The 114,417-nt window shown below is 68.6% G+C and carries 113 protein-coding genes, 1 tRNA gene and 1 pseudogene (1 of these 115 cut by a window edge); 63 read left to right on the forward strand and 52 right to left on the reverse strand.

Annotated features, from left to right (window positions below; genetic code table 11):
• Together NTM_RS12310 and NTM_RS12315 are read right to left on the reverse strand one after the other, a co-directional pair.
• Positions 1–264: the 5' portion of a nitroreductase/quinone reductase family protein gene (locus NTM_RS12310; protein WP_163766444.1), read on the reverse strand. Its footprint begins 207 nt before the window's first position; the window shows 264 of its 471 coding nt (coding positions 1–264); the start codon lies at positions 262–264; its stop codon lies beyond the left edge, outside the window.
• 81 nt (positions 265–345) lie between these two features.
• A complete protein-coding gene (locus tag NTM_RS12315; protein ID WP_104865707.1) occupies positions 346–669 on the reverse strand; it encodes a hypothetical protein in 324 nt (107 codons plus the stop codon).
• 61 nt (positions 670–730) lie between these two features.
• On the opposite strand from NTM_RS12315, the gene NTM_RS12320 reads away from it, so the two are divergent.
• Positions 731–1,189 (forward strand): nitroreductase/quinone reductase family protein, encoded by a 459-nt coding sequence (locus NTM_RS12320; protein ID WP_163766445.1) that lies wholly within the window; start codon positions 731–733, stop codon positions 1,187–1,189.
• Here the strand turns inward: NTM_RS12320 and NTM_RS12325 are convergent.
• The gene (locus NTM_RS12325; protein ID WP_163766446.1) at positions 1,167–2,396 is read right to left on the reverse strand and encodes an MFS transporter; all 1,230 of its coding nucleotides are present in this window, start codon (positions 2,394–2,396) and stop codon (positions 1,167–1,169) included. The two genes, NTM_RS12320 and NTM_RS12325, sit on opposite strands and share 23 nt — an antisense overlap.
• Positions 2,393–3,037, reverse strand: coding sequence for a ketohydroxyglutarate aldolase (locus tag NTM_RS12330; RefSeq protein ID WP_163766447.1), 645 nt, complete (start codon positions 3,035–3,037; stop codon positions 2,393–2,395). The genes NTM_RS12325 and NTM_RS12330 overlap by 4 nt, the downstream gene beginning before the upstream one ends.
• A gap of 85 nt (positions 3,038–3,122) precedes the next feature.
• Between NTM_RS12330 and NTM_RS12335 the strand changes: the two genes are divergently transcribed.
• Positions 3,123–4,307 (forward strand): ROK family transcriptional regulator, encoded by a 1,185-nt coding sequence (locus NTM_RS12335; protein ID WP_163766448.1) that lies wholly within the window; start codon positions 3,123–3,125, stop codon positions 4,305–4,307.
• A 46-nt stretch (positions 4,308–4,353) separates the two neighbouring features.
• The gene (gene idi / locus NTM_RS12340) at positions 4,354–4,899 is read left to right on the forward strand and encodes an isopentenyl-diphosphate Delta-isomerase (RefSeq protein WP_104865712.1); all 546 of its coding nucleotides are present in this window, start codon (positions 4,354–4,356) and stop codon (positions 4,897–4,899) included.
• Here idi and NTM_RS12345 read toward each other — a convergent pair.
• Genes NTM_RS12345 through NTM_RS12380 form a run of 8 tightly spaced genes read right to left on the reverse strand, consistent with a single transcriptional unit; the run spans position 4,823 to position 12,447 of the window.
• The gene (locus NTM_RS12345) at positions 4,823–5,926 is read right to left on the reverse strand and encodes a DUF5914 domain-containing protein (RefSeq protein ID WP_163766449.1); all 1,104 of its coding nucleotides are present in this window, start codon (positions 5,924–5,926) and stop codon (positions 4,823–4,825) included. The two genes, idi and NTM_RS12345, sit on opposite strands and share 77 nt — an antisense overlap.
• Positions 5,923–7,458: an FAD-dependent oxidoreductase gene (locus tag NTM_RS12350; protein ID WP_104865714.1), complete on the reverse strand. Its 1,536-nt coding sequence runs from the start codon at positions 7,456–7,458 to the stop codon at positions 5,923–5,925. The genes NTM_RS12345 and NTM_RS12350 overlap by 4 nt, the downstream gene beginning before the upstream one ends.
• Positions 7,455–8,159 carry a class I SAM-dependent methyltransferase gene (locus NTM_RS12355; protein ID WP_163766450.1) on the reverse strand — a complete coding sequence of 235 codons (705 nt, stop codon included), beginning with the start codon at positions 8,157–8,159 and terminating at the stop codon, positions 7,455–7,457. Before NTM_RS12355 ends, NTM_RS12350 begins: the two co-directional genes overlap by 4 nt.
• 1 nt (position 8,160) lies before the next feature.
• Positions 8,161–8,487 carry a lycopene cyclase domain-containing protein gene (locus NTM_RS12360; protein WP_104865716.1) on the reverse strand — a complete coding sequence of 109 codons (327 nt, stop codon included), beginning with the start codon at positions 8,485–8,487 and terminating at the stop codon, positions 8,161–8,163.
• Positions 8,484–8,825 carry a lycopene cyclase domain-containing protein gene (locus NTM_RS12365; protein ID WP_104865768.1) on the reverse strand — a complete coding sequence of 114 codons (342 nt, stop codon included), beginning with the start codon at positions 8,823–8,825 and terminating at the stop codon, positions 8,484–8,486. The genes NTM_RS12360 and NTM_RS12365 overlap by 4 nt, the downstream gene beginning before the upstream one ends.
• A gap of 1 nt (position 8,826) precedes the next feature.
• A complete protein-coding gene (locus tag NTM_RS12370) occupies positions 8,827–9,771 on the reverse strand; it encodes a phytoene/squalene synthase family protein (protein ID WP_104865717.1) in 945 nt (314 codons plus the stop codon).
• A gap of 13 nt (positions 9,772–9,784) precedes the next feature.
• Entirely contained in the window at positions 9,785–11,296 is a 1,512-nt protein-coding gene (gene crtI / locus NTM_RS12375) for a phytoene desaturase family protein (protein WP_104865769.1), read from the reverse strand.
• Positions 11,296–12,447 (reverse strand): polyprenyl synthetase family protein, encoded by a 1,152-nt coding sequence (locus NTM_RS12380; protein ID WP_163766451.1) that lies wholly within the window; start codon positions 12,445–12,447, stop codon positions 11,296–11,298. Before NTM_RS12380 ends, crtI begins: the two co-directional genes overlap by 1 nt.
• A 376-nt stretch (positions 12,448–12,823) precedes the next feature.
• Between NTM_RS12380 and NTM_RS12385 the strand changes: the two genes are divergently transcribed.
• Entirely contained in the window at positions 12,824–14,107 is a 1,284-nt protein-coding gene (locus NTM_RS12385; RefSeq protein ID WP_179963926.1) for a glycosyltransferase, read from the forward strand.
• A 15-nt stretch (positions 14,108–14,122) separates the two neighbouring features.
• On the opposite strand, the gene NTM_RS12390 is transcribed toward NTM_RS12385, so the two are convergent.
• A complete protein-coding gene (locus tag NTM_RS12390; protein WP_104865719.1) occupies positions 14,123–14,995 on the reverse strand; it encodes an LLM class flavin-dependent oxidoreductase in 873 nt (290 codons plus the stop codon).
• A gap of 340 nt (positions 14,996–15,335) precedes the next feature.
• On the opposite strand from NTM_RS12390, the gene NTM_RS12395 reads away from it, so the two are divergent.
• The 5 genes from NTM_RS12395 (at position 15,336) to NTM_RS12415 (ending at position 18,322) form a co-directional block, all read left to right on the forward strand.
• Positions 15,336–15,719 (forward strand): phage holin family protein, encoded by a 384-nt coding sequence (locus NTM_RS12395; protein ID WP_163766452.1) that lies wholly within the window; start codon positions 15,336–15,338, stop codon positions 15,717–15,719.
• 5 nt (positions 15,720–15,724) lie between these two features.
• The gene (locus NTM_RS12400; RefSeq protein ID WP_104865720.1) at positions 15,725–16,588 is read left to right on the forward strand and encodes an Fpg/Nei family DNA glycosylase; all 864 of its coding nucleotides are present in this window, start codon (positions 15,725–15,727) and stop codon (positions 16,586–16,588) included.
• Between the two features lie 111 nt (positions 16,589–16,699).
• The gene (locus NTM_RS12405) at positions 16,700–17,449 is read left to right on the forward strand and encodes an SDR family oxidoreductase (RefSeq protein WP_163766453.1); all 750 of its coding nucleotides are present in this window, start codon (positions 16,700–16,702) and stop codon (positions 17,447–17,449) included.
• A 56-nt stretch (positions 17,450–17,505) separates the two neighbouring features.
• Positions 17,506–17,799 carry a helix-turn-helix transcriptional regulator gene (locus NTM_RS12410; protein WP_104865722.1) on the forward strand — a complete coding sequence of 98 codons (294 nt, stop codon included), beginning with the start codon at positions 17,506–17,508 and terminating at the stop codon, positions 17,797–17,799.
• Positions 17,792–18,322, forward strand: coding sequence for a hypothetical protein (locus tag NTM_RS12415; protein WP_163766454.1), 531 nt, complete (start codon positions 17,792–17,794; stop codon positions 18,320–18,322). Before NTM_RS12410 ends, NTM_RS12415 begins: the two co-directional genes overlap by 8 nt.
• On the opposite strand, the gene pgi is transcribed toward NTM_RS12415, so the two are convergent.
• Positions 18,319–19,980 carry a glucose-6-phosphate isomerase gene (gene pgi, locus NTM_RS12420; protein ID WP_163766455.1) on the reverse strand — a complete coding sequence of 554 codons (1,662 nt, stop codon included), beginning with the start codon at positions 19,978–19,980 and terminating at the stop codon, positions 18,319–18,321. The genes NTM_RS12415 and pgi overlap by 4 nt on opposite strands.
• A gap of 50 nt (positions 19,981–20,030) precedes the next feature.
• On the opposite strand from pgi, the gene NTM_RS12425 reads away from it, so the two are divergent.
• On the forward strand, positions 20,031–21,479 hold the full coding sequence (locus NTM_RS12425) for an NAD-dependent succinate-semialdehyde dehydrogenase (protein ID WP_163766456.1): 1,449 nt from the start codon (positions 20,031–20,033) through the stop codon (positions 21,477–21,479).
• A 160-nt stretch (positions 21,480–21,639) separates the two neighbouring features.
• Positions 21,640–23,655 carry an SGNH/GDSL hydrolase family protein gene (locus NTM_RS12430; protein ID WP_179963927.1) on the forward strand — a complete coding sequence of 672 codons (2,016 nt, stop codon included), beginning with the start codon at positions 21,640–21,642 and terminating at the stop codon, positions 23,653–23,655.
• Between the two features lie 19 nt (positions 23,656–23,674).
• Here the strand turns inward: NTM_RS12430 and NTM_RS12435 are convergent.
• A pseudogene (locus NTM_RS12435) lies at positions 23,675–23,980 on the reverse strand (chorismate mutase); the annotation flags it as partial.
• A gap of 291 nt (positions 23,981–24,271) precedes the next feature.
• Between NTM_RS12435 and NTM_RS12440 the strand changes: the two are divergent.
• Positions 24,272–26,629, forward strand: a complete 2,358-nt coding sequence (locus NTM_RS12440; RefSeq protein WP_104865729.1) for a UvrD-helicase domain-containing protein — start codon at positions 24,272–24,274, stop codon at positions 26,627–26,629.
• Here NTM_RS12440 and NTM_RS12445 read toward each other — a convergent pair whose 3' ends face one another.
• Together NTM_RS12445 and NTM_RS12450 are read right to left on the reverse strand one after the other, a co-directional pair.
• Positions 26,630–27,202, reverse strand: a complete 573-nt coding sequence (locus NTM_RS12445; RefSeq protein ID WP_163766457.1) for a hypothetical protein — start codon at positions 27,200–27,202, stop codon at positions 26,630–26,632.
• A complete protein-coding gene (locus NTM_RS12450) occupies positions 27,203–28,258 on the reverse strand; it encodes a M23 family metallopeptidase (protein WP_104865731.1) in 1,056 nt (351 codons plus the stop codon).
• Between the two features lie 263 nt (positions 28,259–28,521).
• Here NTM_RS12450 and sucC point away from each other — a divergent pair, with 263 nt between their 5' ends.
• The gene (gene sucC / locus NTM_RS12455; protein WP_104865732.1) at positions 28,522–29,685 is read left to right on the forward strand and encodes an ADP-forming succinate--CoA ligase subunit beta; all 1,164 of its coding nucleotides are present in this window, start codon (positions 28,522–28,524) and stop codon (positions 29,683–29,685) included.
• Positions 29,686–29,707: 22 nt separating this feature from the next.
• Positions 29,708–30,610, forward strand: coding sequence for a succinate--CoA ligase subunit alpha (gene sucD / locus NTM_RS12460; protein WP_163766458.1), 903 nt, complete (start codon positions 29,708–29,710; stop codon positions 30,608–30,610).
• 97 nt (positions 30,611–30,707) lie between these two features.
• On the opposite strand, the gene NTM_RS12465 is transcribed toward sucD, so the two are convergent.
• Both NTM_RS12465 and NTM_RS12470 read right to left on the reverse strand, forming a co-directional pair.
• The gene (locus tag NTM_RS12465) at positions 30,708–31,817 is read right to left on the reverse strand and encodes a MarR family transcriptional regulator (RefSeq protein WP_163766459.1); all 1,110 of its coding nucleotides are present in this window, start codon (positions 31,815–31,817) and stop codon (positions 30,708–30,710) included.
• On the reverse strand, positions 31,796–32,926 hold the full coding sequence (locus tag NTM_RS12470) for an ATP-binding protein (RefSeq protein ID WP_163769464.1): 1,131 nt from the start codon (positions 32,924–32,926) through the stop codon (positions 31,796–31,798). Before NTM_RS12470 ends, NTM_RS12465 begins: the two co-directional genes overlap by 22 nt.
• A gap of 148 nt (positions 32,927–33,074) precedes the next feature.
• Between NTM_RS12470 and NTM_RS12475 the strand changes: the two genes are divergently transcribed.
• Positions 33,075–34,604, forward strand: a complete 1,530-nt coding sequence (locus NTM_RS12475) for an acetyl-CoA acetyltransferase (RefSeq protein WP_163766460.1) — start codon at positions 33,075–33,077, stop codon at positions 34,602–34,604.
• A gap of 24 nt (positions 34,605–34,628) precedes the next feature.
• Here the strand turns inward: NTM_RS12475 and NTM_RS12480 are convergent, their stop codons facing one another.
• Positions 34,629–35,477: an LLM class F420-dependent oxidoreductase gene (locus NTM_RS12480; RefSeq protein ID WP_083146117.1), complete on the reverse strand. Its 849-nt coding sequence runs from the start codon at positions 35,475–35,477 to the stop codon at positions 34,629–34,631.
• A 130-nt stretch (positions 35,478–35,607) separates the two neighbouring features.
• Here NTM_RS12480 and sfnG point away from each other — a divergent pair, with 130 nt between their 5' ends.
• The 6 genes from sfnG to NTM_RS12510 all read left to right on the forward strand — a co-directional run bounded on the left by sfnG (position 35,608) and on the right by NTM_RS12510 (position 42,179).
• Positions 35,608–36,738, forward strand: coding sequence for a dimethylsulfone monooxygenase SfnG (gene sfnG, locus NTM_RS12485; RefSeq protein ID WP_104865737.1), 1,131 nt, complete (start codon positions 35,608–35,610; stop codon positions 36,736–36,738).
• 182 nt (positions 36,739–36,920) lie between these two features.
• Positions 36,921–37,772: a DUF5336 domain-containing protein gene (locus tag NTM_RS12490; protein ID WP_104865738.1), complete on the forward strand. Its 852-nt coding sequence runs from the start codon at positions 36,921–36,923 to the stop codon at positions 37,770–37,772.
• Between the two features lie 60 nt (positions 37,773–37,832).
• Positions 37,833–39,248: a cell division protein PerM gene (locus NTM_RS12495; protein ID WP_163766461.1), complete on the forward strand. Its 1,416-nt coding sequence runs from the start codon at positions 37,833–37,835 to the stop codon at positions 39,246–39,248.
• Between the two features lie 9 nt (positions 39,249–39,257).
• Positions 39,258–39,914, forward strand: coding sequence for a phosphoribosylglycinamide formyltransferase (gene purN, locus NTM_RS12500; RefSeq protein WP_163766462.1), 657 nt, complete (start codon positions 39,258–39,260; stop codon positions 39,912–39,914).
• Complete coding sequence (gene purH / locus NTM_RS12505) at positions 39,911–41,503, forward strand: bifunctional phosphoribosylaminoimidazolecarboxamide formyltransferase/IMP cyclohydrolase (RefSeq protein ID WP_104865740.1); 1,593 nt, start codon at positions 39,911–39,913, stop codon at positions 41,501–41,503. The genes purN and purH overlap by 4 nt, the downstream gene beginning before the upstream one ends.
• Before the next feature lie 4 nt (positions 41,504–41,507).
• Entirely contained in the window at positions 41,508–42,179 is a 672-nt protein-coding gene (locus NTM_RS12510; protein WP_232079699.1) for a hypothetical protein, read from the forward strand.
• Between the two features lie 4 nt (positions 42,180–42,183).
• On the opposite strand, the gene NTM_RS12515 is transcribed toward NTM_RS12510, so the two are convergent.
• Both NTM_RS12515 and NTM_RS12520 read right to left on the reverse strand, forming a co-directional pair.
• Entirely contained in the window at positions 42,184–42,876 is a 693-nt protein-coding gene (locus tag NTM_RS12515) for a FadR/GntR family transcriptional regulator (RefSeq protein WP_104865741.1), read from the reverse strand.
• Positions 42,873–43,565, reverse strand: a complete 693-nt coding sequence (locus tag NTM_RS12520; RefSeq protein ID WP_163766463.1) for a FadR/GntR family transcriptional regulator — start codon at positions 43,563–43,565, stop codon at positions 42,873–42,875. Before NTM_RS12520 ends, NTM_RS12515 begins: the two co-directional genes overlap by 4 nt.
• Before the next feature lie 163 nt (positions 43,566–43,728).
• On the opposite strand from NTM_RS12520, the gene NTM_RS12525 reads away from it, so the two are divergent.
• The 13 genes from NTM_RS12525 to NTM_RS12585 all read left to right on the forward strand — a co-directional run bounded on the left by NTM_RS12525 (position 43,729) and on the right by NTM_RS12585 (position 57,448).
• Complete coding sequence (locus NTM_RS12525; RefSeq protein WP_163766464.1) at positions 43,729–44,478, forward strand: transposase domain-containing protein; 750 nt, start codon at positions 43,729–43,731, stop codon at positions 44,476–44,478.
• A gap of 139 nt (positions 44,479–44,617) precedes the next feature.
• Positions 44,618–45,913 (forward strand): ABC transporter substrate-binding protein, encoded by a 1,296-nt coding sequence (locus NTM_RS12530; protein ID WP_163766465.1) that lies wholly within the window; start codon positions 44,618–44,620, stop codon positions 45,911–45,913.
• Between the two features lie 5 nt (positions 45,914–45,918).
• Positions 45,919–46,806 carry a branched-chain amino acid ABC transporter permease gene (locus tag NTM_RS12535; RefSeq protein ID WP_163766466.1) on the forward strand — a complete coding sequence of 296 codons (888 nt, stop codon included), beginning with the start codon at positions 45,919–45,921 and terminating at the stop codon, positions 46,804–46,806.
• A gap of 19 nt (positions 46,807–46,825) precedes the next feature.
• Positions 46,826–47,842, forward strand: coding sequence for a branched-chain amino acid ABC transporter permease (locus NTM_RS12540; RefSeq protein WP_104865746.1), 1,017 nt, complete (start codon positions 46,826–46,828; stop codon positions 47,840–47,842).
• Positions 47,842–48,606: an ABC transporter ATP-binding protein gene (locus NTM_RS12545; RefSeq protein ID WP_142407192.1), complete on the forward strand. Its 765-nt coding sequence runs from the start codon at positions 47,842–47,844 to the stop codon at positions 48,604–48,606. The genes NTM_RS12540 and NTM_RS12545 overlap by 1 nt, the downstream gene beginning before the upstream one ends.
• Positions 48,607–48,625: 19 nt before the next feature.
• Complete coding sequence (locus tag NTM_RS12550) at positions 48,626–49,414, forward strand: ABC transporter ATP-binding protein (protein ID WP_163766467.1); 789 nt, start codon at positions 48,626–48,628, stop codon at positions 49,412–49,414.
• Entirely contained in the window at positions 49,405–50,262 is an 858-nt protein-coding gene (locus NTM_RS12555; protein WP_161499495.1) for a fumarylacetoacetate hydrolase family protein, read from the forward strand. Before NTM_RS12550 ends, NTM_RS12555 begins: the two co-directional genes overlap by 10 nt.
• A 1-nt stretch (position 50,263) precedes the next feature.
• On the forward strand, positions 50,264–51,226 hold the full coding sequence (locus tag NTM_RS12560; protein ID WP_163766468.1) for a DODA-type extradiol aromatic ring-opening family dioxygenase: 963 nt from the start codon (positions 50,264–50,266) through the stop codon (positions 51,224–51,226).
• 34 nt (positions 51,227–51,260) lie between these two features.
• Positions 51,261–51,665: a RidA family protein gene (locus NTM_RS12565; protein WP_104865751.1), complete on the forward strand. Its 405-nt coding sequence runs from the start codon at positions 51,261–51,263 to the stop codon at positions 51,663–51,665.
• On the forward strand, positions 51,662–52,525 hold the full coding sequence (locus NTM_RS12570) for an alpha/beta fold hydrolase (RefSeq protein ID WP_104865752.1): 864 nt from the start codon (positions 51,662–51,664) through the stop codon (positions 52,523–52,525). The genes NTM_RS12565 and NTM_RS12570 overlap by 4 nt, the downstream gene beginning before the upstream one ends.
• Complete coding sequence (locus NTM_RS12575; RefSeq protein ID WP_104865753.1) at positions 52,522–53,952, forward strand: amidohydrolase family protein; 1,431 nt, start codon at positions 52,522–52,524, stop codon at positions 53,950–53,952. Before NTM_RS12570 ends, NTM_RS12575 begins: the two co-directional genes overlap by 4 nt.
• 122 nt (positions 53,953–54,074) lie before the next feature.
• A complete protein-coding gene (locus NTM_RS12580) occupies positions 54,075–55,466 on the forward strand; it encodes a sigma 54-interacting transcriptional regulator (protein WP_163766469.1) in 1,392 nt (463 codons plus the stop codon).
• A gap of 2 nt (positions 55,467–55,468) precedes the next feature.
• The gene (locus tag NTM_RS12585) at positions 55,469–57,448 is read left to right on the forward strand and encodes a vWA domain-containing protein (RefSeq protein ID WP_163766470.1); all 1,980 of its coding nucleotides are present in this window, start codon (positions 55,469–55,471) and stop codon (positions 57,446–57,448) included.
• Between the two features lie 25 nt (positions 57,449–57,473).
• Here NTM_RS12585 and NTM_RS12590 read toward each other — a convergent pair whose 3' ends face one another.
• The 7 genes from NTM_RS12590 to NTM_RS12620 all read right to left on the reverse strand — a co-directional run bounded on the left by NTM_RS12590 (position 57,474) and on the right by NTM_RS12620 (position 66,638).
• The gene (locus NTM_RS12590) at positions 57,474–58,058 is read right to left on the reverse strand and encodes a DUF1707 SHOCT-like domain-containing protein (protein WP_163766471.1); all 585 of its coding nucleotides are present in this window, start codon (positions 58,056–58,058) and stop codon (positions 57,474–57,476) included.
• 90 nt (positions 58,059–58,148) lie between these two features.
• Complete coding sequence (locus NTM_RS12595; RefSeq protein WP_163766472.1) at positions 58,149–58,916, reverse strand: enoyl-CoA hydratase family protein; 768 nt, start codon at positions 58,914–58,916, stop codon at positions 58,149–58,151.
• A 10-nt stretch (positions 58,917–58,926) separates the two neighbouring features.
• On the reverse strand, positions 58,927–60,087 hold the full coding sequence (locus NTM_RS12600; RefSeq protein WP_163766473.1) for an acyl-CoA dehydrogenase family protein: 1,161 nt from the start codon (positions 60,085–60,087) through the stop codon (positions 58,927–58,929).
• Positions 60,084–62,051 (reverse strand): acetyl/propionyl/methylcrotonyl-CoA carboxylase subunit alpha, encoded by a 1,968-nt coding sequence (locus NTM_RS12605; protein WP_163769466.1) that lies wholly within the window; start codon positions 62,049–62,051, stop codon positions 60,084–60,086. The genes NTM_RS12600 and NTM_RS12605 overlap by 4 nt, the downstream gene beginning before the upstream one ends.
• Positions 62,052–62,077: 26 nt before the next feature.
• Positions 62,078–63,670 (reverse strand): acyl-CoA carboxylase subunit beta, encoded by a 1,593-nt coding sequence (locus NTM_RS12610; RefSeq protein WP_163766474.1) that lies wholly within the window; start codon positions 63,668–63,670, stop codon positions 62,078–62,080.
• Entirely contained in the window at positions 63,667–64,905 is a 1,239-nt protein-coding gene (locus tag NTM_RS12615; protein WP_163766475.1) for an acyl-CoA dehydrogenase family protein, read from the reverse strand. The genes NTM_RS12610 and NTM_RS12615 overlap by 4 nt, the downstream gene beginning before the upstream one ends.
• Entirely contained in the window at positions 64,902–66,638 is a 1,737-nt protein-coding gene (locus NTM_RS12620; protein WP_163769467.1) for an acyclic terpene utilization AtuA family protein, read from the reverse strand. Before NTM_RS12620 ends, NTM_RS12615 begins: the two co-directional genes overlap by 4 nt.
• A 235-nt stretch (positions 66,639–66,873) precedes the next feature.
• On the opposite strand from NTM_RS12620, the gene rpmF reads away from it, so the two are divergent.
• The 7 genes from rpmF (at position 66,874) to mspA (ending at position 72,766) form a co-directional block, all read left to right on the forward strand.
• A complete protein-coding gene (gene rpmF / locus NTM_RS12625; protein WP_104865761.1) occupies positions 66,874–67,047 on the forward strand; it encodes a 50S ribosomal protein L32 in 174 nt (57 codons plus the stop codon).
• Between the two features lie 72 nt (positions 67,048–67,119).
• A complete protein-coding gene (locus tag NTM_RS12630) occupies positions 67,120–67,809 on the forward strand; it encodes a response regulator transcription factor (RefSeq protein ID WP_083146091.1) in 690 nt (229 codons plus the stop codon).
• Positions 67,809–69,257 carry a HAMP domain-containing sensor histidine kinase gene (locus NTM_RS12635; RefSeq protein WP_163766476.1) on the forward strand — a complete coding sequence of 483 codons (1,449 nt, stop codon included), beginning with the start codon at positions 67,809–67,811 and terminating at the stop codon, positions 69,255–69,257. The genes NTM_RS12630 and NTM_RS12635 overlap by 1 nt, the downstream gene beginning before the upstream one ends.
• A gap of 207 nt (positions 69,258–69,464) precedes the next feature.
• Positions 69,465–70,823, forward strand: coding sequence for a S1C family serine protease (locus NTM_RS12640; protein WP_104865763.1), 1,359 nt, complete (start codon positions 69,465–69,467; stop codon positions 70,821–70,823).
• Between the two features lie 41 nt (positions 70,824–70,864).
• Entirely contained in the window at positions 70,865–71,410 is a 546-nt protein-coding gene (locus NTM_RS12645; protein ID WP_179964063.1) for a MogA/MoaB family molybdenum cofactor biosynthesis protein, read from the forward strand.
• A 161-nt stretch (positions 71,411–71,571) separates the two neighbouring features.
• The gene (locus tag NTM_RS12650) at positions 71,572–71,730 is read left to right on the forward strand and encodes a hypothetical protein (protein WP_163764959.1); all 159 of its coding nucleotides are present in this window, start codon (positions 71,572–71,574) and stop codon (positions 71,728–71,730) included.
• A 388-nt stretch (positions 71,731–72,118) separates the two neighbouring features.
• Entirely contained in the window at positions 72,119–72,766 is a 648-nt protein-coding gene (gene mspA, locus NTM_RS12655; RefSeq protein WP_083146088.1) for a porin MspA, read from the forward strand.
• Positions 72,767–72,866: 100 nt separating this feature from the next.
• Here mspA and mscL read toward each other — a convergent pair whose 3' ends face one another.
• Positions 72,867–73,301 (reverse strand): large-conductance mechanosensitive channel protein MscL, encoded by a 435-nt coding sequence (gene mscL, locus NTM_RS12660; protein ID WP_104866034.1) that lies wholly within the window; start codon positions 73,299–73,301, stop codon positions 72,867–72,869.
• Between the two features lie 308 nt (positions 73,302–73,609).
• On the opposite strand from mscL, the gene NTM_RS12665 reads away from it, so the two are divergent.
• On the forward strand, positions 73,610–73,969 hold the full coding sequence (locus NTM_RS12665; RefSeq protein ID WP_104866035.1) for a hypothetical protein: 360 nt from the start codon (positions 73,610–73,612) through the stop codon (positions 73,967–73,969).
• 68 nt (positions 73,970–74,037) lie between these two features.
• Here NTM_RS12665 and NTM_RS12670 read toward each other — a convergent pair whose 3' ends face one another.
• The 3 genes from NTM_RS12670 to NTM_RS12680 form a co-directional block, all read right to left on the reverse strand.
• On the reverse strand, positions 74,038–74,691 hold the full coding sequence (locus NTM_RS12670; RefSeq protein WP_163766478.1) for an SAF domain-containing protein: 654 nt from the start codon (positions 74,689–74,691) through the stop codon (positions 74,038–74,040).
• A 69-nt stretch (positions 74,692–74,760) separates the two neighbouring features.
• Positions 74,761–75,096 (reverse strand): FmdB family zinc ribbon protein, encoded by a 336-nt coding sequence (locus NTM_RS12675; RefSeq protein WP_163766479.1) that lies wholly within the window; start codon positions 75,094–75,096, stop codon positions 74,761–74,763.
• Positions 75,097–75,168: 72 nt separating this feature from the next.
• Positions 75,169–75,780, reverse strand: coding sequence for a 5-formyltetrahydrofolate cyclo-ligase (locus NTM_RS12680; RefSeq protein WP_163766480.1), 612 nt, complete (start codon positions 75,778–75,780; stop codon positions 75,169–75,171).
• Positions 75,781–75,845: 65 nt separating this feature from the next.
• Between NTM_RS12680 and NTM_RS12685 the strand changes: the two genes are divergently transcribed.
• The 5 genes from NTM_RS12685 to NTM_RS12705 all read left to right on the forward strand — a co-directional run bounded on the left by NTM_RS12685 (position 75,846) and on the right by NTM_RS12705 (position 80,142).
• On the forward strand, positions 75,846–76,769 hold the full coding sequence (locus NTM_RS12685) for a UTP--glucose-1-phosphate uridylyltransferase (protein ID WP_104866030.1): 924 nt from the start codon (positions 75,846–75,848) through the stop codon (positions 76,767–76,769).
• A gap of 64 nt (positions 76,770–76,833) precedes the next feature.
• Positions 76,834–78,114 (forward strand): molybdotransferase-like divisome protein Glp, encoded by a 1,281-nt coding sequence (gene glp, locus NTM_RS12690; protein WP_104866029.1) that lies wholly within the window; start codon positions 76,834–76,836, stop codon positions 78,112–78,114.
• Between the two features lie 18 nt (positions 78,115–78,132).
• The gene (locus NTM_RS12695; protein ID WP_104866028.1) at positions 78,133–78,786 is read left to right on the forward strand and encodes a GNAT family N-acetyltransferase; all 654 of its coding nucleotides are present in this window, start codon (positions 78,133–78,135) and stop codon (positions 78,784–78,786) included.
• Between the two features lie 144 nt (positions 78,787–78,930).
• Entirely contained in the window at positions 78,931–80,013 is a 1,083-nt protein-coding gene (gene sepX, locus NTM_RS12700; protein WP_163766481.1) for a divisome protein SepX/GlpR, read from the forward strand.
• A gap of 53 nt (positions 80,014–80,066) precedes the next feature.
• Positions 80,067–80,142: transfer RNA gene (locus NTM_RS12705), tRNA-Ala, on the forward strand.
• Between the two features lie 68 nt (positions 80,143–80,210).
• Here NTM_RS12705 and NTM_RS12710 read toward each other — a convergent pair.
• From NTM_RS12710 to NTM_RS12745, 8 genes are read right to left on the reverse strand one after another with little or no spacing between them, the layout of a single operon-like run.
• Positions 80,211–81,728 (reverse strand): HNH endonuclease signature motif containing protein, encoded by a 1,518-nt coding sequence (locus NTM_RS12710; protein ID WP_163766482.1) that lies wholly within the window; start codon positions 81,726–81,728, stop codon positions 80,211–80,213.
• A gap of 41 nt (positions 81,729–81,769) precedes the next feature.
• Positions 81,770–83,017 (reverse strand): cytochrome P450, encoded by a 1,248-nt coding sequence (locus NTM_RS12715; protein ID WP_163766483.1) that lies wholly within the window; start codon positions 83,015–83,017, stop codon positions 81,770–81,772.
• A gap of 25 nt (positions 83,018–83,042) precedes the next feature.
• Positions 83,043–83,477, reverse strand: coding sequence for a DUF5313 domain-containing protein (locus NTM_RS12720; protein WP_163766484.1), 435 nt, complete (start codon positions 83,475–83,477; stop codon positions 83,043–83,045).
• A gap of 24 nt (positions 83,478–83,501) precedes the next feature.
• Entirely contained in the window at positions 83,502–83,981 is a 480-nt protein-coding gene (locus NTM_RS12725; protein ID WP_104864158.1) for a MarR family winged helix-turn-helix transcriptional regulator, read from the reverse strand.
• Between the two features lie 48 nt (positions 83,982–84,029).
• On the reverse strand, positions 84,030–84,908 hold the full coding sequence (locus NTM_RS12730; RefSeq protein ID WP_104864157.1) for an NAD(P)-dependent oxidoreductase: 879 nt from the start codon (positions 84,906–84,908) through the stop codon (positions 84,030–84,032).
• Positions 84,905–85,291, reverse strand: a complete 387-nt coding sequence (locus NTM_RS12735; protein ID WP_163766485.1) for a carboxymuconolactone decarboxylase family protein — start codon at positions 85,289–85,291, stop codon at positions 84,905–84,907. The genes NTM_RS12730 and NTM_RS12735 overlap by 4 nt, the downstream gene beginning before the upstream one ends.
• 14 nt (positions 85,292–85,305) lie before the next feature.
• Positions 85,306–85,731, reverse strand: coding sequence for a cupin domain-containing protein (locus NTM_RS12740; protein ID WP_163766486.1), 426 nt, complete (start codon positions 85,729–85,731; stop codon positions 85,306–85,308).
• A gap of 22 nt (positions 85,732–85,753) precedes the next feature.
• Positions 85,754–86,836 carry a GGDEF domain-containing protein gene (locus tag NTM_RS12745; protein WP_104864154.1) on the reverse strand — a complete coding sequence of 361 codons (1,083 nt, stop codon included), beginning with the start codon at positions 86,834–86,836 and terminating at the stop codon, positions 85,754–85,756.
• A gap of 130 nt (positions 86,837–86,966) precedes the next feature.
• Here NTM_RS12745 and pat point away from each other — a divergent pair, with 130 nt between their 5' ends.
• Together pat and NTM_RS12755 are read left to right on the forward strand one after the other, a co-directional pair.
• Complete coding sequence (gene pat, locus NTM_RS12750; protein WP_104864153.1) at positions 86,967–87,965, forward strand: acetyltransferase Pat; 999 nt, start codon at positions 86,967–86,969, stop codon at positions 87,963–87,965.
• Entirely contained in the window at positions 87,965–88,813 is an 849-nt protein-coding gene (locus NTM_RS12755) for a shikimate 5-dehydrogenase (protein WP_104864152.1), read from the forward strand. Before pat ends, NTM_RS12755 begins: the two co-directional genes overlap by 1 nt.
• Here NTM_RS12755 and NTM_RS12760 read toward each other — a convergent pair.
• On the reverse strand, positions 88,803–89,510 hold the full coding sequence (locus tag NTM_RS12760) for an LpqN/LpqT family lipoprotein (protein WP_104864151.1): 708 nt from the start codon (positions 89,508–89,510) through the stop codon (positions 88,803–88,805). The two genes, NTM_RS12755 and NTM_RS12760, sit on opposite strands and share 11 nt — an antisense overlap.
• A 116-nt stretch (positions 89,511–89,626) precedes the next feature.
• On the opposite strand from NTM_RS12760, the gene NTM_RS12765 reads away from it, so the two are divergent.
• Together NTM_RS12765 and NTM_RS12770 are read left to right on the forward strand one after the other, a co-directional pair.
• Positions 89,627–90,286 carry a DUF5642 family protein gene (locus tag NTM_RS12765; RefSeq protein WP_179963928.1) on the forward strand — a complete coding sequence of 220 codons (660 nt, stop codon included), beginning with the start codon at positions 89,627–89,629 and terminating at the stop codon, positions 90,284–90,286.
• Between the two features lie 28 nt (positions 90,287–90,314).
• Entirely contained in the window at positions 90,315–90,986 is a 672-nt protein-coding gene (locus NTM_RS12770; protein ID WP_163766487.1) for a DUF5642 family protein, read from the forward strand.
• 3 nt (positions 90,987–90,989) lie between these two features.
• On the opposite strand, the gene NTM_RS12775 is transcribed toward NTM_RS12770, so the two are convergent.
• Together NTM_RS12775 and soxR are read right to left on the reverse strand one after the other, a co-directional pair.
• Positions 90,990–91,598 carry an alpha-ketoglutarate-dependent dioxygenase AlkB gene (locus tag NTM_RS12775; protein WP_104864149.1) on the reverse strand — a complete coding sequence of 203 codons (609 nt, stop codon included), beginning with the start codon at positions 91,596–91,598 and terminating at the stop codon, positions 90,990–90,992.
• 33 nt (positions 91,599–91,631) lie between these two features.
• On the reverse strand, positions 91,632–92,066 hold the full coding sequence (gene soxR, locus NTM_RS12780) for a redox-sensitive transcriptional activator SoxR (RefSeq protein WP_163766488.1): 435 nt from the start codon (positions 92,064–92,066) through the stop codon (positions 91,632–91,634).
• Positions 92,067–92,099: 33 nt separating this feature from the next.
• On the opposite strand from soxR, the gene arcA reads away from it, so the two are divergent.
• A complete protein-coding gene (gene arcA / locus NTM_RS12785) occupies positions 92,100–93,308 on the forward strand; it encodes an arginine deiminase (RefSeq protein WP_163766489.1) in 1,209 nt (402 codons plus the stop codon).
• Positions 93,309–93,347: 39 nt separating this feature from the next.
• On the opposite strand, the gene NTM_RS12790 is transcribed toward arcA, so the two are convergent.
• Complete coding sequence (locus tag NTM_RS12790; protein WP_163766490.1) at positions 93,348–94,205, reverse strand: putative endonuclease domain-containing protein; 858 nt, start codon at positions 94,203–94,205, stop codon at positions 93,348–93,350.
• A gap of 105 nt (positions 94,206–94,310) precedes the next feature.
• Positions 94,311–95,861, reverse strand: coding sequence for a dolichyl-phosphate-mannose--protein mannosyltransferase (locus NTM_RS12795; protein ID WP_163766491.1), 1,551 nt, complete (start codon positions 95,859–95,861; stop codon positions 94,311–94,313).
• A gap of 24 nt (positions 95,862–95,885) precedes the next feature.
• Between NTM_RS12795 and rsmI the strand changes: the two genes are divergently transcribed.
• Positions 95,886–96,722, forward strand: a complete 837-nt coding sequence (gene rsmI, locus NTM_RS12800) for a 16S rRNA (cytidine(1402)-2'-O)-methyltransferase (protein WP_163766492.1) — start codon at positions 95,886–95,888, stop codon at positions 96,720–96,722.
• Here the strand turns inward: rsmI and NTM_RS12805 are convergent.
• The 5 genes from NTM_RS12805 to metG all read right to left on the reverse strand — a co-directional run bounded on the left by NTM_RS12805 (position 96,705) and on the right by metG (position 103,010).
• Positions 96,705–97,943, reverse strand: a complete 1,239-nt coding sequence (locus NTM_RS12805; RefSeq protein WP_163766493.1) for an aminodeoxychorismate synthase component I — start codon at positions 97,941–97,943, stop codon at positions 96,705–96,707. The two genes, rsmI and NTM_RS12805, sit on opposite strands and share 18 nt — an antisense overlap.
• Positions 97,944–97,949: 6 nt before the next feature.
• On the reverse strand, positions 97,950–98,846 hold the full coding sequence (locus tag NTM_RS12810) for an RNA polymerase sigma-70 factor (RefSeq protein ID WP_163766494.1): 897 nt from the start codon (positions 98,844–98,846) through the stop codon (positions 97,950–97,952).
• Positions 98,843–100,027, reverse strand: a complete 1,185-nt coding sequence (locus NTM_RS12815) for an NAD(P)/FAD-dependent oxidoreductase (RefSeq protein WP_163766495.1) — start codon at positions 100,025–100,027, stop codon at positions 98,843–98,845. The genes NTM_RS12810 and NTM_RS12815 overlap by 4 nt, the downstream gene beginning before the upstream one ends.
• Positions 100,028–100,124: 97 nt before the next feature.
• Complete coding sequence (gene gdhA, locus NTM_RS12820; RefSeq protein WP_163766496.1) at positions 100,125–101,471, reverse strand: NADP-specific glutamate dehydrogenase; 1,347 nt, start codon at positions 101,469–101,471, stop codon at positions 100,125–100,127.
• Positions 101,472–101,477: 6 nt separating this feature from the next.
• On the reverse strand, positions 101,478–103,010 hold the full coding sequence (gene metG / locus NTM_RS12825; RefSeq protein WP_163766497.1) for a methionine--tRNA ligase: 1,533 nt from the start codon (positions 103,008–103,010) through the stop codon (positions 101,478–101,480).
• 27 nt (positions 103,011–103,037) lie between these two features.
• Between metG and NTM_RS12830 the strand changes: the two genes are divergently transcribed.
• The 5 genes from NTM_RS12830 to NTM_RS12850 all read left to right on the forward strand — a co-directional run bounded on the left by NTM_RS12830 (position 103,038) and on the right by NTM_RS12850 (position 109,073).
• Positions 103,038–103,889, forward strand: a complete 852-nt coding sequence (locus tag NTM_RS12830) for a TatD family hydrolase (protein WP_163766498.1) — start codon at positions 103,038–103,040, stop codon at positions 103,887–103,889.
• A 97-nt stretch (positions 103,890–103,986) separates the two neighbouring features.
• Positions 103,987–105,114, forward strand: a complete 1,128-nt coding sequence (locus NTM_RS12835; protein WP_163766499.1) for a resuscitation-promoting factor — start codon at positions 103,987–103,989, stop codon at positions 105,112–105,114.
• Entirely contained in the window at positions 105,111–106,031 is a 921-nt protein-coding gene (gene rsmA, locus NTM_RS12840; protein ID WP_163766500.1) for a 16S rRNA (adenine(1518)-N(6)/adenine(1519)-N(6))-dimethyltransferase RsmA, read from the forward strand. Before NTM_RS12835 ends, rsmA begins: the two co-directional genes overlap by 4 nt.
• Positions 106,032–106,134: 103 nt before the next feature.
• The gene (locus NTM_RS12845) at positions 106,135–107,103 is read left to right on the forward strand and encodes a 4-(cytidine 5'-diphospho)-2-C-methyl-D-erythritol kinase (protein WP_104864136.1); all 969 of its coding nucleotides are present in this window, start codon (positions 106,135–106,137) and stop codon (positions 107,101–107,103) included.
• A gap of 335 nt (positions 107,104–107,438) precedes the next feature.
• On the forward strand, positions 107,439–109,073 hold the full coding sequence (locus tag NTM_RS12850) for a fatty acyl-AMP ligase (protein WP_104864249.1): 1,635 nt from the start codon (positions 107,439–107,441) through the stop codon (positions 109,071–109,073).
• A gap of 89 nt (positions 109,074–109,162) precedes the next feature.
• Here NTM_RS12850 and NTM_RS12855 read toward each other — a convergent pair whose 3' ends face one another.
• Positions 109,163–110,593 carry a lipase maturation factor family protein gene (locus NTM_RS12855; RefSeq protein ID WP_163769469.1) on the reverse strand — a complete coding sequence of 477 codons (1,431 nt, stop codon included), beginning with the start codon at positions 110,591–110,593 and terminating at the stop codon, positions 109,163–109,165.
• Between the two features lie 83 nt (positions 110,594–110,676).
• Between NTM_RS12855 and NTM_RS12860 the strand changes: the two genes are divergently transcribed.
• From NTM_RS12860 to NTM_RS12880, 5 genes are all read left to right on the forward strand, one after another.
• Positions 110,677–111,636: an efflux ABC transporter ATPase subunit, DrrA-related gene (locus NTM_RS12860; protein WP_104864247.1), complete on the forward strand. Its 960-nt coding sequence runs from the start codon at positions 110,677–110,679 to the stop codon at positions 111,634–111,636.
• Entirely contained in the window at positions 111,633–112,487 is an 855-nt protein-coding gene (locus tag NTM_RS12865) for an ABC transporter permease (protein WP_163766501.1), read from the forward strand. The genes NTM_RS12860 and NTM_RS12865 overlap by 4 nt, the downstream gene beginning before the upstream one ends.
• An 82-nt stretch (positions 112,488–112,569) precedes the next feature.
• Complete coding sequence (locus NTM_RS12870) at positions 112,570–113,007, forward strand: hypothetical protein (protein WP_163766502.1); 438 nt, start codon at positions 112,570–112,572, stop codon at positions 113,005–113,007.
• 43 nt (positions 113,008–113,050) lie between these two features.
• Positions 113,051–113,284, forward strand: coding sequence for a hypothetical protein (locus tag NTM_RS12875; protein WP_232079700.1), 234 nt, complete (start codon positions 113,051–113,053; stop codon positions 113,282–113,284).
• 44 nt (positions 113,285–113,328) lie between these two features.
• Positions 113,329–114,354 carry a 4Fe-4S binding protein gene (locus NTM_RS12880; RefSeq protein ID WP_163766503.1) on the forward strand — a complete coding sequence of 342 codons (1,026 nt, stop codon included), beginning with the start codon at positions 113,329–113,331 and terminating at the stop codon, positions 114,352–114,354.
• The last annotated feature ends 63 nt before the right edge of the window (positions 114,355–114,417 follow it).

Consider the following 114,417-nt stretch of genomic DNA (forward strand, 5'->3'; position numbering starts at 1 on the left):
GATGTTGTGATACCAGTCGGGGTGCGTGTCGGCGCCGCCCTTCGACGCGACGATCACGATCTCGCCGCCGAAGTTCCCGTAGATCAACGGCGTCACGTACGCCTTGCCGGATCGCCTGCCCCGACTACGGATCAGGCAGTGCGTGGTGAACGCACGACCGCCGACCGCCGAGAGGTCGAGGATATGACCGCGAACGCCGCCGGATTCCAGATACGACGCCAGGTGCTGCCCGGCGAAATCGTCGGAGGAATCGGTGTCACCCATCGGTCATCCCTTCGTCGCGTCCGTGTGGACCGGCTGCGGAGATTTCCGACTGTAGCGCCCGGCGGCCGCCCGGCGGGGACGTCAGTCGTCCGAGGAGTCCTTCTTCTCCTTCTTGTCCTCGTCCTCATCCGCGTCCTCGCTGTCGTCCTTTTTCGCGCTGTCCTTCTTGTCGTCCTCGTCCGAGTCGTCTGTGTCTGAGTCGTCTGCGTCGTCAGTTTCTGCGTCGTCCTTGTCCTTCGGCTTTGACACACCGACTTCGAGCACCGCCCAGTGGCTCGGCGACAGATACACCGACCACTTGTCCTTTTCGCGGCCGAGCATCAGAACACCGTCGTCGATCTCCCACACGGTGTCGTCGTCGTGCTCGGACTCCTGACCATCGGAATATGTGAGTTTGAACGCCATGCTGCTGAGTGCCCGAATGGACTCCTGATTAATCGCACGGTAACGCGGGCAGAATGCGTCAGTGAGCTTCTCCACCACAAACGGCACGCGCGGCGCCCGCCAGCCCGGCGGCGGTTTCCTGCCTCGCCTGATCAACCGGTGGGCGGCCCGGCGGGCCAGGGCCGGCAAGACGTTCTTCGAAGGGACCCGTGCGCTGGTGCTGACCACAGTCGGACGCAAGAGCGGAACCGAACGCAGCACCCCGGTCACGTATTTCGCGGAGCAAGGCGGGACATGGCTGATCGTCGCGTCGGCGGCCGGCGCGGCGAGAAACCCAGCCTGGTACCACAACCTGGCCGCCCATCCGGACCGGGTGCGCATCGAGTTCGGCGGGCAGACCCACGACGTGGTCGCCGAGCAACTGCACGGCGACGAGCGCGAGCGCGCATGGCGCCGAATCAGCGGAGAGTCGAAACTGTTCGCCGGTTACCAGGACAAGACGGACCGGGAGCTGCCGGTCATCCGGTTGTCGCGGCGCTAGACCGTTTCTGAAGCAGCACCGACACCGTCAGGATCGCCAGACCGGCCAGCGCGAGCAGCGCCCCCGCGGCCGCAGGCGCGCTGTAGCCGTAGCCCGCGGCGATCACCAGACCGCCGACCCAGGCACCCGTCGCGTTGCCGATGTTGAGCGCCGAATGGTTCAGCGCGGCGGCCAGCGTCTGGGCGTCGCGTGCGACGTCCATCAGGCGGGTCTGCAGGGCGGGCCCGACGGCCGAGCCGGTCAGACCGATACCGAACAACACGATCAACGCGGTCCAGGGGTTTCGGGATGCGACCACGAACAGCGCCAGCACCACACACAGCGAACACATCGACAGGTAAAGCGCGCGCACCACAGAGCGGTCCGCGAGCCGACCGCCCACCAGGTTGCCGAAGAACATGCCGATCCCGAACACCATGAGCGCCAACGGGATCAGCCCGCGCGGCAAGCCCGCGACGTCGGTCATCGTGGTCGAGATGTAGGTGTACACGGCGAACATCCCGCCGAAACCGATCATGCCGACGAGAAGCGCCAACCACACCTGATAGCGGCGCAGTGCGCCGAGCTCGGCGATCGGGCTGGTGGTCTGCATGAAACGCAGCTGGAACGGCAGCCAGAACCACAGCGCCGCCAGCGTCAGCACCCCGACCGCGACGACGAGACCGAAAGCTGCTCGCCAGCCCAGGGATTGGCCGAGCCACGACGCCATCGGCACGCCGAGAACGGTGGCGACCGTCAGGCCGGTCAACACGTAGGCGACCGCCTTCGCGCGGTGCTGGGGCCCCATCAGATGGGCGGCGACCAGCGCGGCCACACCGAAATACGCGCCGTGCGGCAGGCCGGCGAGGAAACGTGCGGCGATCAGTGTCCCGTAGGTCGGTGCCAGCATGCTGGCGAGGTTGCCGAGTGTGAACACCACCATCAGCGCCAGTAGCAGCTTGCGCCGTCCCATCCGTGCCGTGACCGAAGCGATCAGCGGCGCGCCGACCACCACCCCGAGCGCATAGGCCGAGATGACATGGCCGGCAGTCGGTTCGGAGACCCCGAGGCTGTGTGCGATGTCGGGAAGCAGGCCCATCGCGACGAACTCGGTGGTGCCGATGCCGAAGCCGCCCAGCGCGAGCGCGATGACCGCGAGCCAGCGCACGACGGGGTCGGGGGCCACCACCGAGGGCGGCCCGGATGCGCGGTCGATCGTCACCGTCACAGTGCCCGGACTGCCGAGACGGACGGTGAGCCGAGGGTCAGGGCGACGGCGGCCAGACGCCGCACCCGGTCCCAGTCGCGCTGCTGCACCGCCGCGGGCGGTGCGAGCCAGTCGGCGAGCACACACCGGACGTTCGGTGCGGCCAGGTGGCCGGCGACGTCGGCGGCGGAGGCGCCCGCGACGGCGAACCGCGCCGACGGCGCGAACGAGGCCAGCGACCTGAGTACGCGCCGGCCACCGGTCAACACCATGTCGGTGTAGCCGTCGTCGAGGAGACGGGCCGCGTCGAGATCGGTGCGGACGCCGGGAAGGTGCGGCAGTTCGGATGCGCGCATCGCCGCGCACAGTTCGGGGGTTCCGTCGGCAGCGACGAGGAACTCGGCACCCGCCGCGCGGGCCAGGGCGGGCTGCGCCGCGTCGGTCAGTTCGCCGGCGCCGACGATGACGTCGGGTGCCCCGGTGGCCAGGCGTTCGATCGCGGTAAGGGCGTGCGGCCCCTCCAGTGCGATGTGGACCATCGGAAGCCCCGCGGCGGTGATGGCGCGGGCGACAGGAACCACGTCGGCAGCCTTCGCCGCGTCGTGGATACGCAGCAGCGGCATCACGGGTGCGACGTCGAGCAGCGATCTGGGTTCCTTCATGAGGCAACCGTAGTCGGGATTAAGGTACTTATCAACGATACTTTTGTATTTGAAAGACATAAGTGGCAGCGGTTACGCTCGGTGCGTGCCGCTCTTCCGGACGTCAGCAGCAACCTCTGTGGGGGAGCTGTACGCCCTGATCAGGGAGAAGCGCGGAATGACACGCGCTGAGCTCGGCAAACTGACCGGTTTGTCCAGAACCGCGGTCACCGCTCGGGTGAGGGAACTCACCACCCGGGGGCTGGTCGTCGAAGACGCGCAGGCGCCGTCCAGCGGGGGCAGGCCGGCGACCCTGCTGCGATTCAACGCCGCGGCCGGGGTGGTGCTGACCGCGGCCGTCGGCGGTAGCCGTACCCGGCTCGCGGTGTGCGATCTGTCGGGCGATGTGCTCGGCGCCGCCGACATCGACCGGGAACCCGGCTTCGGCCCAGAAGATCTGATGCCCGACGTGGTGGCCTGTCTGCAGGATCTGCTGGCCGGCACCCGGCATCGCGGTGCGCAGGTGTTCGGAATCGGCCTGAGCCTGCCGGGCACCGTGGACCAGAACCGCGGCAGCAGCGTCGACACACCGGTGCTCAGCGGATGGGACGGCGTGCCGCTGTTCCCGTACTTCCGCGAACTGACCTCCGCACCCGTCATCCTCGGCAACGACGCGAACGTCATCGCGCTGGCCGAGTGGCGCGCAGGCGCCGGTCGCGGCTTCGGAGACCTGCTCGTCCTCAAGGCCTCCACCGGTCTCGGCTCCGGCATCATCAGCGGCGGGATGCTGCAGCGCGGCGCCCAACGCGCGGCCGGGGAGTTCGGCCACAACAAGACGGCCGCCGCGGCGGACCGGCCGTGCCGGTGCGGTGACGTCGGCTGCCTGGAGACCGTGGCCGCGGGCTGGGCGCTGGTGCAGGAACTGCGCGACGAGGGTAGGACGGTACACAACCTGCGCGAGGTGGTCGCACTGGCGCACACCGGGGATGCGTTGGCCCGCAGGTTGATCCGCGAAAGCGGACGATACGTCGGCGAGGTGCTCGCCGGTGCGGTGAACCTGCTCAACCCCGAGGCGCTGGTGGTGGCGGGCGACATCTCCGGCGCCTACGACATCTTCGTGGCCGGGCTGCGCGAGACGCTGTACGGCAACGCCACCACGCTGGCGACCAAGAACCTGCAGATCCTGCCCGCCTACCTCGGGGACCGCAGCGGCAGCATGGGCAGCGCGATGATGGTCCTCGACCATGTGCTCGGCCCGGCCGCGGTCGACGCGCTGGTCACAACTCCGTAAGGGCCCACGGCCGTTTTCGCGGCAGCCCGGCGGGTAGGAATGACACGTGAGTGACGAACTGGTTGTGCTCCTCGACCACGACGGCAACCGCGTCGGCAGCGCCGCGAAGTCGACGGTTCACCACCGGGACACCCCGCTTCATCTGGCCTTCTCCTGCTACCTGTTCGACGATTCGGGCCGGGTGCTGCTGACCCGCCGTGCGCTGGGCAAGAAGACGTGGCCCGGCGTGTGGACGAATTCGTTCTGCGGGCACCCCGCCCCCGGCGAGGCCATGGTCGACGCGGTTCACCGCCGCGCCCGACAGGAACTCGGCGCCGCCGTGCGGGACGTGGTGTGCGTACTGCCTGACTTCCGCTACCGCGCCGAGGCCGCCGACGGCACCGTAGAGAACGAGGTGTGCCCGGTGTTCTGTGCGCTCGTCGACGGTCCGGTCGCGCCGTCCCCCGACGAGGTGATGGACCTGGTCTGGGCGCCGTGGGCCGAGGTGCGGACCGCCGCCACGCTCGGCTGGGCGATCAGTCCGTGGGCCCAGAGCCAGGTGCCGCTGCTGGAGGCCGCCGGTCTGCCCGAGTGGTCTCGCGTATCGGCGTGAGCAGTTCGGCCGTGCCCGCGGCCTGCTGTTCGCGCACGATGTTCAGCCGTTCGGCGTAGGCCAGGTCGTCGCGCCACAGCCGGTTCGCGGCGTGTCGCATGAACGGGGTGATCAGCGGCGCCACCCGGATGGCCCGCGCGAAACCTGGCCGGTCCGAGTGTGCGACCACGGCCTCGACGACGGTGGCGCGCGGAAGTCCGTCCCGGCCGCGACCGTTGGGCACGGCGTGGGTTTCGACCACGCTTCCCGAACCCTCCCCGTCGAGGATCCGCATCACGAGTGTGCGCGGTTCGGGGCTGGTGAACTCGGCGATGACCGGCACGCCGAGCCGGCCGATGCGGAACGTCACCGCGACGAGAAAGCGGTCCAGTTCCTCCGGGATGTCGGTGTCCTCACCCGGGGCGCTGAGCACTTCCAGCTGGGTGAACGAGTACGGGTGAAACCAGGAACCGTGCCACGGGTCCATCCGGTTGGCGATGATGTCGACGGCTTCGCACGTGCCGCGCAGAGTCGTCACCGCGGCCAGCCGCGGCGGCTCGGGCCGGGCCGGCACGATCGGCGCGTCGGTCGGTTCCTCCCCGCCGACACGGTCCAGTCGCGCCCACACCAGCACCCCGTCGTCGAATGTGGGCAGCGACGGCCAGTCCGGGCGCGAACGGCCCGTCAGGCGCAGGCCGTGCCACGGGCACACCAGCTGCCCGCGGTCCACGGTGCCGGTGCACAGGTCGGCCCCGAGATGCGGACATCCGGCCGGGCCGACGCGCACCTCGCCGCCGGCGTCGCGCCAGCAGACCAACTCGGCCCCGGCGACGTTGGCGCCGAACGGTTTTGCGCCGATGTCGGTGCTGGCCCCGACCACGTACCAGTTGCCGCTGGGGCGGGCCTGAGAGCGGGCGAGCGCGGCGGAGATCAGCTGTGGGGACGCCTGTCGGTACGTCGGGGTCTGCCGCGCCCAGGGAGTGCGCGGCAGCACCTCGAACGGCCAGGCCTTCTTCACCGAACGGGTGAACCGGCCCACAGCGCTCATCGGGGAACCCGCCTTTCGACACGGCCGGCCAGGTGCCGCAGCACGGGGGAGCGCCCGCGCACCGGGACGGTGTATATATCGTGCCCCTTCACCCCGAAATGAGCGAGCAGGGTGTTCGCGGCGCTGATGCCGGTGGTCGCCGCGCGTTCCATCAGCGCGACCGGCAGGTCGATGCGGATGCCGTCACCGGCGAGCGCGAGACCGGGATGCGGGGTGTGCACCGACGGCCGTTCGGCGAAGTCGCCCGGCGCCAGTCGCGGACAGTCGTTGCGGCACAACGTCTCCTCGTGCACGATCCGCGCCTGCGCCGTCTCCGGGTAGAGCTCGTGCATCCGGGCGATCGACGCCTCGCGCAATGCGGGGGTGTCCTCGTCGACCGAGTATGCGTGCAACTCGACCACCGAACCACCAGTGCGCGCACACCATTCGGCGGCCTCGCGCTCGTAGCGCTCCAGCACGCTGATGTTGTCCAGCGGCGGCAGACCACCGGTACCCATGAACGCCGGACGGTCCGCCCGCACCGCGCGATCCAGCCAGAGGCGCTGCACCACGAACGGCGCCGCGGTGCCGAGACGCCCGATACGTTCCCGCCAGCCGGGGTCACCGAGGGCCGGAGACCCGGCGACGATGGCCTGCAGCGCTGACACGTCGGCGGCGAGCACCACGCCGTCGGCGCGCAACTGTTCGCCGGAGTCGTCGGTGACGGCGAAGGCGTTGTCCGCTGTCGGTTCGACACTGTGCACCGACGAACCCGTCCGCACCCGCACCCCCAGTCGCTCCAGGTAGCTGCCCAGCGGATTCCACAGCGCCGCATCGAAATTGGACGTCGCCACATCGAAGACCAGGCCCTCGCTGGAGCCGAGGAAGTAGATGTGGAACATGGTGGCCAACTCGGCGGCCGACAGTTTGGCCGGCCGGGTGAAGAAGCTCCGGGAGAACACCTCGAACGCCAGATGGCGGGCCGCATCGGGGAAGTTGATGTCGCGCAGGAACGATTCGGCGTCCTGGTGGTCGAGCTCGTCGTAGGTGCCCGGCACCGACACCGCGGCCAGCGGCGCCGCCGCCCGGGCGTCGAGCCGGATCAAATCCCGCACCCGGAAGGTGGGGCTGCGCAGCGCGAACGCCATCGCGTTGAACGGTGGCGTGCGGGGCAGACCGCGGAACGTGTCGCGCCTGCCGCGCGCGTCGACGAGGGGGTAATCGTCGAGCGGGCTCAGCATCGACAGCGTCGGGTCGACGCGGCGGAGTAGATCGCGCAGGTTGTAGTACTGGCGGAAGAACGCGTGGAAGCCACGGTTCATCGCGGCAGGTGTGCCGTCGGGCAGCTGCGTCTGCCAGCCGCCGACCCGGCCACCCAGATAGGGCTGTCGTTCGTAGAGGCGCACCGCGACACCGCGTTCGGCCAGCGCGGTGGCCGCGGCCAACCCGGCGATGCCGCCGCCGACGACCGCGACGGTCGGCCGCGACACCAGGTCGGCCGCGCCGGGCAGCCCCGGGGCGGCGGGATGCAGGACGCGGCGGGGATCGTTCACTGAGGTGTCCTCCCGAGGAACGTGTGCACGATGCCGCGCTGCCAGCCCGGCATGGTGTCGCTGTGGACATCGACGAATCCGTTGCGCCGCATGCGGTCCCGGAACTGCTCGGCCCCGTCGAACTCGTTGACGCTGCGGCGCAGGTACCGGTACAGCCCCGCGTCGCCGGACTTCATCCGACCGATCGGGATGATGATCGCGGTGCTGACCACGTTCCACACGGCGGTGGCCGCGACGGAGTCGCGGACCGAGTACTCGTGCGCTGCGAACACGCCACCGGGGCGCAGCAACCCGCGCAGCGACTGCAGCACACTGTCGCGATCGTCGACGTTTCGGATCAGGTACGCCGCGAGGATGCCGTCGAACGGGCCGGTCACGCCGGCGGCGGCCAGGTCCTCGACGCGGCTGTGCGCGAACGACACCGTCTCCGGCCAGGCCTTGTCACGCGCGCAGGCGAGCATGCCGGCCGATCCGTCGACGCCCAGGATCTGGGCGTGCGGTGCGACCTGCAGCAGGGCGGCAGTGGAAGCCCCTGTACCGCAGCCGATGTCGAGCAGAGACAGCCCGCGGCCTTGATCGGGTAGCTGCATCCGGCGAGCCGACAACCGCAGGTGGTCGTGATATCCCGGATTGGATCCGACCAGGCCGTCGTAGGTGCCGGCCCCGGCGTCGAACGCGTCGGGCACGTCGTAGGTGGGCATGTCAGCGCGCCTCGTGCCGGTCCGTCGCACCGCGGCGCACCCACAGCAGCAACACCGCGGTGATCATCGCCCAACCGAACAGGAAGTCCTCGACCGGGATGTCCCACGGGAACCGGATACCGGTCGAATGGTATTCGTCGTACAGCACGATCGGGGCGCTCAGCTTGGTCAGCCAGCCGTCCACCAGCACCTGGAAACCCGTCACGATCGCCATCGAGATCCAGTATGCGGGGGAGCGGAACAGGCCGGTGCGAAGAAAGCGCAATTCCCAGACCACGACGACGACCACGGCCAGGACGGCGGGCACCGTATAGCCGAGCCCGCTCACCGGTTGACCTCGCGCCGGGACCGATGCTTGGCCAGGAAGCCGAGGATCGTGCTGACCGCCGAGAAGGTCAGCAGCGCGCACAGCGGGATCACGATGAAGAACATCAGCTCCTCGATCGGGAACACCCAGATGTGCAGTCCGGTGATGTAGCGCGGGTTGTAGTCCCACACCTCGGCGAGGACCGCGAGCAGATCCCACACGACGAAGACGACCGCGACCGGGATGATCGCGGCCGCGGTGCGGCGGGGCTGCCGGTACACCCCGGACCCGAAGGCCTCCAGCGGTGCGGTGATGGCCAGGCAGCCGAGCATCAACAGCAGGTACTGGTACTTGTCGATGTCAGGCCTCCCGGTGCCGGATACGGGCGGTGAGCGCACGGGCCAGTCCGACGGAGGCAACCCGCAGCCGGCGCCCGTTCGTCACGGTGGCGCGCTGCGCGAACACCGCGAAGTCCATCTCCTCGATCCGGTCGAGGATCTCCGAATACAGCGTCAGCGCGGCCGCCACACACGGGCGCGACCGCGGGTGCAGCGTCGCGACGCCGGGTTCGGCCTGCTGGTAGACGCGCCGGGTGAGGGCGTGCTGTTCGACGAGCGCCGCGCGCACCCTCGGGTCGGTGCGGCGATGGCGCTGACACCAGGCCAGCACCTCGCGATCGACACCGTGGGCGGCCAGTTCGTCGGCCGGTAGGTAGACCCTGCCGCGGCTGAGGTCCTCGTCGATGTCGCGCAGGAAGTTGGTGAGCTGGAACGCCTTGCCGAGCGCCGCCGCGTACGGGGCGGCCTCCTCGCGGGGCACCACGGTGCCGAGCACCGGGAGCATCTGCAAGCCGATCACCTCGGCGGAGCCGTACATATACCGGTCCAGGGCGGCGCGGTCCGGGTAGTCGGTGACGGTCAGGTCCATCCGCATGGACGCCAGGAAGTCGTCGAACAGCTGCCAGTCGATCCGGTAGTGGCTGGCGGTGTCGACCACCGCGTCCAGGACGGGATCGTCGCCGCAATGCCGTTTCTCGACCAGCCGGGTGAACAGCGCTGTGGCCAGACCCTGCAGTTCGTCGGCGCGTTCGGCGACCGTCCGGTCGTCGAAACCGTCGAGCACATCGTCGGCGCGTCGGGCGAAGCCGTACAGGGCGTGTACCGCGGGCCGCTGCGCCGGTGACAGCAGCCTGGTGGCCAGGAAGAACGTCTTGCCGTGCTGGGCGTTGAGTTGCCGGCACTGCCGGTAGGCCCGCCGCAGGTTCACGTCCCGCACGCCTGCGGCGTCCAGCTCTGAGCCGATCATCGTTGTGCCCCAATCATTGCGTGACTATTCGTGGTTGTGTTCGGCTCCCGACCCCGGTGACCCGGTCGGCGGCCAGGCGGCCCGAGACGATGGCGGTGGGGATGCCGACGCCAGGTACGGTCGAGGACCCGGCAAGCACCGCGTTGTCGATGCCGCGCAGCGTGTTGGCCGGTCGGAACGGCCCGGTCTGGGCGAACGTGTGCGACAGTGCGAACGGCGTGCCCGCCGCCATACCCTGGCGCGCCCAGTCCTGCGGGGTGACCACGTGCAGCAACTCCGCGTCTTCGCCGATGTGGGGCAGACGCGCGGTGACGGTGTCGAGCATGTGGGCGGTGTAGCGCTCTCGGTCGGCATCCCAGTCCCGGTGTCCCACAGCGGTGTTGGGCGCCGGAGCCAGCACGTAGAGCAGGTCTCGCCCCGGGGGTGCGAGCGTCGGATCGCCGAGTGCCGGCCGGGTGACGAGCAGCGACGGATCGGCCATCGGCGTGCCCTGGTCGATGATCTCGTCGAACGTGCGGTCCCACTCGCCGCCGAACAGGATGGTGTGGTGCGACTGATCTGCCGTCGTCTGCGGGGCCTTCGCGCCGAACTGCGCCACGACCGCCGACGGCGCCGGCCGCAGCGGTAGCAGCCGTCGCGGGGTGCGGCCGAGCAGTCGGTAGGTGTCGGGCAGCTCGGTGGTCAGGACGACCGCGTCGGCGGGGATGCGCTCACCGGTGTCGGTGCGCACCGCCGTCACCCGCGATCCGACCCGATCCAGCGCGCAGACGCCGGCGTTGTACCGGAATTCGACGCCCGCGTCGGCGGCGGCGGCGGCCATCGCATCCGGCACCGCGCGCATGCCGCCGCGCGGGAAGTACACGCCGGAGACGGTGTCCATGTACGCGATGACCGCGTACGCGGCCAGCGCCCGCCGGGGCGGCACCCCGACGTAGAGGGCCTGAAAGGTGAAGACCCGCAGCAACCGCTCGTCGGTGATGAAGCGACGCACCATCGGCTCCCACCGGCGGAAGCCGCCGATGGCGGCCAGCCGCGCCAACTGTGGGGTCAGCAGCGACAGCGGGGAATCGAAGTTGGCGGAGATGAAACCGTCGAACTCCAGCTCGTACAGCCGGCGCAGCCACTGCCGCAGCCGCGCGTAGCCGGCGGCCTCGTCGGGACCGGCGAAGCGCTCGATCTCCGCGGTCATCGCCGCGGCGTCGGTGTGGACGTCCAGGCTGGAACCGTCGGCGAACGACGCGCGGTAGGCCGGCAGGACCGGGTCGAGCGTCAAGCGGTCGGTGGTCGACTCTCCGACGGCGGCGAACGTCTCGTCGAGGATGTCGGGCATGGTCAGCACTGTCGGTCCGGTGTCGAGCCGGTAGCCCGCCACGTCGGCGCGGCCCATCCGCCCGCCGGGGTGGGCACCGCGTTCGACGACGGTCACCTGGCGGCCCCGCCCTGCCAGGTGCAGCGCGGCCGACAGACCGGCCAGCCCCGCGCCGACGACCACGACGTGGTCGGTGGATCCCGGGATCGACCTCATCACGCCACCCGCCTCGCGCAGGCGGCGGCCATCGCGGTCAGCGCGGCGTGCGCGTCACCGTCCAGACCGGCGATATCGAGGGTGTCCATCGCCCGGTTCAGGCGTCGTTCGATCAACTCTTCAATCCATTCGATGGTGCCGACCTCGGCGATGAGGCCCTGCCAGTGGGTGATGTCGGCCGGGGTCAGGTGCCCGGCGGTCATGAACGCGCGCAGCCTGCGGCGCTGGGCGTCGGTGGCCAGTTGGTAGGACGCGGCGACCACGGTCGTCGCCTTGCGTGCGGCGAGATCGTCACCGGCGGGCTTGCCCGTGATCTCGGGAGCCCCGAAGACCCCGAGCAGGTCGTCGCGCATCTGGAATGCCTCGCCGACCGCGCTGCCGTAGGTTCCGAGCGCCGCCAGATGCCGCTCCGGGCACCCCGCCAGCACCGCGCCGATCTCCAGCGGCCGTCGCACGGTGTAGTTGCCCGACTTGCGCCGTGCCACGTCCAGCACCTCGTCCAGGGACGGGAATCCGGCGCTGTCGTTGACCAGGTCGGCGAACTGCCCGACCGCGAGCTCGGTGCGCATCGTGTCGTAGCGCGGCCAGGCCCGCCGCAGCGCCGCGTCGTCGAGGCCACTGTCGCGCAACATCTGCTCGGCCCACACCAGGCACAGGTCGCCGAGGAGCACCGCCGCGGACTCACCGAACCGGGCGGATGAGCCGGAAAGGCCGCGGCTGTGATGCCAGCCCGCGAACACCCGGTGCGCGCTGGGACGCCCGCGGCGCATCGGCGACCCGTCCATCACGTCGTCCTGCATCAGCGCGAACGCGTGCAGAAACTCCAGGCTCGCCGCCGCGCGGATCGCGGCGTCGGAGTCGGCGGCGCCGCAGCGCCAGCCGACGTAGAGGAACGTCGACCGCAGACACTTGCCCTCGGCGAGCACAGAGCGCAGCACGGTCTCGGCGATGTCCACCGGCCCCTCGGACAACGAGCCGGCGCACACGAGATCGATGAATTCGTCGACCGCGCGCAACACGCGATCGCGTACGCCGGCGTGCCACGTCAGGTCGTGGGGAGGGGTGGCCACGGCGGCGGTGGGCCGCGTGGCGAAACCGTCAACTGTGCCCGGCCGATCGTTGTCGACCGTTTGGCGCGCACCGGGTGTCATCGGTGCGGGTAGATACCCAAAACCGGGCCGTTTAAGCATGCGCACCCCCGTTTGTCCGGATCCTCGCCGGGTGACCGCGCTCCGTTCCATCTCACCACGCGCGCGATCCCATCGACATGGGATCAGTGTTACCTCGTCAGTTCACAAGCGCCACAGTCGTGTTCGGCGCCTGAACGGCAGCTGTCAGCGGCATTTGACGTGGTCGTGGCGCTGCCGGGGGTGTGTGAGAGCGCCGCGAAACCGGTTGTGACATATGTATGACGGGTCATCTAGGGTCGATGGTGCATGGCGGCGCGGGCCGGCCGATCTCGGGTAGTTTCGCCGGTGTGCGCCACTGGTGGAGGAGCGCATGCTCCGTTGCGGCAAAGGAATAGGTGTGGCGCGATATCTGCTCGCGGTGAGCCCCATCCGTGGCCATGTCATGCCGATGGTGGACCTGGGCGCGGGACTGCAGAAGCTCGGGCACGACGTGACGGTGCTGACCGGGGCGCAGTTCGGTGCCCTCGTCGAGAACGCGGGGTTGACCGTGCGGTCTCTGCCCGACAGTGTGGTGATCGACCCGCCCGCGGCCGCGCCGCGATGGCTGCGCAGTCTGCCCGCGGCGGCGCGGCGGTTCTGGCTGGGCCGGGCAGAACTGGCTGACGTGTTCGCTGAACCCCTTGCCGCAGAAGCGGATTCGGTCCGCGCATTGCTCCGCGACACGTGCTTCGACGCGGTGGTCGCCGACATCACGTTCACCGGCCTGCTTCCCGTTCTGCTGCAGGACTCGCCGCGGCCACCGGTCGTGGTGTGCGGTGTGGGTCCGTTGACGCTCTCGAGCGCCGACACGCCCCCGTTCGGGATGGCCTGGCAGCCGGAGCCGGGCGTCGACTACCGCCCGATGACCAGGGTCGCGCACCGGGTGATCATGCGATCCAGTCAGCGGCGGTTCGACGCCGCGCTCCGCCGTGCCGGGTCGGGCCGATCGCCGGTGTTCATCAGCGACTGGCCCCGCCTCGCCGATGCGGTGCTGCAACTGTCGGTGCAGGAGTTCGAGTACCCGCGCTCCGACCTGCCTTCCACGGTGGAGTTCGTGGGCCCGGTGTTACCCGATGCCGGCGGGCGATTCGTGCCGCCGCCCTGGTGGACCGAAGTGACTCGTGGCGACCGGGCGGTCGTCCACGTCACGCAGGGCACCTTCGACAACGCCGATCTGAATCAGCTGCTCGCCCCGACCTTCGATGCCCTCGGGGGGCGCGACGACATCCTCGTCGTCGCGACCACCGGTGGCCGGTCCGGCCAGTGCCTCGACCGTGAGACTTCTGCGAATATCCATGTGGCGGAGTGGATTCCGTACTCCGTGCTGCTGCCTCATGTCGACGTGATGATCACCAACGGCGGCTACGGGGGCGTGCAGTACGCGCTCGCGCACGGTGTGCCCTTGATCGTCGCAGGCGAGACGTCGGACAAGGCCGAGGTCGCCGCCCGCGTCGACTACAGCGGTGTCGGCGTGGATTTGGGAACCTTCGCGCCGTCGGCCGACGCGATCCGCGCCGCGGTGGACCGCGTCCGCGGCGACGATCGCTACCGTGCCGCGGCCCGCCGGATCCAGGCAGCGATCGACGCGTCCACCCCTGTCGACTCCATCGCCAACGCCCTCAAGCGCTGCGCGGGCGCATAACCGTCAGACCGTCCCTCAGACCTTGGCGATGACGTTCTCGGCGAACATCTCCAGGTTGCGGATCTTCGCGTCCAGCGGCTCGGTGTCCTGGCCCATGATGTAGGGGATGCGGAAGCCGACGATCACGTCGGTGATGCCCTTGTCCTCGAGGCGCTTGATGCCGTCGAGCGAGTAGGCGTCGAGGGAGATCACATGGATCTGATAATCGTCTCGGTCCGCGGTGCCCGCCTCCTCGCGGAACTTCGCCAGCTTCGCGAGCAGTGTGTCGAGTTCCTCGGGGTCGCCGCCGCCGTGCATCCAGCCGTCGTTGCGGGCGGCGCGGCGCAGTGCGGCGTCGGCGTGCCCGCCGATCAGGATCGGCACCGGCTTCGACGGCGCGGGCGTCATCTTCGTCTTCGGGATGTCGTAGAACTCGCCGTGGTACTCGAAGTAGTCACCCGAGGTCAGGCCGCGGATGATGTCGATGCACTCGTCCATCCGCTTGCCGCGCTTGGCGAACGGGACGTTCAGCAGCTCGTAGTCCTCCGGCCACGGGCTGGTGCCGACGCCGAGGCCGAGGCGGTTGTCGAACATCGCCGCCAGCGATCCGGCCTGCTTGGCCACCAGGGCCGGCGGCCGGATCGGGAGCTTGAGCACGAAGTGGTTGAAGTGCAGCTTGGTCGTGACCGCGCACAGGGCCGCGGTCAGCACGAACGATTCGATGAACGCCTTGCCCTCGAGGAACTCGCGGTTTCCGTCGGGGGTGTAGGGATACTTGGAGTCGGATTCGAACGGGTAGGCGATGCTGTCGGGGATCGTCATCGCGTGATAGCCGGCGGCTTCGGCGGCCTTCGCCAGCGGGATGTAATACGTCGGATCGGTCATGGCTTCGGCAAAGGTGAATCGCACGTCGTCTCCTGCTCGTCGGTGACCGCATACTAGAACACGTTCTAGTATGCGCGTGTCGGAATTCCACACGCCGGAACCTCCGGCGGGGCCGTCGGGCGGAGGCCCGGCACCGGGTCGGGCGTGGCCGCTGCCGTCCGCGCCCTGTCGGGCATTCTCGATGCGACGTATAGCAGTGGCGCACAACATATCTCGCCGTCAACGGTGGACGCGTCGGGTGCCGTCGCCGCGGTGGTCCGTCCGAGGTGGCGATGCTGGACCGGCCTGGCCCCGCCGGGTTCGCCGGGGTGAACGATCGTCGTCGGTGTACCACCGGCCCGAGCACGGGTGGATCATGATCGGCATGGGTAGTTTTCTGCTGCGGGTCGCGCTGACCGGCGTCGCGCTGTGGGTCGTCACACTGCTGGTGCCCGGAATCGGGTTCGTCGGGGGCGACTCGACGGCGGCGCGGATCGGCATCATCTTCGTCGTCGCGGTGATCTTCGGGGTGGTCAACGCGGTCATCAAGCCGATCGTGCAGATCATCTCGATTCCGCTCTACATCCTCACCCTCGGGCTCTTCCACATCGTGATCAACGCGTTCATGTTGTGGATCACCTCGTGGATCACCGAACACACCACCCACTGGGGGCTGGCGATCGACGACTTCTGGTGGACCGCGATCTGGGCCGCGATCGTGCTCTCGATCGTGAGTTGGCTCCTGTCCCTGGTCGTCCAGGCAGACTGAGTGCCATGCCCGAGCTCCCCGAGGTCGAAGCGCTCGCCGATCATCTGCGCCGCCACGCCGTCGGACGGACCGTCGGCCGCGTCGACGTATCCGCCCTTTCGGTGCTCAAGACGTTCGACCCGCCGGTGTCCGCGCTGGCCGGCCACGAGGTGACGGGCGCGAACCGGTGGGGCAAATACCTCGGGCTGCAGGCCGGTGACCTGCACCTGATCACCCACCTCTCCCGCGCCGGGTGGCTACGCTGGTCGGACAAGCTCGCCGCGGCGCCACTGAAGCCCGGCAAGGGGCCGATTGCGTTACGGGTGCACCTCGGCACACCTGGCGAGGCGCCCGGGTACGACCTGACCGAGGCCGGCACCCAGAAGCGCCTCGCGGTCTGGCTGGTCACCGACCCGATGTCGGTCCCGCAGATCGCCTCCCTGGGCCCGGATGCGCTGTCGCTGGACCCGGACGCGCTGGCGGACGCCCTGAAGGGGCAGACCGGCCGCATCAAGACGGTCATCACCGATCAGAAGGTGATCGCTGGGATCGGCAACGCCTACAGCGACGAGATCCTGCACGTGGCGAAGCTCTCGCCGTTCGCGACGGCCAACAAGCTGACCGCCGCGCAACTCGCCGACCTGCACGACGCGATGATCTCGGTGCTCACCGACGCCGTGACCCGGTCGGTAGGCCAACAGGCCGCGACGCTGAAAGGGGAGAAGCGCTCGGGGCTGCGGGTACACGCGCGCACCGGGATGCCGTGCCCGGTCTGCGGTGACACCGTGCGCGAGGTGTCCTTCGCCGACAAATCGTTCCAGTACTGCCCGACGTGTCAGACCGGCGGAAAGGTCCTCGCGGACCGGCGGATGTCGAGGCTGCTGAAGTAACCGCCGATTCGCGCGAACTTGCATTCCAGCAGGCGTCCACTCGGCCTTTCACTGCTGGAATGCAATTTCGGCGATTTATCGGGACCTGTCTAACTCGGTTATCCTGCCCGCATGACTCGGCAGAAGATCCTGATCACCGGTGCGAGCTCTGGCCTCGGCGCCGGCATGGCCCGCCAGTTCGCCGCCAAGGGTCGCGACCTGGCGCTGTGCGCCCGCCGCGTCGACAATCTCGACGAGCTCAAGGCCGAGCTGCAGGCCCGCCACCCGAACATCAAGGTCGCGGTCGCCGCGCTGGACGTGAACGACCACGATCAGGTGCCGAAGGTCTTCGGTGAGCTCAGCGACGAACTCGGCGGTATCGACTGCGTGATCGTCAACGCCGGCATCGGCAAGGGGTATCCGCTCGGCGGCGGCAAGCTGTGGGCGAACAAGGCCACCCTGGAGACCAACCTGGTCGCGGCGCTGGTGCAGATCGAAACCGCGCTGGAAATGTTCAAGGCCGCCGGTAAGGGCCACCTGGTGCTGGTGTCCTCGGTGCTGGGCAACGTCGGCGTTCCCGGGTTCAAGGCCGCCTACTCCGCGAGCAAGGCGGGCGTCACCTCGCTCGGCGAATCGCTGCGGGCCGAGTACCCGTCCGGCCCCATCAAGATCACGGTGCTGGAGCCGGGCTACATCGAGTCGGAGATGACCGCCAAGTCCAACTCCACGATGCTCATGGTCGACAACGAGACCGGCGTGAAGGCCATGGTCGACGCGATCGAGAAGGAGAAGGGCCGCGCCGTCGTCCCCGGGTGGCCGTGGTGGCCGCTGGTCGAGGTGATGAAACTGCTCCCCCCGCGCTTCACGAAATACTTCGCTTAACTGCGATTTCTCCTATTTACTTGACGAATCGTTGGGTTTTCCTAACGATGGGTTAGGTGAGTCCGGTACGACGAGGGGGAACTTTCCCCATCCACAACCGCATCGGCGTGTTGAGAGCCGAGCGGCAGATGTCGCGGGCGCAACTCGCCGCGTTGATCGACGTGAACCCGCAGACCGTCGGCGCGCTCGAACGGGGCGATCACTACCCGAGCCTCGATCTGGCCTTCCGTATCTGCGAGGTCTTCGATCTGCCCGTTGAGGCGGTGTTCTCCCGCGAGCCTTTCGCGCCACTGTCGACCGAGCTCTATCGCAAAGACGGACGACCGCAACGAGGAGACGCGCATGCCTGACGCTACGCTGATCGACCGATACCAGGACTTCCGCACCCGACGATTCCTGAAACACGAACGCACGTACGCGAACTGGCTGCCCGGCTGGCGTACCCAGCGGCGACGCCGCGCCCTCGTCGTCGGCCTGGCTGCGACGTTCGTCGTGATGGCGGTGGTCAGCGCGTTGTGTGCGTTCGGCTTTCGCGAGGCAGCGCTGATCTGGATTCCGGCCACCGCGGTGTTCTTCCCGCTGTGGCTGACCCTGCAGATCGTGTCGGGACGTCAGGGCGACGCGCCGCTGGCCACCCTCGACGAGTTCGAGCTGGCCCAGCGCAACAGTGCCCGGTCGATCGGGCTGAGCCTGACCCAGTACCTGATGCTCATCCCGATCGGATACCTGATATTCGGATCCGTCGCCACCGATGGCGCCGACACCGGCATGGCCTACGCCGGCGGCCTGATGGCGATCACCGCGCTGCTGATCGGCGGCTGCGCACCGGCGATGATCCTGGGCTGGACGCGACCGGACCCCGATCCGGTCTAAGCTGAGCGGCCGCGCTCCTGCCGATAGCGACGCACCAGCGTGTCCGTCGACGAATCCGACTGCTGCGGCGGGGATGCGTCGTCGGTGATCACCGGAAGCAGTGCCTTGGCCTGCGTCTTGCCCAGCTCGACACCCCATTGATCGAACGAGTCGATACCCCAGATCACACCCTCGACGAACACCTGATGCTCGTAGAGCGCGACAAGCTGGCCCACCACCGACGGTGTCAGCTTCGTCGCGAGGATCGAGGTGGTGGGGCGGTTGCCCGGCATCACCTTGTGCGGCACCACATTCGACGGCGTACCCTCGGCAGCTATCTCCTCGGCGGTCTTGCCGAACGCCAACACCTGGGTCTGGGCGAAGAAGTTGCTCATCAACAGGTCGTGCATGCTGCCGGTGCCGTCGGCGGTCGGCAGATCGTCGGTCGGCTCGCTGAACCCGATGAAATCCGCCGGTACCAGCCGGGTGCCCTGGTGCAGTAACTGGTAGAACGCGTGCTGGCCGTTGGTTCCCGGCTCGCCCCAGAAGATTTCGCCGGTGCCGGTGTGCACCGGTGTCCCGTCGGCCTGTACCGACTTGCCGTTGGATTCCATCGTCAGCTGCTGCAGATAGGCCGCGAATCGAGCCAGATCGTTCGAATAGGGCAGCACCGCTCGGGTTTCGGCGCCGAAGAAGTTGCTGTACCACAGCCCGATCAGCCCGAGCAGCACCGGCGCGTTGGCGTCCAGCGGCGCGGTCCGGAAGTGCTCGTCGACCAGGTGGAAGCCGGACAGGAACTCCCCGAAACGCTCCCGGCCGATCACCGCCATCACCGACAGCCCGATCGCGGAGTCCACCGAGTACCGGCCGCCGACCCAGTCCCAGAACCCGAACATGTTGTCGGTGTCGATGCCGAACTCGGCGACCAGCTTCGCGTTCGTCGACACCGCGACGAAGTGCTTGGACACCGCATCCTGTCCGGCACTGCCGCCGAGTCCGTCAATCAGCCAGCGCCGCGCCGCGGTCGCGTTGGTCAACGTCTCCAGCGTCGAGAACGTTTTGGACGCGACGATGAAAAGCGTTGTGGCAGGATCGAGTCCGTCCAGCTTGGCGACCAGGTCGGCCGGATCGACGTTGGAGACGAACCGCGCCGAGATGCCGGCGTCGGCGTAGTGGCGCAACGCCTGGTCGACCATCACCGGCCCCAGATCAGAACCGCCGATGCCGATGTTGACCACTGTGGTGATGCGTTCACCGGTGGCGCCGCGCCAGTCCCCGCTGCGCAGCCGGTCGGTGAACTCGCCCATCCGGTCCAGCACCTCGTGCACATCGGCGACCACGTCCTGACCGTCGACGGTCAGCGATGCATCCCGCGGCAGCCGCAATGCGGTGTGCAGCACCGCCCGGTCCTCCGAGGTGTTGATGTGCTCGCCGGCGAACATCGCCGCCCGCTTGGCCTCCAGCCCCGCGGCGCGGGCCAGATCGACGAGCAGTGACAGCGTCTCCGCGGTGACGCGGTGCTTGCTGTAGTCGATGTAGAGGTCGCCGACGGTCAGGGCGAACTCGGAACCGCGCGCCGGGTTCTGGGCGAACAGCGCACGCAGATCTGTGGCGGCGATCTCGGCGTGATGTCGGGACAGTGCCTGCCATGCCGGTGTCGCGGTGATGTCAGAACCCATGTGGAGAACCCTAGTGCGGGCGAGCGGAGGAAGGGGTAAATGATGAAGGTATGGATACTTCCGCGCTGCTGTCATCGGTACCGACGGGCCTGTGGATCGGCGGTGAGGAGCGCGAGGCCGCGAGCCGGTTCGACGTGCTGGATCCCAGCGACGACACGGTGCTGACGTCGGTCGCCGACGCCACCGCCGACGACGCGCGGGCGGCGCTGGACGCCGCATGCGCCGTGCAGGGGGAGTGGGCCGCGACGCCGGCGCGCAAGCGCGGCGAGATCCTGCGGGCGGTCTTCGAGACCATCACCGCCCGGGCCGACGACATCGCCGCGCTGATGACCCTGGAGATGGGCAAGGTGGTCGCCGAGAGCAAGGGCGAGGTGGCCTACGGCGCCGAGTTCTTCCGCTGGTTCGCCGAGGAGGCCGTGCGCATCGAGGGCCGCTATACCCCGGCTCCGGCCGGCACCGGCCGCATCCTGGTCACCAAGCAGGCCGTCGGCCCGTGCTACGCGATCACCCCGTGGAACTTCCCGCTGGCGATGGGCACCCGCAAGATGGGGCCGGCGTTCGCGGCCGGCTGCACGATGATCGTCAAACCCGCCCAGGAGACGCCGCTGACGATGCTTCTGCTGGCCAAGCTGATGGACGAGGCCGGCCTGCCCAAGGGTGTGCTGTCGGTGTTGCCGACCAGCAGTCCCGGCCCGGTCACCGAGGCACTGATCAACGACGGCAGGCTGCGCAAGCTGACCTTCACCGGGTCGACCGGGGTGGGCAAGGCATTGGTGAAGCAGTCGGCGGACAAACTGCTGCGCACGTCGATGGAGCTCGGCGGCAACGCGCCGTTCATCGTGTTCGACGACGCCGACGTCGACGCGGCGGTCGACGGCGCGATCCTGGCCAAGATGCGCAACGGCGGTGAGGCCTGCACCGCGGCGAACCGGTTCCACGTCGCCAACGCGGTGCGCGACGAGTTCACCGAGAAGTTCGTCAAGCGGATGAGCGAGTTCACCCTCGGCAAGGGCCTCGACGAGAAGTCCACGCTGGGCCCGCTGATCAACGCCAAGCAGGTCGCCACAGTCACCGAGCTGGTCTCGGACGCCGTCTCACGCGGTGCGACCGTCGCCGTCGGCGGCGTCGCCCCCGGTGGTCCGGGGAACTTCTATCCGGCCACCGTGCTGACCGACGTCCCGGCCGACGCCCGCATCCTCAAGGAGGAGGTGTTCGGTCCGGTCGCCCCGATCGCCGGGTTCGACACCGAAGAGGAGGGCATCGCCGCCGCCAACAACACCGAGTACGGCCTGGCCGCCTACGTCTACACGCAGTCACTGGACCGCGCGCTGCGGGTCGCCGAGGGCATCGAATCCGGCATGGTCGGCGTCAACCGCGGGGTGATCTCCGATGCCGCCGCACCGTTCGGCGGCATCAAGGAATCCGGCTTCGGCCGCGAGGGCGGCACCGAGGGCATCGAGGAGTACCTCGACACGAAGTACATCGCGCTGACCAAGTAACCCCGCGAGCAGACGCGAACTCGCGCAACACGCCCGCGACTCGCCCGAGTTTCTGTCTGCTCGCGGGAAGGGGATGCCGTGAGACCCCGCGCGCCTTCCGGATCGGGTGCCCGCGCGCCCATAGACTTCGTTGCTCGGACAGCGAGGAGGGCCGCCGACAGTGACAGCCGTGAGTGCGGCGCCGATACGCGTGGGCCCGCGGCGGTATGTCGGGCCGGGGCAGTCGATCCCGGCGCTCGACGGTATCCGGGCGATCGCCGTCGCGTTGGTGCTCGCCGACCACGGCGGCGTCCCCGGTCTGTCCGGTGGCTTCCTCGGCGTCGACGTCTTCTTCGTGCTGAGCGGATTCCTGATCACCTCGCTGCTGCTCGACGAGATCGGCCGCACCGGCCGGATCGGGTTGAAGGGCTTCTGGATTCGCCGGGCGCGCCGGCTGCTGCCCGCCCTGGTGGTCATGGTGCTGTCCGTCGTCGCGCTGCGGGAACTGTTCTCGCCGGAGTCCACCGCGAGCCTGCGCGAGGACACCGTGGCGACCCTGTTCTGGATGTCGAACTGGGTGTTCGTCGCGCAGAACACCGACTATTTCTCCCAGGGCGCCCCTCCGTCGCCGCTGCAGCACACCTGGTCACTGGCGGTGGAGGAGCAGTACTACGTGCTGTGGCCGCTGCTGATCGCCGCGGTGATCGCCGCGCTCGGCGCGATCGCGTATCGCCGCGGAGTGACGTTGTCACAGCGCGCGGTGCGCACGGCGGTGTTCGTACTCGCGACCGGTGGCGTCGTCGCGTCCGCCGTCGCGACGATGGCTTTGAGTTCGGAGGCGACACTCAACCGCGTCTACTTCGGCACCGACACCCGCGTGCAGGCGCTGCTGGTCGGCGCCGCCGCGGCGGCGTTGCTGGTCCGGGACTGGCGCGGGCTGACCGCCGGCCTGGAGATGTTCCGGTCCCGCTGGGCGCGCTGGGTGGCGTGGATGCTTCCGGTGATCGGCCTCGTGGTGCTGTTTCTGGCCGCCCGCATCGCCACGGGCAGTGTCGAGGAGTTCCGCAGCGGACTGCTGATCGTCGTCGCGCTCGCCGCGATCCTGGTCATCGCGCCGGTCGCACTCGCCCAGGAGGGCCCGGTCGCGCGACTGCTGTCGGTCGGCCCGCTCGTCGGGCTCGGTGCGATCTCCTACGGCGTGTACCTGTGGCATTGGCCGATCTTCCTGCTGCTCAACGGTGAACGCACCGGAGCCTCGGGCTGGCAGCTGTTCGCGCTGCGCTGCGCGGCGACCGTCGCCGTCGCGGCGGTCTCGTGGTGGGCGATCGAACAACCGATCCGCGAGTGGCGCCCGGCGTTCGTGCCGATGCTGCCGCTGGCCGGAGCCACGGCGGCGACGGCCGCGGTGGTCGCGATGACGGTGCTGCCGGTGCGGGTGCTCCCCGAGACCCCGCAGCCCGGTCCGATGATCGACAACGCCGCGCTGGTGGCGCCCGAGATCCCGGTGGAGGTGACGCGTACACCGAAGCCGCTCGCGCCCGGGGATCTGCGGGTGGCGGTGTTCGGCGACTCCATCGCCTGGACCATGATGCGCTACCTGCCCGATACGCCCGGGCTGGACTTCTCCGACTTCACCACCATCGGGTGCGGCATCGCGCGCGGCGGGCCCTACGAGTACGTCGGACAGGAACTGTCGCAGAAGCCGGAGTGCGACGAATGGCCGGCGCGCTGGGCGCAGCGGATCGGCTACGCGAAACCCGATGTGGTGCTGCTGATGGTCGGTCGGTGGGAGGTCGTGGACCGGATGAACGAGGGTCGCTGGACCCACATCGGCGAACCGGGCTACGACGCGTACCTCGAAGGCGAACTCGACCGCGCACTCGACATCCTCGGCTCAACGGGTGCGCGACTGGTCGTGGCGACCGAGCCGTACAACCGCCGGGCCGAGAAGCCGGACGGCAGTCTCTATCCCGAAGATCAGCCCACCCGCGTCGAACGCTGGAACACCATGGTGCGCAACGCCGTCGAGAAGAGGCCGAACGCGACGGTGCTCGACCTGAACAAGAAGCTCAGCCCCAACGGGTACTACCAGACAAAGGTCGACGGGCTACGGGTGCGCAGCGACGGCGTGCACCCGACCCCGGAAGCAGTCGAATGGCTGACTCCGTGGCTGGTCGAGGCGCTCAAGGCGAAGTGATCGAGCGCCCGGCCGAGGGTCAGTGGCCGAGGCGTCCACGGCCGAGGCGCAGCAGCAGCATCGCGAGGTTCTTGCCCTCCTCGCCGAGCACGCTGTAGCGCTCGATGACCTTCATCTCCCGGCTGTGCACCAGACGGGTGCCGCCGGAGGCCATCCGGGCCTTGCCGATCATCCGGGACACCTCGGTGCGGCGCTGAATGGCCTCCAGGATCGTCGCGTCGAGGCGGTCGATCTCCTGGCGCAGCTCGTCGATATCGGGCAACTGGGCGGTTTCCGTCCCTGCAGGCGTGGTCATCTTGTTCTCCGATTCTCGTTGTGTCGGCCCTGGTCGTTCCGGTGTCGGGCCTCAACAAAGAGACGAGCCCCGGATCGCAGAAGCGGACCGCGGGGCTGATGGGAAGCAGCTATGCCACGGGCACCGCGGATCGGTACCCGTAGAAAAATCGCCACTGCGCGTAAAGCACCTGGCCAGTGTGCCACCAGCGGTCGATACCGTGCAAAAAACCGGGACGGGAACCGGGGGAGACGATCACTCTGGCCGACGCGGACACCCGCGCCTCCCGGGGCCTCGCGCCATGGCGGCGATGTCCGCCCGCAGCGGTAAGTTGGGTGCGACATGAGTGTGCACCTGACGCTGAACGACGCCACGCCGATGACCGGCGACGACCTGCTCGAAGGCCTGAACCCGCAGCAACGCCAAGCGGTGCTGCACGAGGGCACCCCGCTGCTGATCGTCGCGGGCGCAGGCTCGGGCAAGACGGCGGTGCTGACGCGGCGCATCGCGTACCTGCTGGCCGCGCGCGACGTCGGTGTCGGGCAGGTGCTGGCGATCACCTTCACCAACAAGGCGGCCGCCGAGATGCGCGAGCGCATCGTCGGGCTTGTCGGCCCGCGGGCGCGCAACATGTGGGTTTCGACGTTCCACTCGACCTGTGTGCGGATCCTGCGTAACCAGGCCTCGCTGCTTCCCGGGCTGAACTCCAACTTCTCGATCTACGACGCCGACGACTCGCGCCGGCTGCTGCTGATGATCGGCAAGGACATGGGCCTGGACACCAAGCGGCATTCGCCGCGGCTGCTGGCCAACGCGATCTCGAACCTGAAGAACGAGCTGATCGGCCCCGCCCAGGCGGCCGCCGAGGCCTCCGAGGCCGCCGACGATCTGGCCCGCATCGTCGCCGATGTCTACGGCGAGTACCAGCGCAGGCTGCGCGCCGCCAACGCCCTGGACTTCGACGACCTGATCGGGGAGACGGTCGCCGTGCTGCAGGCCTTCCCGCAGATCGCGCAGTACTACCGCCGCCGGTTCCGGCACATCCTGGTCGACGAGTACCAGGACACCAACCACGCGCAGTACGTGCTGGTGCGCGAGCTCGTGGGAACGGCCGGCGCGGACGACGATCCTGCCGGCGTGCCGCCCGCCGAGCTGTGCGTGGTCGGCGACGCCGACCAGTCGATCTATGCGTTCCGCGGTGCGACGATCCGCAACATCGAGGACTTCGAGCGCGACTTCCCCAACGCCACGACGATTCTGCTGGAGCAGAACTATCGCTCCACACAGACCATCCTGAACGCGGCGAACTCGGTGATCTCCCGCAACACCGGCAGGCGCGAGAAGCGGCTGTGGACCGACGCCGGTGAGGGTGAGCTGATCGTCGGGTACGTCGCCGACAACGAACACGACGAGGCACGCTTCGTCGCCCAGGAGATCGACTCGCTGTCGGATTCCATCCCGGGCTTCTCCTACAACGACGTCGCGGTCTTCTACCGCACCAACAACTCCTCGCGGGCGATCGAGGAAGTCTTCATCCGCGCCGGCATCCCGTACAAAGTCGTCGGGGGAGTGCGCTTCTACGAGCGCAAGGAGATTCGCGACATCGTCGCCTACCTGCGGGTGCTCGACAACCCCGGGGACGCGGTCAGCATGCGGCGCATCCTCAACACCCCGCGCCGCGGCATCGGGGACCGCGCCGAGGCCTGCGTGGCGGTGCACGCCGAGAACACCGGCCTGAACTTCAACGACGCGCTCGTCGCGGCCGCCGAGGGCAGGGTGCCGATGCTGAACACGCGCTCGGAGAAGGCCATCGCCGGTTTCGTCGCACTGCTCGACGAACTGCGCGGCGGTCTCGACGGCGAACTCGGCGACCTCGTCGAGACGGTGCTCGACCGCACCGGCTACCGCGCCGAGCTCGAGGCCTCCAGCGATCCGCAGGACCTGGCCCGGTTGGACAACCTCAACGAACTGGTCAGCGTCGCACACGAATTCAGCACCGACCTGGCCAACGCTCGCGCGCTGGCCGACGGCGACGACGCGCAGGGCCCGGACACCGCCGACGAGGACGTCCCCGACACCGGTGTGCTCGCGGCGTTCCTGGAGCGGGTGTCGCTGGTCGCCGACGCCGACGACATCCCCGAACACGGCTCGGGGGTGGTGACGATGATGACCCTGCACACCGCCAAGGGGCTGGAGTTCCCGGTGGTGTTCGTGACCGGCTGGGAGGACGGCATGTTCCCGCACATGCGCGCGCTCGGCGATCCCACCGAACTCTCCGAGGAACGGCGGCTGGCCTATGTCGGGATCACCCGCGCCCGGCAGCGTCTCTACCTCAGCCGGGCGAAAGTGCGTTCGTCGTGGGGCCAGCCGATGCTCAACCCCGAGTCGCGCTTCCTGCGGGAGATCCCCCAGGAGCTCATCGACTGGCGCCGCACCGAGGCGCCGGCGTCGTCGTTCTCCGCGCCGGTCGGCAACGCCGGCCGCTACGGCACACCGCGGCCGTCACCGACCCGCCCGGCGGCGGGGAAGAGGCCGCTGATCGTGCTCGAGCCGGGCGACCGCGTGACCCACGACAAGTACGGCCTCGGCCGGGTCGAAGAGGTCTCCGGTGCCGGGGAATCGGCGATGTCGCTGATCGACTTCGGCAGCGCGGGCCGGGTGAAGCTGATGCACAACCACGCGCCGATCTCGAAGCTCTAGTCAGTCGGTGCGGCTCCACCGCGCCGTCCCGGGCAGCGCGGCGAGAACCATCGACGCCGCGGGCAACAGCGGCAGCGCGTAGACCGGTGCAGGCAGTGCCGCCCCGGCGACGAACAGGCCGGCGAAGATCAGCAACGCGATCACCGCGCCGACCACGATCAGCAGGCGCGCGGTGCGCCTGCGCAGCAGCAGCGCGATCACCCCGCTGATCGACGCGGCGGCCGACACCGCCGCCAGGAAGCCCATCGCGACGCAGAACAGGGGATCGGTCGCCCACCAGCCGGTGATCAGGTCGGTCGCGATCACCGCGGTGCCCCACCCCGACACGATGCTCAAGACCGTCGTCGCGATCGCGAACCTCGGGTCGGGCGCCGTGGGCCCGAGGTGCGGTACGGCCCTGGTGGCGGGCTCGGAAACGGGGTGAGCGGGGACGGGGAGGGCGCCGGTGGGGTGGCGCCGCAGGATGCTCGTCGGTGGATCAGCGGCGGCGCTGACGGGGTGCGAACCGGTGTTCAGCGGCGCGCGGCGGAGTATCCGCGTCTCTTCGGTGGAATCAGAAGGCTCGTCGGCCACTCAGCCAACGTAGCCGCCGGGGGAGAGCCCCCGCTTGGCCAGCCAGCCGACCGGGTCGACCCGGTCGGTGCCGTTGAGGTGCACCTCGAAGTGGCAGTGCGGACCGGTCGAGTTGCCGGTGTTGCCCATCTTGGCGATCTGGTCGCCGGCCATCACCCGCTCTCCGACGTTGACCAGGACGGAGCTGTTGTGGCCGTAGAGCGTGACGGTGCCGTCCGCGTGGCGCAGCTTCACCAGGTTTCCGTAGCCGCCCTCGGGGCCTGCGGCGATCACGACGCCGTCGGCGGCGGCCAGGATGGGTGTCCCGATTGCGTTGGCGATGTCGATGCCCGCGTGCAGGACGCCCCAGCGGTAGCCGAAGCCCGAGGTCCACACGCCGGTGGTGGGCATCGCGAACTGGGGCTTGGTGAGGCGGGCTTCGCGCTCGGCCCGTTCCTGGGCGAATGCCGCGGCCTTGGTGATCTCCTCGGCGTGGACGATCGAATTGGAGGCCGGGGCGACGGAGATGACCTGCATGCCGCCCTCGGACCCGGTGATGACGGTCCCGTCACCCAGCGTGGTCTGATCCGCCGCGAGCACGGTCTCGGCGGGTTCGGCGGCAGCGTTCTTGGTCATCGTGTATGCGCCGGCAGCGGTTGCTCCGACTGCCATCGCCGCGACCACCAGGCGACCCTTCACCGGCACTTCCTGCTTGCGATGCTGGCCTTTCCGGGCCCGCATATCGATCTTGTCGGTCTTTGCTGCGCCGTCGCTCAGATCGGTGTGGCTGTCCCGGTATGCGCGGGAGGAGGCGCGGCGCTCGGCGGCGGGCCCGGCGCGGAACTCGCTCGGAACGACGAGATGCAAGGGCATCGGATCGTCGTCGTCGAACAGGTCGTCGAGTTCGGGTGCGTGGATCACTTCGGTGTCGCGGTCAAAAGCCCCCTGCGACAAAGAATCTGCGCAGTCAAGATCGGCAAACTCGGAGAAGGCGTCGAACGGGATGATCTCGGTGACCTCAGTTGAGCCGGGCGTCGTGGAGGCCTCGCGGGCGCGGGGCAGACGATGCTGAGGCAACCTGAAAAGTCCTTAACGTTTGGGGAGTCGTCGTGATCAGACCGTTACTTAGACCAGTGGACGTTAACCAAAATCCAATACGAGTGGCAACCCGAGACGATATTCCCACCCCGAATGTGACTTGAATCACGGTTCGGGCTGCGGTGAGATCGACCACATGAGCGGGAGGCGATGACAACGCCTCCCACTCGGGTCGATACAGTCAGCCCGAGCCCGTCGGGCCTTACCTCTAGCCGCTCACAGACAGGGATGTTCCGAAGTCCATGGACCTCTTCGAGTATCAGGCGAAAGAGCTGTTCGCCAAGCACAACGTTCCCACCACGCCCGGCCGCGTCACCGACAGCGCCGAGGACGCGAAAGCCATCGCCACCGAAATCGGCAAGCCCGTCATGGTCAAGGCGCAGGTCAAGGTCGGCGGCCGCGGCAAGGCCGGTGGCGTGAAGTACGCCGCGACCCCCGAGGACGCGTTCACCCACGCACAGAACATCCTCGGCCTCGACATCAAGGGCCACGTGGTCAAGAAGCTGCTCGTGGCCGAGGCCAGCGACATCGCCGAGGAGTACTACATCTCCTTCCTGCTCGATCGCTCCAACCGCACCTACCTGGCCATGTGCTCGGTCGAGGGTGGCATGGAGATCGAAGAGGTCGCCGCGACCAAGCCCGAACGGCTGGCCAAGGTGCCCGTCGACGCCGTCAAGGGTGTCGATCTGGCGTTCGCCCGTGAGATCGCCGAGAAGGGCCACCTGCCCGCCGAGGTGCTCGACGCCGCCGCGGTCACCATCGCCAAGCTGTGGGAGGTGTTCACCAAGGAGGACGCCACCCTGGTCGAGGTGAACCCGCTCGTGCGCACCCCCGACGATCAGATCCTCGCCCTGGACGGCAAGGTCACCCTGGACGCCAACGCCGACTTCCGCCAGCCCGGCCACGCCGAGTTCGAAGACAAGGACGCCACCGATCCGCTCGAGCTCAAGGCCAAGGAGAACGACCTCAACTACGTCAAGCTCGACGGCGAGGTCGGCATCATCGGCAACGGCGCGGGCCTGGTCATGTCGACGCTGGACGTCGTCGCCTACGCCGGTGAGGCCCACGGCGGCGTGAAGCCGGCCAACTTCCTCGACATCGGCGGCGGCGCATCGGCCGAGGTGATGGCCGCCGGCCTGGACGTGATCCTGGGCGACAGCCAGGTCAAGAGCGTGTTCGTGAACGTCTTCGGCGGCATCACCGCCTGCGACGCGGTCGCCAACGGCATCGTCAAGGCGCTGCAGATCCTCGGTGACGAGGCCAACAAGCCGCTCGTGGTCCGCCTCGACGGCAACAACGTCGACGAAGGCCGGCGCATCCTGGCCGAAGCCAACCACCCGCTGGTGATCCAGGCCGACACCATGGATTCGGGTGCCGACAAGGCCGCTGAGCTGGCCAACAAGTAGCGGACTTAGGGGAAACGAAGCAATGTCGATCTATCTGAACAAAGACTCCAAGGTCATCGTCCAGGGCATCACCGGCGGTGAAGGCACCAAGCACACCAAGCTGATGCTCAAGGCCGGCACCCAGATCGTGGGCGGCGTGAACGCGCGCAAGGCGGGCACCACCGTCACCCATCAGGATAAGGACGGCAAGGACGTCGAGCTGCCGGTGTTCGGCACCGTCGCCGAGGCGATGAAGGAGACCGGCGCGGACACCTCGATCGCGTTCGTTCCGCCGGCGTTCTCCAAGGACGCGATCATCGAGGCCATCGACGCCGAGATCCCGCTGCTGGTCGTCATCACCGAGGGCATCCCGGTGCAGGACAGCGCCTACGCGTGGGCCTACAACGTCGAGAAGGGGCAGAAGACCCGGATCATCGGCCCCAACTGCCCCGGCATCATCACCCCCGGTGAGTCCCTGGTCGGCATCACGCCGAACAACATCACCGGCAAGGGCCCGATCGGCCTGGTGTCGAAGTCCGGCACGCTGACCTACCAGATGATGTACGAGCTGCGCGACCTCGGCTTCTCCACCGCCATCGGTATCGGCGGCGACCCGGTCATCGGCACCACCCACATCGACGCAATCGAGGCGTTCGAGAAGGATCCGGAGACCAAGGTCATCGTGATGATCGGCGAGATCGGCGGCGACGCCGAGGAGCGTGCGGCCGACTACATCAAGGCCAACGTCAGCAAGCCGGTCGTCGGCTACGTCGCGGGCTTCACCGCGCCGGAGGGCAAGACGATGGGCCACGCCGGCGCCATCGTGTCGGGTTCGTCGGGCACCGCCGCCGCCAAGAAGGAGGCCCTCGAGGCCGCCGGCGTGAAGGTCGGCAAGACGCCGTCGGAGACCGCCAAGCTGGCCCGCGAGATCTTCGAGAGCCTGTAACTTTCGCCGCACCGCGAGCGCGCGTGTTTGCACAGCGACACCCCGTCGCAACCGTGCAAACGCGCGCGCTCGCTGCGTTTGTGAGAAGTCCTGCGTTTCAGCGGTCCCGGAATTGCAGATAGCGCCGCAGCAGCGGGTCGGTGAGGTCATACCACGACGTACGGCGGTCCCCGTCGGCCTTCGACGAGTGCACCCACCGCCCGGCCGCCAGCCTGCCCAGCGCCGCCGATGCCGACTGGTTCGAAACCCCCACGGCGGCAGCAAGATCGGACACCGAACGCGGCCCGGTGCCGCGGGCTAGTTCGACGACCAGGCGTTGCTCGCCGGAGGGCAGCCCCCACAGCAGCTGCTGATAGTGCGGTGCGAGCCGGTCGAGCAGCGCGTCGACGGCCGGCGACACCGCCGCCAGCGCGTCCGCGTCGGCGGTCTCGGCCAGCAGATGCCACAGTCGCGGTGTGCCGCCGATGATGTCGTGAATCCTTGTGACGCAGTCTCGCCCGTCCGCCGAGGCGACGAGCGACGCGAGCTCGGTGTCGCCGCGCCGAAGCGCCATCCGCTGCACCAGATCGGCGGCGTCCCCGGGCGTCAACGCGGGTACCGACTCGACGATGAACGACCCGTACCACGGGTACTGACGCGACGCCACCCCGGGGAACAGTGCCGGAGCGGTCCCGAAAACCAAGACCGCGGTCGATGTTTCGACCCACGCGCGCAGGCTGCCCTGCCCCTTCTCGCCGATGGACTCGAACACCCGGTCCAGGTTCTCGATCGCCAGCAGCACCATGCGTCCGGCCGCCGCCGCCAGGATCGCGGCCTCCATCCCGACGGTGTCGCGGATACCGCGCATCGGCGCGACCTCGTCGGCGAGGGCCGGCCCGATCGCACGGGCCGCCTCGGCCAGCAGATCGACATACGAGCCGATGGCCAGTGAGTCCTCGGCGATCGGCACGGGCAGAACGGCGTTCGCCGTTGCCGGGTCGGACAGCGCCCGGTGCACCGCGACGCGCAGCGTGTGGGTCTTGCCGGCGCCACGCGGGGCCACCAGCAGGGTATGCGGGCGGGAGCCGTCGCGCGCGGACGAGACGATGCGGTCGGTCAGCGTCTCGAGCAGATCGGTGCGCCCGACCGTCAGCTCGTCGAGCTCGTCCGCGCTCGCCGCAGCGGGGGTGAACAACAGCGGACGGCTCACCGGCGCATGGCTTTCCATGCACGCTGCAACAGCGGGGACGAGAACCGGTCGGCATCCCCGGCCCGGTTCAGGTAGTGGTCGAGCGTGAGCCGCTCGATGATGGACACCAGCTGAGCGCGGTCGGTGATCGGACTTCCCTCGCTGCGCAGCCGCATCAACACGGTGTCGACGTCCAGTGGCCCGCCGGCGTGTGCGTAGATGTCGAGCAACCCGGCGATCGCCGGGGCGTCGTCGCCGTAGTAGTGCGGTAGCCGGTCCCGGTAGTGCCGCAGATCCCACGGGTCGTACGGGTTACCGATCGCGTCGAGGACCAGCAGGTCGACCAGCTCGGGATACGGTGCCACCCCGGTGTCGTGCCAGGACTTGCGTGCCGCGGCGACCAGATGCTGGATGTAGTACGGCACGTTCTCGGCCGCCGCGGCGATCGCGGCGGCCACCGCGTACTGATCGGTGGCGGGGGTGCCGCTGCCCAGCAGCAGGCACTGGGCGAGATAGGTCGCGTGGTCGGAGCGGATCGGCCCGACCGCGATCTTCGGGATGTCGTTGACGGTGCTCGGCGCGTCCGCCGACACGTGGTGAAAGCCGATCGACCCGGACAGCACCGTCGCGACCCGGCCGGGGTTCTCCTGCCGGACGCGGCGCAGCAGATGCAGGAACGTGTCTCCGGAGCCAGGATCGGCGCGTTCCAGGTTGCGGGCCAGCACGCTGACCTCGTCGATGAACAGCGCCAGGATGCGTCCGTCGGCCCGCCGGATGGCGCGGTGCAGCAGATCGTCCAGAGTGGCCGCGGCCCGGCTGTCGCGATGAAGCTGCACCGGGCCCGCGGTCAGGGTGAGCCGGATCTTGGCCAGTTCCTGCGCCCACGCCGGGTCGAGCCGGCCGAGTTCGGCGAGCAGCGCGGACACGAACTCGGCGTAGCTTTCGCGTTCGGCGCTGACCGAGACGACGACGGCGCCCGAATCGGCGGCCATCCGCTGGACCAGCCGTGCCAGGGAGGTCTTGCCGTGTCGGCGGTCCCCGACGAGCACCGCACCCGAGTGGGGCAGCGAGGCGAGCACCTCGTTGGACTCGCGGACCCGCCCGACGACGTCCTCGGTCGGCACGACGCCCCCGACCACGAGCGACATCGGACGTGGTTCCCAGCTCACGCGTCCAGTGTACGTCTGGTCAGACGTACATCAATGCTGATGTACGTCAATGGTGACTGCTATCTGGCCCGCTGGCCCCTCTGCAACGTGTTCTATTAGCCTCTCGAAGTAACTGGAAGGCGGCAGCATGGCAGTGGATCCACGAACCCCGGTGATCGTCGGCGTCGGGCAGTTCACCGAGCGCATCGACGACCCCGGATACCGCGGGATGTCGGCGGTCGACCTGGCCACCGCGGCCGTCACCGCCGCACTGGCCGACACCGGTGCCGACGCGACGGCGGTTGCCGCCGCGATCGACACGGTCTTCGGGCTCCGGCAGTTCGAGATCTCCGGCCCGATGCCCGCCGCCCTCGGCAAGTCGAACAACTATCCGCGCTCGGTGATGCGGCGAGTGGGTGGCGACCCGGCCAGGGTGGTGCTGGAACCCGTCGGGGGACAGGGGCCGCAGAAGCTCGTCACCGAGGCGGGCGGACTGATCGTCGGTGGCGACGCCGACGTCGTGATGATCATGGGATCCGAACCCGGTTCGACGGCCAAGTATTTCGCCTACCGCGACGACAAGCCCGACTTCACCGAGCACGTCGACGGTCAACTCGAAGACCGTGGCCACCAGATCTTCAACTACATCGACGAATACACCGTCGCTCACGGTCTCACCGGCGCCCCGGTGCAATACGGCCTGCTCGACAACGCCAGGCGCGCCCGCCTCGGCTTCGGCGTCGCGCAGTACCGCCATCAGATGGCCGAACTGTTCGCGCCGATGTCCAAAGTGGCTGCGAAGAACCCGTTCTCGTCGTCTCCGGTGGAGCGTTCGGTCGAAGAGGTCGAGACGGTCACCGACGAGAACCGGATGATCTGCGATCCCTATCCCCGGTTGCTGGTGGCCCGCGACACCGTCAACCAGGGTGCCGCCGCGATCCTGATGTCGGTCGAGGCGGCACGCAGACTCGGTGTACCGGAACACAATTGGGTCTACTTGCACGGCCACTCGGACCTGGTCGAGCAGCCGCTGCTGGCACGCGCCGACCTTGGCGCGAGCCCTGCCGCGGTGCACGCCGCCGACGAGGCGCTGCGTGTGGCCGGCATCGGCGTCGACGATATCGCCACCTTCGACCTGTACAGCTGCTTCCCGTTCCCGGTCTTCGTGATCTGCGAGGCGCTCGGGCTGGCCACCGACGATCCGCGGGGGCTGACACTGACCGGCGGCCTGCCGTACTTCGGTGGCCCCGGAAACAGCTACTCGCTGCACGGTATCGCCGAGACCGTGTCCCGGATGCGGGACGCACCAGGAGAATTCGGTCTCGTCGGCGCCAACGGCGGCATCATGAGCAAGTACTCTGTCGGCGTCTACTCGACCACCCCGGTCGACTGGCGCACCTCGCGCAGCGCCGATCTGAACGCGCAGATCGCCGAGCTTCCCGCGGTCCCGGTGGTCAAGACACCGAACGGTGCCGGAACCATCGAGACGTACTCGGTGCGCTACGACTGGCCGGTGCGCACCGGGATCATCGTCGGCAGGCTCGACGCCGACGGCTCCCGGTTCATGGCGACGACCGAGAACGCCGACCTGGTGGCGCTGATGAGCGACGGTGACCCGCTGGGCGCGAAAGTCACTGTCACGCCGACGGACAACGGGAACCGCGCCGTCCTTCGCTAGAACCGACCGGCGAGGTCGCGGCGATCAGGTCAGCGCACCGAGCTTGCCCGCCAGCCGCTCGACATAGCCGGCGACCTCTGCCTCGGGCTTGTCGGGCAGGCCGAACAACACCTCGGTGACCCCCAATTCGCGCCAGCGCGCGAGTTTCTCGGGGTCCGGCTTGAAATCCAGTGCGACGATCTGCGGGGCGCCGTCGCGGCCGGCCGCGGCCCAGGTGTCCTGCAGCAGCTTGACCGGCGCGTCGATGTCGAAGTCCCGCGGCGTGGTGATCCAGCCGTCGGCCGAGCGGGCGATCCACTTGAAGTTCTTCTCGGTGCCCGCGGCGCCGACCAGCACCGGGATGTGTGCCTGTACCGGCTTCGGCCACGCCCAGGACGGCCCGAAGTTGACGAACTCACCGTCGTATTCGGCCTCTTCCTGCGTCCACAGCGCCCGCATGGCCTCGAGGTACTCGCGCAGCATCGTGCGCCGGCGGCCCGGAGGGACCTTGTGGTCGGCGAGCTCGTCGGTGTTCCAGCCGAAGCCGACGCCGAGGGACACCCGCCCGCCGGAGAGATGATCGAGCGTCGCGATCGACTTGGCCAGCGTGATCGGGTCGTGTTCGACGGGCAGCGCCACCGCGGTGGACAGCCGCACCCGCGACGTGACCGCCGCGGCCGTCCCGAGGGACACCCACGGGTCCAGCGTGCGCATATAGCGATCGTCGGGCAGCGTCTCGTCCCCGGTGGTGGGGTGGGCGGCCTGCCGTTTGATCGGAATGTGCGTGTGCTCGGGGACGTAGAACGTCTCGAATCCATGCTCGTCGGCCAACTTCGCGGCAGCCGCGGGCGTGATGCCCCGGTCGGAGGTGAACAGCACCAGCCCATAGTTCATACCCAGGATTAGAACGTGTTCCAATCTGTGGCCGCAAGGGGGTCCTTCTTCAGCACCGCGAGCCCGGGGCTTTTCCCTCACCACGATCCATACCGATGACCGCGTCGGCCGGTGGCGGTTGCATGGCCCCATGACGACCGAACGCATCGCCGAGCACGTCAAGTTCGCGTACTGGGTCCCCAACGTCAGCGGCGGCCTGGTCACCAGCGACATCGAGCAGCGCACCGACTGGAACTACGAGTACAACCGCACGCTCGCCCAGACCGCGGAGAACAACGGGTTCGAATACGCGCTGTCCCAGGTGCGGTACGAGGCCAGCTACGGCGCGGAGTACCAGCACGAATCGACCAGCTTCAGCCTCGCACTGCTGCTGGCCACCGAACGGCTCAAAGTGATCGCGGCCGTACACCCGGGACTGTGGCAGCCCGCGGTGCTGGCCAAGCTCGGCGCCACCGCCGACCAGCTCTCCGGCGGGCGGTTCGCGGTCAACGTCGTGTCGGGTTGGTTCAAGGACGAGTTCACCCACCTCGGCGAGCCGTGGCTCGAACACGACGAGCGCTACCGGCGCAGCGCCGAGTTCCTCCAGGTGCTGCGCAAGATCTGGACCGAGGACGACGTGGATTTCCGCGGAGACTTCTACCGCATCCACGACTTCACGCTGAAGCCCAAACCGCTCAACACCCCCGAGCGGCCGAATCCCGAACTGTTCCAGGGCGGCAACTCCACCGCCGCGCGACGCAACGGTGGCCATCACGCCGACTGGTACTTCTCCAACGGTAAGGATTTCGACGGGGTCACCGAACAACTCGTCGAGGTCCGTGACCATGCCCGCGACGCCGGCCGCGAGGTCAAGTTCGGGCTGAACGGGTTCATCATCGCCCGCGACACCGAAAAGGAAGCCAGGGAAGTCCTGCGCGAGATCGTCGCGAAGGCCAACCGGCCCGCCGTCGAGGGTTTCCGCGATGCGGTCCAGCAGGCCGGGAACTCGACCGCGGACAAACGCGGAATGTGGGCCGATTCCAGCTTCGAGGATCTCGTCCAGTACAACGACGGCTTCCGGTCCCAGTTGATCGGCACACCGGAACAGATCGCGGAGCGGATCGCGGCGTACCGTCGCCGCGGCGTCGACCTGATCCTCGGCGGATTCCTGCACTTCCAGGAGGAGATCGAGTACTTCGGGGCCCGCGTGCTGCCGCTGGTGCGCGAGATCGAGGAGGCCGAGCAGAACTCCGCCGACGCCCCCGTGCTCGCCTCGGCCTGACCGGTCGGGGGCACCGCCGCAACCGGCGCCGCGGCGTCTCGCGCGTGGACAGGGCCACCCGGCGGTGCGCTAGCGTGGGTTGATCGAAACGCTCAGGCGGATCCATCGCCGTCGCTCGTCGACAACGTCGTCACCCATGGCGTCACCGTCGGTTCCGATGCCCGCACAGCACAGGAGAGGTCATGACGTACCCACAAGGCGCGCCCGGAGGACCTGGATTCCCACCGGCGCAGCAGCCGACAACCCAGTTCTCCGCGCCGACGCAACAGTTCAACACCTTCGGTGAGACCGAACCCGCCGCTGACGGCCCTGCCAAGCTGCCCGCCTACCTCAGCGCCGCGACCGCGGTGCTGGGCCTGCTGGTCTATTTGGCCAGCTTCGGTCCGAAGCTGACGCTCAGCGACGCGCCGATCGACGTGTCCATCTCACCCGTGCGGTTCGACCTCGCGGTCGCGGCCGCCGTGCTCGCCGCGCTGATCGCCGGAATCGGGCTGCTGCCCAAGCAGGTCGTGCGCCCCGCGCCGGTGGCCGCGCTGTCCGTGCTCGGTTTCCTGATCGCGATCTCGACGCTGTTCGAAGGATTCGACGGCACCACCGTCGGGTGGGGCGTCTACCTCGTCGTCGCGTTCACGCTGCTGCAGGCCGCCGCCGCCGTCGTGGTGCTGCTGTTCGACTCCGGGATCATCACCCCGCCGGTGCCGCGGCCCAAGTACGACCAACAGCAGCAGTACGGCCAGTACCCCGGCTACTACGGCCAGCCCGGCCAGCACGGCGGGCAGCAGTTGCACGCCCCCCAGCACCAGCAGGCGCCCCAGCAGCAGCAGCGCCCCGGCTACCCGACGCCGTACGGCGCGTACGGCGGCTCCGGTCAGACGACCGGTGGCTTCCAGGCGCAACAGCCGTCGGGCCCGCCGACCCCGCCCACCGGCTTCCCGACCTACGGCCAGCCGCCGGCGAGCAACACGCCGACCACCCAGACCCCGACGACTCACCAGGGCCAGTCATCCTCGCAGTCGGATCAGTCCTCGTCGTAGTCTGAGCCGCGCGTGCGCGAACGTCGTGCGCCCGAGCGTCTGCGAGGAGTGGTCCAACCCGTGAGCACCCGGCCGGTCGGTACACGCCAGGCGCGTGACCTGCTTCGGGTCGCATTCGGTCCGTCGATCGTGGCGTTGGTCGTGATCGCGGCCGTCGTGCTGCTGCAGCTGGTGATCGCCAACAGCGACATGACCGGAGCGCTCGGCGCGATCGCCAGCATGTGGCTCGGTGTGCACCAGGTGCCGGTGTCGATCGCCGGCTCCGCCCTGGGTGTGATGCCGCTGTTGCCGGTGCTGCTGATGATCTACGGCACGGCCCGCACCACCGCGGCCGCGACGGTCAGCTCGTCGTGGTTCGTGACCAGGTGGGTGGTTGCCTCCGCACTGGGGGGTCCGCTGCTGATCGCCGCGATCTGCCTCGCCGTGATCCACGACGCCGCGTCGGTGCTCACCGAGTTGCAGACCCCCGACTCGCTGCGCGCCTTCGGCGGGGTGCTCGTGGTGCACGCGATCGGCGCGGCCGCCGGTGTCGGATCCCGCGTCGGGCGCCGGCTGCTGGCGGCCTCACCGCTGCCGAACTGGATCCCCGACGCGCTGCGGGCGGCGGCCGCGGGCGTCATCGCCCTGATGGGGCTCTCCGGTGCGGTGGTCGCCGGGTCGCTGATCGTGCACTGGTCGACGATGCACGATCTGTACTCCATCACCGAATCGATGTTCGGCCAGTTCAGCCTCACCGTGCTGTCGGTGCTCTACCTGCCCAATGTGATGGTCGGGGCGGCCGCGGTGGCGGTCGGCTCCAGCGCGCACATCGGGCTGGCCACGTTCAGCTCGTTCACCGTCTTCGGCGGCGACATCCCCGCGCTGCCGGTGCTGGCCGCCGTCCCGACGCCGCCGCTGGGGCCGGTGTGGGTCGCGCTGATGATCATCGCCGCGGTCTCGGCCGTGGCGCTGGGACAGCAGTGCGCGCGCCGGCCGCTGCCGTTGCTGCTCGCGCTGGCGAAGGTGGCGGTGGCGGCGGCGGTGGCGGCGGCGGTGATGGCGCTGCTCGGGTCCGCCGGCGGGGGACCGCTCGGCAACTTCGGCGACGTCGGCGTCGACCAGGCCACCTTCGCGCCCGCGGTGTTCCTGTGGTTCGCCGGTATCGGCGGTTTGACCACGGTGATGTCGGGCGGCGTCACGCCTCGGGTGCACAGACCCAAACCCGTGCCGGCCGACCCCATCGACGACGACCGTCTCGAGGACCCCCCCGAGGTCGAGGACGAATCCGTCACCGAGGCCGTCCCCGAGATCGAGGACGAACCCGTCACCGAGGTCATCGCCCCCGAGGATCCGGTCCCCGCCCCCGAGGATCCCGCACCTATCGACGTCGCACCGCCGCCCGATGAACTGGATCCGGAAGAGCATTTCGTGGTCGACGGCGACGAAACGCCGCCTTCGGGCGGTGGCCACGGCGGACCGGGATACCGCGACCACTAGGATTCCAGCGTGCAGCCCGAGGCCGATGGACGCGACGAGCAGTCCACCATCAGCGTGCCTCCCAGCGCTCCGGCGCGCGTCGTGGTGCTGGCATCTGGCGCCGGCTCGCTGCTGTCCGCACTGCTCGACGCCGCGGTCGCCGACTTCCCCGCCCGCGTCGTCGCGGTCGGCACGGACCGGGCGTGCGCCGCCCTCGACATCGCGGCGCGGGCCTCGATACCGGTGTTCACCGTCAGGCTCGCCGACCACCCCGACCGGGCCGCGTGGGACGCCGCGCTGACCGACGCCACCGGATCCCACCGGCCGGATCTGGTGGTCTCGGCCGGCTTCATGAAGATCCTTGGCACCGAATTTCTTTCACGGTTCCCGGGCCGCGTGCTCAACACCCACCCGGCGCTGCTGCCCGCGTTCCCCGGCGCCCACCCGGTGCGCGACGCCCTGGACTACGGAGTGCGCGTCACCGGCGCCACGGTGCACCTGGTCGACGCCGGCACCGACACCGGCCCCATCGTCGCGCAGCAGGCCGTGCCGGTGCTCGACGGCGACGACGAAACGACCCTGCATGAGCGGATCAAAGTGATCGAACGACAACTTCTCGTGGACGTGGTGGCCGCAGTGGCGACCCGCGGCGTGACGTGGTCAGGACGAAAGGCGATATTAGGATGAGCGACAACGACTTTCGGCGGCCGATCCGGCGCGCCCTGATCAGCGTCTACGACAAGACCGGCCTCGTGCCGCTGGCGGAGGGGCTGCACGCGGCGGGCGTCGACATCGTCTCGACCGGATCGACCGCGAAAACCATTGCCGCCGCCGGGATCCCGGTCACCCCGGTGGAGGACGTCACCGGATTCCCCGAAGTCCTCGACGGCCGGGTCAAGACGCTGCACCCGCACGTGCACGCCGGTCTGCTGGCCGACCAGCGCAAGCCCGAGCACGTGTCGGCGCTGGAGAAACTCGGTGTCGCGGCGTTCGAGCTGGTCGTGGTCAACCTGTATCCGTTCACCCAGACCGTGAATTCCGGCGCGGGCGTCGACGAGTGCGTGGAGCAGATCGACATCGGCGGACCGTCCATGGTGCGCGCGGCGGCGAAGAACCACCCGAGCGTCGCGGTCGTCGTCGAACCGATCGGCTACGACGGTGTGCTCGCCGCGGTTCGCTCCGGCGGGTTCACCTACGCCGAGCGCAAGAAGCTGGCGTCGTTGGCGTTCCGGCACACCGCCGAATACGACGTGGCGGTCGCATCCTGGATGGAGACGGTGCTCGCGCCGGAGGAGAGCGGCGCCGACTCGGCGGGCGCCGACCCGCAGCTGCCGCCGTGGCTGGGGTCGACGTTCCGGCGTACCTCGGTGCTGCGCTACGGCGAGAACCCGCACCAGAAGGCCGCGCTGTACCGCGACGACAGCGGCTGGCCGGGCCTCGCGCAGGCCGAACAGCTGCACGGCAAGGAGATGTCCTACAACAACTACACCGACGCCGACGCGGCGTGGCGCGCCGCGTTCGACCATGAGGACATCTGCGTCGCGATCATCAAGCACGCCAACCCGTGTGGCATCGCGGTGTCGTCGGTGTCGGTGGCCGACGCCCATCGCAAGGCCCACGAGTGCGATCCGCTGTCGGCGTTCGGCGGCGTGATCGCCGCCAACACCGAGGTCACCGTCGAGATGGCCGAGACCGTCGCCGGCATCTTCACCGAGGTGATCATCGCGCCGGCCTACGAACCCGGCGCGGTCGAGGTGCTGGCGCGCAAGAAGAACATCCGGGTGCTCGTCGCGTCCGAACCGCAGCCCGGCGGGACCGAGTTCCGTCAGGTCAGCGGCGGTCTGCTGCTGCAGCAGCGCGACGCGCTCGATGCGGCCGGCGACGACCCGAACAACTGGACGCTGGCCACCGGCACCCCTGCCGACCCGGCCACTCTGGCCGACCTGGTGTTCGCGTGGCGCACCTGCCGTGCGGTGAAGTCGAACGCGATCGTGCTCGCCAAGGACGGTGCCACCGTCGGAGTCGGCATGGGTCAGGTCAACCGCGTCGACGCGGCACGGCTGGCGGTCGAGCGCGCCGGGGACCGCACCCGCGGCGCGGTCGGCGCCTCGGATGCGTTCTTCCCGTTCCCGGACGGCCTGCAGACCCTCATCGATGCCGGCGTCAAAGCCGTCGCCCATCCGGGCGGCTCGGTCCGTGACGACGAGGTGACGGCGGCAGCCGAGGCCGCCGGGATCACGCTGTACCTCACCGGCGCACGACATTTCGCGCACTGAAGCGATGATCCGGCTGACGACGTCGCGCCGCACCGCGATCGCGGTGCTGACCGTTCTGTGCGCGCTGCTGGTGCCGTCCTGCACGCGCGTCGTCGACGACGCGCGTGGCGTGGCCGCCCAGCCGGGTCAGGTGTTCGGGTCGTACGCATCCGAGGCGGACTGCACACCGGTCGATGCCGCCCTCGTCGACGTGCCCACCCCGGCGGGCGTCGCGGCGGGCAGGGACCCGGTGCTGCGGATCCCGGTGCCCGAGGGCTGGAAACGGATCTCGGCGCTGGATTCGCCGATGATCCGGTTCGTGATCCGCGCGGACAAGCTCGCCTCGCGCGGCGTCGCCCCCACGGCGGTCGTCACGCTCGAATCGCACCGCGGTGAGCTCTCGGCGCGGTCGTTCTTCGACGAGCAGCGCCGCCAGGTGACCCGGCTCGGGGTGACCGATCTGGTGCTCAACGACACCACGCTGTGCGGCCTGCCCGCGGTGCGCGGCCACTACATGTCACCGAAGATCGGCGCCACCGGTTCGCGCCGCGCGGAACTGCTCAGCGCGGTCATGTACACCAAGGGCCGCACCTTCGGTGTCGCGGTCACGGTGCAGAGCGCCGACGAGAACGATCCGGAGTATCAGCACGACGCGGCGCAGATCCTGGACGGCTTCCAGATGTTGCCGCCGGGCTGATCCGTCAGGGCAGTCCGGACAGCAGCTGCCGGCGCACCGTCCTGAGGTGGTTGCGCATCGCCTCCTGGCTGCGGTGGGCGTCGCGGTCGAAGATGGCGTCGGCGATCTCGCGGTGTTCGCGTTGGCACACGGTGCTGTTCTCTTCGGTGTACGGACGGTTGTCGAGGGCACTGCCGGCCAGGTGGCGGCGCCCGGCCTCGACCATCTCGTGCAGTGCGACCACCACGGTGTTGTGGGTGGACAGGGCCAGCGCGCGGTGAAAGGCCATGTCCCACATCATGAATTCCGCAGGACTCTGCGCCTGCTCGCCGCGCTCCAGACACCGCCGGATTTCGGCGAAGTCCTCCGCTGTCGCGGCGACCGCCACCAGTGTCATCAGGTTGGGTTCCCACGCCGCGCGGGCCTCGATCAGATCCAGCGGGCTGAGCCGCACCGGAGTCTTGACGGTGTCGGGAGAGGCGGTGCCGTCTTCGGTCAGGAAGGTGCCGCGGCCCACCTCCCGGGTGATCCGTCCTTGGCGTTCCAGCACGTCCAGTTGTCGGCGCACGTCATGGCGACTGCAACCGAGCAGTTCGGCCAGCGCGCGCTCGGTGGGCACGCGGCCTCCGGGTTTGAGTGCACCGGAGAGCAACTGGTCGTCGAGATATCGGGCGACCGCGTTCGGATCGGCCTCGCGATCCCCGAGGGAGGGTGTCATTGTCCGGTGACCACCGAACTGACGAACCGGAGGTGCTCGGTCATCGCACTGGCGGCGCGGCGCCGATCGCGCTGCAGCAGCGCCTCGACGATCTCGTGGTGCTCACGTTCGATCGCCGCGCGATTCTGCGCGGTGAAACCGTCGCGCTTCAGTCGCCCCCATACAGGGTTGTTGCGTGTCGAATTCAGTACGTCGACCATCGCCACGATCTGAGTGTTGTGGGTGGCCACGGCGAACGCGTGGTGCAACGAGATGTCCCACTTCTCGAAGGACTCGTAATCGGTGGCAGCAGAACCCCTCTCGAGACAACGCTGCAATTCGGCGAAGTCCTCTTCGGTCGCCGCCAGTGCCGCGAGCGAGACCACCTCGGGTTCGAACAGCAGCGAGGCCGTCATGATCGCCGCGGGCGCGAATGACGCGCCAGGCCCCGACGATGTGGCGCCGCCCTCGGGAGCGAGAAAGGTGCCGCGACCGACTTCGCGGACGACGCGACCCTCGCGCTCGAGCTCGGCCATGACGCGGCGGACCTGCGCGCGCGAACATCCGAGTCGCTCGGCGATGTTGCGCTCGGCAGGGATCCGGCCGTCGGGCGGCAACGGGGCGGCCAGCACCTGCTCGTCGATCATGCGACGGATGTCGCGATCGCTGAGCGGTCCGGTGTCGAACACCATCGGCGACGCCCCCTTCATCCCCTGCAGAACCTGCGTGAACAACTGTAACCAATGCGACCGCATTCAGCGTGTGTGATGGACAACCCTACGTATTGCAACCAATCAAGACCAATCCTACGGAGTAACGCGTGCGTAAACTCTGTGCTGTCTGGAGAGCAATCAAATTGACTTAAGGAGGTCCATGCCTGGCTCGTCCGGTCCGGACACGGCGGACAGACTCGCGCTCGCGGCGCTGGTGCGGGCACTGCCCGTCGGCGCCGTCGAGGACGTCCTGCGGGACTGCGGACTGGCAGCGCGGCGGGTGAGGGCCCTGCCGCCGTGGGTCACGACGTACCACGTGCTGGCGTCTGCCATGCGCCCGGCGCTGACTTATGGCGACGTCACCGACCTGTTGTGGACGACCCTGCCCGCGGCGACCGGCCGCGGGCTGGCGCATCCGAAACCGACCAGCGGAGCCGTCACCCGGGCCAGGTCGCGGCTGGGGGTCGAGCCACTGGCGGTGCTCGCGCGCAGAGCCGCGCGCGCGGCCCTGGGCGATTCCGCCGTTCAGACCGTCGAACTGCACCGATACGGACCCGAAGGGCTACCGGGATGCTGGTGGATCACCGATCGTGAGACCGGTCTGCTCCGCGGATGCGACGTCCGCGGTGACGAGCTCGGGGCGGCGGCGGACCTCGTGCGTGCGAGCGGCGCCGTCCATGTCGTGGTATCCGCGGCGGACGTCGACACCGCGGCACTGGGCCGCGCAGTCGGCGCCGCGATCGTCACCGTGGAGTCCGGTCCCGGCGGGCCGGCATCCGGCGGCGCGCTCTGGTCACGGGTGCGGGCGCGCACCCCGGAGGTCTGGCGGCAGGACGTGCTGGCGCGAGCGTGCGTCGAACTGGCCGTGGAGGTGGCGCTGCGCGATACCGGTCCGACACTGCGGCCCTGAGTCCCTTTAAGTCAATTGACGCGATCTGTGGCGCGCGGTGACTTTGCGTGATTGTGTTCACGGCACCACCCCAACCACTTACATTGATTGGGCGCGGAATGGTTACACATTGGTTGCGAACACACTCTGTGGGAGAGACATGAACAAAGCGACGAAGGTCTGGTCCAGCGCTGCGGCTGCTGCGGTGTTGCTCGTAGTCCCCGCCTGTTCGCAGGGCGGCGAGGAGGACCCACTGGTGGTGGGGATGCTGATGGCCTTCAGCGGGCCCACCGCGGTCGAGGGGGCCGAGGTCGTCAACGGGTGCCTCCCGGCGGCCACGGAGATCAACGACGCGGGTGGTGTGCTCGGGCGCACCATCGAGTGTGAGGCCTTCGACACCAAGGGCACCGCCAGCGATTCCGTGCCCGCCGCCCGGCAGATGCTGAGCACCACCTCGAATCTCTTCGCGGTGCTCGGTCCCAGTACCGCCGAGGCGGTCGCGGCCGCACCGGTTCTCGAAGAGGCCACCCAGGTGATGTTCTCCCCGGCAGGCGACGGACGCTTCGACCGCACCGAACTCGACTACTACTACCGCCTGATCACCTCGGATTCCGTTGGGGCCCAGGCGATGGCGCTGCACGCCAAACAGCAGGGCTTCGGCAACGTCGCGCTGGTGTTCGTCGGTGGCGCCTCCGCGCAGGCCAACATCCCGCCGCTCGAAGAGGCGCTCGGTGGGTTGGGTATCCCCGTCACCGAGGCGCTCACCATCCAGCCGGAGCAGCCCTCGTACCGCACCGAGGTGGCCCGCATCCTGCAGAACCGGCCTGCCGCGATCGTCTTCGAGGCGGACGCCGTCTCGGCGGGAACATTCCTGACAGAGCTGAATCAGGCCGGCGGCGGGGATATTCCGGTCGTCACCAATACGCTGGCCACCACCGGCGACTGGCAGAAGGCGGCGGTGACCGCCTACGGCGGTGACGATGCGCTGGCCAAGTCGCTGCAGATGGTCGTGCGCTATGCCCAGGAGGGCGGTCCGGGCACCGAGACCTACGTCGAGACACTGCAGTCGCTCGACGGGCAGGACGGCATCGACGTTCCGTCGTTCAAGGACAGCGCCTACGCGCGCGCCGCATACGACGGGGTGATCGTGGCCGGCCTCGCGGCGACCAAGACCGATTCCGTGGAGCCCGAGGACTACAACTCCGCCATACCCGAGTTGCTGGCAGCCGGCGACGGTAAGACCGTGGTGAGCAACTACGCCGACGGCGTCGATGCGATCAAGGAAGGCAAGGACGTCCAGTACGTCGGCGCCAACGGCGAATACCGGCTCAACGAGTTCCACAACGTGATCGGCGCATTCGCCTACTACGACTGGGATCCGTCGACCAAGTCGCTGCGCCTGGTCAAGCAACTGCCCGCCGAAGAGCTCGAGGCGTTGGCCAGCGGGCAGCGCTGACAGCAGTGAATCTCGTCGTCTCCGCAACTGTATTCGGGGTGGTGATCGCCGCGGTGCTGGCCTTGGCCGCGGTCGGTTTCACCCTCCAGTACAGCGTCTCCAATGTTTTCAACCTCGCCTTCAGCGAGACCATGGTGGTATCCGGCTTCGCGGCGCTGGCCGCCAACCAGGCCGGGATCCCGCTGGCCGGTGCGGCGCTGGTGGGTGTCGCGGCAGGCGCCGTCGTCTCACTGCTGCTGAACCAGTTCGTCTACCAACCGTTCGCGCGCCGCGGCGTATCGGTGTTCCAGATGCTGGTGATCAGCCTGGCGGTGAGCCTGGTCCTGGCCAATACGCTGCTGGCCGTGGTGGGTCCGCTGTCGTTCCACTACGACGCGAGTCCGACAGTGCTGTTCACCGTCGCCAGTGCCGCGGTCACCGACCTGCAGTTGACGGTGATCCTGCTCGCGGTGGTGACCATGATCGGGATGCACGTGCTGCTCAAGCGATCCCGGTTGGGTATGGCGATGCGCGCAGCCTCGGTGGACGGTGGGCTGGCCCAGTCCTGTGGCATCCGCACACAACGCGTGGTCGCCACCGCATGGGCGATCTCCGGTGCGCTGTGCGGGCTGGCCGGGGTCGCGCTGTTCACCATCAGCTCGTCCTTCTCGGCGACCTCGGGGCGGACCTTCATCGTGCTGGTGATCGCGGCGGCGGTGCTGGGCGGCATCGGTGACGCCTACGGGGCGATGCTCGGCGCGTTGGTACTGGGCCTGGCGACCGAACTGACCGCGGTGTGGCTGGATCCCAGCTTCAAGATCGCGATCGCGTTGCTGGTCCTCATCGGCGTGCTGATGGTGCGGCCGCAGGGCATCCGGGCGGAGTTCTCGACAGGCAGGGCCCTACAGGTATGAGCACGGGAGCGGGTCATCGATGAGTGCGGATCTGAGCTTCTACATCGTCACGCTGGTGGTGTACGCCACCGTCGCCGTGATCGGCTGCTGGGGCCTTGAGCTCCAGTACTCCGACACCGGGCTGCTGAACCTGAGCTACATCGTGTCGGTCGCCGTGGGCGGGTACACGGTCGCGCTGCTGTCGCTGGGACCGCCGGAGGACAAGAGCGGCACCGTAGTTCAGGAGTATTTCTGGGGAACCGCGCTGCCCTTCCCGCTCCCGTTCGTCGGTGCGGTGTTGGCGGGCATGCTGATCTCGCTGCCGATCGGCCTCGTCGCACTGCGGCGCCTGCGGTCGGATTACCAGGCCGTCGCGATGCTGTCGATCGCTCTGATCGCCGCGGCCCTGGTGGTGGCGATGCCCGGGATGCTGGGCGGCGGACACGGGTTGTACCTGATCCCGGCGCCGCTCAAATCCGAACTCGGGCTGCGCTCCGACGAGTACTCCTGGTTCTACGCCGGATTCGCGCTGCTGCTGACGGCACTGGCGGCATGGGTGGTCCTGCGGATCTCCCGGGCACCGGTGTGGCGCGTGCTGCGGGCGGTGCGGGAGAACCCCGAAGCCGCAGATGCACTCGGAATCAACGTCACCCCGGTTCGGTTGACGGCGTTCGCCGTCGGCAACGGCTTGGGTGCGCTCAGCGGCGCGATCCTGGCCGCGTTCATCGGGACCTACGCCCCGGCGGACTGGTCCTATCAGGAGACGCTGATCCTGATGGGCGCCGTGATCGTCGGCGGGGCGGGCAACCGCTTCGGAGTCCTGATGGGCGCGTTGCTGATTCCGGTGGGGCTGACGGAGGCGACTCGCTACCTGCCGCAGCTCGGCGCACCCGGCACCGTGGACGCGCTGCAGTACGTGGTGGTCGGACTGGTGATCATTGCCTTCCTCTGGTGGCGCCCACAGGGCGTGTTCCCGGAACGGAAGCGAACTTTCGGCGTCGACGGAAACCCGGTGCCGTTTTGGGACCGCACGCAAGCCAAGCAGGGAGCCTTGTGATGACCGACAGCATCATGACCATCGAAGGCCTGACGGTCGGATACGGCAGTATCCGGGTGCTGGAGGACGTGTCGCTGAACATCCCCAAGGGCCGTATCACCGCGGTGGTCGGACCCAACGGTGCGGGCAAGTCGACGCTGCTGCACGCGCTGGCCGGAACCGCCCCGGTGCAGGCAGGCCGGGTGCTGTTCGGCGGGCAGGACATCGTCGGCCTCGCGCCGTACCAGCGGTCCCGCCGCGGCATCATGCGGACCTTTCAGATGCCCGCCGACTTCGGCAGGCTCACCGTGCTGGAGAACCTGCTGCTGGCCGACCGCTCGGTGGGCGGCACCGGGTTCCTCCAGGTGTTCACCCGGCCGCGGCGCAGCTGGCTGCCCGGGCAGCGGGAGGCGGTGGCGCGGGCCCGGAAGTTGTTGGCCGAGTTCGGGCTCGAAGCCAAGGAGAACGACTACATGGGCGATCTCTCCGGCGGCCAGCGGCGGATCCTGGAGCTGCTGCGCGCGGTCACCACGGATCCGCGGATGCTGCTGCTCGACGAGCCGTTCGCCGGGGTGCACGCCAGCATCATCGAGCGCATCTCCGACTTCCTCGTCCAGCTCAGGGAGCGGGGGATCAGCATCCTGATGGTCGCCCACGAACTCGACGCGGTCGAACGGCTGACCGACGCCGTGGTGGTGATGGCTCGTGGTCAGGTGCTGTTCGAAGGGTCGATGGCGGCCGCGCGCCGGGAGAAGGAAGTGGTGGACGCATATGTCGCCGGATGAATCGCCGGTTGGCTCCCGAATGAACTCCGGCACAACGGTGCTCGGAGTCCGAGATCTCACGGTCGGTTACAACGGCGTACCGATCGTGCACGACGTCAGCCTGGAACTGGTTGCCGGGACCACCGCCTGCGTGGTGGGACCCAACGGGTGTGGCAAGAGCACGCTGCTCAAGGGACTGGCCGGGCTGGTCAAGCCGATGGGCGGTGTCGTCGACCTCGCAGGCCGGGGTGACATCACCGGCATGTCCACCGCCGAGCGGGCGGTCAGCGGCATGGGGTACGTCCCGCAGATCGACGACGTCTTCAAACCGTTGACGGTGGAGGAGAACATCGTCATCGGTGGTTACACGTTGTCGCGCAGCAAGGTCGCGGCCAACAAAGAGCGTGTCCTGGAGCTGTTCCCGCGGCTCAAATCCATGCTCAAGCGTCACGCCGGTGTGCTCTCGGGCGGCGAGCGCAAGATGCTGGCGATGGCGCGGGTGCTGATGCTCGAGCCCACCGTGCTACTGCTCGACGAGCCCACCGCCGGGCTGACCGAGGAGATGGCGTCGAGGCTGCTCGACGAACAGCTCACCGAGCTCAAGGCCGACGGCATCGCGGTGCTGCTGGTCGAACAGCGCGCCAATCTCGCGATGGCATCGGCGGATTGGGCCTATGTGCTGGCGACCGGCCGCGTGCGCCGGTCGGGTTCGGCGGCGCAGCTGCGGGCCGACCCCAGCTTCTCGCACATCTTCCTCGGCGGCACCGAAGAGGCCCTCGTGGCCGCCGCCGAAACCACGGATACCGAAGGAGAGGTTCGTTGCAGTTAGTTCAATTCGTCCACCACGGTGCGACACGGTGCGGTTTCGTCGAGGGGGACGGCGACGATGCCACCGTCGTCGAGCTGGACTGGTCGCTGCGCGATGCGCTGGTGTTGCTGACCACGGGACAGGGCGACCGCATCACCGGGGCCCAGAACGGCCGGGTGAAGCTCAGCGACGTGGTCCTGCTGCCTCCGGTGACCCCGGCGAGCCGCATCTTCTGCATCGGGATCAACTACCTCGATCACCAGCAGGAGTCCATGGACGTCTTCCTGGCCACCGTGCCCAAGGCTCCGGTGGTCTTCATGAAGGACCTGTCCTCGATCGCCGGACCGTTCGACCAGCTCGACCTGCCCAGCTCGCTGTCGGTCGAATTCGACTGGGAGGCAGAGCTCGGCGTGGTGATCGGTGCGCCCGCCCGCAACATCTCCGAAGAGGACTCCTGGGATGTGGTGGCCGGCTACACGGTGGTCAACGACGTGTCGGTCCGTGACCGTCAGGTTCGGCACGTGCAGTGGACCCTCGGCAAGAACGCCCCCGCGTCCACCCCGATCGGACCGGGGATCGTCGACCGCGACACCGTCGGCATCAAGCCCGACATCGAGGTGACCTGCCGGGTCAACGGCGTCGTCAAACAGAACGCGTTCACCCGCGACCTGATCTTCGACATCCCGCGGCTGATCTCCGAGATCTCCCAGGTGACACCACTTCTGCCCGGCGACATCATCGTCAGCGGCACCGCCGCGGGTGTCGGTTTCAAGCGCAACCCCCCGGAGTTTCTCCGCGAGGGCGACGTCGTCGAGGTCGAGATCGCCGGTGTCGGAAAGATTTCCAACAAGGTCAGGACGGAGTGCTGAGATGCCGGTCGTCGGAGCGATCTCGGCATCGCACGCACCCGGAATCCTGGGCTGGCCGGACGACGTCACCGCGGTGGAGAACGAGGCGGTGTTCGCCGCCTACGACACGCTGAGGCAGACGGTCGCCGACGCGCGCCCCGACGTGATCGTCGCGTTCCTCGACGATCACTTCGAGAACCACTTCCGCAACCTGATGCCGTCGGTCAGCGTCGCGGTGGCCGAACAGCACACCGGTCCCGGGGAGCATCTGCTCGAGCTGCTGAAGTTCGACGCGGTGCAGACCTTCGGCGGTGAGAAGGATCTCGCCGAGCAGATCCTGCGCACCCTGGTGGCCTCCGGTATCGACGCGGCACGGATGGGCTCAGCGGAGTTCGGCAACAACCTGATGGTGCCGATGCGACTGCTGCGGCCGGAGGGCGACATCCCGGTCATCCCGGTGTACATCAACGTGTTCACGCCGCCGCTGATCACGATGCAGCGCGCCTTCGAGGTCGGTGCCACGGTGCGCGCGGCCGTCGAGGACAGCGACAGGCGAATCATGTTCTGGGGCACCGGAGGTCTGTCGCACTGGCCGCCGATCTGGGAGCCCAGCCGCGGATCGGACGACTTCCTGACCCGGATGAAGACGTTCCAGAACGAAGGCCGCGGCTACCTCGAGCGGGACCCCGATCTGTGGACCGACATCGGTCCCTACGAGATCAAGATGGCCGAGGAGATGGGGGACGCGTGCGTGAACCCCGAGTGGGACCGAGATTTCCTGGAACTGCTGTCCCGCGGCGACATGCAGGCCCTGTTCACCTGGACCTACGACGACATCGAGAAGCAAGGCGGCCACGGCGGCCACGAGATCCTCAACTGGATGGCCGTCGCCGGCGCCATGGGCGGGGCCGGGTGCGAGGTCCTGACGTACCAACCCACCCCGGCGTGGATCTGCGGCACCGGCGCGGTCCGCTACACCGTCTGAAAAACCGAAAACACAGAAGAAAAGAGATAGATCAGTGATCACCTATCAGGACGCCCCGCTTCCCAAGTTCGGCAACTACTCCACCCTGGGGATCGGGGGTCCCGGTGAGATCGTCATGGTGGCCGGTCAGATGGGCGCCGACGCAGACGGGAAGTTCCCGACCTCCGATGGCGCCGAGCAGGTGAAGGCCACCTACGACAACATCGGTATCGCACTGGCAGCGGCCGGTCTGGGTTTCGAACATGTCGTCGGTTTCCGCACCCTGCTGGTGGGTCGCGAGATGATCCCCGAGTTCATGAAGGGCCGCCTCGAGAAGTTCGCCGAGATCTATCCGTCCGGGGTGTACCCGCCGAACACCATCCTGATCATCTCCGGCCTGGTCGAGGAGGAGGCGCGCGTCGAGATCGAGGCGCTGGCAGTCCGGCCGGTCGCCTCGTGACCGGGCAGTACCGTCGCTACCCGTTCCACCACGGGCGCGAGACGGTGATCTCCTACCCCGTCACCGGTGCGGGCGTCACCACCCGGGTAGTCGAGTCGGGCTCCGGCGACCACGTGCTGGTGTGCCTGCACGGCGCCGGATCGCGTGCCGACCGGTTCGTGCCCGTGATGCCCGGTCTGGTCGCCGAGGGCTTTCGTGTGCTGGCCATCGACTTCCCGGGCCACGGATTGGCCGAGAAACGCGAGGACATCGACTACACCGGTCAGGGCTTCGCCGACGTGATCGCCGGCGTGCTGGATTCTCTCGAGCTGACCAAGGTGACCTTCCTCGGGACGTCGCTGGGCGGACATGTCGCCGCGGCGATCGCGGTGCAGCGGCCCGATCTCGTGGCGGGGCTGGTGCTGATCGGGTCGGTCGGCGTCGGTGACTTCCCGCAGGAGTTCCACACGCCGCCGGAGGTGCTCTCCGACGGCAGCGTCGAGGGCGTGCGCCGCAAGCTGACGTTCCTGGTCTCGGATCCGGAGATGGTGACCGAGGCCTGGGTGCGGGAGGAGTCGATGATCAACTCCTCCACCGGCGCCAAGCAGGCGCTGTTGAAGGTGTCGGAGTGGCTGGACAAGGACTGCAACGCTTTCCGGCAGGACGTCGAGCTGGCCAAGCGGATGCCGGAGCTGCCCGTGCTGCTGGTGTGGGGTGCCGACGACAAGTGGACCCCGCCGTCGATGGGGGAGGAGGCGAGCCGGAACCTGCCCGGGTCGGTCCTTGAGCTGATGCCCGGCTGCGGGCACGCCCCGTACTTCGAGAACCCGGACCTGTTCGTCGAACTGATCCGCAAACACGGTGTGGGAGGACTGAAATGACCGATCGCTGGCTGCTGATCGAGAACGGCACCGTCGTCGACGGTGACGCCAATCCGCCGATCCCGGATTGCGCGGTGCTGGTGCGCAACGCGCGGATCGTCAAGATGGGCACCGTCGACCGGGAGACCGACATTCCGCGGGGCGCCGAACTAGAGGTGATCGACGCCCGCGGCAAGACCGTGATGCCGGGCCTGATCGACGTCCACTGCCACATGACCTATGGGCTGGCGCGCACCGAGGAAGAGATCTCGATGTACACGCCGCCGGAGGTCCGGACGCTGATCGCGGCGGCCAACATCGAGAAGGTGCTCGCCGCGGGCGTCACCAGCATCTCGCAGCCGGGTGGTTCGTACTACATCGGCGTCGGGCTGCGGGAGGGCATCAAACGCGGGATCGTGCACGGTCCCCGGATGACCTCGGCGGGAAGGTATCTCACCACCAGCAACGGCCTGACCGACTGGTTCCCGGATGCCACCGGCAATCCGGAGTCCAGCACCGGCAAGCTGACCAACACCCCCGCCGAGATGATCGCCGAGATCCGGCGCCAGAAGAAGGCCGGCGTCGACCTGATCAAGCTTGCCGACAGCCCGTTCGGTGACTACCAGGCGTTCACCAACGACGAGCTGAAGCTGTGCGCCGATCTGGCCCACCAGTTGGGCATGCAGATCACCATCCACGCCCGCGGCGACGGCGAGATGAACGCGGCGGTGGAAGCCGGCTTCGACCACATCATGCACGGCAACCACATGTCGGACGCCACGATCGAGAAGCTGGCCAAGAGCCAGATCCCGTTGGCGCCGACCCAGCTGCTGATGCATCACATCGTGGAGTTCGCCGAGACGTTGCGGGTGCGCCCGTCGATCTCGGAGGCGACGAAGCGGATGAACGACGCCACCATGGACAGCTTGCACCGCGCATACGCGGCCGGGGTGAAGTTCGCGATGGGCACCGACAGCGGGTTCTCCCTGGTTCCGTACGGCCAGTGGCACGCCCGCGAGCTGGAGATGCTGATGCTCTACACGGGCATGAGCTCGCTGGAGGCCATCCAGGCCGGCACCAAACACGGCGCCAACGCGATGGGGCTGCCCGACGAACTCGGCGTCCTCGCCGAGGGCAAACTCGCCGACATCATCGTCGTCGACGGTGACCCGGTGGCCGACATCAAGGTGCTGTACCAGCCGGGCAAGGTCGAGACCGTGATCCTCAACGGCCAGGTGCAGACCTTCCCGGACGACATTCGCACCCGGTTCATCCGCAACGACTACCTGCCCCACGAGTACGGCTGGGACCTGCTGTCCTACGAGCGTGCCTTCGAGGGCGCCGAAACCCCGAAGACGCAGCTCGACTGGACCACCGAGCAGCGTCTGGACGTCATCAACGACGTCCGTAAGTACGAGAAGGTGGGTGCCGCACCCGCCGCGGAGTAGGCCGCCGGACCGCACCGTTGGGCCGAATCCCCCTTCTGGCCCAACGGTGCCCGGCAGCCGGTTCGTTGCGCTGAAAGCAGACAGTTCGTGCTTGATGCCGCCGACAGTCGTAGCTTGGAGAGGTGACTTCACCTAACGACCTCCCCCGCACCGTCGGTGAACTGCGGGCGTCCGGGCATCGCGAACGCAGCGTCAAGGCCGAGATCAGGGAGAACCTGCTGGCCGCGCTGGCTTCGGGGGCGCCCGTCGACGAGGTGTGGCCCGGCATCCTGGGCTTCGAGGACACCGTCATCCCGCAGCTGGAGCGGGCGCTGATCGCCGGGCACGACATCGTGCTGCTCGGCGAGCGCGGCCAGGGCAAGACCCGTCTGCTGCGCGGCCTGACCGGGATGCTCGATGAGTGGACGCCGGTGATCGCCGGATCCGAGCTGGGCGAGCACCCGTACAGCCCGATCACCCCGGAATCGATCCGCCGGGCCGCCGACTCGGGTGACGACCTGCCGGTCGCGTGGAAGCACCGCAGCGAGCGCTACACCGAGAAGCTGGCCACCCCCGACACCAGCGTCGCCGACCTGGTCGGCGACATCGATCCGATCAAGGTGGCCGAGGGGCGCAGCCTCGGCGATCCCGAGACCATCGCCTACGGCCTGATCCCGCGCGCGCACCGCGGCATCGTCGCGGTCAACGAGCTTCCCGACCTCGCCGAGCGGATCCAGGTCTCGATGCTCAACGTGATGGAGGAGCGCGACATCCAGGTGCGCGGCTACACGCTGCGGCTGCCGCTCGACGTGCTCGTCGTCGCCAGCGCCAACCCGGAGGACTACACCAACCGCGGCCGCATCATCACCCCGCTGAAGGACCGCTTCGGCGCGGAGATCCGCACCCACTACCCGCAGGAGCTCGACGCCGAGGTCGGCGTCATCGTCCAGGAGGCGCACCTGGCCGCCGAGGTGCCCGAGTACCTGCTGCAGATCCTGGCCCGGTTCGCCCGCAGCCTGCGCGAGTCCAGTTCGATCGACCAGCGCTCGGGCGTGTCCGCGCGCTTCGCGATCGCGGCCGCGGAGACCGTCGCCGCCTCCGCGCGCCACCGCGCCGCGGTGCTCGGTGAGACCGAGCCGGTCGCCCGCGTGGTGGACCTCGGCTCGATCGTCGACGTGCTGCGCGGCAAGCTGGAGTTCGAATCCGGCGAGGAGGGCCGCGAACAGGCCATCCTTGAGCATCTGCTGCGGCGTGCGACCGCCGAGACCGCGCAGCGTCTGCTCGGCGGGATCGACGTCGGCCCGATCGTCACCGCGGTCGAGGGCGGTTCGCCGGTCACCACCGGTGACCGGGTGTCAGCCCGCCAGGTACTGGCCGCGCTGCCGGAGGTGTCCGCCGTCGCCGAGATCCAGCAGCGGCTCGGCGCGCAGTCCGAAGGGCAACGGGCCGCCGCGATCGAGCTGGCCCTGGAGGCGCTGTATCTGGCGAAACGGATCGACAAGGTGTCGGACCAGAACGAGACGGTCTACGGCTGAGCATGAGCAGGACGTCGCGGTACTCGCGCTACACCGGCGGCCCGGACCCGCTGGCACCTCCCGTCGACCTCCGGGAGGCGCTGGAGGCGATCGGTCAGGACGTCATGGAGGGCACCTCACCGCGGCGTGCGCTCGCGGAGATGCTGCGTCGCGGTACCCGGAACATGCCCGGTGCCGACAAGCTCGCCGCCGAGGCCAACCGCCGACGACGAGAACTGTTGCAGCGCAACAACCTCGACGGCACGCTCGCCGAGATCAAGAAGCTGCTCGACGAGGCGGTGCTCGCCGAGCGCAAAGAACTGGCCCGCGCCCTCGACGACGACGCCAGATTCGGTGAGCTGCAACTGGAATCGTTGTCGCCGTCACCCGCCAAGGCCGTGCAGGAGCTCGCCGAATACGACTGGCGGTCGCCGGAGGCGCGCGAGAAGTACGACCAGATCAAGGATCTGATGGGTCGGGAGATGCTCGACCAGCGCTTCGCCGGGATGAAGCAGGCGCTGGAGAACGCCACCGACGAGGACCGTCAGCGGGTCAACGAGATGCTCGACGACCTCAACGACCTGCTCGACAAGCACGCCCGCGGCGAGGACTCGCAACAGGACTTCGACGAGTTCATGGCCAAGCACGGCGAGTACTTTCCGGAGAACCCGCAGAACATCGACCAGTTGCTCGATTCGCTCGCCCAGCGCGCCGCGGCCGCCCAGCGTTTCCGCAACAGCCTGTCCGAGCAGCAGCGTGCCGAGCTGGATGCGTTGGCGCAGCAGGCTTTCGGCTCGCCGTCGCTGATGAACGCGCTGAGCCGTCTCGATTCGCACCTGCAGGCCGCCCGCCCCGGGGAGGACTGGTCGGGCTCACAGCGGTTCTCCGGTGACGACCCGCTCGGCATGGGCGAGGGGGCCCAGGCGCTGGCCGACATCGCCGAGCTCGAGCAGCTCGCCGAGCAGCTGTCGCAGAGCTATTCGGGGGCGTCGATGGACGACGTCGATCTGGACATGCTGGCCCGTCAGCTCGGCGACGAGGCCGCAGTCAACGCGCGTACGCTGGCCGAGCTGGAGCGGGCGCTGATGAACCAGGGCTTCCTCGACCGCGGTGCGGACGGGCAGTGGCGGTTGTCGCCGAAGGCGATGCGCCAACTCGGGCAGGCCGCGCTACGGGATGTGGCGCAACAACTGTCGGGCCGGCACGGCGAACGCGACACCCGTCGCGCCGGAGCCGCCGGGGAGCTGACCGGTGCCACCCGGCCGTGGCAGTTCGGCGACACCGAGCCGTGGAACGTGACCCGGACGCTCACGAATGCCGTGCTCCGCGAGGCAGGTACCGGCGAGGCTGCGCGGCCGACACCGCGAATCCGGGTCACCGTCGACGACGTCGAGATCTCCGAGACCGAGACCCGCACCCAGGCCGCCGTCGCGCTGCTGGTCGACACGTCGTTCTCGATGGTGATGGAGAACCGATGGCTGCCGATGAAGCAGACAGCGCTGGCGCTCAACCATCTGGTCAGCACCCGGTTCCGGTCGGACGCGCTGCAGATCGTCGCGTTCGGGCGGTACGCCCGCACCGTGACCGCCGCCGAACTGACCGGGCTGGAGGGCGTCTACGAGCAGGGCACCAACCTGCACCATGCGCTGGCGCTGGCCACCCGGCACCTGCGCAGGCATCCCAACGCGCAGCCGGTGATCCTCGTCGTCACCGACGGGGAGCCCACCGCGCATCTGGAGGACTTCGACGGCAACGGGAGTCCTTCGGTGTTCTTCGACTACCCGCCGCACCCGCGCACCATCGCGCACACCGTGCGCGGATTCGACGAGGTGGCCCGGCTGGGGGCGCAGGTGACGATCTTCCGGCTCGGCAGTGACCCCGGCCTGGCCCGGTTCATCGACCAGGTGGCCCGCCGCGTCGGCGGCCGGGTGGTGGTGCCGGATCTGGACGGTCTCGGAGCGGCGGTGGTCGGCGACTACCTCAGCGCGAAGCGCCGGCGGTAACAACGACGACGTCAGGCGGCGAGGGTCAGGCCTGTGCGGGCTTGCGCTTCTTGCGCTTGACGGTGACGCTGCCCCACACCGACAGTCCCCGGATACGCACCACCGGGGCGCCGGGGGAGCCGTCGCCGTCGACACTGTCGTCGAAGCTGCCCATCACGCCGATCCCGCGCAGATCCACGTTGACCTCCGGCGGAACCAGGATCGTCTGCCCGCCCATGATCGAGTACGAGCGGATCTCCACCTCGGGGGCGGTGAAATCGGCGTAGCGCAGATCCACCACGCCGCCGCCCCACAGCGCGATGGTGGTCAGTCGTCGCGGCACGTTCCACCGACCGCGACGTTCGAATCCACTCAGCAGCGCCAGCAGCACGCTCGACGGCGCGGGGCGGCACGGACCGCTGCGGCCGCGGGTCACCGCACCGGGCAGATCAGCCGACAGCCGGTCCAGCTCCTCGTAGGTTTGTGCCGCGTAAGCCCTGTTCAGGCGGTTCTCGTACTCGGTGAGGCCGAGCTTTCCCGATGCGGCGGCGTCGGTCAGTAACTGGGCAACCTGGATGCGATCGGTGTCGGCAGCGCGCATCGACCCACTTCTAGAGGCGGGCGTGCTCATCGTGACCTCATGCTCGTCGCTGCGCACATCGACCACGAGCCTACGACGAACGTCGGCACATGCAAGTGCCTTGATCAAACTGTGAGCTGGTCAGCCCACCCAGCGTGGCGGCCGCTTCTCCAGGAATGCCTGCATCCCCTCGCGGGCCTCCGCGGAGCAGAACAATGCTGCCGACTCCTGGGTCAATTTCTCTGCGTGCCGCTCGAAGTCGTCGATCACCGCCGCGGTCGTCAGTGCTTTGGCCGCGGCCAGCCCCTGCGGCGAACCTTGCACGATTGCGCCCGTCAGGTCCGCGACCGCGGCCGGGACGTCGTCGCAGGCCATCGTGACCAACCCGATGTCGGCGGCCTCGGCGGCCCCGAACTTCTCGCCGGTGACGAAATAGCGGCCCGCCGCGCGGGCGGTCAGCTTCGGCAGCAACGTCAGCGAGATGATCGACGGCGCCAACCCGATCCGCGCCTCGGTCAACGCGAACGTGCTTGCGGCCCCGGCGACGACGATGTCGCACGCGCCGATCAGGCCGAGCCCGCCGGCCCGGACATGTCCGTCGATCGCGCCGAGGACCGGCAAGGGCAGCTCCAGGATCCGGCGCAACAGCGTGGTCATCTCCCGGGCCCGGTCGAGCGCCAGCTCCGACGGGTCCCGGCCGGCCGCCTCACCCAGGTCGGCTCCCGCGCAGAACGTTCCGCCGGTGTGGCCGAGCACTACGACGCGCACCCCGGCGTCGTCGGCGGCGCGGGTCAGGCCGTCGTGGAGTTGCCCGACGAGTGCCGAGGACAGCGCATTGCGGTTGTGCGGCGAGTCCAGCGTCAGCCGTGCCACCGCGCCGTCGCGTTCATAGCGGACCAGGGTGCTCATCAGAACCACCTCAGTACGACCGCGGAAGGCCCAGCGACGTCTGCGCGACAAAGTTCAGCACCATCTCTCGGCTCACCGGTGCGATGCGGGCCAGCCGCGACGCCGTCAGCATCGCCGCGACGCCGTACTCCTGGGTCAACCCGTTGCCGCCGAGGGACTGGACGGCCTGGTCGACCGCCCGCGCCGAGGCCTCACCCGCGGCGTACTTGGCCATGTTCGCCGCCTCGGCGGCGGCCGCGTCGTCACCCGTGTCGTAGAGCGCGGCGGCCTTCTGCATCATCAGTTTCGCGAGCTCGATCTCGATGTGGTTCTGCGCCAACGGGTGTGACAACCCCTGGTGGGCGCCGATCGGGGTCTTCCACACCTGGCGACCCTTGACGTATTCGACGGCCTTGCCCAGCGCGAACCGGCCCATACCGACCGCGCTGGCCGCGCCCATGATTCGCTCGGGGTTCAGGCCGGCGAACAGCTGGGCGATCGCGGCGTCCTCGGACCCGACCAGCGCATCGGCAGGCAGCCGCACGTCGTCGAGGAACACCTGGAACTGGAATTCGGGGCTGACGATCTCCATCGGAATCTTCGTATACGTGAAACCTGGTGTGTCCGTGGGGACGACGAACAACGCGGGCTTCAGATTGCCGGTTTTGTGATCTTCGGTGCGGCCGACGACCAGCACCGCCCGGGCCTGGTCCACCCCGGAGATGTACACCTTCTGCCCGGACAGGAGCCAGTCACTGCCGTCGCGGCGCGCCGTGGTGGTGATGCGGTGCGAGTTCGAGCCCGCATCGGGTTCGGTGATCGCGAAGGCCATCGTCAGCGTGCCATCGGCGATCCCGGGCAGCCAGCGTCTTTTCTGTTCGTCGGTGCCGAACTTCGCGATGATCGTGCCGTTGATGGCGGGGGAGACGACCATCATCAGCAGTGACGAACCGCCCGCCGCCAATTCCTCCATCACCAGGCTCAGCTCGTACATCCCGGCTCCGCCGCCGCCGTACTCCTCCGGCAGGTTGACCCCGATGAAGCCCAGTTTCCCTGCCTCGGCCCAGAGTTCGTCGGTGTGCCTGCCGCTACGGGCCTTCTCCAGGTAGTACTCCTGCCCGTAGCCCGCGACCATGGCGGCCACCGCGCTGCGCAGCGCCTGCTGTTCCTCGGTCTCGACGAAACCCGTCATCGGCTTTCCTCTCCTGAATCCACCCGCGCCAGTACGGCGCCGACCTCGACCTGTTGTCCCGCCGACACGTTCAACTCGACCAACACACCGTCGGCCGGCGCGGCGATGGTGTGCTCCATCTTCATCGCCTCCAGCCAGACCAGCGGCTGTCCCGCCCGCACCGTGTCGCCCTGCGCGGCGCCGACGCGCAGCACCGAGCCCGGCATCGGTGCCAGCAGCGACCCGTGGGCGAGTGCGTCGTCCGGATCGGGGAATCGCGGAACCGCGGTGAAATGCACTGAGCCACCTGGGGAGTCGACATAGACGTCCGATCCGTGCCGGCACACGTCGAACGGCCGGTCCACCCCGGCGGCGGTCAGCACGACGTGCCCGGGAGACGCCGACACCAGGCCGACGTCGTCGTGGCCGTCGATAACCACGCCGGTGCGGGTGAATCGGTACCGGACCTCGTGCAGTTCACCGCCGGGTTGCTGAAAGTCCTTGCGCTGGAAGCCCGACGTGAGGTTGCGCCATCCGCTGCCCACCGCGGCGAGCGCCGTGGCGGTGGCCCGGTTGTGTGCCGCGTCGGCCAGCGCAGCAGCGATCGCCGACAAGGTGGCCGTCCGCTCGTCGGCAACCGGGCGCGCCAGCAGATCGAGCCCGTGCGCGTCGAAAAAGGCGGTATCGGTCGCCCCGTCGAGAAACGCCGGGTGGCGAAGCACGTTGACGAGCAGGTCGCGGTTGGTGCGCACCCCGTGAATCCGGGAGCGGGTCAACGCATCGGCGAGCAGCGCCGCGGCCTGGCGACGGGTCGGGGCGTAGGACACCACCTTGGCGATCATCGGATCGTAGAACACCGAGATGGCCGAACCGTCCGTGACGCCGGAGTCCAGGCGCACCCCGGACCGCTCGATCAGGCCGAACTCGGTACCCGCCGCCGGGACGGCGAAGTGCGACACCGTGCCCGCCTGCGGCTGCCAGTTGTTGGCCGGGTCCTCCGCGTAGAGCCGTGCCTCGATGGCGGCGCCCCGCGCCGGCGGCGGTGTCGAGGCAAGCGGGGTGCCCTCGGCGACCGCGAGTTGCACCTCGACGAGATCGAGTCCGGTCGTCAGCTCGGTGACCGGATGTTCGACCTGCAGGCGGGTGTTCATCTCCAGGAAGTAGAAGTCTCCGGTTCCGGACGCCATGAACTCGACCGTCCCTGCCCCGGTGTATCCGATCGCGGTCGCCGCCAGCCGCGCGGCGGCGAACAGCTTGTCCCGCATGCCCGGATGACGCTCGACAAGCGGGGACGGCGCTTCCTCGATGATCTTCTGGTGCCTGCGCTGGATCGAGCATTCCCGCTCGCCGACCGACCACACCGTGCCGTGCGCGTCGGCCATCACCTGCACCTCGACGTGGTGGCCTGCCTCGAGATAGCGCTCGCAGAACACCGTCGGATCGCCGAACGCCGACTGCGCCTCCCGCCGCGCCGCGGCCACCTGGGCGTCCAGCTCGGTCAGCTCACGGACCACCCGCATGCCGCGGCCGCCGCCGCCCGCCGACGCCTTGACCAGCACAGGCAGCATCTCGGCCGTCACCGCGGACGGGTCGAGTTCGTCGAGCACCGGCACACCGGCGGCCGACATGATCTTCTTGGCCTCGATCTTCGACCCCATCGCTGCCACCGCGGCCACGGGCGGTCCGATCCACGTCAATCCAGCCCGCTGTACCGCGGCGGCGAAATCCGGGTTCTCGGAAAGGAACCCGTAGCCGGGGTGGATCGCGTCGGCACCGGAGGCGAGTGCGGCATCGATGAGCTGCGCCGCATCGAGATAGCCGCGCGTGCCGTCCAGTCGCACCCGCGCGTCCGCCTCGGCGACGTGCAGCGCCCCGGCGTCCGGATCCGTGTAGACGGCGACGGTGCCGATGCCCAGGCGTCGACAGGTCGCGAACACCCGTCGGGCGATCTCGCCGCGGTTGGCCACCAGAACCCGGGTGATCATGTGCGTCTCCTCTGCGGACATCGCGCTCACATCCGGAAGACGCCGAAGTTCGACGTCCCCTCGATCGGGCCGCTGGCGATGGCGGACAGGCACATCCCCAGCACGGTGCGGGTGTCGCGGGGGTCGATCACGCCGTCGTCGTAGAGCCGCCCGGACAGGAACATCGGTAGCGACTCGGCCTCGATCTGCGCCTCGACCGCGGCCCGCAGCGCCGCATCGGCGGCCTCGTCGACCTGCCCGCCGCGGGCCTCGGTGGCCGCGCGGTTGACGATGGACAGCACCCCGGCGAGCTGGGTCCCGCCCATCACTGCGGATTTCGCGCTGGGCCAGGCGAACAGGAACCGCGGGTCGTAGGCGCGTCCGCACATGCCGTAATGCCCGGCGCCGTAGGAGGCCCCGATGAGCAGCGAGATGTGCGGCACGGTCGAATTGGACACCGCGTTGATCATCATCGAGCCGTGCTTGACCATGCCGCGCTCCTCGTAGGCCCTGCCCACCATGTAGCCGGTGGTGTTGTGCAGGAACAACAACGGGGTGTCGGAGCGGTTGGCGAGCTGGATGAACTGGGTGGCCTTCTGGGACTCCTCGCTGAACAGCACCCCACGCGCATTGGCCAGGATTCCCAGCGGATAGCCGTGCAGGTTGGCCCACCCGGTCACCAGCGAGCCGCCGTAAAGCGGCTTGAACTCGTCGAAGTCCGATCCGTCGACGATCCGCGCGATCACCTCCCGCGGATCGAACGGGATCCTCAGATCCGGTGGCACGATGCCGATCAACTCGTCCTCGTCGAACACCGGCGGGTCGAAAGACCCAGGAGCCGGGCCCTGTTTGCGCCAGTTGAGCCGGGCCACGATGCGGCGTCCGATGCGCAGCGCGTCGAGCTCGTCGACGGCGAGGTAATCACCGAGACCCGATGTGCGGGAGTGCATCTCGGCACCGCCGAGTGACTCGTCGTCGGATTCCTCGCCGGTGGCCATCTTCACCAGCGGCGGGCCGGCAAGGAACACCTTCGAGCGTTCTCTGATCATCACGACGTGATCGGACATGCCAGGGATGTAGGCGCCGCCCGCGGTCGAATTACCGAACACCAGCGCGATGGTCGGGATGCCGGCCGCCGAGAGCCGGGTCAGATCGCGGAACATCTGCCCGCCCGGGATGAAGATCTCCTTCTGTGTCGGCAGGTCGGCCCCGCCGGATTCCACCAGCGAGATCACCGGCAGCCGGTTCTGGAACGCGATCTGGTTCGCGCGCAGGATCTTCCGTAATGTCCACGGGTTGCTGGTACCGCCCTTGACGGTCGGGTCGTTGGCGACGAGCAGGCATTCGACGCCTTCGACGACGCCGATGCCGGTCACCACGCTGGCGCCGACGGTGAAGTCGGTGCCCCACGCCGCGAGCGGGCTGAGTTCCAGGAACGGCGAATCCGGGTCGAGCAGCGCCTCGATCCGCTCCCTGGCGGTCATCTTGCCGCGCGCGTGGTGTCGGGCGACGTACTTCTCACCGCCGCCTGCCAACGCCTTCGCGTGCTCGGAGTCCAGCTCGGCGAGTTTGACCGCCATCGCATCGGCCGCCTCGGTATAGGCGGGGGAGCGGAGGTCGACAGTCGACTTGAGCCTCATGCGTGATATCCCAACGTCTTGGCGGCCAGCGAGGTGAGGATCTCGGTGGTTCCGCCGCCGATTCCCAGGATGCGCATATCGCGGTACTGGCGCTCGACCTCGGACTCGGCCATGTAGCCCATACCGCCGAACAGCTGCACCGCCTGGTGCGCCACCCACTCACCGGCCTCGACGGCGGTGTTCTTGGCGAAGCAGACCTCGGCGATCAGATTCGTCTCACCGGGGCCTGATGTCGCCGCCGCAGCGGCTCCGGGGCCTGATGTCGCCGCCGGGGCGGCTTCGGGGCCGGATGTCGCCGCCGGGGCGGCTCCGGCGAGCTGCCGCTCGACGACGTGTCGGGTGTAGACCCGGGCCACGTCGATGCGGCGCGCCATCTCGGCGAGGGTGTTCTGCACCGACTGCCGGCTGAGCAGCGGCCTGCCGAAGGTTTCACGGTTGCGGCACCAGTCGACGGTCAGGTCCAGGCAGCGTTGGGCACTCGAATATGCCTGCGCGGCAAGGCCGACACGTTCGGAGACGAACGCGGCCGCGATCTGCAGAAAGCCGGTGTCCTCGGCGCCCACCAGGTTGGCGGCCGGAACCCGCACGTCGGTGTAGGACAGTTCGGCGGTATCCGAGGACCGCCAGCCCATCTTGTCGAGCTTGCGCGTCACCTCGAAGCCGGGTGTGCCCTTGTCCACGACGATCAGCGAAATCCCGTCGGCCCCAGGGGCTCCCGTGCGCGCCGCGGTGACGACGTAGTCGGCGCGCACACCGGAGGTGATGTAGGTCTTCGCGCCGTTGAGGATGTAGTCGTCACCGTCGCGGACCGCGCGCGTGGTCAGGTGCCCGACGTCGGATCCGCCGCCGGGTTCGGTGATGGCCAGCGAGCCGATCTTCTCGCCGCGCAGCGTCGGACGGACATAGGTGTCGATCAGGTGTTCGTCACCGGAGGCGATCATGTGCGGCACCGCGATCCCTGAGGTGAACAACGATGCGAAAACCCCGCCCGGGGCGCCGGACTGGTGCATCTCCTCGCAGATGATCACCGCGTCGGCGCCGTCACCGCCGTCACCGCCGACGGCTTCCGGGAACCCGGCGCCGAGCAGTCCGGCCCGCGCCGCGCTGCGGTGCAGCGCGCGGGGCAACTCGCCGGAGCGCTCCCACTCGTCGACGTGCGGTACCACCTCGCGTTCGACGAATGCCCGCACCGTTTTTCGCAGCGCGTCCCGCTCGGGGGTGGTCCAGATGCTCATTCGAGTAGCTCCTCGGGAATGTCGACATACCGGCTCCGCAGCCATTCGCCGAGCCCCTTGGCCTGCGGGTCGAACCGGGCCTGGTAGGCCACGCCCTCACCGAGGATCCCGTCGATCACGAAGTTCAGCGCCCGCAGGTTCGGCAGCACATGGCGGGTGACCGGCAGGCCCGCGGCTTCGGGCAACAGGTCACGCAGCTTGTCCACGGTCAGGGTGTGGGCCAGCCATGGCCATTGCGCGGGATCGCGCACCCAGACCCCGACGTTCGCGCTGCCGCCCTTGTCGCCGCTGCGGGCACCGGCGATGGCGCCGAGCGGGACCCGGCGCGTCGTTCTCGGGTCGCCGGGGAGCGGGACGTCCGGTTCCGGCACCGGCGCGAGCTCCAAGGTCTCGGACGCGGCGTCGACGGTGACGCGGCCCCCGGCTGGGAGGACCGCGACATGCGTGACCTCGTGGGCAGGCACGTACGCGGCGGTGAACACGCCGTAGACCTGTCCGTCGCCTGGGGGAGCAGTCGTCGTGAACCCGGGATAGCTGGCCAGTGCGAGTTCGACCGCGGCGGACGAGAACTGTCGTCCGACGGTGTTCGGATCGGGATCGCGGACCACGCAGCGCAGCAGCGCGCTCGCGGTCTGCTCGGTGTCGGCGTCTGGGTGGTCGGTGCGCGCCAACGACCAGTCGACCTCGGCCGGCCGCACCGGCAAACCGGATTCGAGCTGGTGACGCACGAGCTCGGCCTTGGCGTCGATGTCGAGCCCGGTCAGCACGAACGTCATCTCGTTGCGGAAGCCGCCGAGGCTGTTCAGCGACACCTTCAGCGCCGGGGGTGGCGGCTCGCCTTTGACCCCGCTGATCCGGACACGGTCGGCACCGTCGGCTGACAGCGTGATGCTGTCGACCCGAAGGGTCGCGTCCGGGTTCGCGTAGCGGGCGCCGGCGATCTCGTAGAGCAGCTGGGCGGTGACGGTGTCGCGGGTGACCGCGCCGCCGGTCCCGTCGTGCTTGGTGATCACCGAGGACCCGTCGCGGTGGATCTCGGCGATCGGGAAGCCGGGGTGGGCCAGCGCGCCGAGGTCGGGGAAGTCGCGCGCGAAGAAGGAGTAGTTGCCTCCGGTGGCCTGCGTGCCGCACTCGATCACGTGACCGGCTGCCACCGCACCGGCGATGCGGTCGTAATCGGTTCTGTCCCAGCCGAAGTGCGCGGCCGCCGCGCCGACGGTCACGGACGCGTCGGTGACCCGGCCGGTGACGACGATGTCGGCGCCTGCGGCGAGGCATTCGACGATGCCCCACGCGCCCAGGTACGCGTTCGCGGTCAGGGGTGCCCCCAGGCCGAGCTCGCCGGCCCTCGGCAGCAGGTCATCGCCCTCGACGTGGGCGACCGCCACGGCGATGCCCAACCGGCCGGCCAGCGCGCGGACGGCGTCGGCCAGGCCGGCGGGGTTGAGCCCGCCGGCGTTGGTGACGATGCGGACCCCGCGGTCCTTGGCCAAGCCGAGGCAGTCTTCGAGCTGGCGCAGGAACGTCCTGGCGTAGCCGCGGTCCGCATTCTTCATCCGGTCCCGGCCGAGGATGAGCATGGTGAGCTCGGCGAGGTAGTCGCCGGTGAGGTAGTCCAGCCCGCCGTCGGTGAGCATCTCGCGCATGGCGGCCAAGCGGTCCCCGTAGAAGCCCGAGCAGTTGCCGATGCGCGCGGGGGTGTGGAGCGGGGCGCCGGAGCGCCCGGAGTTCACCGCAGTCGTCACACCCACTCCTCGCCCGTGAATCCGGTCACAGCAACCAACCAACCGGTAGGTTAATAGGTACCGCCGGTATCAAGTCAAGGATTTGGTCGCCGCGGCGTCGGAGCGGGCCGCGGAGTTTGGAGCGCGCCGAGCCCACCGGTTATTCTGAACGGCAATTGCCAGTGCCAGAGTTGTGTCCAAGACTCGCGCAGGCATCCTCACCCCGAACAGATGGAGCTCGATCATGGCTGTGCCGAAGCGCAGGATGTCGCGCGCGAACACCCGTAGCCGGCGCGCGCAGTGGAAGGCGGAGGCCGCCAACCTGGTGACCGTGACTGTCGCAGGTCAGCCGCGCAAGGTGCCTCGTCGCCTGCTCAAGGCCGCCCGTCTGGGCCTGATCGACCTCGATCGCCGCTGACTCTCAGCCAAACCATCGTATTGACGGCGCGCCTCTCAGGTCACTCTCAGACACTGGGTTGAAACTGTGGCAGTGCGCATACTTGTCGTTGATGACGATCGCGCCGTGCGCGAATCCCTGCGCCGGTCTCTGTCGTTCAACGGATACTCCGTCGAACTCGCCCAGGATGGCCGGGAAGCCCTTGATCTGATCGCCAGCGACCGCCCCGATGCGGTGGTGCTGGATGTGATGATGCCGCGGCTGGACGGCCTTGAGGTGTGCCGGCAGCTGCGAAGCACCGGCGACGACCTCCCCATCCTGGTCCTCACCGCCCGCGACTCGGTCTCCGAGCGGGTGGCCGGGCTGGACGCGGGCGCCGACGACTATCTGCCGAAGCCGTTCGCCCTCGAGGAGTTGCTCGCGCGTATGCGGGCGCTGCTGCGCCGCACCAGCCCCGTCGACGGCGACGCCGACTCGGCGGCGATGACGTTCTCCGATCTGACCCTGGACCCCGTGACCCGCGAGGTGACCCGGGGTGACCGCCCGATCAGCCTGACCCGCACCGAGTTCTCCCTGCTGGAGATGCTGATCGCCAACCCGCGCCGGGTGTTGACCCGAAGCCGCATCCTCGAGGAGGTCTGGGGCTTCGACTTCCCGACCTCCGGCAACGCACTCGAGGTCTACGTCGGATACCTGCGCCGCAAGACCGAGGCCGAAGGTGAACCGCGGCTGATCCACACCGTTCGCGGAGTGGGTTATGTCCTCCGCGAGACGCCGCCCTGATGGTGGTGGACGAGCGAGCCGGATCGTGGACGGGGCATCCCCCGCCTGCTCCGCCGCCGCCGCCGGCGAGTTCGATCTCGTTGCGCTGGCGGGTGATGCTGCTGGCGATGGCGATGGCGGTGATCCCGGTCGTGATGATGGGCGTCGCGGGCTACGCGGTGGTGACGCGGGCTCTCTACGACGACATCGACAACCAGCTGCGCACCCGCGCCCAGATGCTCATCGAGAGCGGTTCGCTGGACGCCAACCCGGCCAAGGCCATCGAGGGCACCGCGTACTCGGACATGAACGCGATGTTCTACATCCCCGGCCGCAGCAAGTACACCGCCAACCAGCAGGGCCAGACGCTGCCGATCGGTCGTCCCGAGCAGGACGTCATGGAGGGCACGCTGTGGATGTCGCTGCGCACCGTCGAGCACCAGCGGGTCCTCGCCGTGCATCTGGCCAGCGGCAACTCGCTGCTGTTGTCCAAGAGCCTGGCCCCGACGGGGCAGGTGCTCAAACGGCTGGGCACCGTCCTGCTCATCGTCGGCGGCATCGGGGTCGCGGTGGCCGCGATCGCCGGCGGCATCGTCGCCAGCGCGGGGCTCAGACCGGTGGGCCGGCTGACGCAGGCCGCCGAACGGGTGGCGCGAACCGACGACCTCCATCCGATACCGGTGGTCGGTAACGACGAACTCGCCCGCCTCACCGAGGCGTTCAACATGATGCTGCGCGCGCTGGCCGAATCCAGGGAACGGCAGGCCCGACTGGTCGCCGACGCCGGGCACGAACTCCGGACCCCGCTGACGTCGCTGCGCACCAACGTCGAGTTGTTGATGAGCTCGATGAAACCGGGTGCTCCGCAGATCCCCGAGGAGGACATGGCGGAGTTGCGCAGCGACGTGATCGGGCAGATCGAGGAACTGTCGACTTTGGTCGGCGATCTGGTCGACCTCACCCGCGAGGAAGCCGGCAACGCGGTGCACGAGACGGTCGAGTTGTCCGAGGTGATCGAGCGGTCGCTGGAGCGGGTCCGCAGGCGCCGCAACGACATCGAGTTCACCGTGTCGGTGACCCCGTGGCAGGTGTTCGGCGACGCGGCCGGACTGGGACGGGCCGTGCTCAACCTGCTCGACAACGCCGCGAAGTGGAGCCCGCCCGGCGGTGTCGTCGCGGTGAGTCTGACCCAGGTCGACCCGCTGGCCGCCGAACTGGTGGTGGCCGATCACGGGCCCGGGATCCCGCCGCAGGAACGCGATCTCGTCTTCGAGCGGTTCTACCGCTCCACCACCGCGCGGGCGATGCCGGGCTCGGGTCTCGGCCTGGCGATCGTGAAGCAGGTGGTGCTCAAACACGGTGGCACACTGCGCATCGAGGACACGGTGCCGGGTGGGCAGCCGCCAGGAACGTCGATGCGCGTGGTCCTGCCGGGCCGTCCCTCGATCGTGACCGCGGACGACGAGTAGCGCCGCGACACGCGCGATCCGGTCGTATTGGTGACCTGGCTCACCGCCCAGAATGGTTGAGACGGGCGTACTCGGGGCACGAGCTCAAAAGTTGTCGGAAAGGCAATCGAACTCTAAGCCCTTTCTCAGTACGTTTGGGCACGCTGAGCTAGCAACGATCGTTGTCGTACCGGACACGATCAATTCGAGGGAGAGCACTGCAGCGATATGACCAACCACCCGAGGTACTCGCCGACTCCGCAACCGGGTCGTCAGACCGGCTACCCCGGACAGGCGCCTCAAGGCCCCGCCGGGTCGCCGCGGTCGGGATCCTATGAGCCGCAGGGCACCGGCAGCTGGGACTGGCGTTACGCGACTGAGCAACAGCGGCAAGCCTTTCGGGGTCCCTACGATCCCTATCCCGGCGCGCAGATGCCGACGGGCCCGGGCCAGTACCCGCGTCCCGGCGCGCCGACCCCGCCGCCCGGACCCCGGAAGCGTTCGCGCGCATCAGGTTTGATCGCCGGCGCGCTGGCCCTGTCGCTGCTGTCGGCAGGTGTCGGCGGCGGCGTCGCGATGCTGGTGCACCCCGACCACAGCGTCGGCGGGATCAGCGCCAGCGGTGCTGCCCCGTCGATGCCCGCGGCCAGCGTGCCGGGCGGCTCGGTGGAGGCGGTGGCCGCCAAGGTCGTGCCCAGCGTGGTCAAGCTCGAGGTGAACCAGGGCAGGGCCACCGAAGAGGGCTCCGGCGTGATCCTGTCCTCGGACGGTCTGATCCTGACCAACAACCATGTCGTGGCGGCCGCGGCCGGTGACGCCGGTCCCGCGCAGACCAAGGTCACGTTCGCCGACGGCAGCGCCACCACGTTCTCCGTCGTCGGCGCCGACCCCAGCAGCGACATCGCGGTGGTGCGCGCCAAGAACGTGTCGGACCTGACCCCGATCGAGGTCGGCTCGTCGGCGGATCTGCGCGTCGGCCAGGACGTCGTCGCGATCGGTTCGCCCCTCGGCTTGGAAGGCACGGTCACCACCGGCATCATCAGCGCGCTGAACCGGCCGGTGGCCGCCAGCGGTGACGCCAAGAACCAGAACACGGTGCTCGACGCGATCCAGACCGACGCGGCGATCAACCCGGGCAACTCCGGCGGCGCGCTGGTGAACATGAACGGTGAGTTGGTGGGCATCAACTCCGCCATCGCGACCATGGGCGCCGACGCCGGTGGCCCGCGCGGCGGCTCGATCGGGCTGGGCTTCGCGATCCCGGTGGATCAGGCCAAGCGCATCGCCGACGAGATCATCCAGACCGGTAGCGCGTCGCGGGCCTCGCTCGGTGTGCAGGTGGGCAACGACGCCGGGGTGGACGGCGCCAAGATCGTCGAGGTGACCGATGGCGGAGCCGCGGCCGCGGCGGGCCTGCCCAGCGGAGTGCTCGTCACCAAACTCGACGACCGGGTGATCAGCAGCGCCGACGCGCTCGTCGCCGCGGTGCGCTCCAAGGCGCCGGGAGACAAGGTGAAGCTGACGTTCCTGGATTCGTCGGGCAAGCCGCAGACCGTTGACGTCACCCTCGGCAAGGCCAAGCAGTGAGTGCGACCCTCGGCCGGAATCGGGCGGAGTCGCGGCCCGACCTGCGTGTGGCTGCACCGTTGTCTGCCCCGAGATATACGGTTGAGCTCATGGAGCAGCCACACGCCTTGGTCGGTCGTGCCCTCGTCGTCATCGTCGACGACCGCACAGCTCACGGCGACGAAGAGGACCACAGCGGTCCGTTGGTCACCGAGCTGCTCGGGGAGGCCGGATTCGTCGTCGACGGGGTGGTGGTCGTCTCCTCCGACGAGGTCGAGATTCGCAACGCATTGAACACCGCGGTGATCGGCGGCGTGGATCTGGTGGTGTCGGTGGGCGGCACAGGGGTCACTCCGCGCGACGTCACGCCGGAAGCCACGCTGGATCTGCTGGACCGGGAGTTGCTGGGAATCGCCGAAGCGCTGCGTTCCTCGGGGTTGAGCGCCGGCATCATCGACGCGGGGGTGTCGCGCGGCCTGGCCGGGATCTCAGGCAGCACACTTGTGGTCAACCTCGCCGGATCCCGGGCCGCGGTCCGGGACGGCATGGCGACACTTGGTCCCCTGGCGGGCCAGATCATCGCGCAGCTATCCAGTTTGGAGATCTAAGCGCGTTGCGCTTTCAGCGGTTAGTCCGGAATCCGCCGGGGTGGGCACCTCCACCTCGTGCGGATTTCGTCTTTTTTGACTCCTGCGTCATCTGCAATGTTAAGTGCAGGTGAACAGACATCCCTGTAAGTTTGTGATCTTGATCACACGGAGAAATTGTCGTGACACAGACGCCGAAGCGCCGATCAGATTCAGTTAACGAGTTGCTGAAGAAGGCGTTCCCCGAGGTACCGGATACCGAGCGGGAGCCGGTGGCCCCCGAAGACATCGATGCGCGCGAGCGTTGGTTGCGAGAGAACATTCCGCCACACCACGAGTGACCTGTGGTTACTCGCCGGGTTCCCAGCTGCCCCTGGCGTAACACATTCACTCTCATTGACGAATACGTCGATGCGGGGTCACGATCCGCGGCGCTTTTCTCGACCAACCCCCGCCGCCGCGCGGAGGGGGTTAGGGAACACCAGGGGAACTCCAGCAAACGACGCGCGGCTTTGCGTCCCGAACATCACCACCGGGGCCACGCGTTGCCGGTCAGATGCCTCCCCGTTATGTTCCTCGTGTCAACGATGAGCTAATCGTAAGAACGACATGTGAGGTTTTTAATTCTCCTCACATCAAGCTCTTGCGAGGTGTGTGGTGAAGAAGTAAGCCAGGCACGGACATCTCGGAGCCCCGCCCGGGGCTTCGATACGCATAGCTAGGGAGATCATGAAGGCAATCACTCGGGTGCTGATCGCGATGGTGGCGTCCATCGCGGCATTGTTCGTGAGCACTGGCACCTCCAACGCCGGTCTGGACAATGAGCTGAGTGTCGTCGACGGCCAGGGCCGCACGCTGACAGTTCAGCAGTGGGACACGTTCCTCAACGGTGTTTTCCCCCTCGACCGCAACCGCCTGACCCGTGAGTGGTTCCACTCCGGCAAGGCCAGCTACATCGTGGCCGGCGAAGGCGCCGACGACTTCGAGGGCACGCTGGAGCTGGGCTACCAGGTCGGCTTCCCCTGGTCGCTGGGCGTCGGCATCAACTTCAGCTACACCACCCCGAACATCGCCTACGACGGCTGGGCCTTCGCGCCGACCGGTGACCCCGACTTCGGCACGCTGGACTCCATCGTGACCCCGCCGCTGTTCCCCGGTGTCTCGATCTCGGCCGACCTCGGTAACGGCCCGGGCATCCAGGAAGTCGCGACCTTCTCGGTCGACGTCGCCGGCCCCGGTGGTTCGGTTGTCGTCTCGAACGCTCACGGCACCGTGACCGGCGCCGCCGGTGGTGTGCTGCTGCGTCCGTTCGCCCGGTTGATCTCCTCGACCGGCGACAGCGTCAGCACCTACGGCGAGCCGTGGAACATGAACTGACACAGAGCTCCGCTCTATGAACTGACACAGAGCTTCGCTCTACGAAACAGCCCCCGGCTTCGGCCGGGGGCTGTTTCCGTCTTGGGGGAGAGGCGCCGGGTCACCTGTCGGTGGGTGGCGCGTCCTGCTCGGTGTGGTTCTTCTTGGCGACGGTTCCGTCGGACTGGGCCTGCAACAGATCGCGGATCTCTGTCAGCAGGGTCAGCTCGGTTTCGCTCGATTCCACCTTGGCGTCGCGTTCCTTGAGCTTCTTGAACGGAGCCACGATCACGAAGTAGATGACCGCGGCGACGATCAGGAAGTTGATCGCCGCCGACAGCACGGCGTTGAGGTCGACGAACTGGTCGGCGCCCAGCGGGATCTTCAGGATTCCGTACTCGGTGTCCGGGCCCGCCCCGATCCGGTCGACCAGCGGCTGGACCACGTTTTCGGTGAACGCGGTGACCAGTCCGGTGAACGCGGCACCGACGACGACCGCGACTGCCAGATCGATCACGTTGCCCCGCGAGATGAACTCTTTGAAGCCTTTCAGCATGGCGATGACCCTTTCGTTTGAGGGGCGCGTGTCGGCGCACCGAACTCAGTGTCCACCGCTGGTCCAGCGGGGCAATATGTGGGCTTTATTTACGTCCGGAGATAATGTGCGACCGGGGTCATTTCTGCTGCGAAACAGCAAGTGGCGCAAGTTGTTTCGGAACCCTGGGAGAAGGCTGGGAATTGGCCCGGCGGGCTGAATAAGAATTTGCCACTGGGCACGCGCAATGCCGTCGCGACTGCTACTCTGTGAGAGCCTGAAAACGTAAACAAGGACACCTGTGTCCTTCTATTCAAAGGGGAATGCTCATGGCACGACATGCCAAGGCGCCCGCTCGGAGTGCGAAGAAGCTCGGCGCCGTCGGCCTGGGCTCGTTCTTTATCGCCGCAGCTTTCTCCGGTCTGAGCGCTGGTACGGCCAACGCGGACGAGGTCGCTCCCACGCCCGTAGTGGTCAGCCGCCAAGCCTCGGAGAACTCCGTGATCCGGATCAACGATCTCGGCGTCGCCCGCGGTATCTCCGAAGCCCGCCTTGCCGACGCCGGCGAGATCCACGCCGTCGGCACGGGTTCGACCGAGGTGCGCGACAACATCAAGGCAGTCGTCGGCACGAAGGCCGCCGCGTTCGCGGGCGCCTACCCGGTCGGTCCTGCCATCGGCGACTGGTGATCTGATCTTCCAAAGTGCCCCCGGGAATCCCGGGGGCACTTTGCTTTTCGATTCTGCTCGATGCCCGGTCAATGCAGCGTGAGCGTGATCGCCTGTACGAGAGCCGCTCCGGCCACCGCCTTGGCCGCAGCCGTGGGCAGCGCTACCAGCACGACCCGCCCGGCGCCGCGGGCTCCGACGCCACTTTCCTTGGCGGACACCAGAACAACGACGGCATCGGTAGCTACCAGACGTGCCTCCGCGGTCTCGTCAGCGGGTGCGGCGACGATGTCGACGACGTCGCCGGGCCGGACCAGATCCGTCAGCGCGGCATCGGCCAGCGGGATCGGGACGATCCGCGCATCGGGACCAGCCGTGGATTCGGCCAGCCGCGGACCGAGCAGTCGCACGTCGGTGAGCACCTCGCCCCGACGAGTCGGGCCGGCGAGTGTGGCGCCGACGACGGTGCCCACGTCGGATTGTGCGCCATCGGGAATCGCCGGGGCCGTGCGTGATTCCACCCGAACGTCGTCGGCGGTGAGTTCGACACCGGGGGACAGGTCGCGCACCGCGACGACGACTTCGGCGCGATCGGCGTCCGGATCGCCGCGCCATGCGGCCACCGCGGCCAGGATCACCAGGAAACCGGCGAGGATGCGACGTGCTGCGGGAGTCCGGGACCAGTCTGGACGCAGCATCCGCCCCAGCCGATCGATCGCGGTCGGGTCCAGCGAATCCCCCATGGGTTCACGCTAGGTCGTCGGCGCAGCCGTCGTCTGCCGCCGATCAGGCGGCTGTGGATAACTCGACGGTCAGCTGGAGGCCGCAGCGGCGGGCGCAGCTGAGCTGCTCGACGATGAGCTGCTGGAGCTCGACGAGCTGTTGGAGTTCGACGAGCTGTCCGAGGACGAGGACGTGGATGACGACGACTCGCTACTGCCGGAGGTGGTCGAGCCGGTGTTCTTCCCGGCTTCGCGGCTGTCGGTGCGGTAGAAACCGCTGCCTTTGAAGACCACGCCGACCTTGCCGAAGATCTTGCGAAGACGTCCGGCGCATTTCGGGCACTCGGTCAGAGAGTCATCGGTGAACGCCTGCACCACGTCGAACTTGTTGTTGCACTCGGTGCACGCATAGGAATAGGTGGGCACACAAACCTCCGAGGTGGTCAAACTTCTTAGCACTCTAGCGGCTCAAGTGCTAGAACCGCCAGCTGGTTGCGGTCATTCCCACGCTGTCGTGGGCCGCGTTCGCCGTCTCAGCGCGACGAGACCCTGCCGCGGCGTCAGAGCGTGCGTCATCGCGACATCGTGCGGCTCCGCGGGCAACCGCTCGACCAGCTCTTCGTCGCGGACTACCGCCACCAGCATCGCGGCCGGGTCGGCCAGCGGCAATGTCCGGTCGTAGAACCCGGCGCCACGACCCAGGCGCGCGCCGTCGCGGTCGACCGCCAGCGCGGGGACCAGCACGACGGCCGCGTCCGCGATCGCCTCGGGCGGCAGCCACGGGGGCGAGGGTTCGCGTAGCCCGAACGGCGCTCGCACCAGCCGGCCGGGTTCGTAGCGGCCCCACTGCAGGGGCAGCGGAGTGTCCTGATCGTCATTGCGGGCGACGGGCAGCAGCACCGTGACATCGCGAGCGGCGGCGTCCTCGACGATGGCGAGAGACCCCGGCTCCGAACCCACGGGGATATAGGCGCAGGCTATTGTGCCCGGCGAGAGCAGGGCTGCCAGGTGGGCCGCCAACTGCGCGGCCTCGCGGTCGCGTACTTGCCGACTCAACGAGCGTCGAGCAGCCAGAATGGCCGCCCGTGCTTGTGATTTGGCCAGTACCACCGGGTAGCCCTTCCAAGCTCGGGTATGCGGAGAACAACCGACGCAGAGAGGTTAGTGTGTGAACGATGAATCGGCCTGATGTTCCTGTGCCGTACACCGCGGTGGTGCCTGCGGCGGGCCTCGGGACGCGCTTCCTGCCTGCCACCAAAACGGTGCCCAAGGAGCTGCTTCCCGTCGTCGACACCCCGGGAATCGAGCTGGTCGCCGCAGAGGCCGCCGAAGCGGGCGCCCAGCGCCTGATCATCATCACCTCCGAAGGCAAAGACGGCGTCGTCGCGCACTTCGTCGAAGATCTCGTCCTGGAGGGCACGCTCGAAGCCCGCGGGAAGAAGACCATGCTGGAGAAGGTGCGGCGCGCACCCGCCCTGATCAAGGTGGAGTCTGTGGTCCAGGCCGAGCCGCTGGGTCTCGGCCACGCGGTCGGCTGCGTCGAGGCCAGCCTCGCACCCGATGAGGACGCCGTCGCGGTGCTGTTACCCGACGACCTGGTGCTCCCGACCGGAGTGCTGGAGACCATGGCGAAGGTTCGCGCCAAGCGCGGGGGCACCGTGTTGTGCGCGATCGAGGTCGACCGCGAAGACATCAGCGCCTATGGCGTCTTCGACGTCGAGATCGTGCCGGACGCGGCCAATCCGAATGTGCTCAAGGTCAAGGGCATGGTGGAAAAGCCCAAGGCCGAAGACGCGCCGTCGCTGTTCGCCGCGGCGGGCCGCTACATCCTGGACCGGGCGATCTTCGACGCGCTGCGGCGGATTCCGCGCGGCGCGGGCGGCGAGCTCCAACTCACCGATGCGATCGCGCTGTTGATCGACGAGGGCCATCCGGTCCACGTCGTCGTCCACCGCGGATCTCGACACGATCTTGGAAATCCCGGGGGCTACCTCAAGGCTGCGGTTGACTTTGCGTTGGAGCGGGACGACTACGGGCCGGAACTGCGCCGGTGGTTGGTCGAGCGACTCGGCCTCGCTCCGGGCACGACCGAGGACTAGCGAGCAACTGCACCGCCGAGCGAGCCGGTCGACGCCCGCCGGTTCGACGGAAGAAAGGCGCACTGTGCGTTCGGTGGAGGAGCAGCAGGCTCGGGTAGCAGCTGCCGCGGTCGCGCCGCGGCCGGTACGGGTCGCGATTGCCGAGGCCCAGGGCCTGATGTGCGCCGAGGAAGTGGTCACCGAGCGTCCGCTGCCGGGATTCGACCAGGCCGCGATCGACGGTTATGCGGTGCGCAGTGTCGACGTGCTCGGCCTCGGCGGCGCCGCCGACGGCGAGGACGACGACGAGGCCGGCGACGGCGGACGGCCGCGGGAGATCAGCCTGCCGGTGATGGGGCTGATCGAGGCCGGTGCCCGAACGCCCAGCAGGCTTCAGCCCCGACAGGCGGCCCGAGTGCAGACCGGTGCCCCGATGCCGACCCTGGCCGACGCGGTGCTTCCGTTGCGCTGGACCGACGGCGGAGAGTCGCGCGTCCGGGTGCTGCGCGGGGTTCGATCCGGCGCCTACGTGCGGCGCACCGGCGACGATGTGCAGCCCGGTGATGTCGCGGTGCGCGCGGGCGCGATCATCGGCCCGGCCCAGGTCGGTCTGCTCGCCGCGGTCGGACGCGAGCGGGTGCTGGTGCATCCGCGGCCGCGGCTGACCGTGATGTGCGTCGGTGGCGAGCTCGTCGACATCTCGCGCACACCGGGCAACGGGCAGGTCTACGACGTCAACTCCTATGCGCTGGCCGCCGCGGGGCGCGACGCCGGCGCCGAGGTGAACCGGGTCGGCATCGTGCCCACCGATCCTCACCAGTTGCGGGAGGTCGTGGAGGGACAGCTCAGCCGTGCCGAGATCGTCGTGATCGCCGGGGCGGTCGGCGGCGCCGCCGCGGAAGGCGTGCGCACGGTCCTGTCGCAACTCGGGGACATGGAGGTCACCCGGATCGCGATGCATCCCGGATCGGTCCAGGGGTTCGGCCAGCTCGGTCCCGACGGCGTGCCGGTGTTCCTGCTGCCCGCCAACCCGGTCAGCGCGTTGGTGGTGTTCGAGGTGATGGTGCGGCCGCTGATCCGGCTGTCGCTCGGCAAGCGCCAGGCGATGCGGCGGATCGTGTCGGCGCGCGCGTTGTCCCCGATCAGTTCCGTCGCCGGTCGCAAGGGCTATCTGCGGGGGCAGTTGATGCGCGACCAGGACACCGGAGAGTACCTCGTGCAGGCCCTCGGCGGCGCGCCCGGCGCGTCGTCGCATCTGCTGGCCACGCTCGCCGAAGCAAACTGTCTGGTGATCGTTCCGAGTGAGGCCGAGCAGATCAGAACGGGCGAGACCGTCGACGTCGCCTTCCTGGCACAGCGCGGCTGAGCGCGCGGTCCAGCGGTGATGAACTTCTTCAGTTCCCGGTCGCAGCACCCCGGGTGGCCGCTGGCGGTGGGCCCGCTGCGGGTACCCGCGGGACTGGTGCGGCTGCGTCCGGTGCGGCTTCGGGATGCGGCGCAGTGGAGCAGGATCCGGCTGGCCGACCGCAACCACCTGGAACCCTGGGAACCGTCGACAGACATGAACTGGGAACTGCGGCACTCGGTTTCGGCATGGCCTTCGGTGTGCTCGGGCCTTCGGGCCGAAGCCCGCAAGGGGCGCATGCTGCCGTATGCGATCGAGCTCGACGGCGAGTTCGCCGGCCAACTGACGATCGGCAACGTCACCCACGGCGCGCTGCGGTCGGCGTGGATCGGGTACTGGGTGGCCAGTGGCTCGACCGGCGGCGGTGTCGCGACCGCGGCGCTCGCACTGGGGCTCGACCACTGCTTCGGGCCGGTGATGTTGCACCGCGTCGAGGCCACCGTGCGTCCCGAGAACGCGGCGAGCCGAGCGGTGCTGGCAAAGGCGGGGTTGCGGGAGGAAGGGCTGCTGAAGCGCTATCTCGACGTCGACGGGGCGTGGCGCGATCACCTTCTGGTGGCGGTCACTGTCGAGGAGATCAACGGCTCGGTCGCGTCCACGTTGGTGCGTTCCGGGCGCGCCTCCTGGGCCTGAGATGCGTCCTTCTCTGTTACTGATGTGACACGTGTGACGTTTGGTGCTTGTCTCCTGTGAATTACAGGTGTGTAATTGTCTCGGCGCGCCGCTCACGGATGCGCTGGTCACAGACCTAGCCTGATGGGGAAAGGAGCAGGCGCCATGCCAAGCATCCCCCAATCTCTTCTCTGGATCTCGCTCGTTGTGCTTTGGCTCTTCGTGCTTGTTCCGATGTTGATCAGCAAGCGGGACGCGGTTCGCCGCACCAGCGATGTCGCGCTGGCCACCCGCGTGCTCAACAGTGGTGCGCGCACCCGGCTGCGCCGCCGAGGGCCCGCCGCCGGCCATCGCAGTGACCCGGATTGGCAGCCGTCCGAGGAGGACGCCGACGACTACGCCGAGACGCCGAGCCGTTCGGTGGTGATGGTCGCCGCCGACGTGAGCAATGCCGACGACGAACCCGACTACCTCGATGTCGACGTGGTCGAGGATTCCGGCGCGCTGCCGATCGCGGAGGTCCGCGCCGAAGAGCCGGCCGCGGCCGTCGAGAACGACGAACTGACTTTGGATTTCGACGACGAGGCCGATCGCGACGAGGTCGACGAGCAGCCGCAGGTGGTGGCCGAGGACGTCCAGCACGACACCGGTGAGGACACCGGCGTCTACTCGGTGATCGACGACGAGTACGAAGAGGGCGGCGAGGACCACGAGGCGGGCGAGGAGCCTGCCGCCGAGCACGTCGACGACGCCGACGCGTCGTCGCAGGATGACGAGGCGTCTGAGACCGATCCGCGGATTGCCGGCTCGCTGAGCGAGTCGCGTCGCCGTCGCCGGGAGTCGACGACCGCGGCTGCGGTGCAGGCGCGTAAGTACCGGTTCCGCGCCCGCACGATCACGGTGATGTCGGTCCTGATGCTTGCCAGCGCCGTCGCGGCGTTCACCTGGTCGTCGACGATGTGGTACGCGACCACGGCCGTTGCCGCCGTCACGCTGCTGTATCTGGCCTATCTGCGCAGGCAGACCCGGATCGAGGAGCAGGTGCGCCGTCGCCGCGCTCAGCGGATGGCCCGGTCGCGCCTCGGGGTCGAGAACACCTTCGACCGGGAATCGGATGTGACGCCGTCGCGCCTGCGTAGGCCCGGTGCCGCGGTGCTCGAGATCGACGACGAGGACCCGGCGTTCGAGCACCTCGACTACGTGCCGTTCTCGCGTCATTACGACCTGCCACGGGCGGCGGGCCAGTAGCCAGACACCGATTTCGGCCGGTGGCCGGGGACTGATAACCTGTACCGGCACCAGGGGCTATGGCGCAGTTGGTAGCGCGACTCGTTCGCATCGAGTAGGTCAGGGGTTCGATTCCCCTTAGCTCCACCATCCAGAACCCGCTTCGACCATCGGTCGGGGCGGGTTTGTGGTTTCTGGGGCCGGCGAGCAGCCGGCCGTCAGGCCGCGTGGTCTTCGGGTGGTGCGGGTCCGCCGGGTTCGCCGGGGTTGTTGGGCGGTTGCACGGTGTCCGGCTCGGCGTCACGGATTGGCGGGCGGTTGTCGGGTTCGGCGGCCGGACTGTCGTTTTCGGGTTCCTCGGGTGGGCGCAGGAGTCGTTCGGGGCGGTGGTAGGTGTTGACTCGGGTTTGTCCGGTGTCGAGGTGTTCGGGTGGGAGCCATTCGACTTCGCCGCGGGTGTTGATGCGGGTGGTCCAGGCGGTGGGGTCGTCGGGGTTGACGCTGCGGTTGTCGGGTCCGCAGGCCAGGCCGAGGTCGTTGATGTTGGTGTTGCCGCCGCGGGCCCAGTCGGTGACGACGTGGTGGACTTGGCTGCCGTAGGCGCCGATGGTGCAGCATGGTTTGGTGCAGCCGCCGTCGCGGGCGATCAACATGATCCGCTGCTCAGGTGACGCGATGCGTTTGGTGCGGAACAAATCCAGCGCTGCCCCGGTGGCTTTGTCGAACACCGCCAAGTAGTGATTGGCATGCCCGCCCATCCGGATCACGTCCTTGATCGGCATCCTGGTGCCGCCACCGGTGACACCGATCCCGGCGCGGGATTCCAGGTCTTGCAGCGTGGTGCGGATGATGATCGACACCGGCAGCCCGTTGAGTGTGCCCAACTCGCCGCTCATCAGGGCGATGCGTCCGACGGCGATCAGCGCGTCGTGCTGGCGCTGGGCCAGGCTGCGCTGATCGTTGTCGATTTGGGCTTGTGACGGTGTGCCCGAGGTGCAGGGCTCGGGATCGGCGGGGTTGCACATGCCGGGTGCGGCGTATTTGGCGAAGATCACTTCGAGCACCGCCCAGGCTTCCGGCGTCAAGGTGGCGGTGAGGTCGACCATCCCGTCGGGGCGCTGCTGGTGTTTGGTGACCCCGCGCTGGCGGGCGCGTTCGGTGTCGTCGGGTTCGGGGCCGTCCTGATCCAACAGAAACAGGATCAGCTCGGCGGCGTCTTTCACTTCTTTGGGGCCGGCGCCGACGGCGGTGCGGACCAGGTCGACCTCGAATTGTTCGCGGGTGGGGGCGTCGACCCAGGACGGGAGTTTGGCCACGGATTTGCGGATGACCTCGACGTGTTCGGGGTTGATCAGTCCGCGTTCTTGGGCGATCGCGGTGGCCGGCAGCAGCGGCGGTAGCGCCGGTCCGGTCACCGAGGGTCGCGGCGCCAACAGGCAAGCTTCGGTCAGGCGCCGATTCGCCTCGGTGACCGATAGCCGCCACCGGATCCGCAACACGTCTTTCCAGGTTTTGGCGCCCATCTCGCGGGCGCTGGTCTCGGTCTGTAGCCGCGCCAGCAGCCGGTGCCCCAGCCCGGGCAGTTGGCAGCTCAGACTCTCCAACTCGTCCATCGTCTCGAGGAGTTCGTCGCGGGTCAGCAGGTCGAGATCGCAGGCCGCCACGGTGTCGAACGCGGCGCGCAGCGCGGTGACCGCGTCCTGCAGGCCCGTCATAGACATGACTCGAACATACATTCGACCACCGACAAGTTCGGGTCGACGCGGCTACGTCCGCCCTACCGGCCTTCGATCGACACCGGCATGTGCCGGACGCCGCTGTGCTTGTTGCTGCGCACGTACTCGATCGGCCCCGTGACCGTCACCCGACGCACCCGGTCAAGCAGCACGTCGAAGATCACCCGCATCTCCATGCGGGCCAGCGACGCGCCCAGGCAGAAGTGCGTTCCCCGGCCGAATGCCAAGTGCGGGTTCGGATTACGCGATACGTCGAACGAGTACGGATCGGCGAAGACGGTTTCGTCGCGGTTCGCGGACGCCCACCACAGGCTGACCTTGTCGCCGGCCTTGATCCGCCGGCCGTGCATCTCGACGTCCCGGGTCGCGGTGCGCCGGTTGTAGGGCGTGGAGGACGCCCACCGCAGGATCTCCTCCACCGCCGTCGGCAACAGCGTTCGGTCCTGCCGAATCCGTTCCCACACTTGCGGTTTTTCGCTCAGTGCGGACATGCCGATCGCGATCGAGTTACGGGTCGTCTCACTGCCCGCCGCGATGATCAGGCTCAGGAACATGCGCTGCTCGTTCTCACTCAACGGTTTCCCGTCGATCAGCGCGTGGGTCACGATCGACAACAGTTCGTCGGTCGGCGGCTCCCGGCGCTTGCGCTCCAGCAGTGCCGTGCCGTAAGTGAACATCTGGGCCTGCGCCTGCGCCGCCCGGTCGCTGATCTCCCCGATCTCGCGTTCCTCGTAGTCGAGCGTCACGTTCGCCCAATTCATCAGCTCGTGCCGATCCTCCTGCGGCACACCGGCCAACTCGGCGACAGCCTGCAGCGGCAGTTCGGCGGCGACGTCGATCAGGAAATCGCACTGCCCCTTGGCCACTGCCGCGTCGACGATGTCGACGGCGCGGCGCCGCAGGTCGGCCTCGATGGCCTGCAGCGCCCGCGGCGTCGTGCTCGGCGTGAGTAACCGGCGGAACTGTGCGTGCCGCGGGTCGTCCATCATGTTGAGCAGCGCGCCGACGGCGAACCCCGTCGGCATGTCCTCCAGCGTGGTTCCGCCGCCCTCGCGGTCACCGCCGGACTCCGACGAGAACGTCTCGCTGTCCGCGGCCGCGGCGACGATGTCGGCGTGCCTGCTCAGCACCCAGAACCCTTCGCCGCCCGGGGTGTGTTCGGTCGGCGGATGCCACCACAGCGGCGCGTCGCGACGCAGGACGTCGAACACCTCGAAAGGAAACCCCGAGGTGAACCGGTCCAGGTCGGTCAGGTCGACATGCTCGGTAACACGGCCCACGTTCGGCATGGTCAGACCATACGTGGCGGAAACGTCAGAACGGACTGCTGTTCGACTGTGTCTTGGCGTCCTCGGGGCGAGGTCCGTACTTGCGGATGTAGTCGTCGTGCATCTTCGCGTCCTTCTTGCGCTGGATCACGTCGACGAGATTCGGGTCGAGGCCGTGCTTGGCCAGCCGGTGCCGGCGCCAGACCTTGTTGAGCGCCAACGCCATCAGCAACGCCCAGACGTAGATGGGCGCCGTCATCTCCAGGCGCATGTAGATCGGCGCGGGAAGCAGCCACAGCGGCGCCAGGATCAGCAGCGGCGGAATCGAGTACCGGATCATGTGCCTGCGGATCGCGCCCTGGCCGGCGAGATCCTCGGCGACCCAACGATTCATCGATTTCGGCAGCCGCTTGCCATAGCAGTACGCCAGGTACTGCCAGAAGCTCGGTTTGTCGGTGCCTGTGGGTTCTTCGATCGCCATGGATGCTCCTCCGGGTTGGGAAATTCAGGACTGCAGCGCGCCGCGCACGGCGGCGGCGTTGAGGCGGGTCAGGACTTCGTGGGCGCGCTCGAGCTCGGCGAGGCTCATCCCGAGCCGCGCGACGACCTTCTCCGGAATCTCCAGCGCGCGTTCACGCAGCGCGAGCCCCTTGTCCGTGAGCGTCACATCGGTGGACCGCTCGTCCGCGGCGTTGCGGGCCCGCGAGATCAGGCCGAGTGCTTCCAGGCGCTTCAGCATCGGAGACAGCGTGGCCGAATCCATCTGCAGGGTGGAGGCGATCTTCTTGACCGACAACGAGGTCGACGGGGCAGTCTTCTGGTGGTCCCACAGCACGAGCATCACCAGGTATTTCGGATGCGTGAGCCCCAGCGGCTCCAGCAAGGGCCGGTAGAGCGCGAGCACGGCCCGGTTGGTGGCAGCCAACGCGAAGCAGACCTGCCGTTCCAGGGCAAGCGGATCGACGTCCTCCGCGGTGAGGGTCATGAGATCGATAGTGCCCTAACGATTAGGGCACTAGCAATGTCGGTTGCGTCACCGACCGCCGATCGTCACCCCTGCGGCGCGCTCCATCGGCTTCACCACCGACGTGAAATCCGACGTCGGACCTTCTTCGTCCTGGGTGGCCTGCCAGATCTGGGCTACGGACTCGGCCAGCGCGACCGGGGTATCCAGGGCCTGCGCCTCGGCCAGGTAGAGCAGCACATCCTTGGTCATCAGCCCGGTGGCGAAGCCGTAGTCGAACGTGCGAGGCAGCACCGCCCGCGGGAACTTGTCGCGACTCGCGTGCGTGCCGCCCGAGCCCGTGTTCAGCACGTCGACCATGACCTGCGGATCGAGGCCGGCCTTGGCGCCCATCACCACCGCCTCGGCCGTCACGGCCAGCGCGGTCGCGGCGATCATGTTGTTGATCAGCTTCATGGTCTGCGCCGCACCGGGGGTCTCGGAGACGAACGTGACCCGTCCGAGCGTGGGCCACACCGACGCCAGCGCGTCGAATTCCGGGCGGGGCCCGGACACCATCACCGCGAGCGTGCCCGCTTCGGCGCCGTGCACACCGCCGCTGACCGGGCTGTCCAGGGCGGCTATCCCACGTGCCCGCAGGGCATCGCAATTGTGTTGCGCCGCTTGTTGTCCCACGGTGGACAGGTCGATGAATCGACGCACCCGCCGCCCGTCGGCGACCTCGCCCGCGACGACGTTGGACACCTGCGGGGTCGGCAGGCTCGCGAACACCGACTCGGCGCGGTCGGCCACCTCCCGTGCCGACGCGGCGGCCTCGGCGCCCAACTGCGCGGCGCGCGCCACCGCGTCAGGATCGGTGTCGAACACCGTGACCCGGTGACCCGCCGCGACCAGCCGGCTCATCATCGGGAAACCCATGTTGCCCAGGCCGACGAACCCCAACGTCACGGCTGCGGGCCGTCGACTTCGGCGAAGGTCGTCCGCGCGATCCGGAAACTGTCCACGGCTGCGGGGATTCCGGCGTACACCCCGACCTGGAGGAAGATCTCGCGGATCTCGTCGCGTGTCACCCCGTTGCGCAGGGCACCCTTGATATGAGTTGCCAACTCCTGCGGCCGGTTCAGCGTCGCGATCATCGCGAGGGTGATCATGCTGCGTGATTTCGGCGGTAGCCCGTCGCGTCCCCACACCGCGCCCCAGCAGTACTCGGTGACGAGATCCTGCAGCGGCTGGGAGAATTCGTCGGCGTTGGCGACCGCGCGTTCGACGTACTCCGCGCCGAGTACCCGTGTCCGGATCTCCCGGCCGCGTTCATGGGTCTGCGGGTCCATGAGGTTCTCCGGTCTCAGGCCGGCGGGGGAGTGCCGATGAGCACCGCGCTGAGCCGGCAGCCGTCGGGCCCGGCGCGCCACGCGTGGTCGACACCGGCCAGCACGACCAGGTCGCCCTGGTCGAGGTGGTGGGCGCCGTCGTCGAGGATGAGTTCGACACTGCCGGACAGCACGGTTTCCAGGTCGAGGGTGTCGGTGTGGTGCATCGGGGTCTCGGAACCCGGACCGAGCTCGACCACCATCCACCGCGCCAGCCCGGGCGCGATGCCCTGGTCGATCAGCGGCGCGCTGCCCTGCGGGCGGGCCGGCGGCGGACTCGCGGTGGTGGCGAACGGGATACCCATCGCAAAGCCGGGCGCCAGCTCGTCGAGTGCGAGCTCGTCCTGACTCACGACGCAGGATCTGCCGTCGGCGTCCACTCCGGTGATCAACGTCCGCACGCTCGCTCGCTTTCCTCTCCGATCACGACGCGGCCGTGCCCGGCCAGATGCCGTGATGGTGACATTGGTTGCCCCCGTTACGTTTCGCACGGTACATCGCCGAATCAGCGGTTTCGATGAGGTGATCGACAACGGTGTCGATGTCGCCTTCGGTCGCCATGTCGATAACGGCGACAGCCGTTCCGACGCTGGCGGTGACGGGCACGTCCAGGTCCGCGATCGCATCGCAGACCTCTTGGTAGCTCTGCTGCGAATGATCCGCCGGGGTCACGTCGGCGATCAGGAACTCCTCGCCGCCGGCGCGGGCGATGACGGCGCTCGGCGCGGTGCCCGCCCTCAACGCCTGGGCCACGGCGATCAGTGCCTGATCCCCGGCCGCGTGACCGAGAGCGTCGTTGAGGGCCTTGAAGTCGTCGAGGTCGACCATCGCGATGCTCAGGTACCGTCCCGGACCGCCGCGGCTGAGCAGGTTCAGGGTGTGTCTGCGGAATGCCCGCCGGTTCAGCAGACCGGTCAACGGGTCGTGATCGGCGTCGGCCTGTGCGAGCACCAGATCACCGCGCAACGCCCGCAGCAGTCCGTGGATCGCCACCGGCATCGCGATGTTGGCCTGCACGATCATGAAGAAGTCGACGGCGGCCAGCGCCGCGCGGCCCTCGAGGGCCATCTGCACGGCCTGGGCGAACGCCACGGTGGACGCGATCGCGACGAACGTCAGCACCGACTTCGTGGAATGGAAGAACGCGAGGTAGGCGCCGATCGTCGTGAACGCGATGCAGCCCAGCAGGGCGGCGAGTGGATCGGGATACGCCAGACACGCGAACGTGATCGACGTCGTCGTCACCGCCGCGAACGCCGCGGACTGTCGCCGCGTCGGCCACCGCCGCGCCCACAGCGCCGCGGACACCAGCCCACCGCCGACCGCCGTCCACATCATCGCCTTCTGGAGTCCGCCGGTCGGACCACCGGCAGACGTGAGCAGCAGTAGCACCGACGCCGTCATCAACAGGGCGAGCGTGACGATGAAGGCGCGGACGTACCGTGCGACGGAACGGGCTTTGAGGAAGCCGCTGAACCAGTCGTAGTGATCCGCGTATCGATACATCACACACCATCTCGTCGCCGTTGACTGCCGCTATCCAAGCAGGGCATCGGCGGTTTCCCGCAATCGGCCTCCGACGGCGGTGTTGCCGCATCCTTGCCCGACTTTCCCGCGCGCCCGTAGCCTCGTAAGCGTGTCCGGCGTGACCGATGTCCGAGCCGACGACCTCGCGGTGCTGGCCGTCTTCGACGGGATCCCGTCAGAGGCCCTCGCGCCGCTGGCCGCCCAGTTGCGGCCGCTCGACGCCGCCCCCGGCCAGGTGCTGATGCAGCAGGGTGAGCTTGCCGTGTCGTTCCTGTTGGTCGGGTCCGGGCGTGCCGAGGTGACCCACACCGGTGACGACGGCCACGACACCGTCGTCACGCTCGAACCGGGGCTGATCGTCGGGGAGATCGCACTCCTGCGCGATGCGCCGCGCACCGCCACCGTCGTCGCGACCGAACCGCTGAGCGGATGGGTCGGCGGGCGGGAAGCATTCGCGACCATGCTCGAGATCCCGGGCATGATGGCCAAACTGGTGCGCATCGCGCGGCAGCGCCTCGCGGCGTTCATCACCCCGATCCCGGTACAGGTGCGTGACGGCACCGTGCTGTATCTGCGGCCGGTGCTGCCCGGAGACATCGAACGCACCAGCAGCGGTCAGGTCGAGTTCTCCGACGAGACGCTCTACCGGCGCTTCCAATCGGTGCGCTCGCCGACGCGGGCGTTGATGGCGTACCTGTTCGAGGTCGACTACCAGGACCACTTCGTGTTCGTGCTGACCGACGGCATCGACGGGCCGGTGGTCGCCGACGTCCGGTTCGTCCGCGAGGTCGACGATCCGACCGTGGCCGAAGTCGCGTTCATCGTCGCCGACGAGTACCAACGACGCGGCCTGGGCACCTTGCTGATGGCGGCGATCTCGGTCGCCGCGAGCTGGGACGGGGTGCAGCGGTTCACAGCGCGGGTGCTCAGCGACAACTTCGCGATGCGCGCGATCCTCGACCGGTTCGGCGCGAAGTGGCATCGCGACGACCTCGGAGTGGTCGTCACCGAGATTCCCGTCCCGAAAGTCGAGGACCTGACGATCAGCCGCGAGCTCGCCTACCAGATCCGCGGCGTGGCGCGCCAGGTGATCCGGGCGGTCGGTTGATGCCCGACGGCGCCTCGCGCAAGCCGCCGCTGAGCAAGGACACCCGGCTGTGCATCTCGCTGTCGGGCCGCCCCAGCAACATCGGCACCCGGTTCCACAACCACCTCTACGACGTGCTCGGCCTCGACTACATCTACAAGGCGTTCACCACCACCGACATCGCCGCGGCGATCGGCGGCGTGCGGGCGCTGGGGATCCGCGGCTGCTCGGTGTCGATGCCGTTCAAGGAGGACGTGCTCACGCTGGTCGACGAGATCGAGCCGTCCGCGCAGGCGATCCGGTCGGTCAACACCATCGTCAACGACGTATCGGTGCCGGGCGGGCGGCTCACCGCCTCCAACACCGACTACCTCGCGGTCCGGCAACTGATCAGCGACAACCGGCTGGATCCCGACAGTGCGGTGCTGATCCGTGGCAGCGGCGGCATGGCCAAAGCCGTCGGCCGCGCCTTCGTCGACGCGGGTTTCCACACCGGCATCGTCGTGGCACGCAACGTCGAGTCCGGGACCGCGCTGGCCGACACGCTCGGCTATCAATACCTGCCCGAGCTCGGTTCGGCGACAGCGGCCGTCATCGTCAACGTCACCCCGATCGGGATGGCCGGCGGACCGCACGAGCATGACGTCGCGTTCACCGAGACGACGATCGCGGCCGCCGACACGGTCTTCGACGTCGTCGCGATCCCGTCGGAGACGCCGCTGATCCGCGCGGCGCGTGCCGCGGGCGTACCGGTCATCACCGGAGCCGAGGTGATCGCACTGCAGGCCGCCGAGCAGTTCGTGCGATACACCGGGGTATTGCCGAGCCGCGAACAGATCGAGGAGGCGTCGGCGATCTCTAGGGCGTGATCGTGGTCTGCTCGTCGATGGCCGCTGTCGCCTCCATCAACTGGATCGCCAGATCCTCGGGGCCCTCGGCGGTCAGCTTCAGCATCAAGACGCCGCCGTCGGTCGGGATCACCGCGGTCTTCTCGGCGATCAGCCAGTCGGGCCCGCCGTCTTCCTTTTTGTAGAACCCGCCGATCTGTGTCGCGTCGTAGCCGCCGAGGGTGCCCTGCTGCCCGGACGTGGCGCCCTGGAAGCCCGGCAGTGCCAGGGTGGACTTCGGGGCGTACTCGAGGATCTTGGCCGGATCGACGTTGCCGGTCAGCTTGGTGACGAACGCGACGATGGTCGCCGGCGCGGGGGCCGGCGGATCGCCGGTGAACATGATGCCGTCGAACGCGTCCTCCGGAGCGGAGTCACCGATCGCGACCCATCCCGGCGGGAAGGGCAGCGTGACCGTCGGCGCGCCCGGATCGCCTTGGCGCATCGGGGTCGCCTCGATGCCGTTTTCGGCGATGTACTGCTCGACCGTGATGTCGGCACCTGCAGCGGGGGTCTGCGGCGCAGGCGCTTCAGAGGTGCTGCTGACGGTCGTCTCCGCCGTCGCCGACGTCTCGTCGGCCGGGGTCGCGTCGCCTGCGGTCTCCGACCCGCAGCCGGTCAGTCCGATTCCGGCCGCGAGTGCGATCGCGGCGAGGCCGGCCCGGTTGGCGAAGGTCACGTCGTCTCCTGTTCGTCGGGGCGCAAAGGCGGATTTCGGGTCAAGGCTAGCGAATTCGCCGGGAGGGCCCACACCGCCTGAGCGGACACGGCCCGTGCGCGTGATATCAACAGCGCGTGAGGCTGATCGCCGTGTGTGCCCTGGCTCTGATGGCCGCGGCATGTGCCGAGCCGGCCACGCCGCCCCAGGCGCCGGTGCCCGAACCGCCGGCCACGCACACCGTCAACCCGGCCCGCATCGACCGGGCTCGCGATGCGATGCCCGACGGTTACGAGGTCACCGGGTACGCCGGGGCGCCGGTGCCGTTCGGGGCGTGGGGTTTTCGCGATTCGGCGCAGGCCGACCCGATGCAGTGCGCGGCGCTGGGGGCTCCGTCGGTCGATGCCGAGACGGCCCGCGGCTGGTCGGCGTCGGGGCCGGGCGGGATCGTCTACGCCGTGGTCGCCGAGGCGATGCCCCCGCAGGGACCCGACCCCGCCGTGCTCGACGAATGCCGACAGTGGACCGTGACGTCCGGACACACCAGCGGCACGGTCACCGCGCAACCGGGCCCGGGCATCGATGCCGCGCAAACCGTCGCGATGCGCACCACATTGACCACGATCGTCGAGGGTGGCACCGAGACGCACACCCATGCGGACACCGCAGTGGCCTACCTCGGGACGTACCTGTGCTTCGTCGTGGTGGTCACCGATCCCGGGTCGCCGCACCCCACGCTCGGCGCCGAGTTCGCCTCGGATCTGCTCGCCGAAACGGTGTCCACGCTGCGGGGCTGAACGGTGCGGCGCCGGTACATTGGCGGCGATGTCGAACGCCCCGAAGTACCTCACCTGCACGGCGGCCGTGGTGGCCGGGTTGCTGACGGCGTGTCAGAGCGCGCCGCAGCAGGACCTGTCGAAGGCCGACATCGCCCGGGTGGCCGAGGTGAAATCCAGCTTCGGCCCGTCCTACACCGTGAGCACCGTCGGTCCGGCGGCCGTCGATCCGCAGTTCCTGACCGCCCAGAAGCTGCCGGCCGGGTTGACGTTCGATCCGGCCGAATGCGGTAAAGCGGCCGCGGAGAACACCGTGCCCGAGGGCGTCAAGGGCAACATGGCCGCGACGACCGCCGAGGGCGAGGGCGTGCGCTACATCGTGATCGCGCTGGAGACCTCCGAGGCGGTACCGGTGAACACCCCCGGCGACCAGTGCGGCAAGGTCACCTTCACCGGCGCCGGGATCAGAGGCCTGGTCGAGGGCGCCGAAGCCCCACAGATCGACGGGGTGCGGACCATCGGGACACACCGGGTGCTGCAGACCGTGACCGCGGAGGGCCCGCGCACCGGCGAGCTCTACAACTACGTCGCCAAGTTCGGCAACTTCATCGTGATCGTCACGGCCAACCCGCTCGCCGTACCGGACAAACCGCCCGCCCGCATCGACACCGAGCGGGCCCGCGACCTCGTCACCCAGGCCGTCGACCTGGTGCGCGGGTAGCCCTCAGCGCACACCCTGCGGGCGGAACTGGATGCTGATCCGGGGGCCGGTCGGCCTGGTCGTCTTCGGCACCGCGTGTTCCCAGGTGCGCTGGCACGAGCCGCCCATCACCAGCAGATCCCCATGGCAGTGCCGCAGCCGCAGCGACGGCCCGCCGCCGCGCGGGCGCAGCGCGAACACCCTGGTGGCTCCGAGCCCGAGGATGGCGACCATGGTGTCCTCGGTGCGGCTGCGCCCGATGTTGTCGCCGTGCCAGGCGACGCTGTCGTTCCCGTCGCGGTACAGGCAGAGCCCCGCTGTGACGAACGGCTCGCCGAGTTCACCGGCGTAGGCGTCGTTGAGGCGGCGGCGGAGTTGTTTGAGCCGCGGATGCGGGGCATCGGCGTCGACCAGGTTGTGGAAGCTGATCAGGCGGGGCACGTCGAGGACCCGGTCGTACATCTGCCGTCGTTCGGCGCGCCACGGGATCTGGTCGCGGAGTTCGGCGAACAGCGTGTCGTCGGGGGAACCGTCCTGGGACAACCATCCGGAGCGGACTTCCAGCCACGCGCCGTTGCCGAGATCGCGGCGGTCGGACTGCTCGAAAAGCGAGCTTTGCAGAGCTGGCTCCATACCGCGCAGTCTATCGCACAGGCGTTCGAATTCTCAGAGGCGAACGGGGCCGGGTCCCTCATCGGCGAGAACGTCCCCGGGGTTGGCCAGCGCGCAGATCTTCAGGCTCAGGCAGCCGCAGCCGATACAGCCGGCCAGATTGTCGCGCAGCCGCTGCAGGTGCAGGATCCGCTGGTCGATGTCCTCGCGCCAGCCCGCCGACAACCGGGCCCAATCCTTGCTGGTCGGCACCCGGTCGGTCGGCAGTGTCGCGAGCGCGTCGCGGATCCGTGCCAGCGGGATCCCGAGTCGTTGCGACATCCGGATGAACGCGACGCGGCGCAACGTCTCGCGGGCGTAGCGGCGCTGGTTGCCGCTCGTGCGCCGGCTGGTGATGAGGCCCTCGCGCTCGTAGAAGTGCAACGCCGACACCGCCACCCCGCTCCGCTCGGCCATCTCGCCGGGCGTCAGCTCGTGGGGCCATTCCATGACCTCAACCCTAGTTGCGGTTACGGTGCTCTTGTGACGGATGCGGCGCTGGGATGCAATTCGGAGGTCGGCAGGCTTCGCGTGGTCATCCTGCACCGCCCCGGACCCGAGCTGCAGCGGCTCACCCCGCGCAACAACGACACCCTGTTGTTCGACGGATTGCCGTGGGTGGCGCGCGCGCAGCAGGAGCACGACGCGTTCGCCGAACTGCTGCGGTCGCGCGGCGTCGAGGTGCTGCTGCTCGGCGACCTGCTGACCGAGGCACTGGCCAAGAGCGGGGCGGCCCGCATGCAGGGCATCTCTGCCGCGGTGGACTCGCGGCGCCTCGGAGTGCCGCTGGCGCAGGAGCTCGCCGCATACCTGCGCACCCTGGACGCGCCCGCGCTGGCCCGAATTCTGATGGCCGGCATGACCTTCGACGAGCTGCCGTTCGGTGAGAACGAGCTGTCGCTGGTGCGCCGCATGCACCACGGCGGAGACTTCGTGATCGACCCGCTGCCGAACCTGCTGTTCACTCGGGACTCGTCGTTCTGGATCGGGCCTCGCGTGGCGATCACGTCGCTGTCGATGCACGCCCGGATCCGGGAGACGTCGCTGACCGACCTGATCTATGCGCACCATCCGCGGTTCCTCGGGGTGCGGCGGGCCTACGAGTCGCGGTCCGCGCCGATCGAGGGCGGGGACGTGCTGCTGCTGGCCCCGGGCGTGGTCGCCGTCGGGGTGGGAGAGCGCACCACTCCGGCCGGTGCGGAAGCGTTGGCGCGCAGCCTGTTCGACGACGGTCTCGCGCACACCGTGCTGGCCGTGCCGATCGCGCAGGAGCGGGCCCAGATGCACCTCGACACCGTGTGCACGATGGTCGACACCGATGCGGTGGTGATGTATCCGAACATCGTCGATTCGTTGACCGCGTTCACGATTCGCAGCGAGTCGGGCGGGGTGAAGATCGACCGGGCGGCGCCGTTCGTCGACGCCGCGGCCGACGCGATGGGCATCGGGAAGCTGCGCGTCATCGACACCGGGCTCGATCCCGTCACCGCCGAGCGGGAGCAGTGGGACGACGGCAACAACACCCTGGCGCTGGCCCCGGGCGTCGTCGTCGCCTACGAGCGCAACACCGAAACCAATGCCCGCCTTGCCGACTCGGGGATCGAGGTGCTGCCGATCGCGGCGTCCGAATTGGGCACCGGCCGCGGCGGCCCACGCTGTATGTCGTGCCCGGCCGGCCGCGACCCGCTCTAGTTTCGCCGAACTGGGATTCCCGGCTGTGGATTCGCCCGTTCACACGACCATGGCGCCGGGCTCGCGTTCGGCCCATGCGCGACGGACCCGGTCGATCACGTCGTAGGGCCGGTCCTCCGCGATCACCTTGACATGTCGCCAGCCGCGGTCCCTGATCATCCGCAGCCGCCGTTCGTCCCAGACGTACTGTCGGCGCTCGGTGCGGTGGTGATCGCCGTCGTATTCGACGGCGATACCGGCGTCCTCCCAGCCCATGTCGAGGAATGCGAACGGGGCTCCGTAGTCGTCGCATACCGGGATCTGTGTTGCGGGACGGGGGAAACCCGCGTCGATGAGCAGCAGCCGAAGACGGGTCTCCTTCGGGGACTGGGCGCCGCCGTCCATCAGGTCGAGGGCGGTCCGCAGCCGCCTGATGTGGCGGGCGCCCTTGTACCTGTCGGCTATCGGGGAGACCCATTCTGCGCGAAGCCCCGTCGCGTTGGACAGAGCGTCGAGACACACGACGGCCTCGTTGCGGGGCAGGTGACGGCCGAGGTCGTAGGCGCACCGCTGAACCGTCGCAACGGCCATGCCGTCGATCGGGTAGACGTCGTCGTAGAGAAAGTGGTCGTCGCGGGCGATGATCCCCGGGGGCGTGTCGTAGGACTTCCAGATGAGTTCGACCGGCACGTCGTCGCCGATCCACTTCACGCCGTGCAGGGCAGCGGCGGCGCGGCCGGTGATGACACCGCGTTCGCGCGACCACAGCCATGCGCCGACGGTCCGGTGATACAGCGAGCGCGGAGCGTCCCGCAGGATGTGGACGTCGGGGAAGAGCCGCTCGTAGTGCCATCGCAGCTCGCCGCGGGTGATCGTGCCTTCCTTGATCTCCTGGCTGCCCAGGATCACCGGTCGCATGTGTTCGATCGTCACCCAGTTCGGCGTGCCCTCGGCGAGCCTCGTGTGAGGGTTGTGGATAACCGCGAAATCACGACCGGGAATCCCAGTTCGGCGAAAAGCCCGCTAGCGCCAGGACGGCAGCCAGATCTGCATGTTCCACGTGTGCTGCGAGATCGGCAGCCCGGTCAGGATCGGGTAGAGCCATGCGAAGTTCGTGATGACCACCGCGACGTAGATGCACACCACCAGCAGGCCCAGCGTGCGCCGCTCGGCGTTGCGTGTGGGTTTGTACAGGATGTCGCCGAGGATCATCGCGATGATCATCACCAGGAACGGGGCCATCGTCGCCGCGTAGAAGAAGTACATCTGCCGGTCGATGTCGGCGAACCAGGGCAGGAAGCCCGCGCTGTAGCCGACCAGCAGCACCGCGTAGCGCCAGTCGCGCTTCACGAACGCCCGCCACACCGCCCATGCCAGGATCGGCACCGCGAGGAACCACATCGCCGGTGTGCCGACCAGCATCACGGCCTTCACGCACGACTGGGCGCCGCAGCCCGACACGTTGTCGGTGTCGATTGCGTACAGCACCGGCCGCAGCGACATCGGCCACGTCCAGGGTTTGGACTCCCACGGGTGGTGGTTGCCGTCGGCGTTGGTCAGCCCGGAATGGAACCGGTACGCGGCGTAGGTGTAGTGCCACAGCGACCGCAGCGCGTCCGGGATCGGCAGCGCGCTGTCCGGGCCGATGGACCGGCCCACCTCGTGGCGGTTGACGCCCGTCTCGGATGCGAACCACGGGGTGTAGGACGCGAGGTACACCCCGAACGGGATCAGCACCAGCGCATACAGCGACGGACCGACGTCGCGCCGCAGCGCCCCGAGCCAGGGCCGCGGCACCCGGTACTGCTTGCGCGCGGCGACGGTGAACCCGACCGTCATGAGGCCGAAGAACAGCACGAAGTACAGCCCGGACCACTTCGTCGCACACGCCAGCCCGAGCAGCACCCCGGCGCCGAACCGCCACCAGCGCACCCCGAGCCGCGGACCCCACGGCGTCTCGGCGATGCGCCCTTCCAGGAACGCGATGTGCATGCGCTCACGGATCTGGTCACGGTCGACCATCAGGGCGCCGAACGCCGCGACGACGAACACGGTGAGGAACCCGTCCAGCAGCGCGGTGCGCGCGGTGACGAAGCTGACGCCGTCGGCGATCAGCAGCAGACCGGCGAGACCACCGATCAGGGTGGAGCGGCTGATGCGCCGCGCGATCCGCACCACCAGGAGCACGAGGACCACTCCGCACACGGCGCCGGAGAACCGCCAGCCGAGCCCGTTGTAGCCGAAGACCGCCTCGCCGATCGCGATGAGTTGTTTCCCGACGGGCGGGTGCACCACCAGCCCGTAGCCAGGGTTGTCCTCCAGGCCCTTGTTGTGGACCATCTGCCAGGCCTGCGGCGCGTAGTGCTTCTCGTCGAAGATCGGGGTGCCCGCATCGGTCGGCGAGCCCAGGTTCAGGAACCGGGTCACTGCGGCCAGTGCGGTGATCACGGCGGTCATCGCCCAGCCCTGGAGCCGGTCGAGGGGGCCGAAGTCGGCGACGGGTACGACCGGGCCGGGGCTGATGACGGGGACCGAGCGCCCGCTTCTGTGGAGTTCCTCGGTCGGGGCGGTCACGCATGCGATCGTAGGCTGTGTGACATGACGGCCGGACGACTGCTCGTGGGCGCCACGCCGCTGGGACAGCCGTCGGACGCGTCGGCGCGGCTGATCCGGGCGCTGGGCAGTGCCGACGTGATCGCCGCGGAGGACACCCGCCGGATCCGCACCTTGGCGACAGCGCTCGAGGTGAAGCCGGCGGGCCGGATCGTGAGCCTCTACGACCAGAACGAGTCGTCCCGGGTGCCCGCGCTGCTCGACGACATCCGCAGCGGGGCGACAGTGCTGCTGGTCAGCGACGCCGGGATGCCGCTGATCAGCGATCCCGGCTACCGGCTGGTGGCGGCCTGCGCGGAGAACGACCTGACGGTGCAGTGCCTGCCCGGCCCGTCCGCGGTCACCACGGCGCTCGCGGTGGCGGGCCTGCCGTCGGAGCGGTTCTGCTTCGAGGGGTTCGCACCGCGCAAGCAGTCCGCGCGCAACTCGTGGCTGCAGACCTTGCGAGCCGAACCGCGCACCTGTGTGTTCTTCGAGTCACCGCGCCGGCTGGCCGAGACGCTGCGCGACGCCGTCGACGTGCTCGGCCCGCAGCGCCGGGCCGTGGTGTGCCGGGAGCTGACCAAGACGCACGAGGAGATCGTGCGCGGGACGCTCGGGGAGCTCGCCGAGTGGGCCGCCGACGGTGTGCTGGGGGAGATCACCGTGGTGCTGGCCGGCGCGACACCGTCGGCGGATCCCGAGGAAATGGTCGCCGAGGCGCTGCGGCTGGTCGACGACGGGATGCGGGTCAAGGACGCGTGCGCACAGGTCGTCGCCGCGCATCCCGGCGGTCCGTCGCGGCGCGAGCTCTACGACGCGGTGCTACGTGCGCGTGAGTGAGCCGACACCATGGCCGATGATCGGCGTGGCCTTGTGCAGGCACTCGTCCCACTCGCGCTCCGGATCCGAATCGGCGGTGATACCGCCGCCGACGCCGAGCACCGCGGTGCCGTCCGGGGTGAACTCGACCGTGCGGATCGCGACGTTCAGCTCGCAGCCGGCCCACGGTGACGCGAGCCCCACTGTGCCGCAGTAGATCCCGCGCCTATGCGGTTCCCACGAGACCAGCAGCTCGCGGGCGCGCTGCTTCGGGGTGCCGGTGACCGAGGCCGGCGGGAACGTCGCGTCGAGCAGGTCGGCCATCGGCAACTCGGCGGGGACCCGCGCGGTCACCGTGGACACCAGATGCCACACCCCGGGCGCCGGCCGGACCGCCAGCAGTTCGGGCACCGCGACCGATCCGGTGCGCGCGACCCGGCCCAGATCGTTGCGCACCAGGTCGACGATCATGATGTTCTCCGCGACGTCCTTGACCGACGCCCGCAGCGCCGCCGGATCGGCGTGCCGCGGCAGGGTGCCCTTGATCGGGCTGGACGTGACGGATTCCCCGCACCGGCGCAGGAACAGCTCTGGCGACAGCGACGCCACCGCACCCCAATCGCCCGCGAGATACGCCGCCCGGGCCGGTGTGGTCCGGCCCGCCGCCTCGGTGAAGAAATCGAGCGGGGCTCCGTCGAGCACGCCACGGAACTGTGTGCACACACACGCCTGGTACACCTCGCCGGCGGCGATCGCGTCGAGACATTCCCGCACCCCCCGTTGATGCTCGGTGTGATCGGCGGCCTCCCACACCACGGCCGCGCGCCGACGCCCGGCGGGGGAGTGCACGGCGTCGGTGACCCAACCGGGAAGTGTTGCTCCGGTGAGGCTTTCGTACCACCAGCCGCCGTCGCGGTCACAGCGCAACACCGAATCCGACCAGCCGCCCGCCGCGACGGGGATCCGCGGGCCGAGCCCGTCGGCGCCGGCGTCGGGGTAGGACAGGTATCCGAACCAGCCGCCACCCACCGGCCCGTCGCAGCGGTTTCCCGGTGTCACGCCGAAAACCGTCTCGGGTGCGACGGCCGACACGCTCACCGTGGGAGCGATCACCGCGCGGGAGCCGAACCAGTCACCGATCAGCGCGGCGGGCGGCGCGATCCCGAGTCGCTCCGTCGCGGCCCCGAGCGCACGCAGCACCGACGGGGCGTCGCCCAGATCGCCGAGCCGCTCGATGCGCACGGCTCATTATCGGCTGATCCGGCGCGGCACCATCACCCCCGTCAGCTTCTCCGGGTTGCGCATCGCGTAGAAGTTCGTGATCCGGCCGTCGGCCACCTCGAACGTGACCACGCCCTCCAGCACGTCGCCCGTATAGAGCACCAGCGCGGGCGCGCTGTTGTAGACCGCGGGCTCGACCCGGCCCTCGCCACCGGCGAGCCGGACGAAGCCCAGGATCAGCCGGGCCACCTTGTCGGCACCTTCCACCGGCCGCCGGGCCGCGCTGACCTTGCCGTCGCTGTCGGCGATCCACACCACGTCGGGCGCCAGCATCTCCAGCAGTCCGTCCATGTCACCGGTGGCCGCGGCGGCAAAGAACTTCATGGTGATCTCGCTCGACACCTTCGGGTCGACCGGCTCGTAGCGTTTGCGCCGCGACTGCACGTGCTCGCGGGCCCGGTGCGCCATCTGCCGGACCGCCGCTGCCGACTTGCCGAGCGCCTCGGCGATCTCGTCGTGCCCGAAGCCGAACACCTCCCGCAGCACGAACACCGCCCGCTCGTCGGGGCTCAGCGTCTCCAGCACCACCAGCATCGCCATCGACACCGACTCGGCGAGCACCACGTCCGCCGACGGATCCTGCTGGGTCAGAAGCGGTTCCGGCAGCCACGGGCCCACATAGTCCTCGCGTCTGCGGGATTGGGCGCGCAGGGCGTTGAGCGACTGCCGGGTGACGAGCTGGGCCAGGTAGGCCTTGGTGTCGGTGACCGCCGCAAGGTCCACCTCGGCCCAGCGCAGGTAGCTCTCCTGCAGCACGTCGTCGGATTCGGTTGCGCTGCCCAGGATCTCGTAGGCGATCGTGAACAGCAGCGGGCGCAGAAGCGTGAACCGATCGGCGTGTTCGTCTCCCGGCGTCACGCTCACCGGACCGGCACCTCCGGTGAGGTCGCGATCAGCTCGGAGCGGTCGGGGCCCTTCAACGACCGGTACGTACCGGGCTTACGTGCCTCGGCGGCAAGCCATTTGACCGTGAACCGGCACACCTGCTCCTTGACGAAGGCACCGGTGCGCCCTCCGATGTAGAGGTTGCGCGGGGTGTCGTCCTTGTGCTGGATCTGCACGGTGCCCGCGCCGCGGCCGAGGCTGATGCACTGCCCGGACATCGGCACCGTCGCGTCGGCGACCGCGGTGCCCGCGATCCGCGCCAGCACCGTGCCCGCAGCCTGGGCGCCGAGCGGCAGCCCGGCCTGGCAGCTCATCCGGTACGGGTGACCCGACGGGGCCGCCGCGTCCCCGGCCGCGACGATGCGGTCGTCGTCGACGCTGGTCAGTGTCTCGTCGGTGATCAGCCGGCCCAGTGCGTCGCTGGTCAGTCCGCTGGCCGCGGCCAGCCCCGGCACGCCGAACCCGGCCGTCCACACCGTCACCGCGCTGGGCAGGGTGCGCCCGTCGTCGAGGACGACGTGGTCGGGGCCGACGGCGCGCACCCCGGCGGCCACGGTGGTGACACCGAGCTTGCGCAGCCGCTTGGTCACCGACCGGCGCCCGGCAACGCTGAGTGACGGTCCGACCACCGGGGTGACGAGCGTGACCGAGCGGCCCGCTTCGGCGAACTCGGCCGCGGCCTCGATCCCGGTCAGCCCGCCGCCGACGACCACCAGCGGGGCCGGCGCCGCGAGGTCGGCCAGCCGCTCCCGCAGCCGCGTAGCCTGCTCCAATTCGCTGAGCGGGTAGGCGAATTCGGCGGCCCCGGGCACGCTCGCCGGCACGTCGCCGGTGCTGCCGACCGCATAGACCAGGTAGTCGTAGTCCAGGGCGGAACCGGAGGCCAGCGCGAGGCGCCGGGCCGCGGCGTCGATACGTTCGGCGCTGTCGAGCACCAGGCGCACGCGGACGTTGAGCACGGTGCCGAAGTCCTGGACGGCGACCGTGCTGTCCGGGTCGTCGGCTGCCGCCAGTTGGTGCAGCCGGATCCGCTCGACGAACTGGGGGCGCGGGTTGACCAGGGCCACGTCCACGTCCTCGCGGGAGCAGAGTCGGTTGGCGGCCATCACGCCTGCGTATCCGCCGCCGATGACGACGATCCGGGTGGGCTGTGCGCTCATGGTGTCTCCTTTCGAGGGGCTTGTGCCCTCAAGACACCGCGCGGTGTCCGGATGTGACACCTACGCCGGATGTGTGACGCAGATTACTCGATCTTGATCAGACCAGTCCGAGGGCGAGCATCGCGTCCGCGACCCGGATGAAGCCGGCGATGTTGGCGCCCGCGACGTAATTGCCCGGCTGGCCGTACTCGTCGGCGGTCGCCAGACAACGGTGGTGGATACGGCGCATGATCTCGGCCAGCCGCGCCTCGGTGTCGGAGAACGTCCACGAGTCACGTGACGCGTTCTGCTGCATCTCCAGCGCGCTGGTCGCGACCCCGCCGGCGTTGACGGCCTTCCCCGGTGCGAACGTGACCCCGGCGTCCTCGAAGTACTTCACCGCTTCCGGGGTGCACGGCATGTTGGCGCCCTCGGCGACGATCTGACAGCCGGACTCGATCAGGTGTCTGGCGTCGGTGCCGGACACCTCGTTCTGGGTGGCGCAGGGCAGCGCGATGTCGCACTCCACCTCCCACACCGAGCGGTTGGCCACCAGCTGGGACGACCCGCGGGCTTCGGCGTATTCGGCGAGCCGGGCGCGGCGTTTCTCCTTGATCTCCTTGAGCAGATCGAGGTCGATGCCGGCGGGATCGTGGACGAAGCCGGTGGAGTCCGAACAGGCGATCACCGTGCCGCCGAGCGCACTCACCTTCTCGATGGCGTAGATCGCGACGTTCCCCGAGCCGGAGACCACGACCTTCTTCCCGTCGAACGACTGCCCGCGTGAGCGCAGGATCTCGTCGACGAAGAACACCGTGCCGTACCCGGTGGCCTCGGTGCGCACCTGCGATCCACCCCACGTGATGCCCTTGCCGGTGAACACGCCGGACTCGTAGCGGTTGGTGATCCGCTTGTACTGCCCGAACATGTAACCGATCTCGCGCATCCCGACGCCGATGTCGCCGGCCGGCACATCGGTGTATTCACCGAGGTGCCGGTACAACTCGGTCATGAAGGACTGGCAGAACCGCATCACCTCGCCGTCGGAGCGGCCTTTCGGATCGAAATCCGATCCGCCTTTGCCGCCGCCGATCGGCAAGCCGGTCAGCGAGTTCTTGAAGATCTGCTCGAAGCCCAGGAATTTGATGATGCCGAGGTAGACCGACGGGTGGAAGCGCAGCCCGCCTTTGAACGGCCCGAGCGCCGAATTGAACTCGACCCGGAACCCGCGATTGACCTGGACGTCGCCGGAGTCGTCGAGCCACGGCACCCGGAAGATGATCTGCCGCTCGGGTTCGCACAGCCGCCGGATGACGGCGCGGTCGACGTAGTCGGGATGCTTGTCGACCACCGGGCCGAGGCTGTTGAGCACCTCGTAGACGGCCTGGTGGAACTCGTCCTCGCCGGGGTTGCGCCGCGCCACCTCGTCGTAGATGTCGTGCAGTTTGGTGTGTAACTCAGTCATTTCCGATCAATCCACCTGGTAGCGAGGGAACACTCCGGACGGTGCGGGCAGCGAGGTGCCCGGCGCCAGCCGCGTCGCGATCGCGGTGAAGGCCCGCTGTTCTTCGGGTTGGCCGAGCAGATCCAGAAGCTTGGCCATCGTCTCGGGCATCACGGGCTGGCTGAGCAGCGCGGCGATGCGCACCACCTCCAGCGTCGTGTAGAGCACCGTGGCGAAGCGTTGCGGATCGGATTTGCGCAGCACCCATGGTTCCTGCGCCGAGAAGTAGCGGTTGGCCGCGCCGAGCACCGACCAGATCGCCTCCAGCGCCAGATGCATCGCCTGGCGGTCGTAGTGCTCGCGCACCCGCTCCAGCAGCGCGTCGGCGGCGGCGAGCATCTCGGAATCCTCGGCGCTGAACTCACCGGGTTCGGGCACCACCCCGTCGAGGTTCTTGGCCACCATGGACAGCGAGCGCTGCGCCAGATTGCCGAACTCGTTGGCCAGGTCGGCGTTGATGCGGCCGATGATGCCGTCCTCGCTGTAGCTGCCGTCCTGGCCGAACGGCACCTCGCGCAGCAGGAAATAGCGCACGGCGTCGACGCCGAATTCTTCGACCAGCGCGATGGGGTCGACGACGTTGCCCACCGACTTACTGATCTTCTCGCCCTTGACGTTGATGAAGCCGTGGGCGAACACCCGTCGGGGAAGCTCGAGTCCGGCTGACATCAGGAACGCCGGCCAGTACACGGTGTGGAATCGGATGATGTCCTTGCCGATGACGTGCAGGTCGGCGGGCCAGTACTTCCGGAAGTCCGGCGACGAGACGTCAGGGAAGCCGGCGCCGGTGAGGTAGTTGGTCAGCGCGTCCACCCAGACGTACATGACGTGATCGGGATGTCCCGGTACCGGCACGCCCCAGTCGAACGTGGTGCGCGAGATGGACAGATCGCGCAGTCCGCCGGAGACGAAGCTGACGACCTCGTTGCGCCGCACGTCGGGACCGATGAAATCGGGGTTCGCCTCGTAGTGGGCGAGCAGCCGGTCGGTGTATGCCGAGAGCCGGAAGAAGTACGTCTGCTCCTCGGTCCAGGTCAGCGGCGTGCCGGTCTCGATCGAGTACTTCTCGCCGTCGCGCGTCTCGATCTCGTCGTCGCTGTAGAAGCGTTCGTCGCGCACCGAGTACCACCCGGAGTACGTGTCGAGGTAGATGTCGCCGGCGGCGTCCATCCGCTTCCAGATCTCTGCCGACGCGGCGAAGTGGTCGGCGTCGGAGGTCCTGATGAAGCGGTCGAAGGAGCTTCCGAGCCTGCGCTGCATCGCCTCGAACGCGTCGGAGTTGCGCACCGCGAGTTCGGCGGTCGGGATGCCTTCGCGTTCCGCGGTCTGCGCCATCTTCAGTCCGTGCACGTCGGTGCCGGTCAGGAATCGAACGTCGTAGCCGTCGAGGCGCTTGAACCGGGCGATCGCGTCGGCGGCGACCTTCTCGTAGGCGTGCCCGATGTGGGGCGCGCCGTTGGGGTAGTCGATCGCCGTGGTGATGTAGTAAGGCTCGCTCATTTCAGGGTCAACCCTAGAGTGTGTCGGGTGAGCGGGACTAAACAGCGACGAGAGCCGCCGCCGATTCCGGAGCCGGTGGGACAGCTGGTCGACGCGCACACCCACCTCGATGCGTGTGGCGCCCGGGACGCCGACGGCGTCCGCGCGATCCTCGACCGGGCGGCTGCGGCCGGGGTGCGCGCGGTCGTGACCATCGCCGACGACCTGGAGTCCGCGCGGTGGGCCGCCGAGGCCGCCGACTGGGATTCCCGCGTCTACGCCGCCGTCGCGCTGCATCCGACCCGGGCCAACGCGCTGACCGCGGAGGCGCGCGCGGTGATCGAACGCCTCGCTCAGCATCCCCGCGTGGTCGCGATCGGGGAGACCGGGATGGATCTGTACTGGCCGGGCCGGCTGGACGGGTGCGCCGAACCCGGCGAACAGCGCGAGGCCTTCGCCTGGCACATCGACCTGGCCAAGCGCACCGGCAAGCCGCTGATGATCCACAACCGCGACGCCGACGCGGCCGTGCTCGACGTGCTGCGCGCCGAGGGCGCCCCCGAGACGGTGATCTTCCACTGCTTCTCCTCGGACGCCGAGATGGCGCGGGCGTGCCTCGACGAGGGCTGGCTGCTCAGCCTGTCGGGGACGGTCAGCTTCAAGAACGCTCGTGACCTGCGTGAAGCTGCGGCGTTGATCCCGGACGGCCAGCTGCTCGTCGAGACGGACGCGCCGTTTCTGACCCCGCACCCGTATCGCGGGGCGCCGAACGAGCCCTACTGCCTGCCCTACACTGTGCAAGCGCTGGCCGATCTCCTGGGCCGGCCCGCGGAGGAGCTCGCCGAGCTGACCTCCGCGACGGCGGTACGGACCTACGGCTTGGCGGGTTGCTGGACCTAGACCGATTCGTTACCGTCTCGTGATAAATCGCGTGGCAGCGCCCCCCACCGTTGTTAGCCGCTGCCGCGCACCAGGCTAGGTCGGGACTGACGACATTTTGAATGCACTGACAAAACTCCATCAGACGCGCTCACCGCTGCTGAGACTCCTGGTTGCAGCCACCCTGCTTGCATTGGTGTTCTCCGGTGGAGCCGCGGTCGCCGCGCACAAGACCGTCACTCTCCAGGTCGACGGCACCTCGGTGACGGTGTCGACCATGAAGTCGCGCGTGATCGACGTCGTCGCCGAGAACGGGTTCGACGTCAGCGAGCGCGATGACCTCTATCCCGCCGCCGAGACCCCGGTGCACCAGTCCGACACGATCGTGCTGCGCCGCAGCCGGCCGCTGGAGATCTCGACCGACGGCGGCGGCACCGAGCAGGTGTGGACCACCGCATCGACGGTCGACGAGGCGCTCGCCCAATTGCAGATGACCGACAAGGCTCCCGTCGCGGCCTCGCGTGCCAGCAGGCTCCCGCTCGACGGAATGGCGCTTCCGGTGGTCAGTCCACGAAACGTGCAAATCGAAGACGGCGGCGTGACGCGGTCGGTGCGGCTCGCGGCGCCCACTGTGGCGGCGCTGCTGGAAGCCGCCGGGGCGCCATTACAGCAAAGAGACTCCGTCATCCCCGCGGCGTCCACGCCGATTGTGGACGGCATGTTCATCAAAGTGACCAGGGTGCGCATCGAAAAGGTGACCGAGCGATTGCCGCTAAACCCGAACAATCAGCGCATCGAAGACGTCACTTTGAACATGAGTCGCCAGGTTGTCGAGGATCCGGGAAATCCTGGAGTTCAAGATGTCACTTTCGCTGTAGCGAAAATTAACGGGGTCGAAACTGGAAGGCTGCCAATAGCCAATGTCGTCGTGACGCCGGCCCGCGACGGTGTGCTGCGGGTGGGTGCGAAGCCTGGTACCGAGGTGCCGCCAGTGAACAATGGGATGACTTGGGACGCCCTCGCGCGCTGCGAAGCGGGAGGTAACTGGGCGATCAACACAGGCAATGGCTATTTCGGCGGAGTTCAATTCGATCAAAACACCTGGGAGCGCAACGGTGGTCTGAGGTATGCTCAGCGAGCGGATCTGGCAACGAGAGAAGAGCAGATCGCGATAGCTGAGGTAACTCGGGCGCGCCAGGGTTGGGGAGCGTGGCCGACCTGTAGTGGGAGGATCGGTGCGTCGTGACCATACGACTGCTCGGGCGAACTGAAATTCGGCATCTGGCCAAATCCATCGATTTCCGCCCGCGGAAATCGTTCGGGCAGAACTTCGTCCACGACGCCAACACGGTGCGCCGCATCGTCTCGGCCTCCAGCATCAACCGCAACGACCATGTGCTCGAGGTCGGTCGCGGGCTGGGTTCGCTGACGCTCGCGCTGCTGGACCGCGGAGCGAAGGTGACCGCCGTCGAGATCGATCCGGTTCTGGCCACCCAGCTGCCGACGACCATCGCGGCCCACTCGCACAGCGAGGTCAACCGGCTGACCGTGATGAACCGGGACATCCTGACGTTCAAGCAGTCGGATATGACCGAGATGCCGACCGCGCTCGTCGCGAACCTGCCGTACAACGTCGCGGTGCCCGCGCTGCTGCACCTGCTCGCCGAGTTCCCGTCCATCCGGACCGTCATGGTGATGGTGCAGGCCGAGGTCGCCGAGCGGCTCGCCGCCGAACCGGGCAACAAGGAGTACGGCGTACCCAGCGCCAAGGTGCGGTTCTTCGGCAACGTCCGCCGCTACGGCATGGTGTCGCCGACGGTGTTCTGGCCGATCCCGCGCGTCTATTCGGGCCTGGTCCGGATCGACCGCTACGAGACGTCGCCGTGGCCCACCGACACCGAGTTCCGCGAGCAGGTCTTCGATCTGATCGACATCGCGTTCGCGCAGCGCCGTAAGACGTCGCGTAACGCGTTCGCCGAGTGGGCGGGCTCGGGCAACGAGTCGGCCAGCCGGCTGCTGGCCGCCAGCATCGATCCGTCCCGGCGCGGTGAGACGCTGAGCATCAACGACTTCGTGCGACTGCTGCAGCGCAGCGCGGACTGGCACGTCGTGCCGAAGACCGAGTCCGACACCAGCGAGGAGTCGCAGGTCACCGCGACGTAGTCGCCCACCGCTGTTTTTCATGAAGGCCCCGGTCGCGCACCGGGGCCTTTGTGGTGTGCGGCTCAGGTTCGCCGCGCGCGACGGTCGGCGTTAATGTCGTGCGGTGTCCGCGCGTGACGGTAATACGGTTTCGGAGTGGGTTCCCACCGGTTCGGTCACGGTTCGGGTGCCCGGCAAGGTCAACCTCTATCTCGACGTCGGCGACCGCAGGCCTGACGGCTATCACGAGCTGACCACCGTCTTCCACGCGGTGTCGCTGCTCGACGAGGTCACCGTGCGCAACGCCGACACGCTGTCCCTCGAGCACGTCGGGGAGGGTGCGGACTCGCTGCCCACCGACGACCGCAATCTGGCCTGGCGCGCGGCGGAACTGCTGGCCGAGCACGTGGGGCGCGCCCCCGACGTCGCGATCACCGTCGAGAAGACCATCCCGGTCGCAGGCGGGATGGCCGGCGGCAGCGCGGATGCGGCGGCGGTCCTGGTGGCGATGAACGCGCTGTGGGAACTCGGCGTGCCGCGCCGCGACCTGCACGCGCTGGCCGCCCAACTCGGCAGTGATGTGCCGTTCGCGTTGCACGGCGGCACCGCGCTGGGCACCGGCCGCGGCGAAGAGCTCGCCACAGTGCTGACCCGCAACACTTTCCACTGGGTGCTGGCGTTCTCGCCCGGCGGGCTCTCGACGGCTGCCGTCTTCGCCGAGATCGACCGGCTCCGCGCCGAGGAGAACCGCACGCTGCCGCCCCGGCTGGAATCACCCGAACCCGTGCTGGCCGCGCTGGCGTCGGGGGACCCGACCGAGCTCGCGCCGCTGCTGGGCAACGACCTGCAGCCCGCCGCGCTGACGCTGGACCCCGCGCTGCGTCGCACGCTGCGCGCCGGCGTCGACGCGGGCGCGCTGGCCGGGGTGGTGTCCGGTTCCGGGCCGACCTGCGCGTTCCTGTGCACCTCGGCAGGCGCCGCCGTCGACATCGGCACCGAACTGGCCGGCGCGGGCGTATGCCGCACCGTGCGGGTGGCCAGCGGTCCGGTACAGGGGGCGCGGGTGGTGCCGAGCCCGTCGACGGCCGGCTGATCGCGGCGCGTCCGCCGGATAAATTCGCGATCACAAATAGGTGTGACACATGCCTCAATAGTCGCGCTCGTTTGGCAGCTACTTAAGAGTTGCTTAAGATGAGCGGCGGTGAGAGCTAGCGGTCGAGTAGTGGACGCATCCAGTTCCCCCACCGGTCCTGCCGGCGGGGCGCCGAACGGGATGTGGACCGCCTTCGGCCGCGTCTGCTCAACATCACCGATTCGAGACACAATCGCTCCCCAACCGTATGCGCGCCTTCCCGAAATGGCCGTTGATCAGGCGGAGCATGGCAAACGGGCATGTGCACCGGGGCAGATGTCGGCGAGGAGGTCGTCGTGAGCAGATTCACCGAGAAGATGTACTTCAATGCCCGGACGAGCAGGCGGGGCATGGTCACGGGCGAGCCGCACACGCCCGTCCGGCACACCTGGGGCGAGGTGCACGAGCGCGCGAAGCGCATCGCAGGCGGCCTCGCCGCCGCGGGTGTCGGTCTGGGTGACGCCGTCGGCGTGCTGGCCGGCTTCCCCGTCGAGATCGCGCCGACCGCCCAGGGGCTGTGGATGCGCGGCGCCAGCCTGACCATGCTGCACCAGCCGACCCCTCGCACCGACCTCGTGGTCTGGGCCGAGGACACCATGAACGTGATCGGCATGATCGAGGCCAAGGCGGTCATCGTGTCCGACCCGTTCATGGCCGTGATCCCGGTGCTGCAGGAGAAGGGCATCCTCGTCCTCACGATCTCGGATCTGCTCGAGGCCGATCCGATCGAGCCGATCGAGGTCGGCGAGGACGATCTCGCGTTGATGCAGTTGACGTCCGGCTCGACGGGTTCTCCCAAAGCCGTGCAGATCACGCACCGCAACATCCACTCCAACGCCGAGGCGATGTTCATCGGCGCGCAGTACGACGTCGACAAAGACGTGATGGTCAGCTGGCTGCCGTGCTTCCACGACATGGGCATGGTCGGCTTCCTGACCATCCCGATGTACTTCGGCGCCGAGCTGGTCAAGGTCACGCCGATGGACTTCCTCAGCGACACCCTGCTGTGGGCCAAGCTCATCCACAAGTACAAGGGCACGATGACGGCCGCGCCGAACTTCGCCTACGCGCTGTTCGCCAAGCGGCTGCGCCGCCAGGCCAAGCCGGGTGAGTTCGACCTGTCCACGCTGCGCTTCGCGCTCTCCGGTGCCGAGCCCGTCGAGCCGGCCGACGTCGAGGACCTGCTGGACGCGGGCAAGCCGTTCGGTCTGGATCCGGGCGCGATCCTGCCCGCCTACGGTATGGCCGAGACGACGCTGGCGGTGTCGTTCTCGCCGTGCGGTCAGGGCCTGACCGTCGACGAGGTCGACGCGGACCTGCTCGCGGCGCTGCGCCGTGCGGTCCCGGCGACCAAGGGGCACACCAAGCGCCTCGCCGAGCTCGGCCCGCTGCTGACCGACCTCGAGGCCCGCGTCATCGACGAGCACGGCAACGTCATGCCGCCGCGCGGTGTCGGCGTCATCGAGCTGCGCGGTGAGTGCGTGACGCCCGGCTACATGACCATGGGCGGCTTCATCCCCGCGCAGGACGAGCACGGCTGGTACGACACCGGCGACCTCGGCTACATCACCGAAGAGGGCAACGTCGTCGTGTGCGGCCGCGTCAAGGACGTGATCATCATGGCCGGTCGCAACATCTACCCGACCGACATCGAACGGGCCGCCGGCCGCGTCGAGGGTGTCCGCCCGGGCTGCGCGGTCGCCGTGCGCCTGGACGCCGGTCACTCGCGGGAGACGTTCGCCGTCGCGGTCGAGTCGAACGCCTGGCAGGACCCGGCCGAGGTGCACCGCATCGAGCGTCAGGTCGCCCACGAGGTGGTCGCCGAGGTCGACGTCCGTCCCCGCAACGTCGTGGTGCTCGGTCCGGGCAGCATCCCGAAGACGTCGTCGGGCAAGCTGCGCCGGTCGAACTCGGTCTCACTGGTCACGTAGTCCCTGGGGCACCTCACACCGCGAGCGTGCGTGTCTGCGGCCGACACGCCGCATATTTCCCGAAGTCCGCGCACGCTCGTCGCGGGAGATCAGCTCGCGTCCAACGTGACCGCGGGCAGGTAGTCGCCGATCAGCGTCCGGTCCCACCACCGGCGTTCGTCGCGCAGTTCCCGCCAGGTGGTGAACCGGTATTCGTACAGCCGCGCCCGGATCCAGCGCGGTGGCGCGTCGGGAAACGGGTTGTGCCCGAGCAGTCGCATCGTCGCGGTGTCGCCCTTAAGCAGCCGAACCGCCAACGGCCGGAACCAGTCCCGCGCGTACGACGGGGAGATCGCCGCGAACCACATCAGCCAGTCCAGCCGCAGGTGGTACGGGGCCCACTGCCGCGGGATCCGGTGTGGGTCACCGGGCTTGCCCTTGAAGCCGTACTCCTTCCACACCGTGTGATCTGACGGCGACGGGTCGTCGGTGCCTTCGAGGATCACCTCATAGCGGATCCGCCCGATGCTTCCGAACGCGCCGTAGGTGTTGACCAGGTGGAACGGGTTGAACGACGCGTTCATCTGCTGGCGGCTGCCCAGCATGTTGCGCACCGGCCAGAAGCTCAACACCACCGTCAGAACGGTCGCCGCGAGCACCACCGCGACGAACCACACCGGCGCGTCCGGGACCGGCGGAGGAGCGGACACCGGCACCACCAGGGAGAACGCGGTCGCGTCGACGGCGCTGAACGCGAGCAGGATCGTCAGCCAGTTCAGCCACGCGAAGTTGCCGGAGGCCACCAGCCACAGCTGCGTGACGATCACGATCCCGGCGGCGACCGACGCGACCGGCTGCGGGGCGAACAGCGCGAACGGCACCACCAGCTGCGCGACGTGGTTGCCCGCGACCTCGATCCGGTGCAGCGGTTTGGGTAGATGGTGGAAGAACCAGCTCAACGGCCCCGGCATCGGCTGGGTCTCGTGGTGGTAGTCCAGGCAGCTCAGATCGCGCCAGCACGGGTCGCCGCGCAACTTGATCAGGCCCGCACCGAACTCGACACGGAACAGCAGCCAGCGCATCAGCCACAACGTCAGCAGCGGCGGCGCGACGTCGTCGTTGCCCAGCAGCATGGCCAGCAGCCCGGCCTCCAGCAGCAGCGACTCCCAGCCGAAGCTGTACCAGCGCTGCCCGACGTTGACGACCGAGAGGTACAGCACCCACAGCACCAGCCAGGCCGGCACGGCCGCCCACAGCGGCACCATGTTGCCCGCACCCGCGACCAGCGCGGTGGCCAGCGCGGCCCCCGCCCAGCAGACGCCGGCGAAGAAGCGGTCGGAGTAGTGCAGATGGAACACGCTCGGCGCCGCCCGGAACGGCACCTGCGCGACGAAGCGCGGCACGGGCAGCATGCCTTGCTCACCGATCAGCGCGCGGAACTGACGGGCGGCCCCGACGAACGCGATCAGGTAGACCGCGGCGATCCCGCGCTGCAGGATCTCCCGGGCGAGCCAGTACCCGGGAGCGTCGAACCAGTCCAGGTGCACCCGTCCAGTAGACGCAGGACTTTCCCGGCCAGTAAAGCGGTCGCCGGGTGTCGGTGCGCGCCTATACCGTCGTGGTCATGGATCCCGCGATCGAGGCCATCGATCTGGTGAAGCGGTTCGGCGACGAGACGGCGGTCGACGGGGTCAGCTTCGCGGTGCCATCGGGCACCGTGCTCGGGCTGCTCGGCCCCAACGGCGCGGGCAAGACGACGACCGTGCGGATGATGACGACGCTGACCGAACCGACCAGCGGCACCGCGCGGGTCGCCGGCTACGACGTCCGCACCGACCCCGACCGCGTGCGCAGGCACATGGGGCTGACCGGGCAGGTCGCCACCGTCGACGAACTGCTGACCGGGCGGGAGAACATCCGGATGATCGGCGGCCTCTACGGCATCCGGCGCAGAGATCTCAAAACGCTCGGTGACCAACTGCTGGAACAGTTCTCGCTCACCCACGCCGCCGACCGGGTGGTCCGGTCCTACTCCGGCGGCATGCGCAGGCGCCTGGACCTCGCGGTCAGCCTGCTCGCCGCGCCGCCGGTGTTGTTCCTCGACGAGCCGACCACAGGACTGGATCCACGCAGCCGCAGCGAGTTGTGGGAGGTGCTGCGGGGTCTGGTGGCCCAGGGCACCACGCTGCTGCTGACCACCCAGTATCTGGAGGAGGCCGACCAGCTCGCCGACAACATCGTCGTCATCGACCGCGGCCGCATCATCGCCGAAGGCTCTCCGCTGGAACTCAAACAGCAGGCCGGGCGCGCCAGCCTCGTCGTCACCGTCGCCGACTCCGCCGATCTCGAACCGGCGCGGGCGCTGCTCGCCCGTACCGGCGCCGACGTGTTCGTCGACGCCGGCGCGCGCAGACTGACCGCCACCGCCGACGGGCTCGACGACATGATCCAGGTCGCGGGATGGCTACGCGACAGCGGCATCACCGTCGACGACATCGGGCTGTCCCGGCCCAGCCTCGACGATGTCTTCCTGATGCTCACCGGGCATCGCACCACCGACGACACCGAGGAGGTCGGCGCATGACCGCCGTGGAATCCCGGTCGCAGACCCCGATCCGGCCGCAGCCCGTCCCGACACGGCCCACCAACCTCGTCCAGCAGTCGTGGATCATGGTCAAACGCAACATGATCCACACCAAACGCATGCCGGAGATGCTCAGCGACGTCACCGCGCAGCCGATCATGTTCGTGCTGCTGTTCGCGTTCGTGTTCGGGGCGTCGATCACCAACACCGGCGGCGCGTCCTACCGGGAGTTCCTGCTGCCCGGCATCCAGGCGCAGACGATCGTGTTCTCGGCGTTCGTGGTGGCCTCGGGGATCACCGCCGACGTCGAGAAGGGCATCATCGACCGGTTCCGCTCGCTGCCGATCTCGCGGTCCTCGGTGCTGATCGGGCGCAGCATCGCCAGCGTCATCCACTCGTCGCTGGGCGCACTGGTGATGGCGCTGACCGGTCTGGCCATCGGGTGGCGGATCCGCAACAGCGTCGGGGAGGCGATTCTCGCGTTCGCGCTGCTGATGCTGTTCGGATTCGGGATGATCTGGTTCGGCATCCTGATCGGCTCGCTGATGCGCACCGTGGAGGCGGTCAACGGCGTGATGTTCACCGCGCTGTTCCCGATCACGTTCCTGGCCAACACCTTCGTGCCGACCGAGCCGATGCCGCACTGGCTGCGGGTGATCGCGGAGTGGAACCCGGTGTCCTCGCTGGCGCAGGCGATGCGCGAATTGTGGGGCAATGGCGGGCCCGCTCCGACGAGTGCGCAACTGCCGTTGCACCATCCGATACTCGCGACCGTGCTGTGGTCGCTGACGCTGACAGCGGTCTTCGCGCCGTTCGCGCTGTACGCGTACCGGCGCCGCACCAGCACCTGACGACGGCTTTTCGCAATCTGGATAGGTCGGCGGCCCCTGCCCTCTATGCTTCGGCCACTGCCGGGCTCACTGAGGAGGAAAAATGCCGATGGTCCGTGCGGTCGCCGCAGCGCTGCTCGCGGCGACCGGCTTCAGCACCGCGACGATATTGTCGGTACCCGCATGGGGCGGAGGACCCGGCGGCGTGGTGGAGACCGGCGTGGTGTCGAGGGCGGTCGGATCCGGCGTGCGTGACGGCCTGCTGACCGGTTTCTCGGCGACGGGCGCCACCAACGAGGCCGCGTCGGCAGCGGTGATCGCGGTCTGCCAGAGCGCCGGTGCGGAGCAGTGCAGCAGTGACGAAGTGACCAATGACGTGTTCTGCGTGGTCTCGGTCGGAGCCGACGACGGCAGCGGTGTGGTCGCCGGCGGTGCGGGAGCGACAGTCGACGCCGCCCGCGAGGACGCGTTCCGCAATGTCGGACGGGCGAACCTCACGTTGGACCCGAGTGCTCGAGTTCTGGCCTGGTCCTGCCCGTGAGCAGCTTCCCGGCGCACAGCATCAACGGCAGGGAAGGCAGACCATGACCAGGTGGGCGAAGTACGTGATGACCGCGTTGACGGCCGGAGCAGCCGGGGTGTTGCTCGGCTCGGCTCCGACCGCCGCGGCGCAGGCGACGTGCCAGGAAGCCGGAAGTCTGGTCAGGTGCCAGACCAACGGCAGCGTCTCGATCAAGGCGGTACCGGGAACGCGAGCGCCCAACGTGGCCGACACGATCCCCCGAAACAACCGCACCGGGCTCATTCTGTCCTGGTAAGGCGCGTCCGGCATAGCTAGGTATATGGATATATACTCAGCTGCATGACGAAGCCGAGCCGACTGGCCGAGCATCCGACCGTGCGCGCCGTGCGGTCCCGACCGGCGCCGAAACCGGGCGTCATCGACGCCGATTGGCTGCGGGCGCTGTGCCTGGACGCCGGTGTCGACGACGTCGGGTTCGCCCGCGTCGACGATCCGGCCCTGGCCTCGGAGCTTCCGCACGTCGAGGCGGCGCTGCCGGGGGCGCGCAGCTACCTGTCCCTGGTGGTCAAGATGAACCGCGACAACGTGCGCTCGACCGCGCGCAGTGTGGCCAACCAGGAGTTCCACCGCAGCGGCGAGATCATGAACGAGGCCGCGCACCGGATCACCCGCGCGCTCCAGGACGCCGGGCATCGGGTGGTGAACCCGTCGGCGACCTTCCCGATGGAGATGGACAACTATCCGGGGCGCATCTGGGTGGTCGCACACAAACCGGTCGCGGTGGCCGCGGGCATGGGTGCGATGGGCATCCACCGCAACGTCATCCACCCGCGGTTCGGCAACTTCATCCTGCTCGGCACGGTGCTGGTGGCCTCGGAGATCAGCGGTTACGGTGCGCCGCTGGACTATTCGCCCTGTCTGGAGTGCAAGCTGTGTGTGGCGGCGTGCCCGGTCGGGGCGATCAAGAAGAACGGCGACTTCGACTTCGTCGCGTGCGCGGTACACAACTACCGCGAGTTCATGGGCGGGTTCACCGACTGGGTGCAGACCGTCGCCGACAGCTCGGACGCGGCGGACTTCCGCTCCCGGGTCAGCGATTCGGAGAACGCGTCGATGTGGCAGAGCCTGTCGTTCAAGGCCAACTACAAGGCCGCGTACTGTCTGGCGGTCTGCCCGGCCGGCGAGGAGGTCATCGAGCCCTACCTCGACGACCGCAAGGCATTCATGAACCTGGTGCTCAAACCGTTGCAGGACAAACGCGAAACCCTGTATGTGCTGCCGGATTCCGCGGCACACGCGCACGCGGTCAAGCGCTATCCACACAAGGCCGTCAAGGTCGTCGACGGCGGGATGGGTCGCCGGTGACTTCCGCCGAAATGGCGTTCCAGCAGACCGTTACTCGAACTTCTTCTGCCGGAACGCCATTTC

Origin of the sequence: Mycolicibacterium parafortuitum (assembly GCF_010725485.1) — a bacterium.
Lineage (GTDB): Bacteria > Actinomycetota > Actinomycetes > Mycobacteriales > Mycobacteriaceae > Mycobacterium.

Coding starts and splice junctions, on each gene's coding strand:
- NTM_RS12530 (WP_163766465.1), top strand. CDS start 44,618: ATGAACAAAGCGACGAAGGTCTGGTCCAGCGCTGCGGCTGCTGCGGTG.
- NTM_RS12665 (WP_104866035.1), top strand. CDS start 73,610: ATGGCACGACATGCCAAGGCGCCCGCTCGGAGTGCGAAGAAGCTCGGC.
- NTM_RS12315 (WP_104865707.1), bottom strand. CDS start 669: ATGGCGTTCAAACTCACATATTCCGATGGTCAGGAGTCCGAGCACGAC.
- NTM_RS12790 (WP_163766490.1), bottom strand. CDS start 94,205: ATGCGACCGGTGATCCTGGGCAGCCAGGAGATCAAGGAAGGCACGATC.
- NTM_RS12605 (WP_163769466.1), bottom strand. CDS start 62,051: ATGATCACCCGGGTTCTGGTGGCCAACCGCGGCGAGATCGCCCGACGG.
- NTM_RS12330 (WP_163766447.1), bottom strand. CDS start 3,037: ATGAAGGAACCCAGATCGCTGCTCGACGTCGCACCCGTGATGCCGCTG.
- NTM_RS12695 (WP_104866028.1), top strand. CDS start 78,133: ATGAACTTCTTCAGTTCCCGGTCGCAGCACCCCGGGTGGCCGCTGGCG.
- NTM_RS12560 (WP_163766468.1), top strand. CDS start 50,264: ATGCCGGTCGTCGGAGCGATCTCGGCATCGCACGCACCCGGAATCCTG.
- NTM_RS12520 (WP_163766463.1), bottom strand. CDS start 43,565: ATGAAGGGGGCGTCGCCGATGGTGTTCGACACCGGACCGCTCAGCGAT.
- mscL (WP_104866034.1), bottom strand. CDS start 73,301: ATGCTGAAAGGCTTCAAAGAGTTCATCTCGCGGGGCAACGTGATCGAT.
- NTM_RS12550 (WP_163766467.1), top strand. CDS start 48,626: ATGAACTCCGGCACAACGGTGCTCGGAGTCCGAGATCTCACGGTCGGT.
- NTM_RS12775 (WP_104864149.1), bottom strand. CDS start 91,598: ATGGAGCCAGCTCTGCAAAGCTCGCTTTTCGAGCAGTCCGACCGCCGC.
- NTM_RS12595 (WP_163766472.1), bottom strand. CDS start 58,916: ATGAGCACCCTGGTCCGCTATGAACGCGACGGCGCGGTGGCACGGCTG.
- NTM_RS12575 (WP_104865753.1), top strand. CDS start 52,522: ATGACCGATCGCTGGCTGCTGATCGAGAACGGCACCGTCGTCGACGGT.
- metG (WP_163766497.1), bottom strand. CDS start 103,010: ATGAGCGAGCCTTACTACATCACCACGGCGATCGACTACCCCAACGGC.
- NTM_RS12515 (WP_104865741.1), bottom strand. CDS start 42,876: ATGACACCCTCCCTCGGGGATCGCGAGGCCGATCCGAACGCGGTCGCC.
- NTM_RS12355 (WP_163766450.1), bottom strand. CDS start 8,159: ATGCCCACCTACGACGTGCCCGACGCGTTCGACGCCGGGGCCGGCACC.
- NTM_RS12600 (WP_163766473.1), bottom strand. CDS start 60,087: ATGACGGGTTTCGTCGAGACCGAGGAACAGCAGGCGCTGCGCAGCGCG.
- purH (WP_104865740.1), top strand. CDS start 39,911: ATGAGCGACAACGACTTTCGGCGGCCGATCCGGCGCGCCCTGATCAGC.
- rsmI (WP_163766492.1), top strand. CDS start 95,886: ATGACGGCCGGACGACTGCTCGTGGGCGCCACGCCGCTGGGACAGCCG.
- NTM_RS12400 (WP_104865720.1), top strand. CDS start 15,725: ATGCCCGAGCTCCCCGAGGTCGAAGCGCTCGCCGATCATCTGCGCCGC.
- NTM_RS12860 (WP_104864247.1), top strand. CDS start 110,677: ATGGATCCCGCGATCGAGGCCATCGATCTGGTGAAGCGGTTCGGCGAC.
- NTM_RS12640 (WP_104865763.1), top strand. CDS start 69,465: ATGACCAACCACCCGAGGTACTCGCCGACTCCGCAACCGGGTCGTCAG.
- NTM_RS12615 (WP_163766475.1), bottom strand. CDS start 64,905: ATGAGCATCTGGACCACCCCCGAGCGGGACGCGCTGCGAAAAACGGTG.
- NTM_RS12815 (WP_163766495.1), bottom strand. CDS start 100,027: ATGAGCGCACAGCCCACCCGGATCGTCGTCATCGGCGGCGGATACGCA.
- pgi (WP_163766455.1), bottom strand. CDS start 19,980: ATGGGTTCTGACATCACCGCGACACCGGCATGGCAGGCACTGTCCCGA.
- NTM_RS12465 (WP_163766459.1), bottom strand. CDS start 31,817: ATGGAAAGCCATGCGCCGGTGAGCCGTCCGCTGTTGTTCACCCCCGCT.
- NTM_RS12865 (WP_163766501.1), top strand. CDS start 111,633: ATGACCGCCGTGGAATCCCGGTCGCAGACCCCGATCCGGCCGCAGCCC.
- NTM_RS12545 (WP_142407192.1), top strand. CDS start 47,842: ATGACCGACAGCATCATGACCATCGAAGGCCTGACGGTCGGATACGGC.
- NTM_RS12440 (WP_104865729.1), top strand. CDS start 24,272: ATGAGTGTGCACCTGACGCTGAACGACGCCACGCCGATGACCGGCGAC.
- NTM_RS12480 (WP_083146117.1), bottom strand. CDS start 35,477: ATGAACTATGGGCTGGTGCTGTTCACCTCCGACCGGGGCATCACGCCC.
- NTM_RS12540 (WP_104865746.1), top strand. CDS start 46,826: ATGAGTGCGGATCTGAGCTTCTACATCGTCACGCTGGTGGTGTACGCC.
- NTM_RS12475 (WP_163766460.1), top strand. CDS start 33,075: ATGGCAGTGGATCCACGAACCCCGGTGATCGTCGGCGTCGGGCAGTTC.
- NTM_RS12370 (WP_104865717.1), bottom strand. CDS start 9,771: ATGATCGGCTCAGAGCTGGACGCCGCAGGCGTGCGGGACGTGAACCTG.
- NTM_RS12525 (WP_163766464.1), top strand. CDS start 43,729: ATGCCTGGCTCGTCCGGTCCGGACACGGCGGACAGACTCGCGCTCGCG.
- NTM_RS12345 (WP_163766449.1), bottom strand. CDS start 5,926: ATGAGCGCTGTGGGCCGGTTCACCCGTTCGGTGAAGAAGGCCTGGCCG.
- NTM_RS12720 (WP_163766484.1), bottom strand. CDS start 83,477: ATGGCGATCGAAGAACCCACAGGCACCGACAAACCGAGCTTCTGGCAG.
- NTM_RS12880 (WP_163766503.1), top strand. CDS start 113,329: ATGACGAAGCCGAGCCGACTGGCCGAGCATCCGACCGTGCGCGCCGTG.
- NTM_RS12380 (WP_163766451.1), bottom strand. CDS start 12,447: ATGACACCCGGTGCGCGCCAAACGGTCGACAACGATCGGCCGGGCACA.
- NTM_RS12735 (WP_163766485.1), bottom strand. CDS start 85,291: ATGGACCCGCAGACCCATGAACGCGGCCGGGAGATCCGGACACGGGTA.
- NTM_RS12610 (WP_163766474.1), bottom strand. CDS start 63,670: ATGAGGCTCAAGTCGACTGTCGACCTCCGCTCCCCCGCCTATACCGAG.
- mspA (WP_083146088.1), top strand. CDS start 72,119: ATGAAGGCAATCACTCGGGTGCTGATCGCGATGGTGGCGTCCATCGCG.
- NTM_RS12395 (WP_163766452.1), top strand. CDS start 15,336: ATGGGTAGTTTTCTGCTGCGGGTCGCGCTGACCGGCGTCGCGCTGTGG.
- sucC (WP_104865732.1), top strand. CDS start 28,522: ATGGACCTCTTCGAGTATCAGGCGAAAGAGCTGTTCGCCAAGCACAAC.
- sfnG (WP_104865737.1), top strand. CDS start 35,608: ATGACGACCGAACGCATCGCCGAGCACGTCAAGTTCGCGTACTGGGTC.
- NTM_RS12415 (WP_163766454.1), top strand. CDS start 17,792: ATGCCTGACGCTACGCTGATCGACCGATACCAGGACTTCCGCACCCGA.
- NTM_RS12405 (WP_163766453.1), top strand. CDS start 16,700: ATGACTCGGCAGAAGATCCTGATCACCGGTGCGAGCTCTGGCCTCGGC.
- NTM_RS12745 (WP_104864154.1), bottom strand. CDS start 86,836: ATGTATCGATACGCGGATCACTACGACTGGTTCAGCGGCTTCCTCAAA.
- NTM_RS12470 (WP_163769464.1), bottom strand. CDS start 32,926: ATGTCGCTCGTGGTCGGGGGCGTCGTGCCGACCGAGGACGTCGTCGGG.
- NTM_RS12590 (WP_163766471.1), bottom strand. CDS start 58,058: ATGAGCACGCCCGCCTCTAGAAGTGGGTCGATGCGCGCTGCCGACACC.
- gdhA (WP_163766496.1), bottom strand. CDS start 101,471: ATGACTGAGTTACACACCAAACTGCACGACATCTACGACGAGGTGGCG.
- NTM_RS12490 (WP_104865738.1), top strand. CDS start 36,921: ATGACGTACCCACAAGGCGCGCCCGGAGGACCTGGATTCCCACCGGCG.
- sucD (WP_163766458.1), top strand. CDS start 29,708: ATGTCGATCTATCTGAACAAAGACTCCAAGGTCATCGTCCAGGGCATC.
- NTM_RS12755 (WP_104864152.1), top strand. CDS start 87,965: ATGCCCGACGGCGCCTCGCGCAAGCCGCCGCTGAGCAAGGACACCCGG.
- NTM_RS12710 (WP_163766482.1), bottom strand. CDS start 81,728: ATGTATGTTCGAGTCATGTCTATGACGGGCCTGCAGGACGCGGTCACC.
- NTM_RS12870 (WP_163766502.1), top strand. CDS start 112,570: ATGCCGATGGTCCGTGCGGTCGCCGCAGCGCTGCTCGCGGCGACCGGC.
- sepX (WP_163766481.1), top strand. CDS start 78,931: ATGCCAAGCATCCCCCAATCTCTTCTCTGGATCTCGCTCGTTGTGCTT.
- NTM_RS12875 (WP_232079700.1), top strand. CDS start 113,051: ATGACCAGGTGGGCGAAGTACGTGATGACCGCGTTGACGGCCGGAGCA.
- crtI (WP_104865769.1), bottom strand. CDS start 11,296: ATGAGGTCGATCCCGGGATCCACCGACCACGTCGTGGTCGTCGGCGCG.
- NTM_RS12635 (WP_163766476.1), top strand. CDS start 67,809: ATGGTGGTGGACGAGCGAGCCGGATCGTGGACGGGGCATCCCCCGCCT.
- NTM_RS12425 (WP_163766456.1), top strand. CDS start 20,031: ATGGATACTTCCGCGCTGCTGTCATCGGTACCGACGGGCCTGTGGATC.
- NTM_RS12585 (WP_163766470.1), top strand. CDS start 55,469: ATGAGCAGGACGTCGCGGTACTCGCGCTACACCGGCGGCCCGGACCCG.
- NTM_RS12685 (WP_104866030.1), top strand. CDS start 75,846: ATGAATCGGCCTGATGTTCCTGTGCCGTACACCGCGGTGGTGCCTGCG.
- NTM_RS12725 (WP_104864158.1), bottom strand. CDS start 83,981: ATGACCCTCACCGCGGAGGACGTCGATCCGCTTGCCCTGGAACGGCAG.
- NTM_RS12715 (WP_163766483.1), bottom strand. CDS start 83,017: ATGCCGAACGTGGGCCGTGTTACCGAGCATGTCGACCTGACCGACCTG.
- NTM_RS12510 (WP_232079699.1), top strand. CDS start 41,508: ATGATCCGGCTGACGACGTCGCGCCGCACCGCGATCGCGGTGCTGACC.
- rpmF (WP_104865761.1), top strand. CDS start 66,874: ATGGCTGTGCCGAAGCGCAGGATGTCGCGCGCGAACACCCGTAGCCGG.
- soxR (WP_163766488.1), bottom strand. CDS start 92,066: ATGGAATGGCCCCACGAGCTGACGCCCGGCGAGATGGCCGAGCGGAGC.
- NTM_RS12770 (WP_163766487.1), top strand. CDS start 90,315: ATGTCGAACGCCCCGAAGTACCTCACCTGCACGGCGGCCGTGGTGGCC.
- NTM_RS12670 (WP_163766478.1), bottom strand. CDS start 74,691: ATGGGGGATTCGCTGGACCCGACCGCGATCGATCGGCTGGGGCGGATG.